At 53.3% G+C, this 115,343-nt stretch carries 95 protein-coding genes, 1 pseudogene and 1 riboswitch (2 of these 97 cut by a window edge); of the genes and pseudogenes, 43 read left to right on the plus strand and 53 right to left on the minus strand.

Annotated features, from left to right (window positions below; translation table 11 throughout):
* On the plus strand, positions 1 to 1,026 hold the final stretch of the coding sequence (locus HV352_RS19345; protein ID WP_213351341.1) for a glycoside hydrolase family 36 protein. It extends 1,038 nt beyond the left edge of the window; the window shows 1,026 of its 2,064 coding nt (coding positions 1,039-2,064); the start codon falls outside the window, past its left edge; its stop codon occupies positions 1,024 to 1,026.
* 83 nt (positions 1,027 to 1,109) lie between these two features.
* On the opposite strand, the gene yacL is transcribed toward HV352_RS19345, so the two are convergent.
* Positions 1,110 to 1,472, minus strand: coding sequence for a protein YacL (gene yacL, locus HV352_RS19350; protein ID WP_075847966.1), 363 nt, complete (start codon positions 1,470 to 1,472; stop codon positions 1,110 to 1,112).
* A 174-nt stretch (positions 1,473 to 1,646) separates the two neighbouring features.
* Positions 1,647 to 4,244, minus strand: coding sequence for a bifunctional aconitate hydratase 2/2-methylisocitrate dehydratase (gene acnB, locus HV352_RS19355; RefSeq protein WP_181634994.1), 2,598 nt, complete (start codon positions 4,242 to 4,244; stop codon positions 1,647 to 1,649).
* A 447-nt stretch (positions 4,245 to 4,691) separates the two neighbouring features.
* Here acnB and HV352_RS19360 point away from each other — a divergent pair, with 447 nt between their 5' ends.
* Together HV352_RS19360 and HV352_RS19365 are read left to right on the plus strand one after the other, a co-directional pair.
* On the plus strand, positions 4,692 to 6,293 hold the full coding sequence (locus HV352_RS19360; protein ID WP_181634995.1) for a DUF3300 domain-containing protein: 1,602 nt from the start codon (positions 4,692 to 4,694) through the stop codon (positions 6,291 to 6,293).
* A 10-nt stretch (positions 6,294 to 6,303) separates the two neighbouring features.
* Complete coding sequence (locus HV352_RS19365; RefSeq protein ID WP_047499851.1) at positions 6,304 to 7,098, plus strand: DUF2950 family protein; 795 nt, start codon at positions 6,304 to 6,306, stop codon at positions 7,096 to 7,098.
* A 61-nt stretch (positions 7,099 to 7,159) separates the two neighbouring features.
* Here the strand turns inward: HV352_RS19365 and traT are convergent.
* The 5 genes and pseudogenes from traT to pdhR form a co-directional block, all read right to left on the minus strand.
* Positions 7,160 to 7,342 (minus strand): annotated as a pseudogene (traT, locus tag HV352_RS19370) (complement resistance protein TraT); the annotation flags it as partial.
* A 67-nt stretch (positions 7,343 to 7,409) separates the two neighbouring features.
* On the minus strand, positions 7,410 to 8,834 hold the full coding sequence (lpdA, locus tag HV352_RS19375; RefSeq protein ID WP_016155701.1) for a dihydrolipoyl dehydrogenase: 1,425 nt from the start codon (positions 8,832 to 8,834) through the stop codon (positions 7,410 to 7,412).
* A 175-nt stretch (positions 8,835 to 9,009) separates the two neighbouring features.
* A complete protein-coding gene (gene aceF, locus HV352_RS19380) occupies positions 9,010 to 10,902 on the minus strand; it encodes a pyruvate dehydrogenase complex dihydrolipoyllysine-residue acetyltransferase (protein ID WP_016151718.1) in 1,893 nt (630 codons plus the stop codon).
* A 14-nt stretch (positions 10,903 to 10,916) separates the two neighbouring features.
* Entirely contained in the window at positions 10,917 to 13,580 is a 2,664-nt protein-coding gene (gene aceE / locus HV352_RS19385) for a pyruvate dehydrogenase (acetyl-transferring), homodimeric type (RefSeq protein ID WP_181634996.1), read from the minus strand.
* A 162-nt stretch (positions 13,581 to 13,742) separates the two neighbouring features.
* Positions 13,743 to 14,507 carry a pyruvate dehydrogenase complex transcriptional repressor PdhR gene (gene pdhR, locus HV352_RS19390; protein ID WP_003018699.1) on the minus strand — a complete coding sequence of 255 codons (765 nt, stop codon included), beginning with the start codon at positions 14,505 to 14,507 and terminating at the stop codon, positions 13,743 to 13,745.
* A gap of 564 nt (positions 14,508 to 15,071) precedes the next feature.
* Between pdhR and aroP the strand changes: the two genes are divergently transcribed.
* The 3 genes from aroP (at position 15,072) to HV352_RS19405 (ending at position 18,959) form a co-directional block, all read left to right on the plus strand.
* Entirely contained in the window at positions 15,072 to 16,445 is a 1,374-nt protein-coding gene (aroP, locus tag HV352_RS19395; protein ID WP_087121850.1) for an aromatic amino acid transporter AroP, read from the plus strand.
* Between the two features lie 157 nt (positions 16,446 to 16,602).
* Positions 16,603 to 18,009 (plus strand): MFS transporter, encoded by a 1,407-nt coding sequence (locus tag HV352_RS19400; RefSeq protein ID WP_181634997.1) that lies wholly within the window; start codon positions 16,603 to 16,605, stop codon positions 18,007 to 18,009.
* A complete protein-coding gene (locus tag HV352_RS19405) occupies positions 18,009 to 18,959 on the plus strand; it encodes a family 43 glycosylhydrolase (RefSeq protein WP_181634998.1) in 951 nt (316 codons plus the stop codon). The genes HV352_RS19400 and HV352_RS19405 overlap by 1 nt, the downstream gene beginning before the upstream one ends.
* A gap of 81 nt (positions 18,960 to 19,040) precedes the next feature.
* On the opposite strand, the gene ampE is transcribed toward HV352_RS19405, so the two are convergent.
* Positions 19,041 to 19,895: a beta-lactamase regulator AmpE gene (gene ampE / locus HV352_RS19410; protein WP_016155697.1), complete on the minus strand. Its 855-nt coding sequence runs from the start codon at positions 19,893 to 19,895 to the stop codon at positions 19,041 to 19,043.
* Complete coding sequence (gene ampD, locus HV352_RS19415) at positions 19,892 to 20,455, minus strand: 1,6-anhydro-N-acetylmuramyl-L-alanine amidase AmpD (RefSeq protein ID WP_016151712.1); 564 nt, start codon at positions 20,453 to 20,455, stop codon at positions 19,892 to 19,894. The genes ampE and ampD overlap by 4 nt, the downstream gene beginning before the upstream one ends.
* Before the next feature lie 87 nt (positions 20,456 to 20,542).
* On the opposite strand from ampD, the gene nadC reads away from it, so the two are divergent.
* From nadC to hofC, 4 genes are all read left to right on the plus strand, one after another.
* Positions 20,543 to 21,436 carry a carboxylating nicotinate-nucleotide diphosphorylase gene (nadC, locus tag HV352_RS19420; RefSeq protein WP_016151711.1) on the plus strand — a complete coding sequence of 298 codons (894 nt, stop codon included), beginning with the start codon at positions 20,543 to 20,545 and terminating at the stop codon, positions 21,434 to 21,436.
* A 242-nt stretch (positions 21,437 to 21,678) separates the two neighbouring features.
* The gene (gene ppdD / locus HV352_RS19425) at positions 21,679 to 22,116 is read left to right on the plus strand and encodes a prepilin peptidase-dependent pilin (protein ID WP_016151710.1); all 438 of its coding nucleotides are present in this window, start codon (positions 21,679 to 21,681) and stop codon (positions 22,114 to 22,116) included.
* Between the two features lie 9 nt (positions 22,117 to 22,125).
* Positions 22,126 to 23,511: a type II secretion system protein GspE gene (gene gspE / locus HV352_RS19430; protein ID WP_181634999.1), complete on the plus strand. Its 1,386-nt coding sequence runs from the start codon at positions 22,126 to 22,128 to the stop codon at positions 23,509 to 23,511.
* Complete coding sequence (gene hofC / locus HV352_RS19435; protein ID WP_181635000.1) at positions 23,501 to 24,703, plus strand: protein transport protein HofC; 1,203 nt, start codon at positions 23,501 to 23,503, stop codon at positions 24,701 to 24,703. Before gspE ends, hofC begins: the two co-directional genes overlap by 11 nt.
* A gap of 55 nt (positions 24,704 to 24,758) precedes the next feature.
* Here hofC and HV352_RS19440 read toward each other — a convergent pair whose 3' ends face one another.
* The gene (locus HV352_RS19440) at positions 24,759 to 25,802 is read right to left on the minus strand and encodes a GMP reductase (protein ID WP_003829510.1); all 1,044 of its coding nucleotides are present in this window, start codon (positions 25,800 to 25,802) and stop codon (positions 24,759 to 24,761) included.
* A 225-nt stretch (positions 25,803 to 26,027) separates the two neighbouring features.
* On the opposite strand from HV352_RS19440, the gene coaE reads away from it, so the two are divergent.
* The 3 genes from coaE to yacG are packed head-to-tail and all read left to right on the plus strand — an operon-like array spanning position 26,028 to position 27,595.
* Positions 26,028 to 26,648, plus strand: a complete 621-nt coding sequence (gene coaE, locus HV352_RS19445; protein WP_046275369.1) for a dephospho-CoA kinase — start codon at positions 26,028 to 26,030, stop codon at positions 26,646 to 26,648.
* Positions 26,648 to 27,391: a cell division protein ZapD gene (zapD, locus tag HV352_RS19450; RefSeq protein WP_016151705.1), complete on the plus strand. Its 744-nt coding sequence runs from the start codon at positions 26,648 to 26,650 to the stop codon at positions 27,389 to 27,391. Before coaE ends, zapD begins: the two co-directional genes overlap by 1 nt.
* A 9-nt stretch (positions 27,392 to 27,400) precedes the next feature.
* On the plus strand, positions 27,401 to 27,595 hold the full coding sequence (yacG, locus tag HV352_RS19455) for a DNA gyrase inhibitor YacG (protein ID WP_016151704.1): 195 nt from the start codon (positions 27,401 to 27,403) through the stop codon (positions 27,593 to 27,595).
* A gap of 88 nt (positions 27,596 to 27,683) precedes the next feature.
* On the opposite strand, the gene mutT is transcribed toward yacG, so the two are convergent.
* From mutT to leuO, 23 genes are all read right to left on the minus strand, one after another.
* The gene (gene mutT / locus HV352_RS19460) at positions 27,684 to 28,073 is read right to left on the minus strand and encodes an 8-oxo-dGTP diphosphatase MutT (RefSeq protein WP_016155691.1); all 390 of its coding nucleotides are present in this window, start codon (positions 28,071 to 28,073) and stop codon (positions 27,684 to 27,686) included.
* 56 nt (positions 28,074 to 28,129) lie between these two features.
* Positions 28,130 to 30,835: a preprotein translocase subunit SecA gene (gene secA, locus HV352_RS19465; protein ID WP_016151702.1), complete on the minus strand. Its 2,706-nt coding sequence runs from the start codon at positions 30,833 to 30,835 to the stop codon at positions 28,130 to 28,132.
* Between the two features lie 60 nt (positions 30,836 to 30,895).
* Positions 30,896 to 31,402 (minus strand): secA translation cis-regulator SecM, encoded by a 507-nt coding sequence (secM, locus tag HV352_RS19470; protein WP_016151701.1) that lies wholly within the window; start codon positions 31,400 to 31,402, stop codon positions 30,896 to 30,898.
* A 285-nt stretch (positions 31,403 to 31,687) separates the two neighbouring features.
* Positions 31,688 to 32,605, minus strand: a complete 918-nt coding sequence (lpxC, locus tag HV352_RS19475) for a UDP-3-O-acyl-N-acetylglucosamine deacetylase (protein ID WP_006686706.1) — start codon at positions 32,603 to 32,605, stop codon at positions 31,688 to 31,690.
* 100 nt (positions 32,606 to 32,705) lie between these two features.
* On the minus strand, positions 32,706 to 33,857 hold the full coding sequence (gene ftsZ, locus HV352_RS19480) for a cell division protein FtsZ (RefSeq protein WP_003018753.1): 1,152 nt from the start codon (positions 33,855 to 33,857) through the stop codon (positions 32,706 to 32,708).
* Between the two features lie 186 nt (positions 33,858 to 34,043).
* Positions 34,044 to 35,306, minus strand: a complete 1,263-nt coding sequence (gene ftsA, locus HV352_RS19485) for a cell division protein FtsA (protein WP_003018755.1) — start codon at positions 35,304 to 35,306, stop codon at positions 34,044 to 34,046.
* Positions 35,303 to 36,136: a cell division protein FtsQ gene (gene ftsQ / locus HV352_RS19490; RefSeq protein ID WP_003018758.1), complete on the minus strand. Its 834-nt coding sequence runs from the start codon at positions 36,134 to 36,136 to the stop codon at positions 35,303 to 35,305. Before ftsQ ends, ftsA begins: the two co-directional genes overlap by 4 nt.
* Position 36,137: 1 nt before the next feature.
* Positions 36,138 to 37,058 (minus strand): D-alanine--D-alanine ligase, encoded by a 921-nt coding sequence (locus HV352_RS19495; RefSeq protein WP_181635001.1) that lies wholly within the window; start codon positions 37,056 to 37,058, stop codon positions 36,138 to 36,140.
* Complete coding sequence (murC, locus tag HV352_RS19500) at positions 37,051 to 38,526, minus strand: UDP-N-acetylmuramate--L-alanine ligase (protein WP_016151698.1); 1,476 nt, start codon at positions 38,524 to 38,526, stop codon at positions 37,051 to 37,053. Before murC ends, HV352_RS19495 begins: the two co-directional genes overlap by 8 nt.
* A 51-nt stretch (positions 38,527 to 38,577) precedes the next feature.
* Positions 38,578 to 39,645: an undecaprenyldiphospho-muramoylpentapeptide beta-N-acetylglucosaminyltransferase gene (gene murG / locus HV352_RS19505; protein WP_181635002.1), complete on the minus strand. Its 1,068-nt coding sequence runs from the start codon at positions 39,643 to 39,645 to the stop codon at positions 38,578 to 38,580.
* The gene (gene ftsW / locus HV352_RS19510; protein WP_019078372.1) at positions 39,642 to 40,886 is read right to left on the minus strand and encodes a cell division protein FtsW; all 1,245 of its coding nucleotides are present in this window, start codon (positions 40,884 to 40,886) and stop codon (positions 39,642 to 39,644) included. The genes murG and ftsW overlap by 4 nt, the downstream gene beginning before the upstream one ends.
* Positions 40,886 to 42,202, minus strand: a complete 1,317-nt coding sequence (murD, locus tag HV352_RS19515) for a UDP-N-acetylmuramoyl-L-alanine--D-glutamate ligase (RefSeq protein WP_181635003.1) — start codon at positions 42,200 to 42,202, stop codon at positions 40,886 to 40,888. Before murD ends, ftsW begins: the two co-directional genes overlap by 1 nt.
* Positions 42,203 to 42,204: 2 nt before the next feature.
* Positions 42,205 to 43,287: a phospho-N-acetylmuramoyl-pentapeptide-transferase gene (mraY, locus tag HV352_RS19520; RefSeq protein ID WP_016151694.1), complete on the minus strand. Its 1,083-nt coding sequence runs from the start codon at positions 43,285 to 43,287 to the stop codon at positions 42,205 to 42,207.
* Positions 43,281 to 44,639 carry a UDP-N-acetylmuramoyl-tripeptide--D-alanyl-D-alanine ligase gene (gene murF, locus HV352_RS19525; protein ID WP_065554754.1) on the minus strand — a complete coding sequence of 453 codons (1,359 nt, stop codon included), beginning with the start codon at positions 44,637 to 44,639 and terminating at the stop codon, positions 43,281 to 43,283. The genes mraY and murF overlap by 7 nt, the downstream gene beginning before the upstream one ends.
* Positions 44,636 to 46,123 (minus strand): UDP-N-acetylmuramoyl-L-alanyl-D-glutamate--2,6-diaminopimelate ligase, encoded by a 1,488-nt coding sequence (gene murE, locus HV352_RS19530; protein WP_016151692.1) that lies wholly within the window; start codon positions 46,121 to 46,123, stop codon positions 44,636 to 44,638. The genes murF and murE overlap by 4 nt, the downstream gene beginning before the upstream one ends.
* Positions 46,110 to 47,876, minus strand: a complete 1,767-nt coding sequence (ftsI, locus tag HV352_RS19535) for a peptidoglycan glycosyltransferase FtsI (RefSeq protein WP_016151691.1) — start codon at positions 47,874 to 47,876, stop codon at positions 46,110 to 46,112. The genes murE and ftsI overlap by 14 nt, the downstream gene beginning before the upstream one ends.
* A gap of 15 nt (positions 47,877 to 47,891) precedes the next feature.
* Positions 47,892 to 48,257 carry a cell division protein FtsL gene (gene ftsL, locus HV352_RS19540; RefSeq protein WP_006686695.1) on the minus strand — a complete coding sequence of 122 codons (366 nt, stop codon included), beginning with the start codon at positions 48,255 to 48,257 and terminating at the stop codon, positions 47,892 to 47,894.
* Entirely contained in the window at positions 48,254 to 49,195 is a 942-nt protein-coding gene (gene rsmH, locus HV352_RS19545) for a 16S rRNA (cytosine(1402)-N(4))-methyltransferase RsmH (protein WP_016155687.1), read from the minus strand. The genes ftsL and rsmH overlap by 4 nt, the downstream gene beginning before the upstream one ends.
* Position 49,196: 1 nt before the next feature.
* Positions 49,197 to 49,655: a division/cell wall cluster transcriptional repressor MraZ gene (gene mraZ, locus HV352_RS19550; protein ID WP_005124560.1), complete on the minus strand. Its 459-nt coding sequence runs from the start codon at positions 49,653 to 49,655 to the stop codon at positions 49,197 to 49,199.
* A gap of 613 nt (positions 49,656 to 50,268) precedes the next feature.
* Entirely contained in the window at positions 50,269 to 51,273 is a 1,005-nt protein-coding gene (cra, locus tag HV352_RS19555; RefSeq protein ID WP_016151689.1) for a catabolite repressor/activator, read from the minus strand.
* Between the two features lie 176 nt (positions 51,274 to 51,449).
* Positions 51,450 to 51,941 carry an acetolactate synthase small subunit gene (ilvN, locus tag HV352_RS19560; protein WP_003829566.1) on the minus strand — a complete coding sequence of 164 codons (492 nt, stop codon included), beginning with the start codon at positions 51,939 to 51,941 and terminating at the stop codon, positions 51,450 to 51,452.
* A 2-nt stretch (positions 51,942 to 51,943) separates the two neighbouring features.
* Entirely contained in the window at positions 51,944 to 53,668 is a 1,725-nt protein-coding gene (ilvI, locus tag HV352_RS19565) for an acetolactate synthase 3 large subunit (RefSeq protein ID WP_016151688.1), read from the minus strand.
* Positions 53,669 to 53,986: 318 nt separating this feature from the next.
* Positions 53,987 to 54,934 (minus strand): transcriptional regulator LeuO, encoded by a 948-nt coding sequence (gene leuO / locus HV352_RS19570; RefSeq protein WP_016151687.1) that lies wholly within the window; start codon positions 54,932 to 54,934, stop codon positions 53,987 to 53,989.
* Positions 54,935 to 55,765: 831 nt separating this feature from the next.
* Between leuO and leuA the strand changes: the two genes are divergently transcribed.
* From leuA to leuD, 4 genes are read left to right on the plus strand one after another with little or no spacing between them, the layout of a single operon-like run.
* Entirely contained in the window at positions 55,766 to 57,337 is a 1,572-nt protein-coding gene (leuA, locus tag HV352_RS19580; protein WP_016151686.1) for a 2-isopropylmalate synthase, read from the plus strand.
* Positions 57,337 to 58,428 (plus strand): 3-isopropylmalate dehydrogenase, encoded by a 1,092-nt coding sequence (gene leuB, locus HV352_RS19585; protein WP_016155686.1) that lies wholly within the window; start codon positions 57,337 to 57,339, stop codon positions 58,426 to 58,428. The genes leuA and leuB overlap by 1 nt, the downstream gene beginning before the upstream one ends.
* Positions 58,429 to 58,430: 2 nt before the next feature.
* Complete coding sequence (leuC, locus tag HV352_RS19590; RefSeq protein WP_016155685.1) at positions 58,431 to 59,831, plus strand: 3-isopropylmalate dehydratase large subunit; 1,401 nt, start codon at positions 58,431 to 58,433, stop codon at positions 59,829 to 59,831.
* Between the two features lie 10 nt (positions 59,832 to 59,841).
* Entirely contained in the window at positions 59,842 to 60,447 is a 606-nt protein-coding gene (gene leuD / locus HV352_RS19595; protein WP_016155684.1) for a 3-isopropylmalate dehydratase small subunit, read from the plus strand.
* Positions 60,448 to 60,496: 49 nt separating this feature from the next.
* Here leuD and HV352_RS19600 read toward each other — a convergent pair whose 3' ends face one another.
* Together HV352_RS19600 and sgrT are read right to left on the minus strand one after the other, a co-directional pair.
* Positions 60,497 to 61,675, minus strand: a complete 1,179-nt coding sequence (locus tag HV352_RS19600) for a sugar efflux transporter (RefSeq protein ID WP_016155683.1) — start codon at positions 61,673 to 61,675, stop codon at positions 60,497 to 60,499.
* 115 nt (positions 61,676 to 61,790) lie between these two features.
* Positions 61,791 to 61,913 (minus strand): glucose uptake inhibitor SgrT, encoded by a 123-nt coding sequence (gene sgrT / locus HV352_RS19605; protein ID WP_016151681.1) that lies wholly within the window; start codon positions 61,911 to 61,913, stop codon positions 61,791 to 61,793.
* Between the two features lie 99 nt (positions 61,914 to 62,012).
* Here sgrT and sgrR point away from each other — a divergent pair, with 99 nt between their 5' ends.
* The 4 genes from sgrR to thiQ all read left to right on the plus strand — a co-directional run bounded on the left by sgrR (position 62,013) and on the right by thiQ (position 67,298).
* Positions 62,013 to 63,668, plus strand: a complete 1,656-nt coding sequence (sgrR, locus tag HV352_RS19610; RefSeq protein ID WP_016155682.1) for an HTH-type transcriptional regulator SgrR — start codon at positions 62,013 to 62,015, stop codon at positions 63,666 to 63,668.
* Positions 63,669 to 63,907: 239 nt separating this feature from the next.
* Positions 63,908 to 64,010: riboswitch (TPP riboswitch) on the plus strand.
* Between the two features lie 33 nt (positions 64,011 to 64,043).
* Positions 64,044 to 65,027 (plus strand): thiamine ABC transporter substrate binding subunit, encoded by a 984-nt coding sequence (thiB, locus tag HV352_RS19615; RefSeq protein WP_016151679.1) that lies wholly within the window; start codon positions 64,044 to 64,046, stop codon positions 65,025 to 65,027.
* Entirely contained in the window at positions 65,003 to 66,613 is a 1,611-nt protein-coding gene (thiP, locus tag HV352_RS19620) for a thiamine/thiamine pyrophosphate ABC transporter permease ThiP (protein WP_019078361.1), read from the plus strand. The genes thiB and thiP overlap by 25 nt, the downstream gene beginning before the upstream one ends.
* Positions 66,597 to 67,298 (plus strand): thiamine ABC transporter ATP-binding protein ThiQ, encoded by a 702-nt coding sequence (gene thiQ, locus HV352_RS19625; RefSeq protein WP_016151677.1) that lies wholly within the window; start codon positions 66,597 to 66,599, stop codon positions 67,296 to 67,298. The genes thiP and thiQ overlap by 17 nt, the downstream gene beginning before the upstream one ends.
* Before the next feature lie 49 nt (positions 67,299 to 67,347).
* On the opposite strand, the gene HV352_RS19630 is transcribed toward thiQ, so the two are convergent.
* Together HV352_RS19630 and araC are read right to left on the minus strand one after the other, a co-directional pair.
* A complete protein-coding gene (locus HV352_RS19630; protein ID WP_016155679.1) occupies positions 67,348 to 68,115 on the minus strand; it encodes a DedA family protein in 768 nt (255 codons plus the stop codon).
* A 119-nt stretch (positions 68,116 to 68,234) separates the two neighbouring features.
* Positions 68,235 to 69,080, minus strand: coding sequence for an arabinose operon transcriptional regulator AraC (araC, locus tag HV352_RS19635; RefSeq protein ID WP_003018834.1), 846 nt, complete (start codon positions 69,078 to 69,080; stop codon positions 68,235 to 68,237).
* Positions 69,081 to 69,419: 339 nt separating this feature from the next.
* Here araC and araB point away from each other — a divergent pair, with 339 nt between their 5' ends.
* From araB to araD, 3 genes are read left to right on the plus strand one after another with little or no spacing between them, the layout of a single operon-like run.
* Positions 69,420 to 71,129 carry a ribulokinase gene (gene araB, locus HV352_RS19640; RefSeq protein ID WP_049281576.1) on the plus strand — a complete coding sequence of 570 codons (1,710 nt, stop codon included), beginning with the start codon at positions 69,420 to 69,422 and terminating at the stop codon, positions 71,127 to 71,129.
* A gap of 10 nt (positions 71,130 to 71,139) precedes the next feature.
* A complete protein-coding gene (gene araA, locus HV352_RS19645; protein WP_016155678.1) occupies positions 71,140 to 72,642 on the plus strand; it encodes an L-arabinose isomerase in 1,503 nt (500 codons plus the stop codon).
* Positions 72,643 to 72,699: 57 nt separating this feature from the next.
* Entirely contained in the window at positions 72,700 to 73,395 is a 696-nt protein-coding gene (gene araD, locus HV352_RS19650) for an L-ribulose-5-phosphate 4-epimerase (protein WP_047498360.1), read from the plus strand.
* A gap of 44 nt (positions 73,396 to 73,439) precedes the next feature.
* On the opposite strand, the gene HV352_RS19655 is transcribed toward araD, so the two are convergent.
* Complete coding sequence (locus HV352_RS19655; RefSeq protein ID WP_016155677.1) at positions 73,440 to 73,823, minus strand: DUF4751 family protein; 384 nt, start codon at positions 73,821 to 73,823, stop codon at positions 73,440 to 73,442.
* A 601-nt stretch (positions 73,824 to 74,424) separates the two neighbouring features.
* On the opposite strand from HV352_RS19655, the gene polB reads away from it, so the two are divergent.
* From polB to rluA, 3 genes are all read left to right on the plus strand, one after another.
* On the plus strand, positions 74,425 to 76,776 hold the full coding sequence (polB, locus tag HV352_RS19660; RefSeq protein WP_181635004.1) for a DNA polymerase II: 2,352 nt from the start codon (positions 74,425 to 74,427) through the stop codon (positions 76,774 to 76,776).
* 177 nt (positions 76,777 to 76,953) lie between these two features.
* Positions 76,954 to 79,860 carry an RNA polymerase-associated protein RapA gene (rapA, locus tag HV352_RS19665; protein ID WP_181635005.1) on the plus strand — a complete coding sequence of 969 codons (2,907 nt, stop codon included), beginning with the start codon at positions 76,954 to 76,956 and terminating at the stop codon, positions 79,858 to 79,860.
* A gap of 11 nt (positions 79,861 to 79,871) precedes the next feature.
* The gene (rluA, locus tag HV352_RS19670; RefSeq protein ID WP_016151668.1) at positions 79,872 to 80,531 is read left to right on the plus strand and encodes a bifunctional tRNA pseudouridine(32) synthase/23S rRNA pseudouridine(746) synthase RluA; all 660 of its coding nucleotides are present in this window, start codon (positions 79,872 to 79,874) and stop codon (positions 80,529 to 80,531) included.
* A 94-nt stretch (positions 80,532 to 80,625) separates the two neighbouring features.
* On the opposite strand, the gene djlA is transcribed toward rluA, so the two are convergent.
* The gene (djlA, locus tag HV352_RS19675) at positions 80,626 to 81,441 is read right to left on the minus strand and encodes a co-chaperone DjlA (RefSeq protein ID WP_046276044.1); all 816 of its coding nucleotides are present in this window, start codon (positions 81,439 to 81,441) and stop codon (positions 80,626 to 80,628) included.
* Between the two features lie 343 nt (positions 81,442 to 81,784).
* On the opposite strand from djlA, the gene lptD reads away from it, so the two are divergent.
* The 6 genes from lptD to apaH are packed head-to-tail and all read left to right on the plus strand — an operon-like array spanning position 81,785 to position 88,536.
* The gene (gene lptD / locus HV352_RS19680; RefSeq protein ID WP_181635006.1) at positions 81,785 to 84,151 is read left to right on the plus strand and encodes an LPS assembly protein LptD; all 2,367 of its coding nucleotides are present in this window, start codon (positions 81,785 to 81,787) and stop codon (positions 84,149 to 84,151) included.
* Positions 84,152 to 84,204: 53 nt separating this feature from the next.
* Entirely contained in the window at positions 84,205 to 85,491 is a 1,287-nt protein-coding gene (gene surA, locus HV352_RS19685; protein ID WP_016155672.1) for a peptidylprolyl isomerase SurA, read from the plus strand.
* Positions 85,491 to 86,483, plus strand: a complete 993-nt coding sequence (gene pdxA, locus HV352_RS19690) for a 4-hydroxythreonine-4-phosphate dehydrogenase PdxA (RefSeq protein ID WP_049269142.1) — start codon at positions 85,491 to 85,493, stop codon at positions 86,481 to 86,483. Before surA ends, pdxA begins: the two co-directional genes overlap by 1 nt.
* Positions 86,476 to 87,297 carry a 16S rRNA (adenine(1518)-N(6)/adenine(1519)-N(6))-dimethyltransferase RsmA gene (gene rsmA, locus HV352_RS19695; RefSeq protein ID WP_003018865.1) on the plus strand — a complete coding sequence of 274 codons (822 nt, stop codon included), beginning with the start codon at positions 86,476 to 86,478 and terminating at the stop codon, positions 87,295 to 87,297. The genes pdxA and rsmA overlap by 8 nt, the downstream gene beginning before the upstream one ends.
* A gap of 2 nt (positions 87,298 to 87,299) precedes the next feature.
* Positions 87,300 to 87,677: a Co2+/Mg2+ efflux protein ApaG gene (gene apaG, locus HV352_RS19700; RefSeq protein WP_003018867.1), complete on the plus strand. Its 378-nt coding sequence runs from the start codon at positions 87,300 to 87,302 to the stop codon at positions 87,675 to 87,677.
* 10 nt (positions 87,678 to 87,687) lie between these two features.
* On the plus strand, positions 87,688 to 88,536 hold the full coding sequence (gene apaH, locus HV352_RS19705) for a bis(5'-nucleosyl)-tetraphosphatase (symmetrical) ApaH (protein ID WP_103283470.1): 849 nt from the start codon (positions 87,688 to 87,690) through the stop codon (positions 88,534 to 88,536).
* 94 nt (positions 88,537 to 88,630) lie between these two features.
* On the opposite strand, the gene folA is transcribed toward apaH, so the two are convergent.
* The 9 genes from folA to HV352_RS19750 all read right to left on the minus strand — a co-directional run bounded on the left by folA (position 88,631) and on the right by HV352_RS19750 (position 96,922).
* Entirely contained in the window at positions 88,631 to 89,110 is a 480-nt protein-coding gene (gene folA / locus HV352_RS19710; protein WP_016151662.1) for a type 3 dihydrofolate reductase, read from the minus strand.
* A 198-nt stretch (positions 89,111 to 89,308) separates the two neighbouring features.
* Positions 89,309 to 91,171 (minus strand): glutathione-regulated potassium-efflux system protein KefC, encoded by a 1,863-nt coding sequence (gene kefC, locus HV352_RS19715; protein ID WP_019078354.1) that lies wholly within the window; start codon positions 91,169 to 91,171, stop codon positions 89,309 to 89,311.
* A complete protein-coding gene (kefF, locus tag HV352_RS19720; protein WP_006686662.1) occupies positions 91,164 to 91,694 on the minus strand; it encodes a glutathione-regulated potassium-efflux system oxidoreductase KefF in 531 nt (176 codons plus the stop codon). Before kefF ends, kefC begins: the two co-directional genes overlap by 8 nt.
* Before the next feature lie 103 nt (positions 91,695 to 91,797).
* Entirely contained in the window at positions 91,798 to 92,031 is a 234-nt protein-coding gene (locus HV352_RS19725) for a YgdI/YgdR family lipoprotein (RefSeq protein WP_003018880.1), read from the minus strand.
* Between the two features lie 90 nt (positions 92,032 to 92,121).
* Positions 92,122 to 93,465 carry an MFS transporter gene (locus tag HV352_RS19730; protein WP_016151659.1) on the minus strand — a complete coding sequence of 448 codons (1,344 nt, stop codon included), beginning with the start codon at positions 93,463 to 93,465 and terminating at the stop codon, positions 92,122 to 92,124.
* Between the two features lie 109 nt (positions 93,466 to 93,574).
* On the minus strand, positions 93,575 to 93,862 hold the full coding sequence (gene fixX / locus HV352_RS19735; RefSeq protein WP_000203736.1) for a ferredoxin-like protein FixX: 288 nt from the start codon (positions 93,860 to 93,862) through the stop codon (positions 93,575 to 93,577).
* Positions 93,859 to 95,145, minus strand: coding sequence for an FAD-dependent oxidoreductase (locus tag HV352_RS19740; protein WP_016151658.1), 1,287 nt, complete (start codon positions 95,143 to 95,145; stop codon positions 93,859 to 93,861). The genes fixX and HV352_RS19740 overlap by 4 nt, the downstream gene beginning before the upstream one ends.
* A 49-nt stretch (positions 95,146 to 95,194) precedes the next feature.
* Complete coding sequence (locus HV352_RS19745) at positions 95,195 to 96,136, minus strand: electron transfer flavoprotein subunit alpha/FixB family protein (protein WP_049269137.1); 942 nt, start codon at positions 96,134 to 96,136, stop codon at positions 95,195 to 95,197.
* 15 nt (positions 96,137 to 96,151) lie between these two features.
* Positions 96,152 to 96,922 carry an electron transfer flavoprotein FixA gene (locus tag HV352_RS19750; RefSeq protein ID WP_181635007.1) on the minus strand — a complete coding sequence of 257 codons (771 nt, stop codon included), beginning with the start codon at positions 96,920 to 96,922 and terminating at the stop codon, positions 96,152 to 96,154.
* Between the two features lie 481 nt (positions 96,923 to 97,403).
* Here HV352_RS19750 and caiT point away from each other — a divergent pair, with 481 nt between their 5' ends.
* The 6 genes from caiT (at position 97,404) to caiE (ending at position 104,534) form a co-directional block, all read left to right on the plus strand.
* Positions 97,404 to 98,921: an L-carnitine/gamma-butyrobetaine antiporter gene (caiT, locus tag HV352_RS19755; protein ID WP_019078351.1), complete on the plus strand. Its 1,518-nt coding sequence runs from the start codon at positions 97,404 to 97,406 to the stop codon at positions 98,919 to 98,921.
* Between the two features lie 34 nt (positions 98,922 to 98,955).
* Entirely contained in the window at positions 98,956 to 100,098 is a 1,143-nt protein-coding gene (gene caiA / locus HV352_RS19760) for a crotonobetainyl-CoA dehydrogenase (protein WP_003018898.1), read from the plus strand.
* A 105-nt stretch (positions 100,099 to 100,203) separates the two neighbouring features.
* Complete coding sequence (caiB, locus tag HV352_RS19765) at positions 100,204 to 101,421, plus strand: L-carnitine CoA-transferase (protein ID WP_109017191.1); 1,218 nt, start codon at positions 100,204 to 100,206, stop codon at positions 101,419 to 101,421.
* 62 nt (positions 101,422 to 101,483) lie between these two features.
* Positions 101,484 to 103,037, plus strand: a complete 1,554-nt coding sequence (gene caiC / locus HV352_RS19770) for a crotonobetaine/carnitine-CoA ligase (protein WP_016155667.1) — start codon at positions 101,484 to 101,486, stop codon at positions 103,035 to 103,037.
* 54 nt (positions 103,038 to 103,091) lie between these two features.
* Positions 103,092 to 103,877 carry a crotonobetainyl-CoA hydratase gene (gene caiD, locus HV352_RS19775; RefSeq protein ID WP_019078347.1) on the plus strand — a complete coding sequence of 262 codons (786 nt, stop codon included), beginning with the start codon at positions 103,092 to 103,094 and terminating at the stop codon, positions 103,875 to 103,877.
* Between the two features lie 60 nt (positions 103,878 to 103,937).
* The gene (caiE, locus tag HV352_RS19780; protein ID WP_094760786.1) at positions 103,938 to 104,534 is read left to right on the plus strand and encodes a carnitine operon protein CaiE; all 597 of its coding nucleotides are present in this window, start codon (positions 103,938 to 103,940) and stop codon (positions 104,532 to 104,534) included.
* 42 nt (positions 104,535 to 104,576) lie between these two features.
* Here caiE and caiF read toward each other — a convergent pair whose 3' ends face one another.
* The 5 genes from caiF to HV352_RS19805 form a co-directional block, all read right to left on the minus strand.
* Positions 104,577 to 104,972 carry a carnitine metabolism transcriptional regulator CaiF gene (gene caiF / locus HV352_RS19785; protein ID WP_016151651.1) on the minus strand — a complete coding sequence of 132 codons (396 nt, stop codon included), beginning with the start codon at positions 104,970 to 104,972 and terminating at the stop codon, positions 104,577 to 104,579.
* A gap of 272 nt (positions 104,973 to 105,244) precedes the next feature.
* Positions 105,245 to 108,472, minus strand: coding sequence for a carbamoyl-phosphate synthase large subunit (gene carB, locus HV352_RS19790; protein ID WP_046276035.1), 3,228 nt, complete (start codon positions 108,470 to 108,472; stop codon positions 105,245 to 105,247).
* Between the two features lie 17 nt (positions 108,473 to 108,489).
* Complete coding sequence (gene carA / locus HV352_RS19795) at positions 108,490 to 109,638, minus strand: glutamine-hydrolyzing carbamoyl-phosphate synthase small subunit (RefSeq protein ID WP_003018918.1); 1,149 nt, start codon at positions 109,636 to 109,638, stop codon at positions 108,490 to 108,492.
* Between the two features lie 455 nt (positions 109,639 to 110,093).
* Complete coding sequence (gene dapB, locus HV352_RS19800; protein WP_016151648.1) at positions 110,094 to 110,915, minus strand: 4-hydroxy-tetrahydrodipicolinate reductase; 822 nt, start codon at positions 110,913 to 110,915, stop codon at positions 110,094 to 110,096.
* A gap of 134 nt (positions 110,916 to 111,049) precedes the next feature.
* The gene (locus HV352_RS19805) at positions 111,050 to 112,057 is read right to left on the minus strand and encodes a LacI family DNA-binding transcriptional regulator (RefSeq protein ID WP_046276033.1); all 1,008 of its coding nucleotides are present in this window, start codon (positions 112,055 to 112,057) and stop codon (positions 111,050 to 111,052) included.
* A gap of 187 nt (positions 112,058 to 112,244) precedes the next feature.
* Here HV352_RS19805 and HV352_RS19810 point away from each other — a divergent pair, with 187 nt between their 5' ends.
* The 4 genes in view from HV352_RS19810 to HV352_RS19825 are tightly spaced (at most 11 nt apart) and all read left to right on the plus strand, a layout consistent with a single transcriptional unit that may run on beyond the window.
* Positions 112,245 to 113,990: a class I mannose-6-phosphate isomerase gene (locus tag HV352_RS19810; RefSeq protein WP_181635008.1), complete on the plus strand. Its 1,746-nt coding sequence runs from the start codon at positions 112,245 to 112,247 to the stop codon at positions 113,988 to 113,990.
* Positions 113,991 to 113,994: 4 nt separating this feature from the next.
* Positions 113,995 to 114,423: a hypothetical protein gene (locus HV352_RS19815; RefSeq protein WP_016155663.1), complete on the plus strand. Its 429-nt coding sequence runs from the start codon at positions 113,995 to 113,997 to the stop codon at positions 114,421 to 114,423.
* Positions 114,424 to 114,434: 11 nt separating this feature from the next.
* Positions 114,435 to 114,929: a PTS sugar transporter subunit IIB gene (locus HV352_RS19820; RefSeq protein ID WP_003837349.1), complete on the plus strand. Its 495-nt coding sequence runs from the start codon at positions 114,435 to 114,437 to the stop codon at positions 114,927 to 114,929.
* Positions 114,930 to 114,939: 10 nt separating this feature from the next.
* Positions 114,940 to 115,343: the 5' portion of a PTS sugar transporter subunit IIC gene (locus tag HV352_RS19825; RefSeq protein WP_016151644.1), read on the plus strand. The gene runs 397 nt beyond the window's last position; only the first 404 of its 801 coding nucleotides appear in the window; its start codon is at positions 114,940 to 114,942; its stop codon lies beyond the right edge, outside the window.

Here is a 115,343-nt window from a genome sequence, read left to right on the forward strand (position 1 = left end):
CTGCCTTCATCCGCGCGTTTCCCTGGCGGGATCCACGAACCGCTTGAGTATATTGCCGCCAAAGGGATGAAATCAGGTCTGTGGTTAGAGCTTGAGGTCATGGGCATAGCTTGTCCGCTGGCGCAAAAGCTGCCCGATGAGTGTTTTTTCCAGCGTCATGGCAAACGGGTTATCGACCACCAGCGCTATCAGCTCGATTTCCGCCACCCATTGGTACAAGAACATGCCGAACGGATCATCACGCGCCTGGTCGAGGATTACGGTGTTAGCTATATCAAAATGGATTACAACATCAATGCAGGCAGCGGTACTGACTACCAGGCCGACAGCAGCGGCGACGGCCTGTTGCAGCATAACCGTGCCTATCTAACCTGGCTGCAGAAAACAATGCAACGCTACCCACAACTGGTGATCGAGAACTGCGGCAGCGGTGGTTTACGGATGGATTACGCGATGCTGCAACAGCACAGTATTCAATCCGTTACCGATCAAACCGACTATCGGCTCATGGCGGCTATCGCTGCCGCCGCAGCGTCAGCGGTCACTCCTGAGCAAGCTGCTATCTGGTCTTATCCACTGCGCGAGGGGGATCGGGAAGAAGTGGTGATGAATATGGTTAACAGCATGCTGCTGCGGGTGCATCAGAGTGGTCATCTGGCGGAGTTGAGTGAAGAACGTTTTGCGCTGGTTCAGGAAGGGATTGCGCTGTATAAAACGTTTCGCGAGAAAATTCCGCATCTACAGCCTTTCTGGCCGTTGGGTATGCCCACATTATCCTCACCGTGGTTGGCCTTTGGCCTGCGTAACGAGCATGAGGCGTGGCTCGCGGTATGGCGTATGGACAGCGAACAAGGAGCGATGACCGTCCCTCTCGCGCAACTCGCCACTATCACCTGCGTGTATCCCCAGGCCGAACAGTCGCGCTGCCAGCCTATACTCCAGTCGTCAGGTGCCTGCGTTTTTCTGAACCAAAAGATGACCGCAAGGTTATTTCACCTTACTTTTACCAGTGAATACACCCGATAACGGGCCTGCGAAAAAGTGCTCGGCTATCGGGTGCGCACAGCGCTCACCCGATAGTAATGCGGAGCCGAGTGGCTCCGCGTTGATTAGCGTTGTTGTACAAACTCGCGGTACGCCGCCACGACCTGAAGAAAGTCCTCTACGCCGCAAAGTGAAAAGCTCTCTTCGTCGTAGTAGCTCATCCCCTCTTCCATTTCATCTCCGGAGAATTCCAGCTGATTGGCGCGCACCATCACCTCTTCACCATCCAGCCAGAGCGTGTATTCATGCCCTGCTCGCTGCCAGGAGCGCTCACTGCCCTTCACCGCATGCGCCGCCTGTTCCACTTCATCAAGTAAGGCCAGGTTCTCTTTCACTTCTTCGTTAAACCAGTGCCCCACCACCTCGTGGCCCATGGACATACGCACTTTTACCACTCCGGTAATATCGCGCAGAAATTCGTAATCCATAATATCTTCCTCTGCTCCCGGCAATGCGCCAATACCGCATTGCACCTTGCTGTAATTATCGCAGCAGCGCGGCAGAAAAAAAGCGTAGCGGGTATAAGGAATAGAAATAAAAATGCCCGGAGAAGCAGACTTCTCCGGGCATTGATGCGTTTTTACACAAATCGCGTTAGCGTATTACACCGCGGTCTGGAAAATCACACCATCGGCTTTCTCAGTATACTGAGACAGCTGGTCGAAGTTCAGATAACGGTAAGTATCCACCGCCGTCTTATCAACCTGCGCCACATAGGTCTGATACTCTTCCGCCGTCGGCAGTTTGCCAATCAGCGCCGCAACCGCCGCCAGCTCCGCAGAAGCCAGGTAGACGTTCGCCCCGGTACCTAAACGGTTCGGGAAGTTACGGGTAGAGGTCGAAACCACCGTTGCGCCGTCAGCCACACGCGCCTGGTTACCCATGCACAGCGAACAGCCTGGGATCTCAATACGCGCACCGCTCTTACCAAACACGCTGTAGTAGCCTTCTTCGGTCAGCTGCGCCGCATCCATACGGGTTGGCGGAGCCACCCACAGACGCGTCGGCAACTGGCCTTTGTGTGCATCCAGCAGTTTACCCGCTGCACGGAAGTGGCCGATGTTAGTCATGCAGGAGCCAATGAAGACTTCATCGATCTTCTCGCCCTGCACGTCAGACAGCAGACGCGCGTCGTCCGGATCGTTCGGTGCACACAGGATTGGCTCTTTGATATCCGCCAGATCGATGTCGATCACTGCCGCGTATTCTGCGTCAGAGTCGGCTTCCAGCAATTGCGGATCCGCCAGCCATTTTTCCATCCCCTGCACACGGCGCTCCAGCGTACGGCGATCGCCGTAACCTTCAGCGATCATCCACTTCAGCAGAACGATGTTAGAGTTCAGATACTCAACGATCGGCTCTTTGTTCAGTTTGATGGTACAACCAGCAGCGGAACGTTCAGCGGAGGCATCGGTCAGTTCGAACGCCTGCTCCACTTTCAGATCCGGCAGACCTTCGATTTCGAGGATGCGGCCAGAGAAGATGTTTTTCTTACCTTTCTTCTCAACGGTTAGCAGACCCTGTTTGATCGCGTACAGCGGAATGGCGTGTACCAGATCGCGCAGGGTAATCCCCGGCTGCATTTTGCCTTTGAAACGCACCAGAACGGATTCCGGCATATCCAGCGGCATCACGCCGGTCGCAGCAGCAAACGCCACCAGGCCAGAACCCGCCGGGAAGGAGATGCCAATCGGGAAACGAGTATGGGAGTCACCGCCGGTGCCGACGGTATCCGGCAACAGCATGCGGTTCAGCCAGGAGTGGATTACGCCATCGCCCGGACGCAGCGACACGCCGCCACGGTTCATGATGAAGTCCGGCAGAGTGTGGTGCGTGGTCACGTCAACCGGCTTCGGATACGCGGCAGTGTGACAGAAGGACTGCATCACCAGGTCAGCAGAGAAGCCCAGGCACGCCAGGTCTTTCAGTTCATCACGGGTCATCGGGCCGGTGGTATCCTGAGAACCCACGGAGGTCATCTTCGGTTCGCAGTACGCGCCCGGACGGATACCTTTCACACCGCAGGCGCGGCCCACCATTTTCTGCGCCAGAGAGAAGCCGCGGCTGCTTTCCGCCACGTCTTTCGCCTGACGGAATACGTCGCTGTGCGGCAGTCCCAGCGCTTCGCGCGCTTTGGTGGTCAGGCCACGACCGATGATCAGCGGAATACGGCCACCAGCGCGCACTTCGTCGATCAGCACATCAGTTTTCAGCTCAAAGCTTGCCAGCAATTCGCCGGTTTCGTGGTTACGCACTTCTCCTTTGAACGGGTAAACGTCAATCACGTCGCCCATGTTCATGTTCGAAACGTCCACTTCGATTGGCAGTGCGCCCGCATCTTCCATGGTATTGAAGAAGATCGGTGCAATTTTGCCGCCGAGACACAGACCGCCGCCGCGCTTGTTCGGTACATGAGGGATATCATCGCCCATGAACCACAGTACGGAGTTGGTTGCAGATTTACGCGAAGAGCCGGTACCAACAACGTCACCCACATAAGCCAGCGGGTAGCCTTTTTTCTGCAGTTCTTCAATCTGTTTGATCGGGCCTACCGCGCCCGGCTGGTCCGGTTCAATACCTTCACGGGCGTTTTTCAGCATCGCCAGCGCGTGCAGAGGGATATCCGGGCGAGACCATGCGTCCGGTGCCGGAGAGAGGTCATCGGTGTTGGTTTCACCCGTCACTTTAAACACGGTAACGGTGATTTTTTCAGCCAGAGCAGGACGGTTCAGGAACCATTCGGCATCGGCCCAGGACTGCATTACCTGCTTCGCATATTCGTTGCCCGCTTTGGCTTTTTCTTCTACATCGTAGAAGTTATCGAACATCAGCAGCGTTGAAGAGAGCGCTTTGGCGGCGATCGGCGCCAGTTTTGCGTCGTCAAGCGCGTCGATCAGCGGATGAATGTTGTAACCACCCTGCATGGTGCCCAGCAGTTCAATGGCTTTTTCTGGAGTCACCAGCGGGGAGGTGGTGTCGCCTTTCGCGACGGCAGCGAGAAAACCCGCTTTAACATAAGCGGCTTCATCTACGCCAGGAGGAACGCGGTTGATCAACAGGTCTAACAGGAATTCTTCTTCGCCCACAGGCGGGGTCTTCAGCAGCTCGACAAGTGCGGCCATTTGGGTTGCGTCTAACGGTTTTGGCACAATCCCCTGGGCAGCACGCTCAGCTACGTGCTTACGGTATTCTTCTAGCACGACGATATCTCCTCGCTCTCATTGTCATAATGCGGCGCTTTTGTAGATGGGCGATTCTCTTCACGCTCCTGTGAGACAGTAGTTAGTAGGGTAAATGCCCGGTACCGCGTAAGGCACAATAACAGGATTTTCATTAAGTGTTAATCCGTTTACAAAAAAGCAACATAAAAAATTGGCTGAATCGTTAAGAATGGTGTAGCGACAAGGCGGGGCGTAATTTAGGCTCCCTAAAAACGATGTGAAACGGTGGATTTTCAAGCGCGACATGCTGAATATTCCAGCGATTTTTCAGCCATCAGATATAATTGTGTAATAAATCTTCACACTCTTTTTCCGGACCTGCTGGGTGAATCCCCAATAAAAGTCAAAACTATCTAACACGGGTGAATAATACTCGCGGCAACAGAACGCCTCACGGCACAGCGCTTGTCTCGTTGGAGTCATTTTATGAAGTTGCCCTTTAAGCCACATCTGCTTGTCCTTCTGTGCAGTGCCGGGCTGTTTGCCGCCTCTGGCGTGATGTTCGTTAAAAGTCGCGCAACGGAGCCAGTAGCTCCAGCCCCCGTCGCACAGCAACCGTCCGCACCGGCTCCAGCTCCCGTAGCGGCCCCTGCCCCGGCCGACCAACCAGCGCCCACCGCAGCCCCTACGTACACATCGGCACAAATCGATCAGTGGGTTGCGCCTATCGCGCTCTATCCGGATTCACTGCTGTCGCAAATTTTGATGGCCTCAACCTACCCGGCCAACGTCATCCAGGCCGCGCAGTGGTCAAAAGACAATCCAAAAATGCAGGGTGATGCCGCCATTCAGGCCGTTGCCAGCCAACCCTGGGATCCCAGCGTGAAATCGCTGGTGGCGTTTCCACAGCTGATGTCGCTGATGGGTGAAAATCCGCCGTGGGTACAGAGCCTGGGCGATGCATTCCTTGCGCAGCCGAAAGAGGTTATGGATTCCGTTCAACGCCTGCGTGCGCTGGCGCAACAGACCGGAGCGTTGCAATCTACACCGCAGCAGACCGTTACTACCGTGGTCAAAGCTGCACCGGCTAAAACCGTCACCAGCGAGTCAACGACCACAACAGCCACGACCGCCGCCTCAGCAAGCCCAACGGTAATCAAAATTGAATCCGCCGACCCGCAGGTAGTTTACGTTCCCACCTATAACCCAAATACGGTTTACGGTACCTGGCCGAACACCGCCTATCCGCCAACCTATCTACCGCCAACGCCCGGCGAGCAGTTTGGCAACAGCTTCGTTAACGGTTTAGGCTTCAGCCTCGGCGTCGCCACAACTTATGCCATTTTCAGCAATATCGACTGGGATGACGACGATGACTGGGATCACCATCATAACGATGACTGGGATAACCATGGCGGCTATAACCGCAACGGTGATAACAACATCAATATCAACGTTGATAACTTCAATAAAATCAGTGGACAGCGTCTGACGGATGCCAACCGTACCTGGCAGCACAACCCGACCTATCGCGAAGGGGTGCCGTACCCTAATAGCCAGCTCAATAACCGTTTCCACTCCACTAACACGGCTACGGGCCTAAGCTCAACCCAGCAAAGACCGGTCAACCGTGATAGCCAGCGTCAGGCAGCGTTGAGTCAGATGGAAAAATCAACGGGGAAAACCTTCCCCCAGACGGCGCGTACGGGAACGAAAGACGCCCAGCGTCAGGCATCCAGCCAACAGCTAAAGCAAATTTCCCAGCGTAATAATTACCGTGGTTACGATAGCAAACCGCAAACGGCAAAACGGGCAAACGCTCAGCAACATGAACATCGCCAGGCCGCCACTCAGCGACAAGAGAAACGGGTCACGCAACCAGCGCAGCAACGCAACGTGCAGCAGCGCAATCTTCAACAGCGTACCAGCCAGCCGCGGGCCAATGCGCTGAGCGGCAACGACAGTCGCTCCGCCAGTTGGCAGGCGCAGCAGCAGCGAGGGGCTCAAAGCAGGCAGGTCGCCCGCAACCAGCCATCTCGCCAGCTATCCGGCGACCGTGCTGAACACCGTGAATTCCGTCATCGTTAAGGGAAGCGACATGAAAAATAAACTACTCAGTGGAATGGTGTTATTCATGGTTTCGACCACCGCGATGGCACAGCAATCCTTCAGCACACCAGACCAGGCGACCGATGCCCTGGCAACCGCGATAAGCGAGCAGAATGAAAGCGCGATGAACAACCTGCTCGGGGAAAACTGGCGCGAGTTTCTGCCACCGGAAGGCGTCGATCCTGATGCGGTTGATCGCTTCCTGCGCGACTGGAAGGTCCGCCATAATACTGTCATCGACGGCAATAGCGCGCACCTGGTGGTCGGGGACAGCGACTGGCAACTGCCGATCCCGGTTGTTAAAACCGCTTCCGGCTGGCAATTTGATATCAAGGAAGCGGCCGAAGAGATCCTGACCCGTGAGATTGGGCGCAACGAACTTGCCGCTATTGAAGCATTACACGCCTATGTTGATGCTCAGCAAAGCTACTTTGCGATGAACCAAAAATACGCGCAAAAGATTGTCAGTTCTGAAGGGAAAAAAGATGGTCTGTACTGGCCTGTTTCGCCCGGCGAAGCGCCAAGCCCGCTTGGCCCGGCCTTTAGTCCGCAGGAGCCTGGCACGGGCTATCACGGCTATCGTTTCCGTATCCTTCCCGATAAAACCAGCGGCTTTGCGATGGTTGCCTGGCCCGTCAGCTACGATCACACTGGTGTTATGAGTTTTATGATTAACGGTGATGATAAAGTCTACCAGGCCGATCTCGGCGCTGATGCACAGCAGAAAGCCGAGGCGTTAACCGCATATCATCTGGATAAAAACTGGCAGCCCGTAGCGCCCTGAATGTCAGTCAAATAGTGAGTTGACCGGGGAAGCGAAGCCCTTCCGGCCAACTCACGAGAGATTACAGGATGTTAGCGACGGATTTCGCCAGCTGCGCTTCCAGAACCGGTTTCGCTTCTTCGAACTTAAGGTTCACTTTGTTGGCATTAGACACGACGCGGGTCTGGTATTTTGCGCGATCGCCCTGCGCGCTGCTGGTTTGCAGCTTGATACCGGACGTGCCCTGGCGCAGTGCGGCAACGTTACCAAAACTGGTAGCTTTCAGGCAAAAAAAACGCCTCCGAAGAGGCGTTTTCACAAAAGCGGGAAGATTACTTTTTCTTCGCTTTCGGGTTTGGCAGGTCGGTGATGCTACCTTCGAACACTTCTGCCGCCAGGCCCACAGACTCGTGCAGAGTCGGGTGCGCGTGGATGGTCAGCGCGATGTCTTCAGCATCACAACCCATTTCGATCGCCAGACCGATTTCACCCAGCAGCTCGCCGCCGTTGGTACCGACAATCGCACCACCGATAACACGGTGAGATTCTTTGTCGAAAATCAGTTTAGTCATACCGTCTGCGCAGTCGGAAGCGATAGCACGACCAGAAGCAGCCCACGGGAAGGTGGCGGTCTCAAAGCTGATGCCTTTCTCTTTCGCTTCTTTCTCAGTCAGGCCAACCCATGCAACTTCTGGTTCAGTGTATGCGATGGATGGGATAACTTTCGGATCGAAGTAGTGTTTCTTACCGGCGATAACTTCAGCGGCAACGTGACCTTCGTGAACACCTTTGTGCGCCAGCATCGGCTGACCGACGATATCGCCGATAGCAAAGATGTGCGGCACGTTGGTACGCAACTGTTTGTCAACGCGGATGAAGCCACGGTCATCAACTTCCACGCCAGCTTTGCCCGCGTCGAGGTTTTTGCCGTTCGGTACACGACCGATAGCCACCAGCACTGCATCGTAACGCTGAGCTTCAGCAGGCGCTTTTTTGCCTTCCATGGAAACGTAGATACCGTCTTCTTTCGCTTCAACGGCAGTTACTTTGGTTTCCAGCATCAGGTTGAATTTCTTGCTGATGCGTTTGGTAAAGACTTTAACCACGTCTTTATCGGCAGCCGGGATAACCTGGTCGAACATTTCAACCACGTCGATCTCTGAACCCAGCGCATGGTAAACGGTACCCATTTCCAGACCGATGATACCGCCGCCCATTACCAGCAGGCGCTTAGGAACAGTTTTCAGTTCCAGTGCATCGGTGGAATCCCACACGCGCGGATCTTCATGCGGAATGAATGGCAGTTCGATCGGACGGGAACCCGCCGCGATGATCGCGTTGTCAAAGTTGATCACGGTTTTGCCGTTTTCACCTTCAACTTCCAGGGTGTTTGCCCCGGTAAATTTACCCAGACCGTTCACCACTTTCACTTTACGGCCTTTGGCCATACCCGCCAGACCGCCGGTCAGTTGAGTGATAACTTTTTCTTTCCAGGTACGAATCTTGTCGATATCGGTTTTCGGCTCGCCAAAAACGATACCGTGTTCAGCCAGCGCTTTGGCTTCTTCGATAACTTTTGCTACGTGCAGCAGCGCTTTAGAAGGGATACAGCCGACGTTCAGACAAACACCACCGAGGGTGCTGTAACGTTCTACGATGACGGTCTCCAGACCTAAATCTGCGCAACGGAAGGCAGCAGAGTAACCTGCAGGGCCTGCCCCAAGTACCACGACCTGAGTTTTGATTTCAGTGCTCATCATGACCTCTTAATTTATACCCGTCGTCCACCGGGTCGTTCTATCCGCCCGTATTTTACAAAATTGTTAACAATTTTGAAACAACAAACGGCAACCGATTTGTCTTTCGCACAATAACCTCACTGACTTCATGAGATTACCAGAAAAAAGCCGGCCGTCGGGCCGGCTTTTTCGCTTACATCACCAGGCGGCGAATGTCAGACAGCATGTTGTTGATGATGGTGATAAAGCGCGCACCATCAGCACCGTCGATTACGCGGTGGTCGAAGGAGAGCGAAATCGGCATCATCAGACGCGGCATAAACTCTTTACCGTTCCACACTGGCTCCATAGAGGACTTGGAGACACCGAGGATAGCCACTTCCGGCGCGTTCACAATCGGCGCGAAGTGGGTCGTACCCAGGCCACCGATGCTGGAGATGGTGAAGCAACCGCCCTGCATTTCGCCAGCGGTCAGCTTGCCATCACGCGCTTTCTTGGAGATGGTGGTCAGTTCACGAGACAGCTCGGTAATGCTCTTCTTGTTCACGTCTTTGAAGACCGGAACAACCAGACCATTCGGCGTATCCACCGCGACACCGATGTTGATATATTTTTTCAGGGTCAGACGCTGACCGTCTTCAGACAGAGAGCTGTTGAAGCGCGGCATCTGTTCCAGAGCGGCGGCAACGGCTTTCATGATGAAGACCACTGGCGTGAATTTCACATCCAGTTTACGTTTTTCAGCTTCGGCGTTCTGCTGTTTACGGAACGCTTCCAGATCGGTGATATCGGTCTTGTCGAAGTGAGTAACGTGCGGGATCATCACCCAGTTACGGCTCAGGTTAGCACCAGAGATTTTCTGGATACGGCCCAGTTCCACTTCTTCGATTTCACCAAACTTGCTGAAGTCCACTTTCGGCCAAGGCAGCATGCCCGGAATACCGCCGCCTGCTGCTGCCGGAGCAGCTTCAGCACGCTTGATAGCGTCTTTAACGTAAGCCTGAACGTCTTCACGCAGGATACGACCTTTACGGCCAGAACCTTTCACTTTCGCCAGGTTTACACCGAACTCGCGCGCCAGGCGACGAATCAGCGGCGTTGCATGAACGTAAGCGTCGTTCTCAGCGAACTCAGATTTTCCTTCCGCTTTCGCGGCCGGAGCTGCGGCTGGTTTAGCAGCCTGAGCCGGTGCAGCTGCAGAGGCTGGAGCAGCCGCGGCAGCTGGAGCGGCAGCAGGTGCTGCGCCTTCAACTTCGAAGATCATAATCAGAGAACCGGTTTTGACTTTGTCACCGGTGCTGATTTTGATTTCCTTCACGGTGCCCGCGAACGGTGCCGGAACTTCCATCGATGCTTTATCGCCTTCAACGGTAATCAGTGACTGCTCAGCGGCAATTTTATCGCCCACTTTAACCATCACTTCAGTGACTTCAACTTCGTCACCGCCGATATCCGGAACGTTAACCTCTTTCGAGCCAGAAGCTGCCGGAGCCGCCGCTGCTGCTGGAGCTGCCGCCTGAGCCGGTGCTGCAGCAGGCGCTGCGCCTGCAACTTCGAAGACCATAATCAGAGAACCGGTAGACACTTTGTCGCCCGTGTTGATTTTGATCTCTTTAACGGTGCCCGCGAACGGCGCCGGAACTTCCATCGACGCTTTATCGCCTTCAACGGTGATCAGAGACTGTTCAGCCGCAACGGTGTCGCCCACTTTAACCATAACCTCGGTAACTTCGACTTCGTCACCGCCGATGTCCGGTACGTGTACTTCTTTCGCCGCTGCTGCAGCAGGTGCTGCTGCCGGAGCTGCTTCTTTCTTCTCTTCTGCCGGAGCAGGTGCAGCGGCTGCTGCACCATCGGCGGAATCGAAAATCATGATCAGTTTGCCGGTCTCAGTTTTGTCGCCAACAGAGACTTTGATCTCTTTAACGATACCTGCCTGAGGAGACGGAACTTCCATAGAGGCTTTGTCGCCTTCTACGGTGATCAGCGACTGTTCAGCTTCAACTTTGTCGCCCACTTTGACCAGGATCTCGGTGATTTCAACTTCATCAGCCCCGATGTCCGGTACATTGATTTCGATAGCCATTATTCTTTTACCTCTTACGCCAGACGCGGGTTAACTTTATCTGCATCGATGTTGAATTTGATGATTGCGTCAGCAACCACTTTCTTATCGATTTCGCCACGTTTAGCCAGTTCGCCCAGGGCCGCTACAACCACATAAGAAGCATCAACTTCAAAGTGGTGACGCAGGTTTTCACGGCTGTCAGAGCGACCGAAGCCGTCAGTACCCAGTACGCGATAATCATCAGCCGGTACATAAGTACGAACCTGTTCGGCAAACAGTTTCATATAGTCAGTAGATGCCACTGCCGGAGCGTCGTTCATCACCTGAGCGATGTACGGAACGCGCGGAGTTTCCATCGGGTGCAGCATGTTCCAGCGTTCACAATCCTGGCCATCGCGCGCCAGTTCAGTGAAGGAGGTTACGCTGTAAACGTCAGAACCTACACCATAGTCGTTCGCCAGGATCTGTGCTGCTTCACGCACGTGACGCAGGATAGAACCGGAGCCCAGCAGCTGAACTTTACCTTTCTTACCTTCGAGGGTTTCGAGTTTGTAGATACCTTTACGGATACCTTCCTCGGCACCTGCTGGCATTGCCGGCATGTGGTAGTTTTCGTTCAGCGTGGTGATGTAGTAGTAAACGTTCTCTTGTTTCTCACCGTACATACGCTCCAGACCATCGTGCATGATGACCGCAACTTCGTACGCGTAAGACGGATCGTAAGAGATACAGTTCGGGATAGTCAGAGACTGAATATGGCTGTGACCATCTTCGTGCTGCAGACCTTCGCCGTTCAGCGTCGTACGACCAGAAGTTCCCCCTACCAGGAAGCCGCGAGCCTGTTGGTCGCCTGCCTGCCAGCACAGGTCACCGATACGCTGGAACCCGAACATGGAGTAGTAGATGTAGAACGGAATCATCGGCAGATCGTTGGTGCTGTAAGAGGTCGCAGCAGCCAGCCAGGATGCGCCAGCACCCAGTTCGTTGATGCCTTCCTGCAGGATCTGACCTTTCTCGTCTTCTTTATAGTAAGCAACCTGCTCACGGTCCTGCGGGGTGTACTGCTGACCGTTCGGGCTGTAGATACCGATCTGACGGAACAGACCTTCCATACCGAAAGTACGCGCTTCATCAGCGATGATCGGAACCAGACGATCTTTGATCGACTTGTTCTTCAGCATCACGTTCAGGGCACGAACGAAAGCGATAGTGGTGGAGATTTCTTTGTTCTGCTCTTCCAGCAGCGCACCGAAGTCTTCCAGAGCAGGCAGTTCCAGCTTCTCGGTGAAGTTCGGCTGACGAGCAGGCAGATAGCCGTGCAGTTTCTGACGCTGAGCGTGCAGATAAGTGTGCTCTTCAGAACCTTCCGGGAAGGTGATGTAAGACAGGTTTTCAACCTGCTCATCGGTCACAGGAACGTTGAAACGGTCGCGGATATAACGCACGCCGTCCATGTTCATTTTCTTAACCTGGTGAGCGATGTTTTTACCTTCGGCGGTGTCACCCATGCCGTAACCTTTGATGGTATGGGCCAGGATTACAGTTGCTTTGCCTTTGGTTTCCTGCGCTTTCTTCAGTGCAGCGTAGACTTTCTTCGGATCGTGACCACCACGGTTCAGAGCCCAAATCTGCTCGTCAGTCCAGTCAGCAACCAGGGCTGCGGTTTCCGGGTATTTACCGAAGAAGTGCTCACGTACGTATGCGCCATCTTTGGATTTAAAGGTCTGGTAGTCGCCGTCAACGGTTTCGTTCATCAGTTGGATCAGTTTACCGCTGGTATCTTTACGCAGCAGCTCATCCCAACGACCGCCCCACATGACTTTGATAACGTTCCAGCCAGCGCCCGCGAAGATGCCTTCCAGTTCGTTAACAATCTTGCCGTTACCGGTGACCGGACCGTCAAGACGCTGCAGGTTACAGTTGATAACAAAGACCAGGTTGTCCAGTTTCTCACGGGTCGCGATGGTGATTGCACCCTTAGATTCTGGCTCATCCATTTCGCCGTCGCCCAGGAAAGCGTAAACGGTTTGTTTAGAGGTATCTTTCAGGCCACGGTGTTCCAGATATTTCAGGAATTTAGCCTGGTAGATTGCACCGATTGGGCCCAGACCCATAGATACGGTCGGGAACTGCCAGAATTCCGGCATCAGTTTCGGGTGCGGGTAGGAAGACAGGCCGTTGCCATGTACTTCCTGACGGAAGTTGTTCATCTGCTCTTCAGTCAGACGACCTTCCAGGAATGCGCGAGCGTAGATGCCCGGAGAGATGTGGCCCTGGAAGTAAACCAGATCGCCGCCATCCTGTTCGTTGCGTGCACGGAAGAAGTGGTTGAAGCAAACATCATACACCGTTGCGGAGGACTGGAAGGATGCCATGTGGCCACCCAGCTCGAGGTCCTTTTTAGACGCGCGCAGTACGGTCATGATGGCGTTCCAGCGGATAGCAGAACGAATACGACGCTCCAGCTCCAGATTGCCCGGGTATTCCGGTTCATCTTCAACGGCAATAGTGTTTACATAATTGCTGGCCCCAGCACCTGCCGCTACTTTCACGCCGCCTTTGCGAGCTTCTGAAAGCAGTTGGTCGATCAGATACTGAGCACGCTCAACACCTTCTTCACGGATGACCGATTCGATCGCCTGTAGCCAGTCGCGAGTTTCGATCGGATCCACGTCATTTGGGAAACGTTCTGACATGGGGGTATTCCTTATCTATCTAATACGTTGAGTTATCTGGAACCTGTCCCATTACGTTCTCACCAGAGAGCGTAATAAGACAGGTTCTGCGTTTAGTTGCCGCGCCTTTCGATAGCGCTTGATTTACAACATCTTCTGGTTAACGTTCTGCCAGAAAAATCACTAATTCTTTCGTTGCTCCAGACGGCGTAAGGCGCGTTCACGACGGCTTTCCTCACGGCTCCTGTCCAGCAGAATCTCTTCGATAAACGCCAGGTGACGGTGAGACGCTTCACGCGCTTCTTCAGGCTTCCCGGCGATAATTGCTTCAAAGATGCGGGTACGGTGACTGCTCACCAGCGGCAGCATCTCGCGACGCGCATACAGCAATTCGAAGTTTTGCCGAACGTTCTGGGCCAGCATCGGCTCCATACACCTTAGCAAATGGAGCAGCACCACATTATGTGCCGCTTCGGTGACAGCAATTTGATACTGGAGTACCGCGTCAGATTCGCCGTCAAGATCGCCGGACTGTTGAGCAAGCTCGATCGCATGGTGGAGTTCACGGATACGCGTTTTGTCTTCATCCGTGCTGCGCAGTGCAGCGTAATAGGCTGCAATACCTTCCAGCGCATGGCGCGTCTCAAGCAGGTCAAACTGGGATTCAGGATGGTCGGAGAGCAGCTCTACCAGTGGGTCGCTAAAGCTCTGCCACAGGCTGCTCTGAACAAAAGTGCCACCGCCCTGACGACGAAGCAGTAACCCCTTCGCTTCAAGGCGTTGGATCGCCTCGCGTAAGGAGGGGCGGGAGACGTCGAACTGTTTTGCCAGCTCGCGTTCCGGTGGGAGTTTTTCTCCGGGGCGAAGTGTCCCCTCAAGAATTAAAAACTCCAGCTGCTGCTCAATCACATCGGAGAGTTTTGGTTGGCGGATTTTGCTGTAGGCCATGATTTCCTGTCTTAAGCCATTTGCCCGGAGTCAATTGGTCTTACCAATTTCATGTTCTTGACGCTAAAGTAACAAAGTATTCACCTTCTGTCCATACAGGTTTTGATTGAAATCAGTAAAGGGGGCATATTTTAACAACATTACAGAAATAACGTTTCAAACATGTAACTATGCACAAATGTTAAATTTACCCACCACGGGGTAGTTTTAACGGAATTGAAACGAAAAAATATCTCATCTGAACCGATTCACCTGATTATTTATCGACACATTAGCCACAATTAGTGAATAAAAATTCAAAATGGAAATTTTGTGGTAGATAAACTCGCATTTACAAATGGTTTCTTTTTATTCAACTCGTCATCTTGCCCGCATAAAGCAGGTGCATTCGCGCTCGCATATCATTATTCTGATCAAGACAAAAGCACTGAGGCAACATTTTATATAAAGCATCTGTAAACAAATAAATACAACAAACGGAATTGCAAACTTACACACGCATTGCTGCGTAGTTCAAAAAATAAGTACTCGAAATATGAAGAGTAAAACCACACACGAGGTTTAATGATGGAAAGTCAACAGCATGGCGATCAGCTCAAGCGCGGTCTTAAGAACCGCCATATACAGCTAATCGCGCTGGGTGGCGCGATTGGTACCGGGTTATTCCTCGGTAGCGCATCCGTTATCCAGTCTGCAGGACCGGGTATTATTCTGGGTTACGCAATTGCCGGCTTTATCGCCTTTTTGATTATGCGTCAGTTAGGTGAAATGGTGGTTGAAGAGCCGGTTGCAGGCTCCTTTAGCCACTTTGCTTATAAATACTGGGGCGGTTTTGCGGGCTTCTCTTCTGGCTGGAACTATTGGGTACTGTACGTCCTGGTTGCCATGGCTGAACTGACTGCCGTAGGTAAATACATCCAGTTCTGGTATCCGGAGATCCCCACCTGGGTTTCTGCTGCAGCCTTCTTCGTGCTGATCAACGCCATCAACCTGACCAACGTGAAAGTGTTTGGGGAAATGGAGTTCTGGTTCGCCATTATCAAAGTCATTGCCGTGGTTGCGATGATTCTGTTCGGCGGCTGGTTGCTGTTTAGCGGCAACGGCGGCCCGCAGGCCAGCGTCAGTAACCTGTGGAGCCAGGGGGGCTTCCTGCCGCACGGCTTCACCGGTCTGGTGATGATGATGGCTATTATTATGTTCTCTTTTGGTGGGCTGGAGCTGGTCGGGATCACCGCAGCAGAAGCCGATAACCCGGAGCAAAGCATTCCCAAAGCAACCAACCAGGTTATCTACCGTATCCTGATTTTCTATGTAGGTTCGCTGGCTGTTCTGCTTTCCCTGATGCCGTGGACGCGCGTCACGGCTGATACCAGCCCGTTTGTCCTTATTTTCCACGAGCTGGGCGACACCTTTGTTGCCAATGCACTGAACATCGTAGTGCTGACCGCTGCCCTTTCTGTGTATAACAGCTGCGTATACTGCAACAGCCGTATGCTGTTCGGTCTGGCACAGCAGGGCAACGCGCCAAAAGCGCTGATGAACGTCGACAAACGCGGCGTACCGGTGAACACCATTCTGGTCTCCGCGCTGGTTACGGCTCTGTGTGTGCTGATCAACTATCTGGCACCGGAATCCGCCTTTGGCCTGCTGATGGCGCTAGTGGTTTCCGCACTGGTGATCAACTGGGCAATGATTAGCCTGGCGCACATGAAGTTCCGCAAAGCCAAACAGCAGCAAGGCGTTACCACCCGTTTCCCGGCGTTGCTCTATCCGCTTGGTAACTGGGTATGTCTGATTTTCATGGCTGCAGTGCTGGTGATTATGCTGATGACGCCGGGCATGGCGATTTCGGTGTACTTAATCCCGGTATGGATTGCCATTCTTGGCATCGGCTATTTGTGCAAACAGAAAACCGCCAAAGTAGCTAAAGCACATTAATTCTCCCTCCCCCACCTGCATCAGGTGGGGGTTGTTACCTGCCTCACACTTTCCCACTCACGACTGTTTCGTCCATATCACTGGCGTTATCCTGCAACGCAAAAACACCTCTGCCAGACAATAATTATCTCCATATCTTATTAATGGAGTGCAGTTGATGGAAACCAGTAAGCTCACGGTGAAAGAAAAGATCGGCTATGGAATGGGCGACGCCGGATGCAACATCATCTTTGGCGCCATCATGTTGTTTGTTAACTATTTTTACACCGATATTTTTGGCCTGGCACCGGCCCTGGTCGGCGTGTTACTGCTCTCAGTACGCGTTATAGATGCCGTTACCGACCCTATTATGGGCGCGATGGCCGACCGCACCCGCAGCAAATATGGTCGATTTCGTCCATGGCTTTTGTGGATGGCTTTCCCATACGCATTATTTAGCGTACTCATGTTTACCACCCCTGAGTGGACATATAACAGCAAAGTAATCTATGCGTTCGTCACCTACTTCCTGCTCTCTATCACCTATACGGCGATCAACATCCCTTACTGCTCGCTCGGCAGCGTCATCACTAACGATCCAAAGGAACGTGTCGCCTGCCAGTCATATCGCTTTGTGTTGGTAGGAATTGCAACCCTGCTGCTCTCCCTCACCTTGCTGCCAATGGCGGACTGGTTTGGCGGGGAAGATAAAGCTAAAGGCTATCAGATGGCGATGGCAGTGCTGGCCTTCATCGGCATGTGTATGTTCCTGTTTTGCTTTGCAACCGTCCGTGAGCGCGTACGTCCTGCCGTCCCGACTAACGACGATTTAAAAGCCGACCTGAAAGACGTATGGAAGAACGATCAGTGGGTAAAAATCCTGCTGTTAACCCTGTGCAACGTCTGTCCGGGCTTTATTCGCATGGCCGCCACCATGTACTACGTAACCTGGGTTATGCAGCAAAGCACGCAGTTCGCAACGCTGTTTATCAGCCTTGGCGTTGTGGGCATGATGATCGGCAGCATGCTGGCGAAGGTGTTAACCGATCGCTGGTGCAAACTGAAAGTCTTCTTCTGGACCAATATCATCCTGGCGATTTTCTCCGGCGCGTTTTACTTCTTCGATCCTAAAGCCACCATGATGATTATGGTGCTTTACTTCCTGCTCAACATTCTGCATCAGATCCCATCCCCACTGCACTGGTCGCTGATGGCAGATGTCGATGACTACGGCGAGTGGAAAACCGGTAAACGTATCACCGGAATCAGCTTCTCCGGCAACCTGTTCTTCCTGAAACTGGGCCTGGCGATTGCCGGAGCGATGGTTGGTTTCCTGCTCTCCTGGTACGGCTACGACGCAGGGGTGAAAGCGCAAAGCGACTCCGCCATTAACGGTATTATGCTGCTGTTTACCATCATACCGGGTGTAGGCTACCTGATTACCGCAGGCGTAGTTCGTCTGCTGAAAGTTGACCGCGAGTTTATGCAACAAATCCAGACAGATTTAGAAAAGCGCCGCGCCAACTACCGTGAACTGAATGAGTACCACGATATAAAAACGACTGAAAACGTAAGGAAAGCCTAATGAATCAGTGGCCAAACCCCTTTATTGAACAGCGTGCCGACCCGTTTATTTTACGTGACGGTAGCCACTACTATTTCATTGCTTCAGTGCCCGAATACGATCGTCTGGAGATCCGCCGGGCGGACTCGCTGGAAGGGTTACGCACCGCTATCCCGGTTGTCGTCTGGCGCAGACCAGAAAACGGCCCCATGAGCCAGCTGATCTGGGCACCTGAGATCCATCATCTGGCAGGCAAGTGGTACATCTATTTTGCCGCCGCCCACACACAGGCGCTCGACAAGCTGGGGATGTTCCAGCACCGTATGTTTGCGCTCGAATGTGCAGACGCCGATCCGCTGACCGGCCAATGGACAGAGAAAGGGCAGATTAAAACGCAGTTTGATACCTTCGCGCTCGATGCCACCACCTTTAACCATCAGGGAAAACAGTGGTATCTGTGGGCGCAGAAATCCCCCGATATCGCCGGAAACTCCAATATCTATCTCGCCGAACTGGAAAATCCATGGACGATTAAAGGCGAGCCGGTAATGCTCAGTCATCCAGAGTATGACTGGGAATGCCGGGGTTTTTGGGTCAACGAAGGGCCGGCCGTCATGGTTCACGGCGACAAGCTGTTTATCAGCTATTCCGCCAGCGCCACCGATGAGAACTACTGTATGGGGTTATTGTGGATTGATCTCAATGCCGATCCGCTCAACCCGCAGAACTGGCACAAATCGCCGCGCCCGGTCTTTACCACCAGCTATGAAAACCGCCAATACGGGCCGGGACACAACAGCTTTACGCAAACGCCGGAAGGAGAAGATGTGCTGGTGTACCACGCGAGAAATTACACTGAAATCGAGGGCGATCCGCTGTACGACCCAAACCGCCACACTCGTCTGAAGCTGGTACGCTGGAACGAAAACGGGATGCCAGATTTTGGCATCCCACCTGCTGATACGCTTTGAAAGATTGGCCCGCAAGCACAAAGCGACCGGGCCAATTTTTTTCCTCGACGGATAAGCGCAGCGCCATCCACTAATAATGGCTTAAATTAATGTTCCATAAATGGTCAGCACGGCAATGACCACCACCACCACAAACGAGGTCTTCTTCGCCATCGAAACCGCGGCTTTTGGCGTTGCGACTTTATCGGTATGTGGTTCACGCGCTAAAGAAAACTGCGCAAGGCGAGTAAGCACCTGATATTGCGAAGTATGCAGATCCGCCAGCGACGCAAACCAGGCAGGCAACGCCTTCTCGCCGTGCCCCAGCAGCGCATAGACGACACCCGCCAGGCGCACCGGGATCCAGTCCAGCACATGCAGGATCGCATCGATACCTGATTGTAAACGCTGGTGCGGCGTCTGATAGCGCGCCAGCCAGGACTGCCAGGCACGTAGAAAGGCATAACCCACCAGCGTCACCGGTCCCCACGGGCCACCGACAATCAGCCAGAATAACGGCGCCAGATAAAAGCGAAAGTTGTTCCATAACAGCGCGTTCTGCAGTTCGCGCAAGAACTCACGCTCATCACACTCAGGCGGAATCCCATGAATCAGTGTCAGCTCGCTGGCCATCGCTTCACGGGCGTGAGCGTCATCGCGAGCAGCCGCGTTCAGATAGGCATGATAATGAAGACGCGTCTTGCCAGCGCCGATGCACAGCAAACCAATTAAGATCCACGCCACCAGCAAAGGCACGTTAAACAACAGGCCTTGAAGTGCGCGCAGCAGCAGGAACGTCACCCCCATCGCAATAAGGGCCATGCCTACCGTACGCATCATCGAAAAATGCTTCACCCGGCGGAAAAAAGCTTCAACCCGGTGATCAAGCTGCCAGTGCTCACCCAGCTTAAACAGGCGTTCAACAATCAACACCAGTAATGTTGTAAACAGCGTCATGTCATCTCCTTGTGCGACGAGGGGGTGACCAGGGCGCGAAACCTTGCCCAGTCAAAAGAGGGCCCGGGATCGGTCTTACGCTCGGGCGCAATATTGCAATGTCCTGTCATGTTGTTGGCAATAGCCGGATAACGCGTAATCAGGGCATTCGTCACGGCTGCCAGTTGCTGATACTGCGCATCGGTATAGGCCAGCGTATCCGTCCCTTCCAGCTCAATACCAATTGAGAAATCATTACAGCGTTCGCGGCCTTGATAGTTCGACACGCCAGCATGCCAGGCGCGTTTATCAAAAGGGACATACTGCACAATTTCACCGTCACGGCGAATTAAACAATGTGCCGAAACGCGCAAATGGGCGATCCCGGCAAAATAAGGATGGGCATTGGGATCAATCGTGCCCGTAAACAGCGCATCGATCCACGGGCCGCCAAACTCGCCGGGCGGCAGGCTGATATTATGCACCACCAGCAGAGAAGGGTTTTCGTCATCCGGGCGGCAATCGTAATGAGGAGAGGGAACGCGTCGCGCCTCTGCCAGCCAGCCCTCGTCTAACAACATGCAGAATCTCCTTATTGGTGGTGCTCATATCAGGTTCAGGGTAGCATGTTTCCACCTTATGATTCGTTAGCAATTTGGAGTTTTATCATGCCGCCTCGCCGCTATAACCCTGACTACCGACGTGACGCGCTGTTGGAACGCATAAATCTGGATATCCCTGCCGCTGTAGCTCAGGCGCTGCGTGAAGATTTAGGCGGAGAAGTTGATGCCAATAACGATATCACCGCACAGCTTTTACCCGCGGAGATGCGCTCCCACGCCACCGTGATCACCCGCGAAGATGGCGTTTTTTGTGGAAAACGTTGGGTTGAAGAGGTCTTTATTCAACTGGCGGGCGATGATGTCAACATCACCTGGCATGTCGAAGATGGCGACAGCATTAAGGCCAATCAGCCGCTATTTGAACTGGACGGCCCTTCCCGCGTGCTGCTAACTGGCGAACGTACCGCGCTTAATTTTGTACAGACGCTTTCGGGTGTGGCGAGCGAGGTGCGTAAATATGTCGACCTGCTGGCGGGAACAAAAACCCAACTGCTGGATACACGTAAAACTCTGCCGGGGCTGCGTACCGCGCTGAAATACGCCGTATTATGCGGCGGCGGCGCGAATCATCGTCTGGGCCTTTCTGACGCTTTCCTGATTAAAGAAAACCACATTATTGCTTCTGGTTCGGTACGTCAGGCCGTTGAAAAAGCCTTCTGGCTGCACCCGGATGTGCCGGTTGAAGTCGAAGTAGAAAGCCTGGATGAACTGGACGACGCGCTGAAAGCAGGGGCCGACATCATCATGCTCGATAACTTCGAAACTGACCAAATGCGGGAAGCGGTAAAACGCACCAACGGCCAGGCGCGTCTGGAAGTGTCGGGTAACGTCACTCATGAAACTCTGCGCGAATTTGCCGAAACTGGCGTGGATTTCATCTCTGTTGGCGCGCTGACCAAGCATGTTCGCGCGCTCGATCTCTCTATGCGTTTTCGCTAATTACTGATGGTTTAGCCCGATAGTACTTTCACTTATCGGGCCCATCACGCCGGTTTTTCTATCGGCCGGATAAGCGTTTACGCCGCCATACGGCTGTTTCTTCGAGCCTCTTCGCAAATACGTTGTCTGACTCTGTAATTTCATAAAAATCCTCGGAACCCGCCTTCCCGTTCTGTTTTTTGCCTCTCGCCGTAAACCCGAGCGTTTGCCAAAGTAGCGCCAGCTAACTCAAGGAGCGAACGATGGACAAGCAACGAGGCTTCACACTTATCGAACTCATGGTGGTCATTGGCATTATTGCCATCCTTAGCGCCATCGGTATTCCGGCTTATCAAAACTATCTGCGCAAAGCCGCGTTAACAGACATGCTGCAAACCTTTGTTCCCTATCGCACGGCGGTTGAGCTCTGTGCGCTGGAGCATGGCGGAACAACAACCTGTGATGCCGGAACGAATGGCATCCCTTCTCCAGCCACCACCCGTTATGTCTCCGCCATGAGCGTTGAAAAAGGAGTGGTCAGCCTCAGCGGACAAGAAAGCCTGAACGGGTTAAGCATCACCATGACGCCGGGTTGGGACAATGCCAACGGTATTACCGGCTGGAGCCGTAACTGCGTTATCCAGAATGACAGCGCATTGCAACAGGCCTGTGAAGACGTTTTCCGTTTCGATATCAATTAAGGAAAAGAGATGAATACCACCCAACTTACGGCGCTGTGCCAACGTCATCAGGGAATATTACTGGATGCAGACAATGAAGTGGTGCACATCGCCGTCGTGGACGCTCCATCCCACGAATTGCTGGACGCACTGCATTTTGCCACCACCCGACGTATCGACATCGTCTGCTGGACGCGTCAACAAATGGAAGGCCACACGCATACGCCACAGAAAATGCTCCCGGCAGTGGTCACGAAAAGCAGCGCCAGCGCAGCAGATTTGCTGAATCAGACGTTTCAATCCGCTCTGGTGCAACGGGCTTCTGATATTCATTTTGAACCAGCGGAAAATCACTATCGAATCAGATTACGTGTGGATGGCGTACTGCATGCTTTACCGGACGTCACGACCGAGATGGGTATCGCCATCACTGCCAGACTAAAAGTTTTAGGCAGTCTGGATATTGCCGAGCACCGACTTGCGCAAGACGGCCAGTTTACCGTTGAGATTTCAGGAGAGCCGGTCTCGTTTCGCATCGCCACCCTGCCCTGTCGCTTTGGCGAAAAAGTGGTGCTACGGCTACTGCATCAGGTCGATCAAGCGCTGGAAATCACCGCGCTGGGAATGCAGGACGCGCAGCTGGCAGCATTTTCACAAGCGTTGCAGCAGCCTCAGGGGCTGATTCTGGTCACCGGACCGACCGGAAGCGGTAAAACGGTCACGCTGTACAGTGCGCTGCAGACCCGAAACACTCCGGACGTTAACCTCTGTAGCGTGGAAGATCCAGTAGAGATCCCGATCGCAGGTCTTAACCAGACACAAATTCATCCACGTGCCGGTCTCACTTTTCAGGGAGTATTGCGCGCGCTGCTGCGTCAGGATCCCGACATTATCATGGTGGGTGAAATCCGTGATGGCGAAACGGCTGAAATAGCCCTTAAAGCCGCACAAACCGGTCATCTGGTTCTATCAACACTGCATACCAATTCCACCACAGAAACACTAATACGCTTGCAGCAAATGGGGGTTGCACGCTGGATGATCGCCTCCGCGCTGACGCTCGTTATTGCGCAGCGGTTGGTGAGAAAATTGTGCCCACATTGCCGACAACGTCTGGAAACGCCGATCATGCTCCCGGAAGCGATCTGGCCTACGCCACTGCCTCATTGGCAGGCTCCGGGCTGCCAACATTGCTATCACGGATTTTATGGCCGTACGGCATTGTTTGAAGTTCTCCCCGTGACACCTGCATTGCGCCAGAGCATCGCTAACGGTACGTCCGTAGACGGAGTGGAATCGAATGCTCAGCAATTAGGGATGAGTACGCTTTTCGAAAATGGTTGCAAGGCCGTCGAACAAGGGTTAACAACATTTGAAGAGTTGGTACGCGTACTGGGCATGCCCCATGTCAGCTAAACTGCTTTGGCGCTGGCAAGGTATTAGCAACGAAGGTAATCCACTGGAAGGCGTACTTTGGGCCGATACCCGCCCCTCATTGATGCTTGCTCTCGAGCAACGGCATATTACGCCGCTGCGCATTAATCGTATGCGTGTCAAAGCCTCACACTGGAGCCGTGAAAAAAGCGCTGAAACCATACGTCAACTGGCGACGTTGCTGAAAGCAGGGCTAACACTCTCGGCAAGTTTAGCTTTGCTGGCTGAACAGCATCCCAGCAGCCAATGGCAAGCGCTACTGCGTACGCTGGCTCACGATATGGAACAGGGTATTTCTCTCTCCACATCGCTATCTCAGTGGCAACACGTTTTTCCGCCTCTTTATCAGGCAATGATCCGTACCGGAGAGCTTACAGGTAAGCTGGACGACTGCTGCTTTGAACTCGCCCGCCAGCAGAAGAATCAACAGCAGCTGGCGGATAAAGTTAAAAAAGCCCTACGCTATCCGATATTCATCATCACGATGGCAGTGATGGTGGTATTCGCGATGCTGCAGTTTGTACTCCCTGAGTTTGCCGCTATTTACCAGACGTTTAACACTCCGCTACCAGTACTCACTCAGTGGATTATTGCCATCGCGCATTTTAGCAGCCAATGGGGATGGCTGGCGGGAGCATTCAGCCTGATAGCGGTTGCAGCATATCACCTGATGAAGCAGCAGCCATACTGGCTCACTCTGCGCCAGAAATTGCTGCTCGGCTTCCCGGTCATAGGACCGATGGTGAGAGGGCAAAAACTCACGCAGATCTTCACTGTTCTGGCGTTAACGCAAAATGCAGGTATTCCTTTTCTGCAAGGTCTTGAGAGCGTCACTGAAACGCTGGCCAACCCTTTCTGGTCGCAACGCTTAGCGCAGGTACATCACGACATCAGCGCCGGAAAACCGGTCTGGTTAGCGCTAAAAAATTGCGGTGAATTCAGCCCATTGTGCATACAGTTGGTCAGAACAGGTGAGGCTTCCGGCTCGCTGGATACAATGCTGCGTAATCTCGCCCATCACCACGGCGAGAAAACATTGTCTCAGGCAGAGAATCTGGCTGCACTACTAGAGCCTGCGTTACTGGTCATTACGGGGCTGATAATCGGTACGCTGGTCGTTGCGATGTATTTGCCGATTTTTCATTTAGGAGATGCGATGAGCGGGGTGGGATAAATTCAAATGCCGGATGGCGCACAGCTTATCCGGCATGTCATAGTACTACCTGTTCTTACAGGCTATTGAAAACGCGGTTTTCTTGTTCCTGTACACGAATAAACGTTGTACGTTTGGTCAGTTCTTTCAGGCGAGATGCACCGACATAGGTACAGGCAGAACGCAGGCCGCCAAGGATATCGCGTGCAGTGTTATCAACCGGGCCACGCAGAGGCAACTTAACTGTTTTACCTTCCGCAGCGCGGTATTGTGCAACACCACCAACGTGACGCGTCATGGCTGATTCAGAGCTCATGCCGTAGAACAGCATGAATTTCTCACCGTTCTCTTCAACAATTTTGCCGCCGCTTTCTTCATGACCGGCCAACATACCGCCGAGCATAACGAAGTCCGCGCCACCGCCAAACGCTTTTGCCACGTCACCCGGCATTGTGCAGCCGCCGTCACTGACAATCATGCCGCCCAGACCGTGAGCTGCATCGGCACATTCAATAACCGCAGAAAGCTGTGGGTAGCCAACGCCGGTTTTTACACGTGTGGTACATACAGAACCCGGGCCAATGCCGACTTTAACAATGTCCGCGCCGGAAAGTACCAGCTCTTCACACATTTCTCCAGTAACCACATTGCCCGCACAAATTGTTTTTGTCGGCCATGCTTCACGCGCTTTCGACACAAACTGAACAAAATGCTCTGAGTAGCCATTTGCCACATCAATGCAGATAAAGTTCAGCGCCGGGTTGAGCGCCAGAATCTGTTTGGTTTTTTCGAAATCTGCGTCAGAGGTGCCGGTTGAAACCATTACGTGTTTGAGCACATCAGCAGAGCTCTCTGCGATGAAAGCAGCCCAGTCTTCAACAGAATAGTGTTTGTGTACCGCAGTCAGGATGTCGAAGGATGCCAGCGCCGTTGCCATGGCAAACGTCCCGACAGTGTCCATGTTCGCGGCAATAATGGGTACGCCGGACCAGGTCTGACCTGAGTGCTTAAAGGTAAATTGACGTTCCAGCTCAACATCGGAACGGCTTTTGAGAGTAGAACGCTTAGGGCGGATAAGAACGTCTTTGAAACCTAACTTCAGATCTTCTTCGATACGCATGTGCGGATTCCTGGGGTTAATGGCGAAAAATCGAAACTCACAACTCCAGTGACGCTATCATACGCACTAATCAATGCCGCGCAAGACTGCGAAATTCTCTTTTTTTACGCTACAATCCCATAAATTTACCTGGCGAATAGTAGGTTAATCCTGCAGCAACCTCGCCGTCGCACGCTTAACTTTTAACTGTTTGATAATCAAACTTAAACTCCAGGATCTGCATCTATGAGGTATACGGTAGCCTTAACCGGTGGCATTGGCAGTGGTAAAAGTACCGTTGCAAATGCGTTCGCAGACCTCGGAATAAACGTCATTGATGCAGATATTATTGCGCGCCAGGTGGTTGAACCCGGTACCCCAGCCCTTAAGGCGATCGAAGAACATTTTGGTACCGAAGTTATAGCTACCGACGGATCGTTGCAGCGACGCATTTTACGCGAACGCATTTTTTCCAGTCCTGAGGAGAAAAGCTGGCTGAATGCCCTGCTCCATCCGCTTATTCAGCAGGAAACGCAGCGCCAGTTTCAGCAAGCAACCTCCCCTTATCTGTTGTGGGTTGTACCTTTGCTGGTGGAAAATTCGCTGTATAAAAAAGCCAACCGCGTACTCGTGGTGGATGTTACTCCCGAGACACAGCTCAGACGCACTATGCAGCGCGATGACGTCACGCGTGAGCATGTTGAACAAATTCTTGCTGCCCAGGCAACGCGCGAAGCGCGTCTGGCCGTGGCAGACGATGTTATTGATAATAATGGCGCACCGGAGGCCATCGCCTCGGATGTCGCCCGCCTGCACGCGCTCTATCTGCAATGCGCGTTGCAGTTTGTCTCACAGGAAAAACCGTAATGCACACCCAGGTCCTTTTTGAACACCCTCTCAATGAGAAGATGCGTACATGGCTGCGCATAGAGTTTTTAATCCAACAGCTCTCCGTTAATGTACCCATAGCGGACCATGCAGGCGCACTGCATTTTTTCCGCAACATCGGGGACTTACTGGATGTCTTTGAACGCGGCGAAGTCCGTACCGAACTCCTCAAAGAGCTGGAAAGACAACAGCGTAAACTCCAGGCCTGGGTTGAAGTTCCCGGCGTCGATCAAAACAGGATCGACGCATTGCGCCAGCAGTTAAAAAGCGCGGGCAGCATACTTATTTCGGCTCCGCGTATTGGACAGACGCTGCGCGAAGATCGTCTGATTGGCCTTGTACGTCAGCGTTTAAGCATTCCTGGCGGATGCTGCAGCTTCGATCTGCCGACCCTGCATATTTGGTTACATCTACCGCAGTCGCATCGCGACGCGCAGGTTGAAACCTGGCTTGCAAGTCTGAATCCGCTCAATCAGGCACTGTCGCTGGTGCTGGATTTAATTCGCAACTCTGCGCCATTCCGTAAGCAAACCAGCTTGAATGGTTTTTATCAGGACAACGGCGAAGATGCCGATCTGCTTCGCTTGCAGCTGCCGCTTGATTCGCAGCTTTATCCGCAAATTTCTGGTCATAAGAGCCGCTTTGCTATTCGCTTTATGCCGCTGGATAGCGAGAATGGCCAGGTGCCTGAGCGTCTCGATTTTGATCTGGCGTGCTGTTAAGGAGTCAACATGTCTGAACAAACCATCGTCAACTGCCCAACCTGCGGCAAACCCGTAGTGTGGGGTGAAGTCAGCCCGTTTCGCCCATTCTGCAGCAAGCGCTGCCAGTTAATCGATCTGGGTGAGTGGGCCGCAGAAGAGAAACGTATCCCAAGCTCTGGTGATCTGTCGGAAAACGACGACTGGAGTGAAGAGCAGAAGTAATTCAGCTAAAACGTAGGGCGGGCAAGCGTAGCGACCCCGCCCTAATTTGCCGGATGGTGGGGTTGCCTAATCCGGCCTACGAACACCTTTATCCAGCAATCAGCTTTTCAATTACCGGCGCATTCGCAGGCGGAAAATCTTCTGTATTCAGAGCATCTTGCGCAATCCACTGCGCCGGTTGCCCCTCTTTCCCCCACGGTTCGCCTTCCCAGCTTTCAACCAGCCAGAACCACAGAGTGATATGCCGGTCCGGAAACTGGTACTCCAGCTTTTCGAACAGTGAGCTTTGAGTCGGCGTAATGCCTACTTCTTCCTGTAACTCGCGAATCAGCGCCTGCTCCGGCGTTTCGCCTGCTTCAATTTTCCCGCCGGGGAACTCCAGCTTATTTGCCATGTGGGCATCAGCCGCACGCTGGGTTATAAAAATTTCATGGTGCTGGTTGCGAATAATCCCGACGGCGATCTGCAGTATTTTCATCTTTATAGTCCATAAAAAAGGCGCAGAATTCTGCGCCTTTTCAGTAAGTTACTTTCTTAGCTCAGACGGCCATGGCACTGTTTGTACTTTTTCCCGGAACCGCAAGGACACGGATCGTTACGACCCACTTTACGATCGCCAGTTTGTGCTGCCAGCTCTTCTGCCGCGGCAGAATCGTCACCTTTATGGCTCAACTGCTGCATCTGCGCTAAACGTTCAGCGTCTTCACGACGTTGCTGCTCCATCGCTTCTACTTCTTCAGGCATACGTACCTGAACTTTGCTCAGGGTACTGATCACTTCGTACTTCAGTGATTCCAGCATTGATGCAAACATAGAGAAGGATTCACGCTTGTATTCCTGCTTCGGATCTTTTTGCGCATAACCACGCAGGTGGATACCCTGACGCAGGTAATCCATCGCCGCAAGGTGCTCTTTCCACAGAGAATCGAGAGTTTGCAGCATCACGCCTTTTTCGAAGTGACGCATCATCTCCGCGCCCACAACTTCTTCTTTACGCTGATAAACTTCGATGGCGTTTGCCAGAATACGTTCGCGCAGCGTTTCCTCATGCAGCTCAGGCTCTTTATCCAGCCACTCTGAAATAGGCATTTCCAGATCGAAGTCGTTTTTCAGACGTTCCTGCAGACCCGGGATATCCCACATTTCTTCCAGAGACTGCGGCGGAATATAGGCATCAATCGTCGCTTTGAAGACATCCTCACGGATGCTATTAATGGTTTCGCTAACGTCAGTTACGTCCAGCAGTTCGTTACGCTGGGTGTAGATTGCGCGACGCTGGTCATTGGCAACGTCATCATATTCCAGCAGTTGCTTACGAATATCGAAGTTGCGGCTTTCTACTTTACGCTGCGCGTTTGCAATCGCTTTTGTCACCCACGGGTGTTCAATCGCTTCACCAGGCTTCATGCCCAGTTTACGCATCATGCCGGACACGCGGTCAGAAGCAAAAATACGCATCAGCGCATCTTCCATCGACAGATAGAAACGAGAAGACCCCGCATCCCCCTGACGACCAGAACGACCACGCAGCTGGTTATCTATACGACGAGATTCGTGACGCTCGGTACCGATAATATGTAAACCACCTGCTGCTAATACCGCATCATGGCGAACCTGCCACTCGGCTTTGATCTGCGCGATTTGTTCTGGAGTCGGGTCTTCCAGCTCGGCAATTTCCGCCTGCCAGCTACCACCCAGCACGATATCGGTACCACGACCTGCCATGTTTGTCGCGATAGTCACTGCGGACGGATAACCCGCCTGGGCGACTATTGCGGCTTCGTTGGCGTGGAACTTGGCGTTCAGAACGTTGTGTTTGATACCCGCCTTGTTCAGCTCGTTAGAAACCACTTCCGATTTTTCAATAGAGATAGTACCAACCAGCACCGGCTGGCCATTTGCGGTACGCTCTTTAATATCTTCAATGATCGCCTGAATTTTTTCCGCTTCAGTCATGTACACCAGATCCGGTAAATCCTTACGGATCATCGGGCGGTTGGTCGGCACAACAACGGTATCCAGTTTGTAGATGGAGCTGAATTCAAAGGCTTCAGTGTCTGCTGTACCGGTCATACCGGCCAGTTTTTCGTACAAACGGAAGTAGTTCTGGAAGGTAATAGATGCCAGCGTCTGGTTCTCGTTTTGGATATCTACGCCTTCTTTGGCTTCAACAGCCTGGTGCAGACCATCGGACCAGCGGCGACCCTGCATGGTACGACCGGTGTGTTCGTCGACGATGATAACTTCACCGTCTTTCACGATATAGTCAACGTCGCGAGTAAACAGCACGTGCGCGCGCAGTGCAGCAGTCACGTGGTGCATCAGCATAATGTTGCCCGGAGAGTACAGCGACTCGCCCTCATCCATAATGCCTTCGTTAACCAACAGCTCTTCAATCAGTACCAGACCACGTTCGGTCAGGTTGACCTGGCGCGCTTTCTCATCAACAGAGAAGTGGCCTTCCCCCTGGAACGTGTCGGAATCGTCCTTCTCCTGACGAATCAGGTGCGGGATGATTTTGTTCACTTTTTTATACATTTCCGAGCTGTCTTCAGCCGGACCGGAGATGATCAGCGGCGTACGCGCTTCATCGATCAGGATGGAGTCGACTTCATCGACCAGCGCATAGTGCAGTTTACGCTGAACGCGCTCTTCCGGGCTAAACGCCATGTTGTCGCGCAGGTAGTCAAAGCCGTATTCGTTGTTGGTACCGTAAGTAATATCGGCATTGTAGGCTTCACGCTTGGCTGGCGCAGGCAGGCCAGACATGTTGATACCCACGGTCATGCCGAGGAATTCAAACAGCGGGCGGTTATTTTCGGCGTCACGCTGAGCCAGGTAGTCGTTCACGGTAACCACGTGTACACCCTTCCCGCTTAATGCGTTCAGGTAGGCTGGCAGCGTTGCGGTCAGGGTTTTACCTTCACCAGTACGCATTTCCGCGATGCAGCGATCGTTAAGCACCATACCACCCAGCAGCTGTACGTCGAAATGACGCATGCCGAACACACGCTTACTCGCTTCGCGGACCACCGCGAACGCTTCCGGGATCAGGCTTTCAACGCTGGCGCCTTTTTCCAGACGGGCGCGGAATTCAGCGGTCTTCGCTTTCAGTTCATCATCGGAGAGTTTTTCCATCTCCGGTTCCATTGCATTGATGACATTGACCACTTTACGCATACGACGCAGCGTACGCTCGTTACGGCTACCGAACACTTTTGTTAATAATTTGATTAGCATAATAAAATCTCAAACGCCCCGCGGTGCGGAGTCAAAAATTATAAGTTGGAAGGTTCTTTTTTAGCTGAGGCGTTGAGGGCCAGCACGGATACCCTGCAGCTGGCTGATCCAGACCGGAACGCTAAATGCGGCCTGAGAGGTAAAATGGGCATATGTCACGCGACTCACGGCCGCGGGCGGTCTGCCTTCTTGCGTCAGCATCGCGCTGAGCGTATTCAGTAACGCAAGATGGTGCGCCTGGATTGGCAACGGCTCTTCGGCAACAGGCAGCGCCTGAGGAGCCATGGCAAAAGAAAGATGGCGAATGACCGTACGAATGGCATGCTGATGCCAGTAGTCAACGGTAAAATTCGGGCGGCGATTGGTCGCCTCCAGCAAAGCAAGCTGGCTAAAGTTAACTTTGGCAGATTGATCGTGATTGCTGGCGGTCGCCTTCGCGGGAGTATTAGGTTCAGCAGCATTACCGAGCGCAGGCAGGCCAAAACTAGCCGCGACCATCCCCAACAGGAGATGCGGCCAGAAGTACCGTCTGCCTAACTGTCGCCAACGCGTCAGTATTCCACTCACGTTATTGCCACCTGATATACCCTGCGTTTGGGGTTACAAATGCAAAACCATTTTTTTGCGCATAAATATTACCATTAAAGCGTACGCTCCACAGCAGTAATGACAGCAAGTCGCGGGTAAATATGCTTAAGAAAGCAGCGATCGAACGGTGTTTTAATCTGTCGGTGGGAAAAAAGTCGCTTCAGATAAGGTGGTTTTGCAATCGAAAGATAAAAAAACGACTGGCTCACCTGGCCGGAGAGAGTGCCAGATTTACCAGTCGAATTTATGCGACAGCGTATGTCGTTATGCCAGTACAGTCGAAGGTGCTTTGAACGCCAACGGCAGTTCTGCATCGTCCTGGAAGGTCACATATTCCCAGGCTTCCTGTTTTGCCAGGACTGCCTGCAATAGTTTGTTATTCAGTGCATGACCGGATTTATACGCGGTGAATGCACCAATAATGTTGTGACCACACATGAACAAGTCACCAATCGCGTCGAGCATTTTGTGACGAACGAATTCGTCTTCAAAACGCAGGCCGTCTTCGTTCAATACGCGATAATCGTCAACAACGATGGCACAATCGAAGCTGCCGCCCAGGCACAGGCCGCGGGACTGCAGATATTCGATATCACGCATGAAGCCGAAAGTACGCGCGCGGCTGATCTGGCGCATGAACGCATCCGCAGAGAAGTTCATCGCGTAGCGCTGCGTGCTGGAGTCGATCGCCGGATGGTTAAAGTCGATAGTGAAATCCAACGTAAAACCATTATAGGGCTTAAACTCAGCCCACTTATCGCCATCTTCGACACGAACGGTCTCTTTGATGCGAACAAATTTTTTGGCGCTGCTCAGTTCTTCAATACCTGCATCAAGCAGCAGGTAAACGAACGGAGCGGCACTGCCATCCATAATCGGGATTTCCGGGGCGTTAACTTCAATAACGATGTTATCGATACCTAAGCCCGCCAGAGCAGCATTAAGGTGCTCTACGGTTGAAATCCGCACATCATGCTCATTGACCAGACACGTACAGAGCATGGTATCACGCACAGATTTGGCATCGGCCGGGAAATCTACCGGAGGATTCAAGTCGGTGCGACGATAGATGACCCCGGTGTTGGCCGGCGCAGGGCGTAATGTCAGGGTGACTTTTTTGCCGGTATGCAAACCGACGCCAGTCGCCTGAACGATACGTTTAAGAGTCCTTTGTTTGATCATCGTATAATCTCGCCAAATTACCTATCCAACCGAAGTGTACTATACATTCGGTGGGCCAGTTTAGCACAAAGAGCCACAATTCCCAAATTCCAGCTAATTCTTAATCAGCTTGCTTACGCAGGAATGCAGGGATATCCAAATAATCCGGCTCTTTCGTGGTTTGCGGCGTATTGTCGTTAACCACTTTCGCTACCGGTTTCTGCTCTTGCGTCAACGGCGCCATACCGTGCTGCTGGTAACGATCCATTACCGGCTGCTGTACCTGTTTGTTGGTCACCAGAGTGATTTCAGGACGCTTGTCCATACCAATTCCAGTCGCAACAACGGTCACGCGCAGTTCGTCGTTCATATCCGGGTCCAGAGAGGTACCGATAACCACAGTTGCGTTATCCGATGCAAAGGCACGAATCGTGTTACCCACGGTTTCGAACTCATCCAGACGCAGGTCGAAGCCCGCAGTAATGTTAACCAGCACGCCGCGTGCGCCGGACAGATCGATATCTTCCAGCAGCGGAGAAGAGATAGCCATTTCAGCCGCTTCTTCTGCACGGTCTTCACCGCTCGCCACGCCAGAACCCATCATTGCGTAGCCCATTTCGGACATCACGGTGCGCACGTCTGCAAAGTCGACGTTCATCAGGCCTGGACGAGTAATCAGTTCAGCGATACCCTGGACTGCGCCTTTCAGCACGTCGTTCGCTGCGCCAAATGCATCCAACAGGGAGATACCACGGCCCAGTACTTTCAGCAGTTTGTCGTTCGGGATAGTGATCAGAGAGTCCACGTGTTTGGACAGCTCGGTGATCCCCTGCTCCGCGAATGCCATACGCTTCTTGCCTTCAAAGTTGAAAGGCTTAGTCACGACAGCAACGGTCAGGATACCTAAATCTTTTGCGACTTCAGCTACCACTGGCGCTGCACCGGTACCGGTACCGCCGCCCATGCCAGCTGCGATAAACACCATGTCTGCACCGTCAAGCGCTGCGCGCAGAGCTTCGCGATCTTCGTCTGCCGCATTACGACCGACTTCCGGGTTTGCACCCGCGCCCAGACCTTTGGTGATGCCGCTACCAATCTGAATGGTCTGTCCAACCGCCGTTTTACGCAACGCCTGAGCGTCGGTATTCACCGCGAAGAATTCAACACCTTCGATGCGCTCACGCACCATGTGTTCAACGGCATTACCGCCGCCGCCACCGACGCCGATGACTTTAATCACCGCGTCGTTGGTTAGTTCCATAGGTTCAAACATAGTTTCTCTCTCCGTTTTACACTTCATCCTTCAAGCCGCCTCTTTGTTGGCTGCCTTCACTCACTCCCGTGACATAGTAAACTATGCTCCAGGAGATTCGCTCAGTTGCCGCCGCGATGCAACTTGAATGACTTTGTGTAGTGCCTGTCGCCTGAGACCGTTAATTTGCGTCGGTCTCTTTAAAAATTAAAACTCTTTACGTAACCAGCTATTCAGTCGCTTGATCCACGATCCGACCGAGGCAGTTACGCGCTTTTCCACTTCAGCCTCACCACTTAAATGGGATTCTTTCCCGTAGTGCAGCAGCCCCACCGCCGTTGAATAATACGGCTCCTGGGCATAATCCGTCAGACCGGTAATATTCAGCGGTGCGCCAATACGTACTTGTGTATGGAACACGCGCTGTGCGCAGGCCGCAAGACCTTCAATTTGCGCAGCACCGCCGGTTAACACAATCCCCGCCGCCAGATGATGTTTCACACCCTGTTGGCGAAGCTGTTCTTGTAATTGCAAAATTTCTTCGTTGACCAGGTTGAGCAGCTCGGTATAACGCGGCTCAATGACCTCTGCCAGAGTCTGACGTTGCAGGCTACGCGGCGGACGACCACCAACGCTTGGCACTTCAACGCTCTCGTCTTTACCCACGATGGAACCCAGTGCGCAGCCATGACGCACTTTGATGGCTTCAGCATCGCTCGGCGGCGTACCAAAGGCATACGCGATATCGCTGGTCACGACATTCCCTGCATAAGGGATAACTTTAGTGTGGCGCAACGCCCCGCCAGTATAAACGGCGATGTCCATTGTACCACCACCAATATCCACCACGCAGACACCCAGTTCACGTTCATCTTCCGTCAATACGGAATAACTGGCTGCCAACCCGGCAAAAATCAGTTGGTCAACTTTCAGACCACAACGTTCAACGGCTTTGACAATATTCTTCGCCATGTCGTTGTGGCAGGTAATAAGATGGACTTTTGCCTGCATACGCACACCGGAAAGACCGACCGGATTTTTGATACCTTCCTGGTAGTCGATGGCGTATTCCTGCGGAATGACGTGCAGAACACGATGTTCATCGCGAACGCGTACGGATTTTGCCGTATGTACCACGTTTTCCACATCTTCCTGCGTCACTTCCTCTTCGGAAATGGGCACCATACCAATTTCATTCTGACAGCTAATATGTTTACCGGAAAGCGCCAGATACACTGAAGAGATCTGGCAATCTGCCATCAGTTCAGCCTGGTCAATGGCGCGCTGTACGCACTTCACCACTGACTCAAGGTCATTCACCCCGCCTTTATCCATACCTCGCGATGGGCAACTGCCCACGCCAATGATATTGACCATACCGTCGGGCAGAACTTCCCCTACTAAAGCGGCTACCTTCGCGGTGCCAATCTCCAGTCCAACTACCAGTTTTCTGTCCGTCGCCTTGATCATTGTTGTTCTGCCTGTGCCTGATTCTGTTGCTGATTAGATTCCTCAGGAGGCAAGGGAACCCAGCCTACTGCCGCTCCTGAGTCATAACGCAAATCAACGTAGCTAATCCGTTTGCCATCGGTTTGCGCCTGCTGCTGTAAAACCGGGTAGAGTTCCACAAAGCGAGCCAAACGTTTTATCGTATCGCCCCTGCCCAGATTCAGCTTAATATCGTTATTCAGCGTCAACTGCCAGGAACGACGAGCGGTCATTGCCGCTTCCTTCAGGGTGAATCTGTCCTTAGCCAGCACCTGCCCCATATCGCGGAACCCTTGCAGCACTTCACTTGCGCTGCCTTCCGGTCCGTACAACATAGGTAATACCTGCTTATTGGCCCGACCGGTTGGGACACTGAAGGTATTTCCTTCGGCATCCACCATATGTTGGTCATTCCAACGCGCTATTGGCACATATTCAACCAGATGAATCTTCAATTCATCAGGCCATTGCTTTCTGACGCTCGCCTGTTTGATCCAGGGGAGGCGTTCAATCTGGCTCTGGATGATGTTCACATCCTGAGTCATAAATGTTCCCGGAGCGCCCAGCGCCAGGATGGACTGACGGATATCATCATTGCGCGTGTAATGCCGTTCACCGGTTAACACCAGTTTTGACAATGGCAGGCGCTGCGCATCTTCCATCCATCCCAACACTACCCAGCCGCTGACAAACACGGTGCACAGCACTGTCAGCAGGAACAGTATTCCTGCAAGACGCGTTCCATTATTGCGGCGTGAGGAGTTTACTTCTTCTTCATCACCGTTTCGCGTGTTCAGCGCAGCCTGCGACATATCAGTCCGCCAACTCCAGAATTCTTACCACCAACTGCGAGAAGCTCAGGCCCGCCTGACGCGCCGCCATCGGCACCAGGCTGTGGCTGGTCATACCCGGAGAGGTATTCGCTTCCAGCAGATAAAACTGGCCATCGCTGTCCAGCATGACGTCAATGCGACCCCAACCTTTACAGCCCAATGCGGTCCACGCTTTCAGGACTAATTCCTGTAAAAAGGCTTCTTGTTCGACTTCCAGACCAGCAGGGCAGAAATATTGTGTCTCATCAGAGAGATACTTCGCCTCATAATCATAGAAGGTTCCCGCGGGTTGGATACGTATTGACGGTAAAATTTCTTCGCCAAGTATCGCAACTGTAAATTCCGGGCCACTGAGCCATTTTTCAATCAGTACTTCTTCATCATGCTGAAAAGCCAATGCTAATGCACCCTGCAAAGCATTTTCTTCTTCAACTTTTGACATCCCTACGCTGGAACCTTCACGGCTTGGCTTTACAATCAGCGGCAAGCCTAACGCAGAAATTTTTGTAACTGCTTCATCGCTAAGACCTTTTTCGAACTCAGCGCGGGTCAGCGCAACCCATGGGGCGACGGGTAAACCTGCGCCCTGCCACAGCAGCTTGCTGCGCAGTTTGTCCATGGAAATCGCGGAAGCCATGACGCCGCTGCCGGTATACGGCAGGCCAATCAGCTCCAGCATGCCCTGCAATGTGCCATCTTCACCGCCACGACCATGCAGCGCAATAAACACCTTCTGAAACCCCATAGATTTCAAAAGAGTGACATCGATCTCTTTAGGGTCAACCGGATGGGCATCTACACCACCTTCGCGTAACCCTGCCAATACGGCCGCGCCTGAATTCAGCGATACTTCACGTTCAGCGGAGGTTCCCCCTAACAGGACCGCGATTTTATCAGCCATGTTGTTCTTCCTCCGGGTTTTGCGGCTTCAGTTTGATTTCAGCTAAGGAACGCGCGATTTTGCCGATATTTCCAGCGCCCTGCACCAAAATCAGATCGTTGCCGGTTAATACGGGTGCCAGCATTTCTGCCACCTGGGCCGGGTCGGATACCAGAATCGGATCGATCTTACCGCGGCCACGAATCGTACGGCACAACGAGCGGCTGTCGGCCCCCGGAATCGCGGCTTCGCCCGCGGCATACACATCCAGCATCAACAGCGCATCGACCTGGGTCAGCACGTTAGCAAAGTCGTCGTACAGATCGCGAGTACGCGTAAACCGGTGCGGCTGGAACAGCATCACCAGGTTTTTGTCCGGCCATCCCGCGCGCGCGGCTTTAATCGTGGCGTCCACTTCCGTTGGGTGGTGGCCATAGTCATCAACCAGCATCGCGGTCCCGGCTTTACCGTTCACCGGCTCAAGCGGGAATTCGCCGAGGAAGTCAAAACGACGTCCGGTACCCTGGAAACTTTCCAGCGCGCGCAGAATAGCGTCGTCTTCAATACCTTCTTCCGTCGCGACCGCCACTGCCGCCGCCGCGTTCAGTGCATTGTGACGACCCGGCGCGTTTAACGTAACACGTAAATCGGCCATCCCCTGACGCACCAGCGTGAAGTGTCCTTGTGGACCAATCTGCTGGTAATCTTCAACGCGCACATCGGCATCATCACTGAAACCATAGGTTGTGGTTTGACGGCCAACTCGCGGTAACAGTTCGCGGATAACCGGATCGTCAACGCACATCACGGCACGACCATAAAACGGCAAGTTATGCAGGAAATTAATAAACGTCTGCTTTAAATTTTCGAAGTCGCCATGGTAGGTATCCATGTGGTCGGCTTCGATATTGGTGACAATCGCCACCATTGGCTGCAAATGCAGGAACGACGCGTCGCTCTCGTCCGCTTCGGCAATCAAATAACGGCTATGACCCAGGCGCGCATGCACGCCTGCAGCCTTCACCAGACCGCCGTTGACAAAAGTGGGATCCAGACCCGCTTCCGCGTAGATGCTGGAGACCATTGCCGTGGTCGTGGTTTTACCATGCGTCCCGGCAATAGCAATACCGTGACGAAAACGCATTAACTCCGCCAGCATTTCAGCACGACGAATCACCGGAATACGTGCTTCATGCGCTGCAACAATTTCCGGGTTATCCGCAGAAATAGCGCTGGATACCACCACCACGCTCGCATCGCGCACGTTTTCCGGGCGATGGTTGAAGAAAATCGTGGCCCCCAGATTCGTCAACTGCTGCGTCACAGGATTCGGCGCTAAGTCAGAACCGCTGATCTGATAACCTTCATTGGCCAAAACTTCGGCAATACCGCCCATACCAGCACCACCGATGCCGACAAAGTGAATGTGCCGAACGCGACGCATTTCGGGCACGATGGAACGCAGTTTTGCCAGTTGTTGTGTATTCATTCTTTAGCCATTAACTTCTTAGTTCATGCGATGCAAAAGGCATCACCACAATTACGCCCGGGCAGCCCGGCTCACTTCATTTGCAACGCGCTCTGTGGCATCCGGTATGGATGCGGCGCGCGCACGTTCTGCCATGGTTAATAACGTTTCTCGCGACCACCCGGCAAGGGTGCTGGCGACGGCATCCACAGTAAACTGCGGCTGCTCCAGAATTTTGGCGGCGCCCGCTTTCTCCAGCGGCAGCGCATTCCAATACTGCTGTCTGTCTTTGTGCTGGAACGGCACAAACAGCGCAGGCAAACCTGCGGCGGCAATTTCGCTCACCGTCAGCGCGCCTGAGCGACAAACCACGACATCAGCCCACGCGTAGGCCGCTGCCATATCATCAATAAACTCAGTGACCTTGTGCTGCGGTTGTCCCGCGTCGGCATACGCCTGTTCAACGGTCTGCTGCGCGCCTTTGCCGCTCTGATGCCAGATAGTCACCGCGCCGCCAAGCTTTGCGGCAACCTGCGGCATCGTCTGGTTCAGTACGCGTGCGCCCTGAGATCCCCCGACGACCAATACACGAACCGGACCTTCACGCCCGGCCAGACGCGCTTTGGGCAATGGCAGCGCCAGCACGTCAGTGCGCACCGGGTTGCCCACCACTTCCGCATTCGGGAAAGCGCCAGGAAAAGCCTGCATCACCGTAGTGGCAATCTTCGCCAGCCATTTGTTAGTTAATCCCGCAATGCCGTTCTGCTCATGCAGTACAACCGGAATACCTAATGACCAGGCCGCCAGACCGCCAGGGCCAGACACGTAGCCGCCCATACCCAGCACCACATCGGGTTTAAACTGCTTCATGATGGCGCGCGCCTGACGCCAGGCATTAAAAATACGCACAGGTGCGGCAAGCAGCGCATTGACGCCTTTGCCACGCAAACCGGAGATACGAATAAAGTCAATTTCAATGCCGTGTTTCGGCACTAAGTCCGCTTCCATACGATCGGCGGTGCCCAGCCAACGAACCTGCCAGCCCTGGGCCATTAAATGGTGCGCGACCGCCACCCCCGGGAACACATGCCCGCCGGTACCGCCCGCCATCACCATTAACCGCTTCGGTTGACCACTCATCGTGCACCTCGTGTAAACGCCTGGGCTTTTTCCAGACGCGTTTCATAATCAATACGTAACAAAAACATGATGGCCGTCGACATAATCAACAAACTTGAACCACCATAACTGATCAGCGGCAGCGTCAGACCTTTGGTTGGCAGCATACCCGCCGCCGCACCGACGTTTACCAGTGCCTGGAAGCTAAACCAGATCCCGATTGAGCAGGCTAAAAAGCCTGAAAAACGGTGGTCAATTTCCAACGCCTTACGGCCAATCGACATCGCGCGAAAAGCGACGAAGAATACCATTAAAAGTGCCAATACCACACCGATATAACCCAGCTCTTCCCCAATGATGGCGAAGATGAAGTCGGTGTGCGCTTCTGGTAAATACTCCAGTTTTTGGACTGAATTACCTAAGCCCTGCCCCCAAACCTCACCGCGACCAAAGGCCATCAGGGATTGCGTCAACTGGTAGCCACTGCCGAACGGATCTTCCCATGGGTTCCAGAAAGAGGTTACGCGGCGAATACGATACGGTTCGGCAAGGATCAGCAGCACGACCGCTGAAATCCCCATGCCAATGATGGCAATGAACTGCCACAGTTTCGCTCCGGCGAGAAACAGCATCGCCAGGGTAGTGACAAACAGCACTACCACCGTACCAAGGTCAGGCTGTGCCAGCAGTAAAATAGCCAGCACCAGGATCACGCCCATCGGTTTTAAGAAACCGCGCAAGTTGTTACGCACTTCATCAACTTTACGCACCAGGTAGTTGGCGAGGTAACAGAACAGCGACAGCTTGGTAAATTCCGCAGGCTGAATACGCAGCGGCCCCAGCGCAATCCAGCGCGACGCCCCGTTAACGGAGCTACCCACCACCAGCACAATCAGCAGCATGATGATCGAGGCTATCAGCATCGTCGTACTGTACTTTTGCCAGAACTCCATCGGCAGACGCAGCGTCACCATCGCCAGGCAGAAGGCGAGGAAGATGTACAGTGCATCACGCTTAGCAAACAGGAAAGGATCGCCCGCCAGGCGTTGCCCTACGGGCATCGATGCCGATGTCACCATCACAAAACCGATCGCTGCCAGACCAAAGGTCAACCACAGCAGCATGCGGTCATACATGATCAGGCTGTCCGCGTCTTTATCACGCGAAGCCATCACCCAGCCTTTAAGTGCCGCGAAGATCCACGCCAGGACACCCAGTCCCGGTAAGCGCGGCATTCTCAGACGAGGGAGAGATAAGCGCATCAACCCAACTCCTTCGCCAGGCGGGTAAAGACGTCACCGCGTTGCTCAAAGTTCTTGAACTGGTCGAGGCTGGCGCAGGCAGGCGACAGCAGCACCATATCGCCCGACTTCACGCGCGGTGCGAGCAGACGCATTGCCTGCTCCATGGTTTCAGTGTGTTCCGTAACGTCAGGTCGCAGAGCGGCAAGCTGCGCGCCATCGCGACCAAAGCAGTACAGACGAATGTTATCGCCGGTCAGATATCGTTGCAGCGGCGTAAAGTCAGCGGATTTCCCGTCGCCACCCAGCAGCAGGTGCAACGTACCGTCAACGTGCAGGCCATTCAGCGCGGCTTCAGTGCTGCCGACGTTGGTGGCTTTAGAATCGTTAATCCAGCGCACGCCGTTGTGCTCAAGCACATTCTGAAAACGGTGCGCCAGACCGGTAAACGTGGTGAGCGCTTTCAGGCTCGACGCCCGCGGCAGACCCGCAGCATCCGCCAGCGCCAGCGCAGCCAGTGCGTTGGTATAGTTATGCTGACCGGAAAGCGTCATCTCTTTCACGTTAAGAACTTTTTCACCCTTCACTCGCAGCCAGGTTTCGCCCTGCTGACGGTTCAGGTGATAGTCACCCATGTTGATGCCAAAGCTCACGCAACGCTCATCCGCCCCGCGAACCGGCATGGTCAGCGCATCATCAGCGTTGACCACACACACTTTCGCGTTTTCATAGACGCGCAGTTTGGCCGCACGGTACTGCTGCAAGCCAAACGGATATCTGTCCATATGGTCTTCGGTGACGTTCAAAATGGTAGCGGCTACGGCTTGTAAGCTGGAGGTCGTTTCCAGTTGGAAGCTCGACAGTTCCAGAACATACAGCTCACGTTCGTCATCCAGCAGCATCAGCGCGGGCAGGCCAATATTACCGCCAACCCCCACGTTCACACCGGCCGCTTTCGCCATCTCACCTACCAGCGTAGTGACTGTACTTTTCCCGTTGGAACCGGTGATCGCGACGATCGGTGCCTGTGCTTCGCGACAGAACAGCTCAATGTCGCCGACAATTTCAATTCCCGCATCGGCGGCGGCGCTCAACGAAGGATGCGCCAGGGCAATACCAGGGCTGGCGACAATAAGATCAGCGGCCAGCAGCCAGTCATCATTCAGACTGCCAACATGACGCTCAACCGCTTCCGGTAATTTGTCCAGGCCCGGCGGCGTCGCGCGGGTATCCATTACGCGCGGCGTCACGCCACGCGCCAGGAAGAAATCCACGCAGGACAGCCCGGTCAAACCCAGACCGATAATGACGACTTTTTTACCCTGGTAATCAGCCATGATTAACGTACCTTCAGCGTTGCCAGGCCAATCAGCACCAGCATCAGCGAAATAATCCAGAAGCGTACAATTACGCGCGGTTCCGGCCAGCCTTTCAGTTCATAGTGATGGTGGATCGGCGCCATACGGAATATGCGCTGTCCGCGCAGCTTAAAGGAGCCAACCTGCAAAATGACCGACAGTGTTTCTACGACGAATACACCGCCCATGATCACCAGCAGGAACTCCTGACGCAGGAGCACGGCAATAATGCCCAGCGCGCCGCCCAGCGCCAGCGATCCGACGTCGCCCATAAAGACCTGCGCCGGATAGGTGTTAAACCACAAGAAGCCTAACCCCGCACCGACAATTGCCGTACAGACGATCACCAATTCGCCGGCATGACGTAAATAGGGAATATGCAGATAGTTGGCGAAGTTCATGTTACCGGTCGCCCACGCTACCAACGCAAAACCTGCGGCCACAAACACGGTCGGCATAATCGCCAGACCATCCAGACCATCGGTGAGGTTGACCGCGTTGCCAGTACCCACAATCACGAAGTACGCCAGCAGCACGTAGAACAGCCCCAACTGCGGCATCACGTCTTTAAAGAACGGCACCACCAGCTCAGTGGCCGGGGTATCTTTACCAGCCAGATACAGGGCAAAGGCCACGCCCAGCGCAATCACCGACATCCAGAAGTATTTCCAGCGCGCGATCAGGCCCTTGGTGTCTTTGCGTACCACTTTGCGGTAGTCATCGACAAAACCGATAATGCCGTAACCGACCAATACCACCAGCACGCACCATACGTACGGGTTCGACGGGTATGCCCACAGCAGTACGGAGATAACAATCGCGGTAAGGATCATAATCCCGCCCATGGTCGGCGTACCGCGTTTACTGAAGTGTGATTCCGGACCGTCGTTACGCACGACCTGTCCAAAGGACATTTTTTGCAAGCGGGCGATCATGCGCGGGCCCATCCACAAAGAGATGAACAGCGCGGTCAGCAGGCTGACGATGGCGCGAAACGTCAGATAGGAAAAGACGTTAAAGCCGGAATAATATTTGACCAAATGTTCGGCCAGCCAAACTAACATGTCCCATTCTCCTGTAATGCGCGTACTACCTCTTCCATGGCGGCACTACGTGAACCCTTCACTAAAATCGTCATAATCTGATGTTCTGCAATCAGCGCCTTAAGATGCGCGGTCAACGCGGTTTTATCCGCAAAATGCTCACCCACACCGCTGGCATGGCTAATTGCCTGACTCAGTTTCCCTGTACTCAGCACACGGTCGATACCTGCAGCCTTCGCAGCGTCACCCACCTGCACGTGGCATGCTTCGCTTTCCGCGCCAAGCTCTGCCATATCGCCAACGACCAGCACGCGGTAGCCCGGCATTTCGGACAGCACGTTTACCGCTGCGGTCATTGACCCGACATTTGCGTTATAGGAGTCATCCAGCAGTAGCTGATTTTCTGCCAGTTGAATCGGGAACAGACGCCCCGGTACCGCTTGCAGTTCCTTCAGACCCGCTTTAATCGCTTCGTGCGTCGCGCCTACCGCCATAGAGAGCGCAGCCGCCGCCAGGGCGTTAGCAATGTTGTGACGACCCGGCAGCGGCAGCAGAACATCAATGCTTCCGGTTGGCGTTTGCAGAGAAAACTCTGTGCCGTGTGAAGTCACATGAACATTGGCCGCCGAAAAGTCGCTGTTGGCCGCATTCGGGGAGAAGCGCCAGACTTTACGATCGCCGATAATGCTCTGCCAGTTCAGCCAGTCGTTATTGTCGGCATTCATAATGGCGATTCCGTTCGCTGGCAGGCCGGTAAAAATCTCACCTTTTGCCTTCGCAACGCCCGCCAGTGAACCAAAGCCTTCCAGATGCGCGGCTGCCAGGTTGTTCACCAGCGCCGCTTCCGGACGCGTCAGGCCAACGGTCCAGGCGATTTCGCCCTGATGATTAGCGCCAAGCTCAATCACGGCATAGTCGTAATCGTTGTTTAAGCGCAACAGCGTCATCGGTACGCCGATGTCGTTATTCAGGTTGCCCGCGGTATATAAGGTGTTGCCACACTGACTCAGAATGGATGCGGTCATCTCTTTGACAGACGTTTTACCGGAAGAGCCGGTCAGCGCGACAACGCGCGCCGAAACCTGGGCGCGTACCCATGCCGCCAGTTCACCAAACGCCAGACGAGTATCTTTAACAATCAGCTGCGGCAGGTTGGTGTCCAACGGACGGCTGACCAGCAGCGCACCCGCCCCGCTCTCTTGCGCCTTGTCTGCGAAATCGTGGGCATCAAAGCGTTCGCCTTTCAGCGCGACAAACAGGCAGCCCGGCGTAACTTTACGCGTATCGGTTGTCACCGCATCAAGAGTCAGATCGGCTCCTTTCAGTTCGCCACGGAGGATCTCCGCCAGTTGGCTGAGCGTTACGCTAATCATGCGATTACTCCCAGCAGACGCGCTGCCGTGACGCGGTCAGAATAGTCGAGGCGCTGCGAGCCAACGATCTGGTAGTCTTCGTGACCTTTCCCGGCCACCAGCACCACATCGTTTTCTTTCGCCTGCATAATGGCGTTTGTCACAGCCTCTGCGCGACCTTCCATCACTTTCGCCTGTCCGGCATCCAGCATACCCGCCAGAATGTCGTTAATAATGGCGCGCGGCTCTTCGGTACGCGGGTTGTCATCGGTCACCACGACAACATCAGCAAACTGCTCGGCAATCGCGCCCATCAACGGACGTTTGCCTTTGTCGCGATCGCCGCCGCAGCCAAAAACGCACCACAGTTTTCCAGTACAGTGCAGACGTGCCGCCTGCAGCGCTTTTTCCAGCGCATCTGGCGTATGGGCATAATCAACCACAACGGTGGTTTTACCCGGCGCGCTGAACACTTCCATGCGCCCACAAACTGGCTGTAATTGTGTTGCCGTTTTCAGTAAATCAGCTAACGGATATCCCAACGCCAGCAGCGTTGCCAGCGCCAACAGCAGATTGCTGACGTTAAACGCGCCCATCAGGCGACTTTCAATTTCGCCGTCACCCCATGAGGAGGTAAAACGAATTGTTGCCCCGCTGTCGTGATAATTCACGTCAATCGCCTTTAACCAACGACCGTGACAGTTCGGGTTGATGTGGTCTTCCATCGATACGGCAACCGCATCCGGAAGTTTGGCCAACCAGCGACGACCGACTTCATCATCCGCATTAACGATGGCCTGGCCGCAATGGTGCGTGGAATACAGCAGCCATTTCGCGGCTTCGTAATGTTCCATGTCGCCGTGGTAATCAAGATGGTCGCGGCTTAAGTTAGTAAATACTGATGCGGCAAACTTCAGCGCCGCCACGCGATGCTGAACCAGACCGTGTGAAGACACTTCCATTGCGCCAACCGTTGCGCCTTGTGCAACCAGCCCCGCCAGCACATGCTGGACATCAACGGCTGAACCGGTGGTATTTTCCGTCGGGATCACTTTGCCCAGCAGGCCATTGCCGACTGTTCCCATCACCGCGCTGGTTTCGCCAAGCAGTTGGCTCCACTGTGCCAGCAATTGGGTGGTGGTGGTTTTACCGTTGGTCCCGGTCACGCCGACCAGTCGCATTTTTTCAGAAGGCTCGTGGTAAAAGCGGCCCGCCAGTGCAGATAAACGTTCGTTAAGCTGACTGAGATAGATAACTGGAACGCCGTGCATTTCACGGATTTCACCGTCAGTAGCTTCATCTTTTGCTTCTGCAATAATGGCAGCCACACCTTGCGCTATCGCCTGCGGGATATACCGACGCCCGTCCGCCTGATGACCCAATACTGCGACAAAGAGATCGCCCGATGCAGCCATACGGCTGTCGAGCGTCATCTCCCGCAGTGCTCGCTCCGGTGCACCCGGCACCCATGGAGCAAGAAGGTCGCGCAAATTACGATCTGCCACCTGTTGCCTCGCCTTGATTATTCACAAATTCATTTTTATCGCCCGTTGTCAGCGCATCCGGTTCGATGTTCATGGTGCGCAGTACGCCGCCCATGATGGCACCAAAGACCGGCGCGGAAACGGCGCCACCGTAATATTTACCCGCCTGCGGATCGTTGATAACAACAACCAGCGCGAAGCGCGGCTGACTCGCAGGCGCAACGCCTGCGGTATAAGCAATGTATTTGTTGATGTAGCGGCCATCCGGCCCTACTTTCTTCGCCGTACCGGTTTTAATGGCGATACGATAGCCTTTAATCGCCGCCTTCACGCCGCCGCCGCCGGGCAGCGCCACGCTTTCCATCATGTGCACTACGGTACGCACGGTTGATTCCGGGAAGATACGCTCGCCCGGAACAGGAGGGTCAACTTTGGTGATCGACAGTGGCCGATAAACGCCATAGCTGCCGATCGTTGCATAGACTCGCGCTAACTGTAACGGCGTTACCATTAGCCCATAGCCGAAAGAGAAGGTGGCCCTCTCTATGTCAGACCACCGTTGTTTTTGAGGATATAAGCCACTGCGTTCTCCGACCAACCCCAAATTGGTCGCTTTTCCCAGCCCAAAACGTGAGTAAGTGTCTACTAACGCTGAGGACGGCATCGCTAACGCCAGCTTGGAAACACCGACGTTACTCGACTTCTGCAAAACCCCGGTGAGGGTCAATTCGCTATAACGCGCCACGTCTTTAATTTCGTGGCCATTAATTCGGTAAGGGATAGTGTTAAGTACGGTATTTTCGCGAACCACGCCACGCTGCAGCGCCGTCATCACCACCATCGGTTTGACGGTGGACCCCGGTTCAAACACGTCGGTAATCGTACGGTTACGCATCGCATCCTTCGGCGTACCGGTGAGATTGTTCGGGTTGTAGGACGGGCTGTTGGCCATCGCCAGCACTTCACCGGTGTTCACATCCACCAGTACCGCACTGCCTGACTCCGCCTTGTTAAACGCCACGGCGTTATTCAGTTCGCGGTAGACCAGCGCCTGTAAACGCTCATCGATACTTAGCGCAAGGTTATGCGCCGCCTGGCTGTCGGTAGAGGAAATATCCTCAATGACGCGGCCATAACGGTCTTTACGTACAATACGTTCGCCCGGTTGCCCGGTGAGCCATTTGTCGAAGCTCTTCTCAACGCCTTCAATCCCCTGGCTGTCGACGTTAGTAAAGCCGATAAGGTGAGCGGTCACTTCTCCGGAAGGATAGTAACGGCGGGATTCTTCGCGCAGGTGAATGCCTGGCAGCTTCAGTTTTTTGATGTAGTCAGCCATGTCAGGGTTTACCTGACGCGCCAGATAGATAAAGCGCCCTTTCGGGTTGGCGTTAATGCGGGAAGCCAGTTGATCGAGCGGGAGATTCAACGCGGTCGACAGCGCTCTCCAGCGTTCACCAACGCTTACGCCGCCTGCGTCATGCACCTCTTTTGGGTCGGCCCAAATCGCCTTAACCGGAACGCTCACCGCCAGCGGACGACCTGAACGGTCGGTAATCATCCCGCGCGATGTGGACACTTCCTGTACGCGCAGAGAGCGCATATCGCCCTGACGCACCAGCATGTCCGGCGCGATGATTTGCAGCCAGGCAACGCGCCCCAGCAGAAAACCCAGTGCCAGCAAAATACAGCCGCACAGTAACGCAAAACGCCAACTGATAAAGTTGGCTTGTTCTTCCTGGCGTTTTGGCTTGTGCGTTTTTGCCGCTGCTTTCATGCGTCGCGTTTATCCTTATTTTTGTACTACGATATTTTCTTGTGAGGGATCAACATGCTGCATTTGCAGCTTTTCCGTTGCGATCCGTTCAACACGGCTATGGTCGCCGAGCGCGTTCTCCTCAAGGATCAAGTTGCGCCATTCGATATCCAGCGCATCTCGCTCCAGAACCAGCTGCTCACGCTGCGCGGTCAGTAACCGCGTATGGTGTGCTGTTGTCACGACGGTAACCGCCGTCAAAATAATGCAAATGAACAGGCAGAGTGGCAGCTTCCCATACCGCAAAAGATCGTCACCGATCACGCCAGGCAAGGCATGGCGCTCGTTGCTTCCTATCGATCCTTTAACTTTGCTGAGGGCTTCTGTCACTCTGCTGATCATGCGTTCGTCCTCTCTGCAATACGCAGAACTGAACTACGGGCACGAGGATTTTCAGCTACCTCTTCTTCACCCGGCATCATCTTGCCTAGTGCTCTTAACTCACGGCCGCCCAGCTTTTTGATCTGCGCTTCGGTCATCGGTATTCCAGCCGGAACCTGAGGACCACGGCTTTGTTCGCGCATAAAGCGTTTAACAATGCGATCTTCAAGCGAATGGAAACTGATTACCGAAAGGCGACCACCTGGTGCCAGCACGCTGAGCGAGCTTTTTAGCGCCTGCTCTATCTCCTCCAGTTCACTGTTCACCCAAATGCGCACCGCCTGGAAGGTACGGGTCGCGGGATGTTTGAATTTGTCTTTCACCGGCATTGCCGCCGCAATCACTTCCGCCAGCTCTTTAGTGCGGGTCATCGGTTCGATGCGGTTGCGCTCTACGATGGCGCGAGCAATACGTTTGCCGAAGCGCTCTTCGCCAAAGGTTTTAATCACCCAGGCAATGTCTGCTTCATCGGCGGTTTGCAGCCATTCGGCCGCTGACTGACCGCGTGTTGGGTCCATACGCATATCTAACGGACCGTCACGCATAAATGAGAATCCGCGCTCAGCATCATCAAGCTGTGGAGAAGACACCCCAAGATCGAGAAGAATCCCGTCGATCTTACCGGTAAGTCCGCGCTCGGCGACATAATCAGCCAGCGCAGAAAAAGGACCATGGACGATGGAAAAACGGGGATCGGTAATCGTCTTTGCAACGGCAATCGCCTGCGGATCGCGATCGATGGCCAGTAAACGCCCCGCTTCGCCAAGTTGCGAGAGGATCAGACGTGAGTGACCACCGCGACCAAATGTCCCGTCAATGTAGATGCCGTCTGGACGAATATTCAGGCCGTTTACGGCTTCATCCAGCAACACCGTTGTATGTTTATAATTTTCCATCATTTTATAGAGACAAATCCTGCAATCGTTCCGACAGCGCGCCGGTAACAGACTGCTCAGCGTCGATATCTTCCTTGACCTGTTGATACCAGGTCGTTTCATCCCACAGCTCAAACTTATTGAACTGCCCAACCAGCATCACTTCTTTCGTTAGCCCTGCGTGTTGCCGCAGAATGGGCGCTATCAATAATCGGCCAGCGCTATCCATCTGACATTCGCTAGCATGACCCAACAACAGGCGCTGTACGCGACGCTCAACTGGATTCATGCTCGACAGACGCGATAACTTCTGCTCGATAATTTCCCATTCAGGCAGGGGGTACAGCAGCAGGCACGGGTGATGGATGTCAATGGTGCAAACCATTTGACCGGTAGCGCTCTCGAGCAGTTGATCCCGATAACGGGTAGGCACAGATAAGCGCCCTTTACTGTCGAGATTAACTAACGTTGCTCCCCGGAACATGCCAGCCTCACCCCCGATTACCACTTTATCCCACAAATTCCCACTTAAAGGAGTTTACGGAGCGGAGGAAAACCTTGTCAAGCAAGTCACGGCGCTTAGCGGAGCAAAAAACCCATTGTTTACGGCTAATATCAGCGTTGAACAAATTCCGTACAGCAAACGAAGCAAATTAACGTCATGAATATTTGTAAGAAAAAAATCCAACAACTCATGATTGTTTAAAACAACTGAATATCATCAAAAGAAAAATATAAAGTGTCAGTTTGCGACGCGAGCGGCATTTTAGGACAATATGCAGCGAGATAACAGTACCAGTTAATCAGTCTGTACGCCGCACAGGAGCGAGATAAGGGCGAGATTGTCGCAACACACCAGTAAAGTGTTTGTTAATTCGGCAAATCCCTACATGCTTGTAACAAAATAATACAACCGTAACGCATCGTTACGTCTCAATTACCCAAAAATGGATAGTTGCATTTTTAATTCGGCATAATAGAAGAATCAATTTCAGATAATTCTAAAGAATATTCTTAATTATAATGCGGTTATTTCCGAGAACGGGATAATTGATGATGTCAGAGGCTTATCCGCCGACATCATCAATTGAGGCAACTTAGTTACGGCTTAGAATACCGCGACGGTACAGATTACGCCGTATACGCGTTAAACCTGGTTTGGGTTTACGCGGCTCATCCAGGCTTGCCAACACAATCTCCAGCACGCGTTCCGCGACATCTCGATGGCGCTGCGCCACCGCCAGTACCGGGCACTGCAGGAAGTCGAGCAGCTCGTGGTCGCCAAAAGTCGCAATCGCTAAATCAGACGGTAACTGCCCGTCGCGGCGCAGGGTCACATCCATCACCCCCTGCAACAGGGCAAACGACGTGGTAAACAGCGCCTGAGGCATTGGATGCGTTTCCAGCCATTTATCAAATAACTGCGCGGCCGCCTCCCGCTCATAGCTGTTGGCATAGAGAAAATGCACTTCACGTGGATCGTCCTTCCACGCGGTACGGAAACCCTGTTCGCGCAGGAAACTGACGGACAATTCAGGAAGAGCCCCCAGATAGAGCACGGTTTCAGCAGGGAATTTACGTAACTCCTCCGCCAGCATCTGCGCATCATCCTGGTCAGCGCCCACCACGCTGGTGAAATGTTCACGATCCAGCGCGCGATCCAGCGCCACAATCGGGAATGAACTGTTCGCCCAGCGCTGATAAAACGGATGTTCAGGCGGCAAGGAAGTCGAAACGATAATGGCATCAACCTGACGTTGTAAAAGATGCTCAATACAGCGCATTTCGTTATCCGGCTGATCTTCAGAGCAGGCAATCAGTAGTTGATACCCGCGCTGACGCGCCTGGCGCTCCAGATAGTTTGCAATCCGGGTATAGCTCGTGTTCTCGAGATCCGGGATCACCAGCCCGATAGAACGTGTGCGTCCAGCACGCAGCCCGGCCGCCACGGCATTCGGATGGTAATTATGCTCACGCACCACCGCCATGACTTTTTCAACCGTTTTGTCGCTTACGCGGTATTGCTTTGCTTTGCCGTTAATAACGTAGCTTGCAGTCGTTCGCGAAACGCCGGCCAACCGAGCGATTTCATCCAGTTTCACAATTGCCCCTTGCGTAAAATGTACAAACCATAACCTTTGAGATGGCATGGGTTAAACTTCTTAACATCTAAGCGCAGAATAATGACTGCGGCAACCGCTTTTGTCTCTGGTTACTGCTGATTTCGCAAAAAAAAAGCAACCGATAGCCAATGCATCTCGCGTAGGTCAGGTAAGCGTTAGCGCATAATTTTATCGCCGCGGGAAAGCCCCACCACGCCGGAACGGGCAACTTCCACGATTTTGGCGACTTCCCGTAGCGTTGCCAGAAACGCATCCAGCTTATCGCTGGTGCCCGCCAGCTGTACGGTGTAGATCGACGGCGTAACATCGATGATTTGCCCACGGAATATCTCCGTGTTGCGTTTCACCTCTTCCCGGCCATAGCCGCTAGCCTGGATTTTCACCAGCATGATTTCTCGTTCAACGTGGGCGCCCTGCCCCAGTTCGCTGACGCGCAGAACATCCACCAGTTTGTGTAGCTGCTTTTCGATCTGCTCCAGGACTTTCTCATCCCCTACCGTTTGAATCGTCATCCGCGATAAGGTCGGGTCGTCAGTCGGCGCGACGGTCAGGCTTTCAATGTTGTATCCGCGCTGGGCGAAGAGGCCAATCACACGTGACAATGCACCCGACTCGTTTTCCAGCAATACTGATAATATCCGGCGCATAATCAGGTCCTCTCCGTTTTACTTAACCACATTTCGTCCATCCCGCCCCCACGAATCTGCATCGGGTAGACATGCTCACTGCCGTCGACGGTGACATCAACAAACACCAGGCGATGGTTACGCACATGTTCCAGCGCTTCGCCCAGCTTGCTCTCCAGTTCGCCTGGATGATTAATCTGGATACCGATATGCCCATAAGCTTCAGCAAGGCGCACAAAATCAGGTAGCGACTGCATGTAAGACTGGGAGTGACGCCCGGAGTAAATCATGTCCTGCCACTGTTTGACCATGCCGAGATAGCGGTTGTTAAGGTTGAGCACCAGTACCGGTAGCTCATATTGCAGCGCCGTCGACAGTTCCTGGATGTTCATCTGAATGCTGCCATCCCCGGTGACGCACACCACTGTTTCATCCGGCAGCGCCATTTTCACCCCTAACGCCGCGGGTAAACCGAATCCCATGGTGCCGAGGCCGCCTGAGTTAATCCAGCGGCGTGGTTTATCGAACGGATAGTAAAGTGCGGCAAACATTTGATGCTGGCCAACGTCAGAGGTCACGTATGCATCCCCTTTCGTCAGACGCCAGATGGTTTCAATCACCGCCTGCGGTTTAATACTTTCACTTTGCGTGTCGTATTTCAGGCACTGACGAGCGCGCCAGTGTTCGATCTGTTGCCACCAGTCACGGTTATCATCCAGCGGCTGCTGCGATTTCTCCTGCGGCAGCAGTTCAAGCATCTGATCCAGCACCAGGCGAGCATCGCCCACAATCGGAATATCCGCAGTGACGGTTTTTGAAATAGAGGTCGGATCGATGTCAATATGCAGCACGGTCGCATTCGGGCAATATTTTGCCAGATTATTGGTCGTTCGATCGTCAAAACGAACGCCGACGGCAAAGATCACATCAGAATGATGCATGGTCATATTCGCTTCGTAAGTACCATGCATGCCCAACATTCCCAGCGCCTGGCGATGCGTGGCCGGAAACGCGCCTAACCCCATCAGCGAGGAGACAACCGGCAGATTAAGTGCTTCGGCAATTTGCCCCAGTTGTTCGTGACAGGCGGCATTCACCGCGCCACCACCAACATAGACAACCGGTTTCTTCGCCGCGACCAGCGTCTGCAAAGCACGTTTTATCTGTCCTTTGTGCCCGGTCGTTGTCGGGTTATACGAACGCATACTCACCGACTCCGGCCAGCTATAAGGCAGTTTTTTCGCCGGATTCAGAATATCTTTCGGCAAATCCACCACCACCGGCCCCGGACGACCGCTTGCCGCCAACCAGAAGGCTTTTTTCAGCACCTGCGGGATATCTTCCGTTTGTTTAACCAGAAAACTGTGTTTTACCACCGGGCGGGATATACCCACCATGTCGCACTCCTGAAAGGCATCGTAGCCAATCAGGGAGGTGGCGACCTGGCCGGAGAGGATCACCAGCGGAATGGAATCCATATATGCCGTTGCAATCCCGGTGATCGCATTGGTTGCCCCTGGTCCGGAAGTGACCAAAACGACGCCCACTTCTCCCGTGGCACGCGCCAGGCCATCAGCCATATGTACTGCGGCTTGCTCATGACGGACTAACACATGATCAATACCGCCGACCGTATGCAATGCATCATAAATATCGAGGACGGCCCCCCCGGGATAACCGAATACCTGCTTCACACCCTGATCGATAAGCGATCGGACGACCATCTCGGCTCCAGACAACATCTCCATGGCTTGCCTCACTCTTATAATGAATTACGGTTTAACAACACATTAACCGCTGACGATGACGCATGGCAATTGACTCCGAAGAGGTGGCACTGGAGTAAATAAGAATAAAACGGAGGTAAGAATTGAATAAATGGAGAATTAAACCAGCATAAGCAATTGATATGATAAATAATCGCTTAAAAAGGGGGACTTACAGCAATTAGTCTATTTTTTTACACTTTCGGACATACGTAAAAAGTCGAGTTCAGCACAAAATTTTAGATATAAAGATAAAAGCAGAATAAACCAGATGTATTCCCCGATTTATTCTGCCAGCGGCTACTTCTTACAGACGGAGACCAACAGTTCTTCCATCCATTGATGTCCTTTATCGCGCCCCGCAGCCTCATGCCAGGAAAGATAACATGTGCGGCTGTTCAATTTTAAAGGTAAAGGCAATATCTGCAGTTCTAAAGAATCGGCGAACTCTTCCGCCAACCAACGCGGCGCAATAGAGACCAGGTGCGTTTGCGACACAATATTAAGCACGCTGATTAATGCCATTCCCTGATAAGCCACGCAGGATTGTTTATCCGGTGTGTCATACCACGGCTGGCTGAATGAGGCGAAGCGATCGAGCGAAACCACGGCATGCTGTTCATGATAGAGATTGCTTTCCAGCAATGGGCCACTAATGCGCGGATGTTTTTTGCTTGCCACTAACACCATTTCGTCATTGAATAACGGAACACTGGTAAATTCCGGACGACGGAATTCTTCATAGCTAATAACAAACTCAGTTTCCTGATAACGTAATTGGTGCTCGGTATTTAGATTTAGTGAAGATTTAAAAACGACATTAATGTTCGGCGCGACTTGTTCAACTCGATTATAAATCAACGAAGTAAGAATATTATCCAATGGACTGCATACGCAAAGATTGAATACACGCTCGCTGCTGGTAGGTTCAAAGCCGGAACCAGGCAGTTCATTCTGCACTAATTGCAATGCCTGACGAACGGAGCCAAACAGCTGGAAGGCTCTTGCTGTCGGCTGGATTCCACGGCCATAACGAACAAAAAGCTCATCGTTAAACATGACTTTCAGGCGTGCGACCGCATTACTGACAGCGGGTTGCGACATCCCCAGCGTATGTGCAGCACGAGTAATATTTTGTTCCTGCATCACCGCATCAAAAACAGTTAATAAATTAAGATCAACCATGCGAAGCTGTGGCTTCCCCATCTCTATGAGATTAGATTTATCTATTATTTTTACTTCTGGCATATTTAACTCCACTGTCACTCTAAACTCCCTTTTCCCAGACGGAGTGCAGAAATAATCTCCGTTAATATGATTTACCATGCATATAAAATAAGAAAAAGGAAAAACATTAAAATTAGGAAAACATAAAGGCACAAATCTAAATGTACAAAAGAACACCACAAGCGTAGTGCGGCAGATGTCACTGCGCGATGATTCATATGTTTAAATTTCGAAAACAATATAACCATAAGCGTGGCGAATACACAATCATACGCACAGTGAATACGTATTTAAGTTTTAATTAAACATTTCTATTATTAACACATTAAAAGTTAACATTAATTTATCAATTATTGGGTAACACATTGGTTTCATCCATTCAAAATGAATATAAAAGCTGATAAATCATAAAGATATGAAATCCCAAATGAGGCGTTATCTTTAGTTCTTCGTTACCATAAATGCAAATAAATATGCTTAAATATGTCAAACCGTGAAAAATATGTTCAACGATCAGATGATTAATTTTATATACCCTGAGAAATTCAGCACAATTCGCTTAAGTTTATCAGAAACTTTCCCTCTTAACGGGAGCATTTGCAGGGAATGGGGTTGACATCAGTCTTCATATCCAGTACCACTAAAAGCATATCGCATTCGCCTGGAGCTTGATTGATGACTTACATTGCTCGTTTTATCGGTCTACTACTACTAAACGCATTCTCATTGCGCGGTAGACTGGTGGACGACATTCAGCATTAAGTCAGCTCCAGTTAAGACAAAAAACCCGCGCCGTTGCGCGGGTTTTTTTATGCTCGAAGCAAGGCGCCCTAAAGACCAAGGACCTAAACCATGAGCCAGCAAGTCATTATTTTCGATACCACCTTACGTGACGGTGAACAGGCGTTACAGGCGAGCCTGAGTGTGAAAGAAAAACTGCAGATTGCGCTGGCCCTCGAGCGTATGGGCGTTGACGTGATGGAGGTCGGTTTTCCGGTCTCTTCACCGGGTGACTTTGAGTCCGTACAAACCATCGCTCGTCAGGTGAAGAACAGCCGCGTTTGCGCCTTAGCCCGCTGCGTAGAAAAAGATATCGACGTTGCCGCAGAATCTCTGAAGGTCGCTGAGGCTTTCCGCATTCATACGTTCATCGCCACCTCGCCGATGCATATCGCGACGAAATTGCGCAGCACGTTGGATGAAGTGATCGAGCGAGCAGTCTACATGGTGAAGCGTGCGCGTAATTATACGGATGACGTGGAGTTCTCATGCGAGGATGCTGGCCGTACCCCTATTGCCGATCTGGCCCGCGTGGTCGAAGCCGCGATTAATGCGGGAGCCAAAACTATCAATATCCCCGATACCGTTGGCTACACCATGCCTTTCGAATTCGGAGCAATCATTTCTGGTCTGTATGAACGCGTACCGAATATCGATAAAGCCATCATCTCCGTGCACACCCATGATGATTTAGGTCTGGGCGTTGGCAACGCGTTGGCGGCCGTCCACGCCGGTGCTCGCCAGGTGGAAGGCGCGATGAACGGTATCGGCGAACGCGCCGGTAACTGCTCACTGGAAGAAGTGATCATGGCGATCAAAGTGCGCAAAGATATCCTGAACGTACAGACCCGCATTAATCACCAGGAAATCTGGCGTACCAGTCAGTTAGTCAGCCAAATCTGCAACATGCCCATTCCGGCCAACAAAGCCATTGTCGGTAGCGGCGCCTTTGCCCACTCCTCTGGCATCCATCAGGACGGCGTACTGAAAAATCGTGAAAACTACGAAATCATGACGCCTGAATCCATCGGTCTGAACCAGGTGCAGTTGAACCTGACTTCCCGTTCCGGACGCGCCGCGGTGAAACACCGTATGGACGAGATGGGATATAAAGAGAATGAATACAACCTGGACAACCTGTACGACGCATTCCTGAAGCTGGCGGATAAAAAAGGTCAGGTATTTGATTACGACCTGGAAGCGCTGGCCTTTATTAATAAACAGCAGGAAGAGCCGGAGCATTTCCGTCTGGATTACTTCAGCGTGCAGTCCGGCTCAAATGACATCGCCACCGCCTCCGTCAAGCTGGCCTGCGGTGAAGAAGTCAAAGCCGAAGCGGCGAACGGTAACGGTCCGGTCGATGCCATTTATCAGGCCATCAACCGTGTGACCGAGTACAACATCGAACTGGTGAAATACAGCCTGACCGCCAAAGGGCACGGTAAAGATGCGCTGGGCCAGGTGGATATCGTTGCTAATTATAACGGTCGCCGCTTCCACGGCGTCGGTCTGGCAACAGATATCGTCGAATCGTCCGCGAAAGCGATGGTTCATGTGCTGAACAACATTTGGCGCGCCGAAGAAGTCGAAAAAGAATTGCAACGCAAAGCTCAGAACAACGAGAACAACAAGGAAACCGTGTGATGTCGAAGAATTATCATATTGCTGTTTTGCCGGGCGACGGTATTGGCCCGGAAGTGATGGCGCAAGCCCTGAAGGTACTGGACGCAATCCGCAACCGTTTTAACATGCGCATTACCACCAGCCACTACGACGTGGGGGGTGCCGCTATCGATAACCATGGTCAGCCGCTGCCGCCTGCGACGGTTGAAGGCTGTGAGCAAGCTGACGCCATTCTGTTTGGCTCCGTTGGCGGCCCGAAATGGGAAAATCTGCCACCCAATCAGCAGCCTGAACGCGGCGCGCTGCTGCCGTTGCGTAAACACTTCAAATTATTCAGCAACCTGCGCCCGGCTAAGCTGTACCAGGGTCTGGAAGCATTTTGCCCTCTGCGCGCAGATATTGCCGCGAACGGTTTCGACATCCTGTGCGTACGCGAACTGACCGGCGGTATCTACTTCGGTCAGCCAAAAGGCCGCGAAGGCAGCGGACAACATGAAAAAGCCTTTGATACCGAGGTTTATCACCGTTTCGAGATCGAGCGTATCGCACGTATCGCGTTTGAATCTGCTCGCCAGCGTCGCCGCAAAGTCACGTCGATTGATAAAGCCAACGTACTGCAAACGTCTATTCTGTGGCGCCAAATCGTCAATGAAATTGCTAATGAATATCCGGACGTTGAGCTGGCGCATATGTACATCGACAACGCGACGATGCAGTTGATCAAAGATCCATCCCAGTTCGACGTGCTGCTGTGCTCCAACTTGTTTGGCGACATTCTGTCTGACGAATGCGCCATGATCACCGGATCAATGGGGATGTTACCGTCCGCCAGCCTGAATGAGCAGGGCTTTGGTCTGTACGAGCCCGCTGGCGGCTCCGCTCCGGATATCGCCGGGAAAAACATTGCTAACCCTATCGCACAAATCCTTTCGCTGGCGCTGCTGCTGCGCTACAGCCTGGACGCCAATGATGCGGCAACCGCAATTGAGAGCGCCATCAACCGCGCATTAGAAGAAGGCATTCGCACCGGTGACTTAGCCCGTGGCGCTGCCGCAGTCGGTACCGATGAAATGGGTGACATTATTGCCCGTTACGTCGCAGAAGGGGTGTAATCATGGCCAAAACGTTATACGAAAAATTGTTCGATGCGCACGTCGTCTACGAAGCGCAAAACGAAACCCCGCTGTTGTATATCGACAGACATCTGGTGCATGAAGTGACCTCTCCGCAGGCGTTTGATGGCCTGCGTGCGCATGGCCGTCAGGTGCGCCAGCCGGGTAAAACCTTTGCCACCATGGACCATAACGTCTCCACGCAAACCAAAGACATTAACGCTTCCGGCGAAATGGCGCGCATTCAGATGCAGGAATTGATCAAAAACTGCAATGAATTTGGCGTCGAACTGTACGACCTGAACCACCCGTATCAGGGGATCGTTCACGTGATGGGGCCTGAGCAAGGCGTAACGTTGCCGGGTATGACCATCGTTTGCGGCGACTCCCACACCGCCACACACGGCGCGTTTGGCGCGCTGGCCTTTGGTATTGGCACCTCTGAAGTTGAACACGTTCTGGCGACGCAGACCCTGAAACAGGGGCGTGCCAAAACCATGAAGATTGAAGTTAACGGCACAGCAGCACCTGGCATTACCGCCAAAGATATCGTGCTGGCTATTATCGGTAAAACCGGTAGTGCAGGCGGTACCGGACACGTCGTTGAATTTTGTGGCGAAGCCATCCGTGCGCTGAGCATGGAAGGCCGTATGACCCTGTGCAACATGGCCATTGAAATGGGCGCCAAAGCAGGTCTGGTCGCACCGGATGAAACCACCTTTAACTATGTGCAGGGTCGTTTACACGCACCGAAGGGGGAGGATTTTACCAACGCGGTTGCGTACTGGAAAACGCTGAAAACCGACGACAACGCGACGTTTGATACCGTCGTTACCCTGCAGGCAGAAGAGATCGCACCGCAGGTCACTTGGGGTACGAACCCGGGTCAGGTCATCTCGGTGAACGATAATATTCCCGACCCGGCGTCATTTTCCGATCCCGTTGAGCGCGCATCGGCTGAAAAAGCGCTGGCATATATGGGGCTGAAACCGGGTATTCCGTTAACAGAAGTGGCTATTGATAAAGTGTTTATCGGTTCCTGTACCAATTCGCGTATTGAAGATTTACGCGCTGCGGCCCAAATCGCCAAAGGACGCAAAGTTGCGCCAGGCGTACAGGCGCTGGTTGTGCCGGGTTCTGGTCCGGTGAAAGCGCAGGCTGAAGCGGAAGGTCTGGACAAGATCTTCATCGAAGCCGGGTTTGAATGGCGTTTACCGGGCTGTTCCATGTGTCTGGCCATGAACAATGACCGCCTGAACCCAGGCGAGCGCTGTGCATCCACCAGCAACCGTAACTTTGAAGGCCGCCAGGGCCGCGGTGGTCGCACGCATTTAGTCAGCCCGGCCATGGCCGCCGCTGCCGCCGTTACCGGTCATTTTGCCGACATTCGCAGCATCAAATAAGGAAACTACCATGGCAGAGAAATTTACCCAACATACCGGCCTGGTTGTCCCACTGGATGCCGCCAACGTGGATACCGACGCGATTATTCCCAAACAGTTTTTGCAGAAGGTTACGCGCACCGGTTTTGGCGCTCATCTGTTTAACGACTGGCGTTTTCTGGATGAAAAAGGGCAACAGCCTAACCCAGAGTTCGTACTGAACTTCCCGGAATATAAAGGCGCGTCAATTCTGCTGGCGCGGGAAAACTTTGGCTGCGGCTCTTCCCGTGAACATGCGCCATGGGCGCTGACCGATTACGGCTTTAAAGTAGTGATCGCGCCAAGCTTCGCTGACATCTTCTACGGCAACAGCTTCAATAACCAACTGCTGCCGGTGACCTTGAGCGACGCGCAGGTAGATGAAATGTTCGCCCTGGTGAAAGCCAATCCGGGCATTAAATTTGAAGTGGATCTGCAAGCGCAGGTGGTGAAAGCGGGCGATAAGTCCTACAGCTTTAAAATCGACGACTTCCGCCGCCACTGCATGCTGAACGGTCTGGACAGCATCGGGCTGACGCTGCAGCATGAAGCAGCCATCACCGAGTACGAAGACAAGCAGCCAGCGTTTATGCGCTAGTCCTTGTAGTGCCGGATAAGGCGTAAGCTGCCATCCGGCACTCCAAAAATCAAACGTCCTTTACCCGCCCGGTCATCACCAGCGTGACCACAGAAATCGCCGCAATCACCCAATAGACGGCAAAGTGACCGTAGCTTTGCGCAACAGCCCCCTGAATCACTCCCGCGAGAATGACCCCCGTTGAAATACTGTTGGTAAATAATGTGGTCGCTGACCCCGCACGCCCGGGCATAAGATCCTGAAACCACAGCATTCCTATCCCGGCGATGATACCGATAAATACTGCATTAAATAGTTGCAGCACCAGCAGCGCCGTGCGGCTGTGAAAGAAGATCAAACCAAGATAAAACAGTACGCCCGCCGCGACGGCCGCGATCATCATTCGCCGTTTACCAAAGCGCTTCACATAGTAGCCCGCCAGGATCATCGCCGGAATTTCCAGCCCAGCCGCCGTCCCCATCAGGATACCGGCCAGCTTGTCCGGTAACCCCAGCTCAAGGCTTATCCACAGCGGCATATCGATGATGTACATGGTATTGCAGGTCCACATCAGCGTAGAGGCAATAAACAACATGCGCACATTTTTGTCCTGCCAACCACCGGTCTGTTCCAGCGGTACGTCAACAGGTTGCTCCACCCGTGTGACTGACGGCAGTATCAGCGCAATCAGCACCAGGCTAATGGCGAAAATCCCTGCGGCAATGGAAAACATCGCCGTAAAGCCGTAATTCAGCGCCAGCATGAAGGCCAGCGGCGGTCCAATTACCCAGGCCAGCGAAAGCTGCGCACGCATCACCGAGCTAAACATCACCACTTCACGCGCGGAGTTATCAGCGTATTCCCGCGCCAGCGCAAACAGCTGCGGCATGGCGGTATTCGCCAGCGAGGCCAGCAGTACACCGCAGGTGATAAGCGTGAGATAGTGGCGATTAAACGCAAACAGCAGCGCGTTTCCGATTGCCATCAGGCAGCAAAACATGATCAGCTTGCGCCTGTCGCCCTGGCTGTCGGATCGTTTCGCGAGGGCAAGGCTGACAACGATCCCGACAATCGCATTGACGGTATAAAACAGCCCGACCCAAAACGGCTGCGCCCCGACTTCACGGCTCAGGAACAAGCTCAGCGTGGGTGCCTGCAATGCACCTGCTACGCCCATCATAAAAGCGACCAGCATAAATGCCGCGTAAACGCCGTTGAGGCGCCGTCCCATGGTCATAATCCAGAGCATTACAGTTCCTTTTAGCGCAGCAGAAACAAAAAAAGCCAGCAGTGATTATCTGCTGGCGCGGCGATTAACACCAATACTCAGTCACACATGATGTCTGCAATTCCCAATTCAGGAGTCAGGCTGTCACCTCCCACTGCATCAGTTCTTCGAGCATCTTTAAGCGCTGCGGTGCGCTCAGGCAAGCCAACCAGGACGATTTTTCCGTCGCGGTAAAGTATTTCAACCAGAACTGACGCATAGATGACCCCTTCGTTGTCTCATCGCTTCATCGGAATCTATTATTGGCTTAATATAGGGATAATAAAATTGCTGAGTTTTTCGCAGGAGTTCCCCTTTTATGTCTTCTGGTCGTCTGCAACAACAGTTCATCCGTCTGTGGCAATGCTGTGACGGCAAAACGCAAGACACGACGCTGAACGAGCTGGCGGAGCTGCTGAGTTGTTCGCGCCGCCATATGCGTACCCTGCTCAATACCATGCAAGAACGCGGCTGGTTAACGTGGGAAGCCGAAGTAGGGCGAGGTAAACGCTCGCGCCTGACTTTCCTCTATACCGGGCTGGCACTCCAGCAGCAGCGGGCAGAAGACCTGCTGGAACAGGATCGCATCGATCAACTGGTGCAGTTGGTCGGTGACAAAACGGCCGTACGACAGATGCTGGTTTCTCACCTGGGGCGCAGTTTTCGCCAGGGGCGGCACATCATGCGCGTTCTCTATTATCGTCCCATGCACAACCTGCTTCCCGGTACGGCGCTACGCCGTTCAGAAACTCATATCGCCCGGCAAATTTTCAGCGCCTTAATTCGGGTAAATGAGGAAAATGGGGAACTGGAAGCGGACATCGCCCATCACTGGCAGCAGATTTCACCTTTACACTGGCGATTCTTCCTGCGTCCGGGGATTCATTTTCATCATGGCCGCGAACTGGAAATGGAAGATGTCATCACCTCGCTGATGCGCATTAACGCCCTGCCGCTGTACTCGCACATCACGCAGATCGTTTCTCCCACGGCCTGGACGCTGGATATCCATCTCGCCCAACCCGACCGCTGGCTTCCCTGGCTATTGGGGCAAGTCCCCGCCATGATCCTGCCGCGAGAATGGGAGACGCTCAGCAACTTCTCCAGCCACCCAATTGGCACTGGTCCCTATGCGGTGATGCGCAATACCAATAACCAACTGAAAATTCATGCATTTGATGATTATTTTGGCTACCGGGCGCTGATCGACGAAGTTAACGTTTGGGTGTTACCCGATATCGGTGAAGAGCCTGGCGGTGGGTTGACGCTAAAAGGCCCCACGGAGGATGAAAAGGCGATCGAAAGCCGCCTCGAGGAAGGATGCTACTACCTGCTGTTTGATGCGCGCACCCACCGTGGCGCTAATCAGGAGGTTCGCGATTGGGTTAGCCGCGTTCTTTCGCCAACCCATCTCATCTGCCACGCCGACGAACAGTTCCAGCGACTGTGGTTTCCCGCCTACGGTTTGCTCCCCCGCTGGCACCATGCCAAACCCGGCCATGGTGAAAAACCCGCCGGACTGGAAACGCTGACGATCACCTACTATCGCGATCACATCGAACATCGGATTATCGCGCAGATCATGAAGACGTTGCTGGCAGAGCATCAGGTACAGTTAAATATTCAGGAGATCGACTACGATCAATGGCATGCGGGTGAAATCGTCAGCGATATCTGGCTCAACAGCGCCAACTTTACCCTACCGCTGGATTTCTCGCTGTTCGCCCATTTGTGCGAAGTCCCGTTGCTGCAAAACTGTATCTCGCGGGACTGGGAAAACGATGCGGCCCGCTGGCGAACGGGCGAAATGAGCCTGGCGGCATGGTGCCAACAGTTGCTCGCTACAAAGGCCATTGTGCCGCTAATCCACCACTGGCTCATCATTCAAGGACAGCGCAGTATGCGCGGGTTACGCATGAATACCCTCGGCTGGTTTGATTTTAAATCGGCGTGGTTTGCACCACCGGATCCTTAGATCCGGCTCTTGATTGCCGCATAGCAACAAAATCATTACACTAACGCCGTTCTCAACGGGGTGCTAAATAAAAACATACACAGAATCATTCACGCTGCATCAAGGCGGCAAGCGAGTGAGTCCCCAGGAGCATAGATAACTATGTGACTGGGGTGAGCGACAAATCTGCCGGGAGCAGATTTGAACGCTGCTTGCAGCGGCCCCGAAGGGGCGAGGCCCGGAGATGGGCCGAGTAACGCAGCCAACACAGAGGCAGCGTGAATGATGAAGTGTATGGGCTGAGAGATACCCGTCGAACCTGATCCGGATAATGCCGGCGAAGGGATTTGAGGCTGCAACTCAAGTCCTTTGCCACCCAACTTTATGAGGTGCAAAGTGTTTAAAAAATGTCTTCCGCTTTTACTGCTGTGCGCAGCGCCTGCTTTCGCCAAACCTGTACTGACCGTTTATACCTACGACTCGTTCGCAGCTGACTGGGGCCCGGGCCCGACAATAAAAAAAGCCTTTGAAGCTGACTGCAACTGTGAACTGAAACTGGTCGCGCTGGAAGATGGCGTCTCGCTGCTTAACCGCCTGCGCATGGAAGGAAAAAACAGTAAAGCTGACGTCGTACTGGGCCTCGATAACAACCTTCTGGAAGCCGCCACCCAAACTAAACTGTTTGCCAAAAGCGGTGTAGCAAGTGAAGCCGTAAACGTGCCCGGCGGCTGGAAAAACGATACCTTCGTTCCGTTTGATTACGGCTATTTCGCCTTCGTTTATGATAAGAACAAGCTGAAGAATCCGCCCAAAAGCCTGAAAGAACTGGTAGAGAGCGATCAAAAATGGCGCGTCATTTATCAGGACCCGCGTACCAGCACGCCGGGGCTGGGCCTGCTGCTATGGATGCAAAAAGTCTATGGCGATAAGGCGCCGGAGGCCTGGCGCGCGCTTTCGGCAAAAACCGTCACGGTCACCAAGGGCTGGAGTGAAGCCTACGGCCTGTTCCTGAAGGGCGAAAGCGACCTGGTACTCAGCTACACCACCTCTCCGGCCTATCACATCATCGCCGAGAAAAAAGACAACTACGCCGCAGCCAACTTTAGCGAAGGCCACTATTTGCAGGTAGAAGTCGCCGCCCGTACTGCGGCCAGCAAACAGCCGGAACTGGCCGAGAAATTCCTCAAGTTTATGGTGTCTCCGGCCTTCCAGAACGCGATTCCGACCGGTAACTGGATGTATCCGGTAACCCAGGTCGCCCTGCCGTCTGGATTCGAGCAACTGAATAAGCCAGCCACCGCGCTGGAATTTACGCCGCAGCAGGTTGCGGCTCAACGCCAGGCATGGATTAGCGAATGGCAACGCGCCGTCAGCCGTTAATTCCCGGCTGGCTGGTTCCAGGGCTTACCGCCGCCACGCTGATGGTGGCCGTTGCCCTGGCCGCGTTTCTGGCGCTGTGGTTTAACGCCCCACGGGGGGAGTGGCTCTCACTGTGGCAAGACGACTACCTGTGGCACGTGGTGCGCTTTTCTTTCTGGCAGGCTTTTTTATCCGCAGTGCTGTCGGTCATCCCGGCGATTTTCCTTGCCAGAGCGCTCTATCGCCGCCGTTTTCCAGGACGACTGGCGCTGCTGCGCCTGTGCGCGATGACGTTAATCCTGCCAGTGCTGGTCGCGGTCTTCGGTATTCTTAGCGTGTACGGTCGTCAGGGCTGGTTGGCCTCGATCTGGCATACATTCGGGCTGGAATGGACGTTTTCGCCGTACGGTCTGCAGGGCATTCTGCTGGCGCACGTCTTTTTCAATCTGCCGATGGCCAGTCGTCTGCTGTTGCAGTCGCTGGAGAATATTCCCGGCGAACAGCGACAGTTAGCCGCTCAGTTGGGTCTGCGCGGCTGGCATTTCTTCCGCTTTGTTGAATGGCCGTGGCTGCGTCGGCAAATCCTTCCCGTCGCGGCGCTCATCTTTATGCTGTGTTTCGCCAGCTTCGCCACCGTTTTGTCGCTGGGCGGCGGACCGCAGGCCACTACCATCGAGCTGGCGATTTATCAGGCGCTGAACTTTGATTACGATCCCGCCCGCGCCGCCATGCTGGCGTTGATCCAGATGGTTTGTTGTTTAGCGCTGGTGCTCTTCAGCCAACGTCTGAGCCGCGCCATTGCCCCCGGTACCACGTTGGTTCAGGGCTGGCGCGATCCCGACGATCGTCTGCACAGCCGCCTGGCAGACGCACTGCTGATTATTCTGGCCCTGCTGCTACTGCTGCCGCCGCTGCTGGCGGTAATTGTCGATGGTATTAACCGCCATATGCTGGATGTTCTTAAGCAACCTGTACTGTGGCACGCACTGGGAACCTCGCTGCGCATTGCGCTGGCGGCAGGTGCGTTGTGCGTAGTTCTCACCATGATGCTGTTATGGAGCAGTCGTGAACTGCGTGCCCGACAGCAGGTGCTGGCAGGTCAGATGCTGGAACTTAGCGGCATGATGATCCTCGCCATGCCGGGCATCGTGCTGGCAACCGGCTTCTTTCTGCTGCTCAATAACACCATTGGACTCCCCGAATCAGCCGACGGGATTGTCATTTTTACCAATGCGCTGATGGCGATCCCTTACGCGCTGAAGGTGCTGGAAAACCCAATGCGGGACGTCACCACCCGCTACAGTATGTTGTGCCAGTCGTTGGGAATTAAGGGATGGTCGCGCCTGAAAGTGGTTGAACTGCGTGCCCTGAAGCGCCCGCTGGCGCAGGCGATGGCTTTTGCCTGCGTGCTGTCGATTGGCGATTTTGGCGTGGTCGCGCTATTTGGTAATGAGGATTTCCGCACCCTGCCGTTTTATTTATATCAGCAGATAGGCTCTTATCGCAGTCAGGATGGCGCAGTTACGGCGTTATTGCTGCTGATCCTGTGCTTTACGCTGTTTACCGTTATTGAGAAATTGCCGGGTCGAAATGTTAAAACTGATTGATATCACATGGCTTTATCACCATTTGCCGATGCGCTTTACGCTGTCGATCGCGCGCGGTGAGCAGGTTGCGATCCTCGGGCCCAGCGGCGCCGGGAAAAGTACGCTGCTGAATCTGATCGCCGGCTTTCTCACGCCAGCCAGCGGTACCATGTTGATTGAAGGTGAAGATCACACCGCCACGCCTCCCTCACGTCGCCCCGTTTCGATGCTGTTTCAGGAAAATAACCTGTTCAGCCACCTGAGCGTGCAACAAAACATCGGCCTGGGCCTTAACCCGGGATTGAAGCTGAACGCATCGCAGCGGGAGAAAATGCATCACATCGCCCAGCAAATGGGGATCGACTCACTGCTGGAGCGCCTCCCCGGTGAGCTTTCCGGCGGTCAGCGACAGCGCGTAGCGCTGGCGCGTTGCCTGGTGCGGGAACAACCCATTTTGCTGCTTGATGAACCGTTCTCTGCGCTCGATCCCGCCCTGCGCCAGGAGATGTTAACGCTGGTTGCTGAAGTCTGTCGCGATAAACAGCTTACCTTGCTGATGGTGTCCCACAGCGTAGAAGATGCGGCGCGAATTGCGTCCCGTTCGATTGTGGTCGCCGACGGGCGCATCGCCTGGCAGGGCAAAACGGATGAGTTATTAAGCGGTCAGGCCAGCGCCTCGACGCTCTTGGGCATCAAAGCCGAGTGATTGATTTCCCAGGCCGGATAAGCGTCAGCGCCATCCGGCAAAAGAATCGTCAGAAACCCACGACTTTACGCAGAATATCAATATACACCGGCATCAGCGGATGGCGCAGTAACGCCACCAGCGCAACCACGCCGATCCCAAGCGTCAACGGCGCCAGATACAGTAAACGGCTGCGGGGGAAATACGCGGTTAAGCGATCGACTGCCGCTTTGCCGCTACGCCACAGTCGCCAGCAAAACCAGCCCCCTACCCATAGCAACAGCGCCGTCGCCAGCAGCAACCATTTGAAATCCCCGCTCTGCATCTCAGAAGGAATATCAATTGCCGCCCCCGCCAGGATCCCCGGCAGGAAGTAGAACGGCGGCCACAGTATGCAACCAATAATATTCGGGACGATAAATTTAGCGACAGGCAGATCCAGCATGCCCGCCACCATTGGCACCAGCGGACGCGTCGGTCCCACAAAACGCCCCACCAGAATGGTAAACATGCTGTGCTGATGCAGCGCGTGCTCGGTTTTATCCAGCAACGCCTTGTTCTTTTTCATGAACGACCAACGGTGCAGCGGCTTTTTAAAGCGCCAGCCCAACCAGAAAGAGATCCAGTCCCCCAACAGGCAACCAATGATGCCCGCAAGCCAGGCATGCCAGAAGTTCAGTTCGCCACTGCCAATCAGCGCCCCCAGCCCCGCCATCATCACGGTACCGGGCAGAATCAGACCAACCAGCGCCAGCGACTCCAGAAAGGCCACCAGCAGTACGGCGATCAGGGAGTACAGGGCGGACTGAAGAATAAAGTGTTCCAGCAATGCTTGCATAATGTGTCCGTCAGATTTACGAAGCAGGGATTTTGATAACCCGTCTCAACTTCGTCAAGCCATCAATTGTCTGAATAGATTGCGAGTTATGACAACTTTCAGGACACATCATTCACTTTTTATTCACATCCGGCGCGAAACTCGCTCGGACTGGCGCCGGTACATTTTTTGAAAACGCGAGAAAAATAGAGCTGATCGTCAAAGCCAACATTGCGCCCCACCGTAGCAATGGGCATACGAGTGGTACTCAGCAATAGCTTGGCCTGGCTGATACGCTGATCCTCGCGCCAGCTTAATACGCTGATACCCAACTGCTGACGGAACAGATGCGACAAACGGGAAGGCGACAGGCAGACGTGCTGTGCGACGCTGGCAATATCAAAATTACTGTCCGCCAGGTGATCGCTGATGTACTGGCAGGCGTCGCGCACGCGGTTGTCCATGGGGGGATGCAGCGATTCATTAATGGCTTCCATACGTCGGAGCAATAACTGCTCCAGTAAATTAATCGCCAGCAGTTCGGAATAGCGACCTTCTCCCTGCCCGGCGTTGATTATCTGCCCAAACAGTTCGTTAAAATGCGGCTGATGTGCTTCATCCGGACGAAAGAATCCAGTCTGGGCAAAAATGGCCGGCCAGGTCAGCCACTCCTGCCAGTAGGCGCGTGGGCGAAAGTAAACCCACTGGTGATACCACTCGCTGGCATCAGGATGGCGTCCGTAGTGGTGAATTTCTCCGGGCGGAAACAGCAAAATATCGCCAGGCCGACAGACAAATTGTTTGCCCTGATTATTGATAACCCCTTCGCCACGGATAGTGAGATTGAGGATATAGCCCTTCATACCCAGCGGCCTGTCGATAAAAAAATCCAGGTATCCGTTCGCCTCGATGGGGGTTAATCCGGCCACCAAATGCGCATTAAACGAATAGCCTGGCAGCAGGGGATCGTTTTGCGTTTCAGCCATAATTTCAATACTCCCTATGTTCTGCTAAGAAACAATTTGTCCATATTACGCCAGACATCATTGCCGTCGCCCCTGCGGGCCGCTGTGTTTGCGGTAATGGACCATCAACCCCGCTTGTGAAAAGCACTTTGTAAAAAATATGTACTGCGCCAACGTTAAAATCGGCTAACAAAAGTGTCTATAACTACGGCAGAAATGTCCACATTGATTATTTGCACGGCGTCACACTTTGTGATGCCACAGCATTTTAGTCCATAAGATTAGCGAATCCTGCCTGACGGTTTTTATCCCTACTAACTACTGTTTATCCATACCCGTATTTTTGGATGGAGTAAGACGATGGCGATTGCAATTGGCCTCGATTTTGGCAGTGATTCAGTACGCGCTTTGGCAGTGGAATGTGCCACCGGTGAAGAAATCGCCACCAGCGTAGAGTGGTACCCACGTTGGCAGGAAGGACAGTATTGCGATGGTCCAAACAACCAGTTTCGCCATCATCCACGCGACTACATTGAATCAATGGAAGCGGCGCTGAAAACCGTGCTGGCCGAACTGAGCGTTAAACAGCGTGCGGAAGTGGTCGGGATTGGCGTTGACAGCACCGGTTCAACCCCGGCCCCCATCGATGCCGACGGCAACGTACTGGCGTTGCGTCCGGAGTTCGCTGAAAACCCAAATGCAATGTTTGTCCTGTGGAAAGATCACACCTCAGTAGAAGAAGCTGAAGAAATTACCCGTCTGTGCCACACACCGGGCAAGATCGATTACTCCCGCTATATCGGCGGTATTTATTCCAGCGAATGGTTCTGGGCCAAAATCCTGCATGTGACCCGTCAGGACCACGCGGTTGCCGAGGCCGCGGTTTCGTGGATTGAACTGTGCGATTGGGTTCCGGCCCTGCTCTCTAATACCGTACGTCCACAGGATATTCGTCGCGGTCGCTGCAGCGCCGGGCATAAATCCCTGTGGCATGAAAGCTGGGGTGGTCTACCGCCAGCCAGTTTCTTTGACGAACTCGACCCCATCCTCAACCGCCATCTGCAATACCCGATGTTTACCGATACCTTCACAGCCGACCTGCCGGTTGGCACCCTGTGCGCCGAGTGGGCGCAGCGTCTGGGACTACCGGAAAGCGTGGTGATTGCAGGCGGCGCTTTTGACTGCCATATGGGCGCGGTCGGCGCGGGCGCACAGCCCAATACGCTGGTGAAAGTCATTGGCACGTCGACCTGCGACATTCTGATTGCTGACAAACACAGCGTCGGCGAGCGCGCAGTGAAAGGCATTTGCGGCCAGGTTGATGGCAGCGTGGTGCCGCATTTTATTGGCCTCGAGGCAGGCCAGTCCGCGTTCGGCGATATCTATGCCTGGTTTAGCCGTGTGCTGAGCTGGCCGCTGGAGCAGCTTGCCACGCAACACCCGGAGCTGAAGACCCAGATTAAAGCCAGCCAAAAACAGCTGCTACCAGCGCTAACCGAAGCCTGGGCGAGAAATCCGTCGCTGGATCACCTGCCGGTGGTGCTCGACTGGTTCAACGGTCGCCGTACGCCCAATGCCAACCAGCGTCTGAAAGGAGTGATTACCGATCTGAATCTGGCAACCGACGCGCCAGCGCTGTTCGGCGGTCTGATTGCCGCCACCGCCTTTGGTGCACGCGCCATCATGGAATGCTTCACCGAACAAGGCATTGCGGTTAACAACGTAATGGCGCTAGGCGGCATCGCCCGTAAAAATCCGGTCATCATGCAGGCCTGCTGTGACGTGCTCAACCGTCCGCTACAGATTGTCGCTTCAGACCAGTGCTGCGCACTCGGTGCAGCTATCTTTGCCGCCGTTGCCGCGAAAGTACACACCGATATCCCAGCCGCTCAGCAACAGATGGCAAGCGCCGTGGAAAACACGCTGCAACCTCGACCAGAGCAGGCTCAACGTTTTGAACAGCTTTACCGCCGCTACCAGCAGTGGGCGGTTAGCGCTGAACAACAATACCTTCCGACTGCCGCTCCGGCGCAACAAACCCCGGTAGACCAGGCAACCCTGACACATTAAGGACACGACAATGACGATTTTTGATAACTATGAAGTGTGGTTTGTGATTGGTAGCCAGCATCTGTATGGCCCTGAAACCCTGCGTCAGGTAACCCAACATGCCGAGCACGTCGTTAACGCGCTGAATACTGAAGCTAAACTGCCCTGCAAACTGGTTTTAAAACCGCTGGGTACTTCACCTGACGAGATTACCGCTATTTGTCGTGACGCTAACTACGATGATCGCTGCGCAGGTCTGGTGGTCTGGCTGCACACTTTCTCTCCGGCCAAAATGTGGATTAACGGTCTGACTATCCTCAACAAGCCGCTGATGCAATTCCATACCCAGTTCAACGCCGCCCTGCCGTGGGACAGCATTGATATGGACTTTATGAACCTGAACCAGACCGCGCACGGCGGCCGTGAATTCGGCTTCATCGGCGCACGTATGCGTCAGCAGCACGCCGTGGTCACCGGTCACTGGCAGGACAAACAAGCGCACGAACGCATTGGCTCCTGGATGCGCCAGGCCGTGTCCAAACAGGATACCCGCCATCTGAAAGTCTGCCGTTTTGGCGACAACATGCGTGAAGTCGCGGTCACCGATGGCGATAAAGTCGCTGCGCAGATCAAATTCGGCTTCTCGGTAAATACCTGGGCCGTAGGCGATCTGGTGCAGGTAGTAAACTCCATTAGCGACGGCGAAATCAACGCGCTAATCGATGAGTATGAAAGCACCTACACCATGACGGCGGCAACGCAAGTCCACGGTGAGAAACGTCAGAACGTACTGGAAGCGGCCCGTATTGAACTGGGGATGAAGCGCTTCCTGGAACAGGGCGGATTCCACGCCTTTACCACGACATTTGAAGATTTACACGGCCTGAAACAGCTCCCGGGTCTGGCCGTACAGCGTCTGATGCAGCAAGGCTACGGCTTTGCGGGCGAAGGCGACTGGAAAACCGCCGCTCTGCTTCGCATCATGAAGGTGATGTCAACCGGTCTGCAGGGCGGCACCTCATTTATGGAGGATTACACCTACCACTTCGAGAAAGGCAACGATCTGGTGCTCGGCTCGCACATGCTGGAAGTGTGCCCGTCCATCGCGGTGGAAGATAAACCGATCCTCGATGTTCAGCATCTCGGCATTGGTGGTAAAGACGATCCCGCTCGTTTGATCTTCAACACCAAAACTGGCCCGGCAGTCGTTGCCAGCCTGATCGATCTTGGCGATCGCTATCGTCTGCTGGTTAACTGCATCGACACGGTTCAAACACCGCACTCCCTGCCGAAACTGCCGGTGGCTAACGCATTGTGGAAAGCCCAGCCTGATCTGCCGACCGCATCTGAAGCCTGGATCCTGGCCGGTGGCGCGCACCACACCGTCTTCAGCCACGCGCTGGATCTGAACGATATGCGCCAGTTCGCTGAAATGCACGATATCGAGATCGCCGTGATCGACAACGATACCCGCCTGCCGGCCTTTAAGGACGCGCTGCGCTGGAACGACGTCTATTACGGTTTTAAACGTTAATTATGTTGTTGCCGGATGGCTCTGCGCTTGCCCGCCATCCGGCACAGAGGAATCAACATGTTAGAAGATCTCAAACGTCAGGTGCTGGAAGCCAATCTGGCGTTGCCTAAGCACCACCTGGTTACCTTGACCTGGGGGAACGTGAGTGCCGTCGATCGCGAGCGCGGCGTGTTTGTGATAAAACCTTCCGGGGTCGATTACAGCGTTATGACCGCAGAAGATATGGTCGTAGTCAGTATCGCCACCGGTGAGGTTGTAGAAGGTGCGAAGAAACCCTCCTCTGATACCCCAACGCACCGTCTGCTGTATCAGGCATTCCCGACCATTGGCGGCATTGTTCATACCCATTCGCGTCATGCGACCATCTGGGCGCAGGCGGGCCAGTCGATTCCAGCCACGGGTACCACTCATGCGGACTATTTCTACGGATCGATTCCCTGCACACGGAAAATGACCGAGGAAGAAATCAACGGCGAATATGAGTGGGAAACCGGTAACGTGATCGTTGAAACCTTTGAGAAACAAGGCATTGACGCTTCGCAGATGCCTGGCGTGCTGGTGCACTCTCACGGTCCGTTTGCGTGGGGAAAAAACGCCGAAGATGCGGTACACAACGCCATCGTGCTGGAAGAAGTCGCCTACATGGGGATCTTCTGTCGCCAGCTCGCGCCGCAATTGCCGGATATGCAGCAAACCCTGTTAGATAAACATTACCTACGTAAACACGGCGCAAAAGCCTACTACGGCCAGTGAAAACAATCTGAGCGCGCCCGGAATCTCGGTGACGCGCTCTCTGGTTATTCCTTTATATATTCCGCAAACGCACTTCGATACACACAGTTATTAGCACAAACGTATTTAATCACGTTGTCATAATGTCCCTGCGCCTCTTCACCATCCAGTGAATGAAAGAAAATGTAATCTGTAATCGTTGACTGCCAGCGCTGTCCATTCAACAGATAATTAATCACCGTATCACGATGACCATTTATTCTGTCATGCCCTTGCCAGTGAAAGAAAGCATTCCCACGTTCAATAACCTCAGTACGCCAAATTTGACCTGACCACGTTCTATACTCAATATATTGACTTACTGACTTAATTGTAGGGTTAGATAACTGAGTATTAACAAATAAATAGTGATCATATCCTACCTGTAACGCCTGAGTATAAATATCCATAATAGGCCTCCATAACACTACGCACCCAAGCTATTGATATAAAACACCCGAGCTATCAGATGAATAAAATTATATTCAGCGATAAAAAGCAAATTATACAGAGAGATATTCCCGACGAAATCGAACCGAAAATCCGTTTTTATCCAGACAATAGCAAGCCATAAAAATATATTATATTCAATCTGGTAACCCGAGTGTTTGATTAAAATAGTTACACTAACCATGAATAAAAACAAATAAAAAAAAGAACCATTTTTCCTGAACCGAGGGATAAGTAACAAAATCGTACGAGCACGATTCCGAAAATGACATAAAAATCCTGAAACGGACTTCCAATTTATGAAACAAATATAATTACAAAAGAATAATAGATACAAATAGCCATGACAGGCCAATAAAATAATTAAAGGAAGAGTTTTTCAATTAAGGCATTCATTTATTAAATATCAAAGCCTATCCTGTAACACTTTTACTGCGGAGGGCATTTTACTGTTACTGTCACAATAACTTCCCGCAGCTCTCATTTTTAACTGTACAAAATAACAGTACAATCGTGTAAACCAGGCTATAATAATGCCTGGTTTTTTAATGGGTAAGCAGCGTGGCGCAGGCAGGCTTTATTTTAACCCGGCACTGGCGGGACACCCCGCAGGGAACTGAGGTCACATTCTGGCTGGCTACAGACGACGGGCCGCTACAGGTCACGCTCGCGCCTCAGGAGTCGGTCGCGTTTATTCCTGTCAGTCAGGTTCCCCGTGTAGCGTCATTATTACGCAATGAAAACGGCTATCGTCTGACGCCGCTGCAATTGCAAGACTTCCACCGCCAGCCCGTTTCCGGCCTGTATTGCCGCTCACATCGCCAGCTCATGCGGCTGGAAAAGCTGCTGCGTGAAAACGCAATTACCGTCTACGAGGCCGACGTGCGTCCGCCGGAACGGTATCTGATGGAGCGTTTTATCACCTCGCCTGTTTGGGTTGAAGGCGACAGACATAACGGTACGCTGGTTAATGCCCGGTTGAAGCCGAACCCTGACTATCGACCGCCGCTGAAATGGGTCTCGCTGGATATCGAAACCACGCGCCACGGCGAACTCTACTGTATCGGCCTTGAAGGCTGTGGGCATCGTATTGTCTACATGCTCGGTCCGGCAAACGGCGATGCCTCAGCGCTGGATTTTGAACTTGAATACGTCGCAAGCCGCCCGCAGTTACTGGAAAAGCTCAACGACTGGATTGCCCGTCACGATCCTGATGTGGTAATCGGCTGGAACGTCGTCCAATTCGATTTACGCGTCCTGCAAAAGCATGCTGAACGTTACCGCATTCCCCTGCGTTTTGGCCGTGACAATAGCGAGCTGGAGTGGCGCGAACATGGCTTCAAAAACGGCGTATTCTTCGCGCAGGCTAAAGGTCGCCTGATTATCGACGGCATTGAGGCGCTTAAATCCGCATTCTGGAATTTCTCATCCTTTTCGCTGGAAACGGTGTCACAGGAGCTGCTGGGCGAAGGGAAGTCGATAGATAATCCCTGGGACAGGATGGACGAAATAGATCGCCGGTTTGCCCAGGATAAGCCCGCGCTCGCCACCTACAATCTCAAAGACAGTGAGCTGGTCACGCGTATTTTTCATAAAACCGAGATCATGCCATTTTTGCTGGAACGATCGACGGTAAACGGCCTGCCGGTCGACCGGCATGGCGGTTCCGTTGCCGCCTTCGGCCATCTCTACCTACCGCGAATGCACCGGGCGGGCTATGTGGCACCGAATCTGGGGGAAGTTCCCGCGCACGCCAGCCCCGGTGGCTACGTGATGGACTCGCGCCCAGGTTTGTACGACTCTGTGCTGGTGCTGGATTACAAAAGCCTGTACCCGTCAATTATTCGTACTTTTTTGATCGATCCAGTGGGACTTATCGAAGGGATGGCACAGCCGGATCGGGAACACAATACCGAGGGGTTCCTTGACGCCTGGTTCTCACGCGAAAAGCACTGTCTGCCGGAAATCGTTACCCAGATCTGGCATGGGCGTGATGAAGCCAAACGCCGCGGCAATAAGCCGCTCTCACAGGCGCTGAAAATCATCATGAACGCGTTTTACGGCGTGCTTGGCACCACCGCCTGCCGCTTTTTCGACCCGAGGCTGGCTTCGTCTATCACCATGCGCGGTCACGCGATCATGCGTCAGACCAAAGCGCTGATTGAGGCTCAGGGTTACGACGTCATCTATGGCGACACCGACTCCACCTTTGTCTGGCTTAAAAAGGCGCACTCGGAAGACGATGCGGCCCGAATTGGTCGGGAGCTGGTGAGCTATGTCAACAACTGGTGGGCGCAATCGCTGAAGCAGCAAAACCTGACCAGCGCGCTGGAGCTGGAATTTGAAACCCACTTTTGTCGCTTTCTGATGCCGACCATTCGCGGTGCAGATACCGGCAGCAAAAAACGCTACGCCGGAATGATTCAGTCAGGTGCTGAGCAACGCATGGTATTTAAAGGTCTGGAAACGGTACGCACCGACTGGACGCCGCTGGCCCAGCAGTTTCAGCAGGAGCTGTACCTGCGAATTTTTCGTAACGAGCCCTATCAAGAGTTTGTTCGCGAGACTATCGATCGTCTGATGGCGGGTGAACTGGATGAACACCTGGTGTACCGCAAACGCCTGCGCCGCCCGTTGAGCGAATACCAGCGGAATGTTCCGCCGCACGTTCGCGCCGCGCGGCTCGCCGATGAGCAGAACGTCAAACTGGGGCGTCCGCAGCAGTATCAGAATCGTGGCACGATTAAATATGTCTGGACGATAAATGGACCTGAACCTGTTGATTATCAGCTATCTGCACTTGATTACGAGCATTATCTGACCCGCCAGATCCAGCCGGTTGCCGAGGGAATTCTTCCCTTTATTGACGATAATTTTGCTACACTACTCACAGGACAACTGGGGTTATTTTGACGCGTGACGAAACCGCCGCCATCCAGTACCATAGCGCCCTTTCCATTCCTGGACCCATTTAACACCCCTACCACTGATTTATTAGCCTGGTAGCGGGGTCATATGCTCTCAATAACGGGGACTAGCCCGGAAAATGACGAGTATTGCCTGCAATTAAAGATATAGAGCCGAACATATATGCCTTTTACACTTGGTCAACGCTGGATCAGCGATACAGAAAGCGAATTGGGACTTGGTACTGTTGTCGCCATGGATGCGCGAACCGTCACTTTACTTTTCTCATCGACGGGTGAAAACCGTCTGTATGCGCGCAGTGATTCCCCCGTGACCCGCGTGATGTTCAATCCTGGCGACACGATAACGAGCCATGAAGGCTGGCAACTGCATGTCGATGAAGTAAAAGAAGAAAACGGCCTGCTTGCCTATATCGGAACCCGCCTTGATACCGAAGAAACCGGTGTAACGCTGCGTGAAGTGCTGCTCGACAGCAAACTGGTTTTCAGTAAACCCCAGGATCGCCTGTTTGCCGGCCAGATTGACCGTATGGACCGCTTTGCGCTGCGCTATCGCGCACGTAAATTTCAGAGCGAGCAGTACCGTATGCCGTGGAGTGGTTTGCGTGGTCAACGTACCAGCCTGATCCCCCACCAGCTCAACATTGCCCATGATGTCGGCCGTCGTCATGCCCCTCGCGTGTTGCTGGCAGACGAAGTGGGTTTAGGTAAAACCATTGAAGCAGGGATGATCCTGCATCAACAACTGCTGTCAGGCGCCGCGGAGCGCGTGCTGATCATCGTCCCGGAGACGTTACAGCACCAGTGGCTGGTCGAAATGCTGCGTCGTTTCAACCTGCGCTTTGCGCTGTTTGATGATGAGCGTTATGCAGAAGCGCAGCACGATGCCTACAACCCGTTTGAAACCGAACAGTTGGTTATCTGTTCGCTGGACTTTGCCCGTCGCAGTAAACAGCGTCTGGAGCACCTGTGTGATGCCGAATGGGATCTGCTGATTGTCGATGAAGCCCATCACCTGGTGTGGAGCGAAGACGCGCCCAGCCGTGAATATATGGCCGTTGAACAGCTGGCAGAGCGCGTACCAGGCATCCTGCTGCTGACCGCAACGCCGGAACAGCTGGGCCTGGAAAGCCACTTTGCGCGCCTGCGTCTACTGGATCCAAGCCGCTTCCACGATTTCGCCCAGTTTGTTGAAGAACAGAAAAATTACCGTCCGGTCGCCGACGCCGTCGCCATGTTACTGGCTTGCAACAAGCTGAGTAACAATGAGCTGAACATGTTAGGTGACATGATTGGCGAACAGGACATTGAGCCGTTATTGCAGGCGGCAAACAGCGACAGCGAAGACGCCCAGAGCGCGCGTCAGGAGCTGGTTTCGATGCTGATGGACCGCCACGGCACCAGCCGCGTGCTGTTCCGAAATACCCGTAACGGTGTGAAAGGCTTCCCTAAACGCGAGCTGCATACCATCAAATTGCCGTTGCCAACCCAATACCAGACGGCCATTAAAGTCTCCGGCATTATGGGCGCGCGTAAGAGCGCGGAAGACCGCGCGCGCGACATGCTCTACCCGGAGCAGATTTATCAGGAATTCGAAGGCGACACCGGCACCTGGTGGAACTTTGACCCGCGCGTGGAATGGCTGATGGGCTACCTGACCAGCCACCGCTCGCAAAAAGTTCTGGTCATCTGCGCGAAAGCCACCACTGCGCTTCAGCTGGAGCAGGTTCTGCGCGAGCGCGAAGGTATCCGCGCCGCCGTGTTCCATGAAGGGATGTCGATCATTGAACGTGACCGCGCTGCGGCCTGGTTTAGCGAAGAAGATAGCGGCGCCCAGGTGATGCTGTGCTCTGAAATCGGCTCCGAAGGGCGTAACTTCCAGTTCGCCAGCCATCTGGTGATGTTTGATCTGCCGTTCAATCCGGACCTGCTGGAACAGCGTATTGGCCGTCTGGACCGTATTGGTCAGGTGCATGATATCCAGATCCACGTTCCATACCTGGAAAAAACCGCGCAATCCGTGCTGGTGCGTTGGTACCACGAAGGTCTGGATGCGTTCGAACACACTTGCCCGACCGGACGTACCATCTATGACACGGTATATAACAATCTGATCGGCTACCTGGCTGAGCCAGAAAACACCGATGGCTTTGACGATCTGATCAAAACCTGTCGCGAACAGCATGACGCGCTGAAAGCGCAGCTGGAGCAAGGTCGCGATCGCCTGCTGGAGATCCACTCTAACGGCGGCGAAAAAGCGCTGGCGCTGGCTGAGAGTATTGAAGAACAGGACGACGATACCAGCCTGATCGCCTTCGCCATGAACCTGTTTGATATCGTTGGTATTAATCAGGATGACCGTGGCGACAATTTGATCGTGCTGACACCGTCCGATCATATGCTGGTGCCGGATTTCCCTGGGCTGCCGGAAGATGGCTGTACCATTACGTTTGAGCGTGATGTTGCCCTGTCGCGTGAAGACGCGCAGTTTATTACCTGGGAGCATCCGCTGATCCGTAATGGTCTGGATCTGATCCTCTCCGGCGACACCGGAAGCAGCACCATTTCTTTGCTGAAAAACAAAGCATTACCAGTCGGTACTCTGCTGGTTGAACTGGTCTACGTCGTTGAAGCGCAAGCGCCAAAACAGCTGCAGTTAAACCGCTTCCTGCCGCCAACTCCGGTACGCATGCTGCTGGACAAAAACGGCAACAACCTTGCCGCGCAGGTTGAATTCGAAACCTTTAACCGTCAGCTCAGCGCCGTTAACCGCCATACCGGCAGTAAACTGGTCAACGCCGTACAGCAGGATGTGCATGCCATTCTGCAACTCGGTGAAGCGCAGGTAGAAAAATCGGCCCGCGCGCTGATCGACGCGGCGCGCAAAGAGGCGGACGAGAAGCTGACGGCTGAACTCTCCCGTCTGGAAGCGCTGCGTGCCGTTAACCCGAACATCCGTGATGACGAACTCAGCGCCATTGAAAGCAATCGTCAGCAGGTGATGGAAAGCCTGGATCAGGCGGGATGGCGTCTGGATGCCCTGCGCCTGATCGTCGTGACGCATCAGTAACGGAGCCTGGCATGGGGATGGAAAACTATAATCCGCCGCAGGAACCCTGGCTGGTTATCCTGTATCAGGATGAGCACATTATGGTGGTCAACAAGCCGAGCGGCTTGTTGTCCGTGCCGGGTCGTCTGGATGAACACAAAGACAGCGTGATGACGCGTATTCAGCGCGATTACCCGCAAGCTGAATCCGTACATCGTCTGGATATGGCAACCAGCGGCGTGATTGTAGTGGCGCTAACTAAAGCGGCAGAGCGCGAGCTAAAGCGCCAGTTTCGCGAACGCGAGCCGAAGAAACAGTATGTCGCACGCGTCTGGGGACATCCCGCTCCGGCCGAGGGGCTGGTTGATTTACCGCTGATTTGCGACTGGCCGAATCGGCCAAAGCAGAAAGTGTGTTATGAGACCGGAAAATCGGCGCAGACCGAGTATGAAGTGGTGGAGTTCGCGGAAGATAACACCGCCCGGGTCGTGCTCAAACCCATTACCGGACGCTCCCACCAGTTGCGTGTGCATATGCTGGCATTAGGGCATCCGATCCTGGGCGACCGCTTCTACGCCCCGCCACAGGCCCTGGCGTTAGCGCCGCGCCTGCTGCTGCACGCAGAGATGTTAACTATCACGCATCCCGAATACGGCAACAGTATGACGTTTAAAGTTCCGGCAGATTTTTAAACGCAGGCCCCATTTAGGCCGGGTGCTTCGCTTGCCCGGCCTACAGTCATTAACGTAGGCCGGATAAGGCGCTAGCTGCCACCCGGCATAACGATTATTTAAAACCTTTCTGTTCTTTAATTAGCTCGTAAGCTTTTTGAATTTCCTGCGCTTTTTGCTTCGCCATTTCCATCATTTCTGGCGGCAGGCCTTTCGCCACCAGTTTGTCCGGATGGTGCTCGCTCATCAGCTTACGGTATGCGCGCTTAATGGTGGTCGCATCATCGGTCGCTTTCACACCCAGCACATTGCAGGCGTCTTCCAGCGTCGGACCGCGTTGCGTCTGCTGCCAGCCACCGCCGCCGGACTGCTGCTGATATCCGCCGCCGAACTGAGCGCCGCCCTGCATCATGCGCAGAAACTGATCAAACTGGGTACGTGAGATCCCCAACTCTTCAGCAATCACATACAGCACTTCACGCTCGTTCGGATGCAACGACCCATCGGCAAAAGCCGCCTGGATCTGAATCTCCAGAAACATGCGGATCAGATCGAAGCGACCAAAACAGACGCTGCGAAACTGACGCATTTTTTCACGTAATGGGTAATTGTCCGATTTTCCCACCCGGAAGGCATGTTGCGCGGCGGTACGCGAGTCGCCGTGCAAATTCATTCGATCCATCAATTGACTGGCGATATGGATATCGGCTTCCGTGACGCGACCTTTGGATTTGGTCAGATGCCCCATCACCTCAAAAGTGGTGGCAAAAAACAGCGCCTGGCGTTCGCGCTGGTTGGCAAACCACGCCATTTTGCGCATGCGGGCTTTGTCGAACATGTGGCCAACTAACAGGCCCAGAACCACACCCCAGAAGCCGCCGCCCATCATTAAGGCCACGGCGACACCAATTATCTTTCCCCAATACTGCATAGACTCCCCAAATCTTTCTGCTCTCAGCCAGGATATGTCCCACAATATAAGGTGCTTTTACCGATTTACGGCTGCGGTCAATTGTGGGACATCGCCTATAATTTGCATTATCATACCTGTCATTCTATGCCGTGCCTAACACCACAAACGCTATACCCGTTGGATTTCGAGTTGCAACAAGGCGGCAACGCAGTGACCAATTCATCTGGAACGAAGATGCAGCTTGAAAGGTGGCGGGATAAAATGGGCAGGATTAATACTAGCGAAGTGAAGATGAGATAAGTTAGGCTGTGACCGTTTGTCACGCGCGACGCTACTGATGATGGAACAATAAATACAACGTATGAAAAAACGTATTCCCACTCTTCTGGCCACCATGATTGCCAGCGCCCTCTATAGCCATCAGGGTCTGGCAGCCGATCTCGCCTCACAGTGTATGCTGGGCGTGCCAAGCTATGACCGTCCTCTGGTACAGGGCGAGACTAATGAATTACCCGTCACCATCACTGCTGACAACGCGAAAGGGAATTACCCGGATGACGCGGTGTTTACCGGCAATGTGGACATCGCACAGGGTAACAGCCGCCTGCAGGCCGACGAAGTGCAGCTTCATCAGAAGCAGGCAGAAGGCCAGCCGGAGCCAGTTCGTACCGTCGATGCGCTGGGCAATGTCCATTATGATGACAATCAGGTTATTCTGAAGGGGCCGAAGGGCTGGTCTAATCTGAATACCAAAGATACCAACATCTGGGAAGGTGATTATCAGATGGTAGGCCGTCAGGGGCGCGGAAAAGCCGATCTGATGAAGCAGCGTGGGGAAAACCGCTATACCATTCTGGAAAACGGTAGCTTCACCTCCTGTCTGCCAGGTTCCAATACCTGGAGCGTCGTCGGTAGCGAAGTCATTCACGACCGTGAAGAACAGGTCGCAGAGATCTGGAACGCCCGTTTTAAACTGGGTCCGGTTCCGGTCTTTTACAGTCCTTATTTACAGTTACCCGTCGGCGATAAGCGTCGCTCTGGTTTCCTGATCCCGAACGCAAAATACTCTACCAACAACTATTTTGAGTTCTATCTCCCGTATTATTGGAACATTGCGCCCAATATGGACGCCACCATCACGCCGCATTATATGCACCGTCGTGGCGGTATCATGTGGGAGAACGAATTCCGCTACCTCACCCAGGCGGGTGCAGGTCTGATGGAGTTCGACTATCTGAATTCCGATAAAGTGTACGAGGATGATGACACTCATAAGAAAGATGATAATTCACGTCGCTGGCTGTTCTACTGGCAACACGCCGGTGTAATGGATCAGGTGTGGCGTTTCAACGTTGACTACACCAAGGTCAGCGACACCAGCTACTTTAATGATTTTGATAATAAATACGGTTCCAGTACCGACGGCTACGCCACGCAAAAATTCAGCGTCGGCTACGCGGTACAAAACTTTGACGCTACGGTTTCGACCAAGCAGTTCCAGGTCCTTGATGACCAGAACAAAAGTAGTTATTCCGCTCAGCCACAGTTAGACGTCAACTACTACCAGAATGATGTGGGCCCGTTTGATACCCGGATTTATGGGCAGGCGGTCCATTTCGTTAATACCAAGGACTACATGCCAGAAGCGACGCGTGTTCACCTTGAACCAACAATTAATCTGCCGTTGTCGAATAACTGGGGAAGTATCAATACCGAAGCGAAGCTGCTGGCAACGCACTATCAGCAAACTAACCTGGATTGGTACAACAACAACCCGAGTAACGTTAACAAGCTCGATGATTCCGCCAACCGCGTCATGCCGCAGTTTAAAGTTGACGGCAAGATGATCTTCGAGCGCGATATGAACATGTTGGCGCCGGGCTATACCCAAACGCTTGAGCCGCGCGCGCAGTACCTGTATGTACCGTATCGCAACCAAAGTCATATCTATAACTATGACTCGTCCCTGCTGCAATCTGACTACAGCGGCCTGTTCCGTGATCGTACCTATGGCGGTCTGGACCGCATCGCGTCTGCCAACCAGGTCACGACCGGGGTCACATCTCGCGTTTATGATGACGCGGCAGTTGAACGTTTTAATATTTCTGTGGGTCAAATCTACTATTTCACCGAGTCTCGCACTGGCGATGACAACATTAAATGGGAGAATGACGACAAAACGGGCTCACTGGTATGGGCTGGCGACACCTACTGGCGCATCTCCGATCGCTGGGGCTTACGCAGTGGGATCCAGTACGACACGCGTCTGGACAGCGTTGCAACCAGCAGCAGCAGTATCGAATACCGTCGCGACGAAAACCGTATGCTGCAATTGAACTACCGTTATGCCAGCCCGGAGTATATTCAGGCTGCAGTGCCTTCCCGTGATGTGACTAAACCACAATATGAAAACGGGATTTCACAGGTGGGCGCGGTAGCAAGCTTCCCGATCGCCGACCGCTGGTCGATTGTCGGGGCTTACTACTTTGATACCAACGTGAACAAAGAAGCGGATTCCATGCTGGGTCTGCAGTACAACTCCTGCTGTTACGCCATTCGCTTCGGCTACGAACGTAAGCTGAACGGCTGGGATGACAAACAGCAGCACGCGATTTATGACAACACGATCGGCTTTAATATCGAACTACGCGGCCTGAGTTCCAACTACGGTCTCGGCACCAACCAAATGTTACGTTCGAACATTTTACCGTATCAAAGCTCTTTATGATCTGATTGATTTACAACGTAATCCGCTTTGCGGTTAATTGAAATGGAAAAAGTATGAAGAACTGGAAAACGCTGCTTCTCGGTATCGCCATGATCGCGAATACCAGTTTCGCTGCCCCACAGGTAGTCGATAAAGTCGCAGCCGTCGTCAATAACGGCGTCGTTCTGGAAAGCGACGTCGATGGCTTAATGCAGTCAGTAAAACTTAATGCGGGTCAGGCTGGTCAACAATTACCGGACGACGCCACGCTGCGTCATCAGATCCTGGAACGTTTGATCATGGATCAAATCCTCCTGCAGATGGGTCAGAAGATGGGTGTTAAAATCTCTGACGAGCAACTGGATCAGGCAATTGCCAACATCGCCAAGCAAAACAACATGACGCTGGATCAGATGCGCAGCCGTCTGGCACAGGATGGCTTAAGCTATTCGACCTATCGTAGCCAGATCCGCAAAGAGATGACCATCTCTGAAGTGCGGAACAACGAAGTTCGCCGTCGCGTTACTATCCTGCCTCAGGAAGTGGATGCCCTGGCGCAGCAGGTCGGCAACCAAAACGATGCCAGCACCGAGCTGAACCTGAGCCACATTCTGATCCCATTACCGGAAAACCCAACTTCTGACCAGGTTAACGCGGCTGAAAGTCAGGCGCGCTCTGTTGTTGATGAAGCGCGTAACGGTAGCGATTTCGGCAAACTGGCTATCACCTATTCCGCTGACCAGCAGGCGCTGAAAGGCGGCCAGATGGGTTGGGGACGTATTCAGGAGCTGCCGGGCATCTTTGCCCAGGCGCTAAGCACCGCGAAAAAAGGCGATATCATCGGCCCAATTCGTTCTGGTGTCGGCTTCCACATCCTGAAAGTTAACGATATGCGTGGTCAAAGCCAGAGCATCTCCGTGACTGAAGTTCATGCCCGCCATATTCTGCTCAAGCCATCGCCGATCATGACCGATCAACAGGCGCGTCTGAAGCTGGAACAAATCGCAGCTGATATTAAGAGCGGTAAAACAACCTTCGCGGCAGCGGCTAAAGAATTTTCTCAGGATCCGGGTTCTGCCAACCAGGGCGGCGATCTGGGCTGGGCTGCAGCGGATATTTTCGATCCCGCTTTCCGCGATGCGCTGACCAAACTTCACAAAGGCCAGATGAGTACCCCGGTGCACTCCTCTTTCGGGTGGCATCTGATCGAGCTGCTGGACACGCGTAACGTTGATAAAACTGACGCGGCGCAGAAAGACAGAGCTTATCGTATGCTGATGAACCGTAAATTCTCGGAAGAAGCGGCAACCTGGATGCAGGAACAGCGCGCCAGCGCCTACGTTAAAGTTCTGAGCAACTAATGACTCGTATTCAACGCGTTGTGATCACTCCCGGCGAACCCGCCGGGATTGGCCCGGACCTGGTGGTTCAGCTCGCCCAACGTGAGTGGCCTGTAGAACTCGTTGTCTGTGCGGATGCCGCACTCCTCAGTGACCGGGCAGCAATGCTCGGTTTACCGCTTTCACTCCTCCCATACTCTCCAGATACCCCAGCCAGACCGCAATCAGCAGGTACGTTGACTCTGTTGCCGATTGCGCTGCGGGCGCCTGTTATCGCGGGTCAGTTGGCGGTAGAGAACGGACAATATGTGGTGGATACGCTGGCTCGCGCCTGCGATGGTTGTCTGCAAGGTGAGTTTGCGGCGCTGATTACCGGTCCGGTGCACAAGGGCGTAATCAATGACGCAGGCGTCCCGTTTACCGGACATACCGAGTTTTTTGAAGAGCGCTCACAGGCGAAGAAAGTCGTCATGATGCTGGCGACTGAAGCGCTGCGCGTTGCCCTGGCAACCACTCATTTGCCGCTCAGAGCCGTTGCCGACGCCATTACGCCTGCTCTGCTTAAAGAAGTGATCGGTATTTTGCATCATGATTTGCGCACCAAGTTTGGCATTACCGATCCGCATATTCTGGTGTGCGGTCTTAACCCGCATGCCGGTGAAGGTGGTCATATGGGAACGGAAGAGATAGACACCCTCATTCCGGTCCTTGATGAACTGCGTGCGCAGGGGATGAAATTAAACGGCCCGCTGCCCGCAGATACGCTGTTTCAGCCCAAATATCTCGACCACGCGGATGCCGTGCTGGCAATGTACCACGATCAGGGTCTCCCCGTGCTAAAATACCAGGGATTTGGTCGCGGTGTGAATATCACGCTGGGCCTGCCCTTTATTCGCACATCCGTCGATCACGGCACCGCGCTTGAACTTGCGGGTCGTGGGCAAGCAGATGTCGGCAGTTTTATTACGGCGCTTAATCTCGCCATCAAAATGATTGTTAATACCAATGAATAATCGAGTCCATCAGGGCCACTTAGCCCGTAAACGTTTCGGGCAAAACTTCCTCAACGATCAGTTTGTGATCGAAAGTATTGTCTCTGCTATCAACCCGCAGAAAGGTCAGGCTATGGTCGAAATCGGCCCGGGCCTGGCAGCGTTGACCGAACCTGTAGGCGAACGCCTGGACAAGCTCACGGTCATTGAGCTGGACCGCGATCTCGCCGCCCGCCTGCAAACACACCCGTTTTTAGGGCCGAAGCTGACGATTTATCAGCAAGATGCCATGACCATGAACTTCGGCGAACTCGCACAAACGATGGGTCAGCCGCTGCGCGTATTCGGCAACCTGCCGTATAACATCTCCACGCCGCTCATGTTCCATCTTTTTTCCTATACTGATGCCATCGCCGACATGCATTTCATGTTGCAAAAAGAGGTGGTCAACCGTCTGGTTGCAGGGCCAAACAGTAAAGCGTATGGTCGATTAAGCGTCATGGCGCAGTATTACTGCAATGTGATCCCGGTACTTGAAGTGCCGCCATCCGCATTTACGCCTGCGCCTAAAGTCGATTCCGCCGTGGTGCGTCTGGTCCCTCACGCGACAATGCCGTACCCCGTTAAAGATGTTCGTGTGCTGAGCCGTATTACCACTGAAGCGTTTAATCAGCGTCGCAAAACGGTACGTAATAGTCTCGGCAACCTGTTTAGCGTTGAAGTACTGACAGAGCTGGGCGTTGATCCGGCGATGCGAGCGGAAAATATCTCTGTCGCGCAATACTGCCGGATGGCTAACTATCTGTCAGAAAACGCGCCATCGAAGGAGAGTTAAACATGATCAATTCGCCCCGAGTGTGCATTCAGGTACAAAGCGTCTACATTGAGGCGCAATCCTCACCTGATGATGAACGTTACGTTTTTGCTTATACCGTGACTATCCGCAATTTGGGGCGAGCGCCTGTGCAGCTGTTGGGGCGTTATTGGTTGATCACCAATGGTCATGGCCGTGAAACCGAAGTTCAGGGCGAAGGCGTGGTTGGCGTTCAGCCCCACATCGAACCTGGCGAAGAGTACCAGTACACCAGCGGTGCGGTGATTGAAACACCGCTGGGCACCATGCAGGGTCATTACGAAATGATCGATGAGCAAGGGATCGCCTTTACCATCGACATTCCCGTGTTCCGACTCGCCGTTCCTACACTTATTCATTAAAACAATAGCTATGGCAACATACCTCATTGGCGACGTTCACGGTTGTTACGATGAACTGGTAGCCTTGCTGCACCAGGTTGACTTTAATCCAGAACAAGACACCTTATGGCTCACCGGCGATCTGGTCGCGCGTGGGCCAGGGTCGTTAGACGTTTTGCGCTACGTTAAATCGCTGGGCGACAGCGTGCGGTTAGTCCTCGGTAATCACGATTTACACCTGCTGGCCGTGTTTGCTGGCATCAGCCGTAATAAACCGAAAGACCGGCTCACGCCGCTGCTTGAAGCACCGGATGCTGACACGCTGCTTAACTGGCTACGTCGCCAGCCGCTGTTGCAGGTTGATGAAGAGAAGAAACTGGTCATGGCGCATGCAGGGATTACCCCACAGTGGGATCTGCAGACGGCGAAGGACTGTGCTCGCGATGTTGAAGCCGTGCTGTCGAGCGACTCTTATCCATTCTTTCTTGACGCCATGTACGGCGACATGCCAAATAACTGGACCCCGGAACTGACGGGGCTGGCGCGCCTGCGTTTTATTACCAACGCGTTTACCCGCATGCGTTACTGCTTCCCCAATGGTCAGTTGGACATGTACAGCAAAGAGTCGCCAGAAGATGCGCCTGCCCCGCTGAAGCCGTGGTTTGCCATTCCTGGACCGGTCAGTGAAGCCTATAGCATTGCATTCGGGCACTGGGCATCGCTGGAGGGCAAAGGCACGCCAGAAGGTATTTACGCGTTAGATACGGGGTGTTGCTGGGGCGGGAATCTCACCTGTCTGCGCTGGGAAGACAAACAGTACTTTGTACAGCCATCAAATCGCCATCTGAATCTGGATCCCGGCGAGGCCGTCAACGCCTGATAGCCGTCTGCCGGAGGGCGGTGCTTACACCTAATCCGGCAGACGAATGTACAATCTGTAGGCCTGATTAGCGCAACGCCATCAGGCATCCACATTAACGACGTTCCAAAATCTCGAAGCAGTAGCTGTGGGAGTTTTGCGCGTCAGCATCGTGGAATTCACTGAACACTGATTCCCAGTCATCCGGTTCGTAGTCCGGGAAATGCGTATCCCCTTCAACTTCCGCATCAATGTGTGTCAGATACAGTTTCTGCGCTTTCGGCAGGAACTGCTCATACACACGTCCACCGCCAATAACCATAATTTCAGGTTCATCGCCACAGGCCGCGATCGCTTCCTCAACAGACTTCACCCACTGCACGCGATCGTCGGTGCCAGGCTTGCTGCTGATGACGATATTTTTACGCCCTGGCAACGGTCGCCCGATGGATTCCCACGTGTGGCGTCCCATGACAACAGGCTTGTTTAAGGTATTACGTTTAAACCAGGCGAGATCGGCAGGTAGGTTCCATGGCATGGCATTTTCCATACCGATGACGCGATCTACCGCTAACGCCGCAATCAGACTGATCATTGAATGTTTCCCGGATACAAAAAAATTGTCGCCACTATACGGAAAGCGCAATCTTTCGTCGACTGGCGGAAAGAGGATGAGCATGAAAATTTTCCGTTCTGCTGGCGAACCGACCTATTTAAGGTGGTACGCCAGCATTACAGTAGTTCAAAAACAGCCAATTAGCAGTAAAGTTTGCAGAACATCACATTTTTTACCCTATGCTGACGGTTTCACTTCCGGCTCATCGGCGACGTCGCCCGTATGCTTACCTTCATCCGTGCCTTGCCAGCCATGGCGTTGAATTAATGATAAGTGCTGACGATCTTCCGCAATAATTTCACTCAGCATTTCGCTGGTGCGTTTATATACCGCCGCGCGGGACGTTGCGTCATTTTCTCCTTTCACCATCTCCTCAACCATCAGCATGTTGAAGCGGCGGAATACATCGGCCCGCTCACGCGCTTCATAGCGTCCAAGCCCAAGACCTTCCAGTGCCAGACGTCCGGTCTTCAGCGCGCCCTCAAAGGTTTCACGTTCCGGCATCTCCACGCCAGCCTGGCGCAGGCGGATGTAATGATCCACGTCGCGCGCACGGGCAATAATTTGCAGATGCGGGAAATACTGTTTCACCATTTCGGTCAGTTGCAGGCTGGTTTGCGGATCGTCAATGGCGTTAATAATAACTTCAGCTTTAGCCGCCCCGGCAGACTCCAGCAGATCCATCCGCGTCGCATCGCCATAGAAAACCTTCATGCCGAATTTACGCAGCGTTTCGATATGGTCCGGGTCATGATCAAGAACCACCATTTTGACCCCGCTCGACAACAACAGACGACCGGTTATCTGACCAAATCGCCCAAACCCGGCGATGATCACCCGAGGTTGTTCCTCGTCGATTTCATCTGCTTCCCGCTCTTCACCGGTCGCCGATTTTTCCAGACGCGTCAGAATTACCAGTAAAATCGGCGTCGCCGCCATCGACAGCGCCACCGCCAGCGTCAGAGATTTCGCCCAATCAGGATCAAGCACGTTTGCCATTTGCGCCGCGCCAAACACCACGAATGCAAACTCACTGCCCTGCCCTAATAACACGGCAAACCATCTGCGCTGCTTGTTCGGCACCTGTAAGGGTTTCGCTATCAGCCACAGCATGACGGTTTTGATAACCAGGAAACCGACCAACAGAATGATAATGCGCAAGGGATTATCAATCAGCGTACCAAAGTCGATAGACATCCCGACGCCGATGAAAAACAGTCCCAGCAGCAGCCCTTTAAATGGCTCGATATCGCTTTCCAGCGCGTGACGATACTCAGAGCTTGCCAGCAGCACGCCAGCCAGGAACGCCCCCATCGCCATCGACAGTCCAACCTCTTCCAACAGCAGACCGAAGCCAAAAACGAGGAACAGCGCAACGGCACTGAATACTTCCCGCAGGCCAGAACGAGCGACAAAACGCAAGGCCGGACGCGTCACATAACGCCCCAGCAACACCACCAGCACCAGGGCGCTCGCCACCTTAAGGGCGGAGAGCGCAAACGCTCCAAGCGTTGTCGATGCTCCGCTCGCCGCAAGTAATGGGATCATCGCCACCAGAGGAATAGCGGCGATATCCTGGAACAACAGCACGGCAAACGCGCTGCGTCCCATTTGCGAAACCATCAGGTTCCGCTCATTCATCGCCTGCATAGCAATAGCCGTGGAGGAAAGCGCCAGCGTCATGCCGATCAGTTCCGCTACCTGCCAGCGCAGGCCGAGGAACATACAGAACAAACCAATCAGACCGCCGCATACCACCATCTGCAGCGCACCACCACCGAACACCGAGGCCCGCAGTTTCCACAAACGTTGTGGATCCAGCTCCAGACCGATGACAAACAGCATCAACACCACGCCGATCTCGGCAAAATGCAGGATTGATTCAGCGTCGGTCACCATCCTCAGACCCCATGGTCCAATAATGCACCCTGCGATGAGATACCCCAGCACTGATCCTAGCCCCAGTCGCACGGCAATGGGGACAATCAGCGCCGCCGATCCGAGATAAATCAGCGCCTGTATTAGCGTATGGTTATCCATGATGAACCTCCTGCCACTCCAACAGACGCTGTTTGTAATGACGCGCCTGCGCCTGCAGAGTTTCATCATCACAGATAAACGTACAGTGCATCGCAAACGGCGGCAGCCATTTGAGACCACAGTAGAGCGCTGTTGCCTGTAAGGGCTGGGAAAGCACATCAAATCCGGGATGGGAGCCAATATCAAAGTGGTTTTCGCCGCCGCCGGTCGTCACTGCCCACAGCAGATGTTTACCGTGGAGCGCTGTCCCGCCGTGGCCATACGCCCAACCGTGTGAAAGGACCTTATCCATCCACAGCTTGAGTAAGGGAGGTGTGCTATACCATTGCATAGGATGCTGCCAGATAATCAAATCAGCGCGCGCCAGCGCATCCTGTTCAGCGGCAATATCGATATTGAAGTCGGGGTAGAGCTGGTAGAGCGAGCGGATCTCCACGCCCTCCAGCGTCCTTGCCTGTTCAAGCATCCGCTTATTCGCATGCGAGTGCTGCGGATAGGGATGCGCATAAATGATGAGGATCATGATTAGCCTGTTTCACTGCATTATTGTAATAACAGTGAGTTTAGTCAGTTAATCCGCAGGCTAACAGTCAATATTATTGAGTGGTTGAATGGAGAAAACTGAACTAGTTATCCAGTTCGCTCATATCTTTAACCTGATCGCGGTTAATTTGTTCCGTCTTACCCGTTTGCGCATTTTTGTACGACACCAGGCCTGTATCATCATCGACTTGCGGTTTGCCGTCGGTCACGATTGTTTTGCCATCGGTCGTTTTAACCGCCTGGTTCGAGGAGCAACCGGCTACGGTGAACAGTGCTGCTGCGGTAAAAATAGAGGTGATCAGAATATGTTTTTGCATGGTGTTCTCCCTGCTTTTCAGTCGTTTTCAGTGATATACCCGTTAACTGTAGGCTAACTGACTGAGTTGCAGGGAAAATACAGAACACTCCTAATAACCCGTCCTGGTCACGGGTTTACTGCGGATCGTCATTTGGCTGGTTTGCGCCAGCGTCAGACCTCGCGTTTCCGGGGCGAAAGCGATGGACACGAGCAGGCCGATCAGCGAAATTCCCGCCCCCATCAACATGACATTACTGATCCCGTATTTGGTGATGAACACCGGCAGCGCCCAGGTTGAAACAATGGTGCCGATACGGCTTAAGGACATAATCACCCCGACGGCAGACGCACGAATATCGGTGGGAAACAGTTCGTTAGGGTATAGCCATTGCAGGTTTCCAGGTCCCCCAGAGAAAAACGCGTATACGGCAAACGCCAGCACCACCAGCCACGCGCCCATATCAGGGATTAACCCTAGAACGGCCAGCGCCAGCGTCATCATAATGAAGCTGCCAATTAACAGCGGTCGTCGGCCCGCGCTATTAAGCCAGAACATGGGAGGAATGCACCCCAACATAAAGCACAAGCTGATTACCACATTTCCCAACGCGGCGCTTTTCCCGGCACCAAGCCCCAGTAGCCCCACAATCTGCGGACCAAAGGTATAAATGGCAAACATCGGGATCACCTGACAAGTCCAGATAGCGGCGACAAACAGTACAAACGGGAAATGACGGCGATTAAATAGCTGAAGAAAGCGCGTCTCCTGCGGCGCTTCTTCGTCGAACACCACCGGTTCACCGAACAGTTTGATCATCATCTCCTCACACTCTTTCACCCGACCTTTACGCAGCAGCCAGCGCGGCGATTCAGGAAGATCGAAACGCCCAATCAGGATCAAAATGCAGGGGATCACCGCGCTGCCCAACATCCAGCGCCATCCGCCCTCAACATCATACAACCAGTAGCCGACCAGATCGGCACAGGTGGCGCCGACATACCACATAGCGGCGATAAAACCGATGGAGAAAGCGCGCTGGCGGGTATTGGAGAACTCGGTGATCATCGAGGTGGCGATCGGGTAGTCGGCACCAATCACAATGCCGATCAGCACGCGCATTACCAACAACTCAACGGGCGAGGAGACAAACATGGTTGCCGCCGATATCACACCAATGGCGATAATATCGATAATGAACATTTTGCGCCGCCCGACCTTGTCGGAAATGTAGCCAAACAGCGACGTCCCCACAAACAGCCCCGCGAGCGTACCGGCGCCCAGCAGACCAATCCACTGCGCATCCAGTTTCAATGCTGGCGTGAGCTGTTCCAGTGCCACGCCAATCATCACCAGCACATAACCATCCAGAAACGGCCCACCGCTTCCCCACAGCATTATCCGGCGGTGAATAGAGGTGAATTTGATGTCATCAAAGTTCCTGGGCTGCTGCATGGTTATGTCCTGTTTTATTTTAACTTAATGCCTGATGACGTTACGCTTATCAGGCCTACGCATTGTTCCTGTAGGCCGGATAAGGCGAAGCCGCCATCCGGCACCAGGTTTAGCCGTAGCGGAACTCCACGCCAAACGTCCCACGCGGGTATTCCCATTTTTCCAGCGCTGTATCCAGCCCGAGAATGCGGCACGTTCCGCATTCCAGGCATCCGGCATAATCAAAACGTACGCTACCGTCATCCTGCTTTTTATACAGGCCAGCCGGACAGGCCTTAATCAGCACCTCCAGCGCCTGTTTATCAGGATCGGTTTTGAGAATGATATGTGGACTGTCTTCATCCACATTGAACTTATTGACGCCCAGTTTGACGTCCACGTTGACGGGAGATGTCATAATACGGTCACTCCTTTCAGGCCATCTTTCATCAGGTTGATGAAGCCCACTTTCTTCGCATGGCGCAGGATTTTTTTACGCATTGGCACCGGTGCCGAACCATCCACGGTGAACAGGTCGCGGGCAATACTGACCGCCATTTCCGGATAAGCGGTAAACATGCGTGGGTTATCAAGAAAAGCGGGTAGCTTTTGATACATGCGCATATCGCGCATCGGGCCTTCGTCCAGATGCTGACGGTATTCCTCCAGCGACTGCTTGCTAAAATCGTCGCGCTTCATTGCGGAAAGTACCGTTTTCGCCGCCGCTTCACCTGCGGATATGGCGAGATCCATACCGCGAATGGTAAAGCCGAGGTTCATACACATTCCGGCAGCGTCACCAGCAATCAGTACGCCGTCCCCCACCAGTTCTGGCTGCATGTTGATACCGGCTTCCGGTACGACGTGCGCGGCATATTCCACCAGCTTGCCACCGGCGATCAGCGGGGCAACCGCCGGATGCTGTTTGAAATCTTCCAGCATTTGCGGAACCGATTTTTTCGCATCTTTCAGATGATGAAGGCCGCAGACCAGTCCCAGAGAAAGGGTCGTTTCATTCGTATAGAGAAAGCCACCACCCATCAACCCATCGGTGGGCGATCCGGCAAACAGACAGGCAGCCCCTTCGTTCCCTTGTAACTGGAAACGATCTTCAATTACCGATTTCGGCAACTCGATCAGCTCTTTTACGCCGACGGCAACATGCGATGCCTCGACGCGCTTTGCCATACCCAGCTTTTCAGCCAACAGAGAATTCACTCCGTCGGCAAGGATCACCACTTTGGCTTCCAGAATATCGCCATCGGCTTCCACGCCCACGACTTTGCCCTCGCGCTGCACAACGTTATCCACGCGGATACCGGTGATGAGCTGAGCGCCCGCCTCTTCGGCCTGTTCCATCAGCCAGGCGTCAAATTTACTGCGTAAGACAGAGTAAGAAACCTGCGACGATTTGGCGTCTTCGCCATTGCAATAGTCGATGGTCATCGCCCCTTTGTCGGTCATAAAGGCGAGTTTTTCGTGGGTGATGATGCGTTCAATGGGGGCCTGCTCAGCAAAACCGGGAATGATATTCTCCAGGCTATGCGCATACATGCGCCCACCGGTGACATTCTTCGCGCCAGCAGAATTGCCGCGCTCGATAACCAGCACCTGTGCGCCCTCCCGAGCCAGCACCAGCGCCGCAACCGAACCCGCCAGACCTGCACCCACGATGATGGCATCAAAGATATCTTCGGACATACGTACTCCTGTCAGCGGCAGGACACCTTCGCATCCTGCCCGAAATGGTTTAACGCGCTAAAGCAGCCGTCAGCGCAGGCAGGATCTTCAGCGCATCGCCAACGATGCCAAAATCCGCATACTGGAAGATCGGCGCATTTTTATCTTTGTTGATGGCGAAAATCGTCTGCGCGCCGTTGGCGCCGACCATATGTTGGATCTGCCCGGAGATCCCCACGGCCAGATACAGTTCAGGCTTGAGCATCAGGTTGGAGATGCCGACGTAGCGTTCGTGTTCCATCCACTTCTCGTTTTCCGCCACCGGACGGGAGCACGCCAGCTCGGCGCCAATCGTCTGGCACAGCGCCTCCGCCAGCGAGATATTTTCTTTGCTGCCGATCCCGCGTCCCACGCTAACCACCAGACGAGCTTTGTCGAGGTCGACGCTGTTGCTCTGACGTGCCTGAGTTGCCGTACGAGTAACGGCTACAGCCGGAGCCTGCCATGACACACTGTGCACCTCGCAGCTGCGGGCGGTATCCGGTTGCTGCGCGTCAAACGTTCCACTGCTGAGCGTTATCACGGCGAACGGTGAAGCGATTGTTTCTGCCCCCATCGCCAGGCCGCCGTAGACCATATGTTTTACCGCCGCTTTTCCATCCTGTACGGCGACTGCACTGGCGTCGTTGGAGACCGCTGCCGACAAGCGAAAACCCAGTTTTGCCGCTAACAGCTTGCCGCGACGCGTATTCGGCAGCAGCACCGCCCCGCCCTCGCTGTGCTGACGAATAGTTTCGGCCATCACATCAGCGTAGTCTTCGACCATACGGTCTTCTGGTTTACCGCTGAGTAACCAGACATCATCTGCGCCTAAATGGCATGCCGTCGCGCAGTCCGCTTCACTCAGCACAAACGTGTTAACTTTTTCACCTAAAGCCTGCGCACCATTCATCAGTTCCGGCAGACGAGAAGGGGTATCGCTGAATACCCAGATACTGGAAAATTTGTTCATAACATCCCCTGATAATTAAATGATTTTGCGAAGATTCTCGACAAATGCGGCAATCTGTTCTTCACCGTCACCTTCAATTACAACGCGCTGACGCTCGCGCTGCTTCGGTGCAGCAACGTGTTGTTCGGAATATGCCTGCGCGCTGTTCAGGCCAATGTCTGCCGGCGACCAGACCTGAACCGGTTTTTTCGCCGCGCCAAGAATGGCTTTCATCGAAGGGATTTGTGGGGTATTGATGTCCGTTGAGACCGCGATCACCGCCGGAAGCGGAATGCTCAGAGTTTCGACTTCATCTTCCAGTTCACGCTCTACCGTCAGAGTGCTGTCGGTAAGAGAGAGGATTTTACTCACGCCGTTAATCGCCGGAATGCTCAGCGCTTCGCCCACCAGCAGACCAACCTGCTGAGCATAAAGATCGGAAGAACCGTCACCGCAAATAAGCAGATCGAAACCTGCTTTTTGCGCGGCGGCAGCCAGCGCGCTGGCAGTTTGTTGCGGCAGCGCCTGCTCAAATTGATCGTCAATAACAACAATCAGCTCATCTGGGCCACGGGAAAGCACATCTTTTCGCCCTTTTGCATTGGTCAGCGCTTTGCCGCCGACGCTCATGGCCACAACCTGGGCCTCTCCTGACTGTTGTTTCAACTGACAAGCCGCTTCGATCGCATTCAGATCATACTGGCTTATTTTGCCATCCGCTTTGCTGAAATCGAGTGAACCATCAGCATTATTAATCGCAATATCCTGTTCATCAGGTACGCATTTGTAGCAAGTAATTATCTTCATTGCATCTCCAGAAATCATGAAGGAAACGTATTTATATCGGCAGTGTTAAATACAGATATCACGCTCTTTAATTCGGAAATAAAACCTTAATCACCAATATTGAAAATGTCACACATTGAAATTCGTAACTTTCAATAGTGTTATGCACCTCACCAATATTGAAAGAATCACGTCAAATATGAAAATTTTCAATATTGTCTGCGGGTTCAACAATATTGAACGCCAGTCACTTAAAAAAGTTAAAAAACCACAGCCAACCAATTGATTATAAACAAAAAATATCAAATTTTTGAGCGAATTACTCAGCATAAAAAAGTGTGACGAAGATAACAGAACCACCCGATATGAATACTCATTATGGGTTACTCACTGAGGCGCTCCCAGAGGTTAAAAAGTTATCAACAAATCATTAATAATAAATAAACAAACGATCATGCACGGGCACGCTAAATAAGTTTCGTTTTCACACTGGAATTCACTTATGAAAAATGAAAAGAGAAAATCGGGAATTGAACCGAAGGTTTTTTTTCCGCCATTAATAATAGTTGGGATACTTTGTTGGCTAACTGTAAGAGATCTCGATGCCGCTAACGTCGTTATTAATGCGGTATTCAGTTATGTCACCAATGTCTGGGGCTGGGCATTTGAATGGTATATGGTCGTCATGCTCTTCGGCTGGTTCTGGTTGGTTTTTGGCCCGTATGCCAAAAAGAAATTAGGCGACGAAAAACCAGAGTTTAGTACCGCCAGCTGGATTTTTATGATGTTCGCTTCCTGTACATCCGCCGCGGTGCTGTTCTGGGGTTCCATCGAGATCTACTACTACATCTCCACCCCGCCGTTTGCTCTCGCGCCTAACTCCACGGGCGCGAAAGAGCTGGGCCTGGCGTACAGCCTGTTCCACTGGGGACCGTTGCCGTGGGCAACCTACAGTTTCCTTTCTGTGGCTTTCGCCTACTTCTTCTTTGTGCGCAAGATGGACGTCATCCGTCCAAGCTCCACGCTGGTACCGTTAGTGGGCGAGAAGCATGCGAAAGGGCTGTTCGGCACCATCGTCGATAACTTCTATCTGGTGGCGCTGATCTTCGCGATGGGTACCAGCCTCGGTCTGGCCACTCCGCTGGTAACCGAGTGCATGCAGTATCTGTTCGGTATTCCGCATACGCTGCAACTCGACGCAATCATCATTACCTGCTGGATCATATTGAACGCCATTTGCGTGGCCTGCGGCCTGCAAAAAGGGGTTAAGATCGCCAGCGACGTGCGTAGCTATCTGAGCTTCCTGATGCTGGGCTGGGTATTTATCGTCAGCGGCGCCAGCTTCATCATGAACTACTTCACCGACTCCGTCGGCATGCTGTTGATGTATCTGCCGCGCATGCTGTTCTATACCGATGCCATCGGTAAAGGCGGCTTCCCACAGGGCTGGACCGTCTTCTACTGGGCGTGGTGGGTCATTTACGCCATCCAGATGAGTATCTTCCTGGCCCGTATTTCTCGTGGTCGTACCGTCCGTGAACTGTGCTTCGGGATGGTGCTGGGCCTGACTGCGTCGACCTGGATCCTGTGGACAGTCCTTGGCAGTAACACGCTACTGCTGATGGATAAAAACATTCTCAACATCCCGCAACTGATTGAACAACACGGCGTGGCGCGCGCCATTATCGAAACCTGGGCTGCTTTACCGCTCAGCACCGCCACCATGTGGGGCTTCTTCATCCTCTGCTTTATTGCCACCGTGACGCTGATTAACGCCTGCTCTTACACCCTGGCGATGTCCACCTGTCGTGAAGTCCGCGATGGTGAAGAACCGCCGCTGTTAGTGCGTATCGGCTGGTCCGTTCTGGTCGGCATCATCGGTATCGTTCTGCTGGCGCTGGGTGGTCTGAAGCCGATTCAGACCGCGATTATCGCCGGAGGATGTCCGCTGTTCTTCGTCAACATCATGGTGACGCTGTCCTTTATTAAAGACGCCAAAGTGCACTGGAAAGACAAGTAATTCTTATTAACCCAATTGATCAAGAGGCTGAAAGATGGATTTCAACTTAAATGACGAGCAGGAGCTGTTTGTCGCCGGTATTCGTGAATTGATGGCCAGTGAGAACTGGGAAGCTTATTTTGCCGAGTGCGATCGTGACAGCGTCTACCCTGAGCGTTTTGTTAAAGCGCTGGCGGATATGGGCATTGATAGTCTGTTGATTCCTGAAGAACACGGTGGACTGGAAGCAGGTTTTGTTACCGTCGCTGCAGTCTGGATGGAACTCGGACGCCTGGGCGCACCAACCTATGTGCTGTACCAGTTACCGGGCGGTTTTAACACGTTCCTGCGTGAAGGGACTCAGGAACAAATCGATAAAATCATGGCGTTCCAGGGAACCGGTAAGCAGATGTGGAACTCTGCCATCACCGAACCGGGAGCGGGATCGGATGTTGGCAGCCTGAAAACCACTTATACACGTAAAAATGGTAAGGTTTATCTTAATGGCAGTAAGTGCTTTATCACCAGTAGCGCCTATACCCCGTACATCGTGGTTATGGCGAGAGATGGTGCATCGCCGGATAAACCTGTTTACACCGAGTGGTTCGTTGACATGAGCAAAGCGGGTATCAAGGTCAACAAGCTGGAGAAACTCGGTCTGCGCATGGATAGCTGCTGTGAAATCACCTTTGACGACGTTGAACTGGACGAGAAAGACATGTTCGGTCGGGAAGGTAATGGTTTCAACCGCGTGAAAGAAGAGTTCGATCATGAACGTTTCCTCGTCGCGCTGACCAACTACGGTACGGCAATGTGCGCTTTTGAAGACGCCGCGCGCTACGCCAATCAGCGCGTGCAGTTTGGCGAAACGATCGGCCGCTTCCAGCTGATTCAGGAGAAGTTCGCGCATATGGCGATCAAATTGAATTCCATGAAAAACATGCTGCTTGAAGCGGCATGGAAAGCGGATAACGGCACCATCACTTCGGGCGATGCGGCAATGTGCAAATACTTCTGCGCCAACGCTGCGTTTGAAGTGGTCGATACCGCCATGCAGGTGCTGGGCGGTGTAGGTATCGCGGGTAACCATCGCATCACGCGTTTCTGGCGCGATCTGCGCGTTGACCGTGTTTCTGGTGGCTCTGATGAAATGCAGATCCTGACGTTGGGTCGTGCGGTACTCAAGCAATACCGCTAATTCAGCACGATTCGTAGGCCGGATAAGGCGTTTACGCCGCCATCCGGCAACATGCCCGGTGGCGCTGCGCCTACCGGGCCTACAAAAAATGCCAGGAGCAAAATTATGAATCATTTACCAATGCCAACCTTTGGCCCACTTGCCGGGGTACGCGTGGTTTTTTCAGGGATCGAAATTGCCGGCCCGTTCGCCGGACAGATGTTCGCCGAATGGGGTGCTGAGGTTATCTGGATTGAAAACGTCGCATGGGCCGATACCATCCGCGTGCAACCTAACTATCCACAGCTCTCACGCCGCAACCTGCACGCCCTGTCGCTGAATATTTTCAAAGATGAAGGCCGGGAAGCGTTTCTGAAGCTCATGGAAACCACCGATATTTTCATTGAAGCCAGTAAAGGCCCGGCCTTTGCTCGCCGCGGCATTACCGATGACGTGCTGTGGGAACATAACCCAAAACTGGTTATCGCCCACCTTTCCGGCTTCGGCCAGTTTGGTACCGAGGAGTACACCAATCTTCCGGCATATAACACCATCGCGCAGGCGTTCAGCGGCTATCTGATCCAAAACGGTGATGTTGATCAGCCGATGCCAGCCTTCCCGTACACCGCCGATTACTTCTCCGGGATGACCGCGACGACAGCAGCGCTGGCAGCCCTGCACAAAGTACGCGAAACGGGTAAGGGTGAAAGCATTGATATCGCCATGTACGAAGTGATGCTGCGCATGGGTCAGTACTTCATGATGGACTACTTCAACGGCGGCGAAATTTGTCCACGCATGACCAAAGGCAAAGACCCGTATTACGCTGGCTGCGGTCTCTATAAATGCGCCGATGGCTATATCGTCATGGAGCTGGTCGGCATCACGCAAATCAGCGAGTGCTTCAATGATATTGGCCTCGCCCACATTCTTGGCACACCGGAAGTCCCGGAAGGTACCCAGCTTATCCATCGCGTGGAATGCCCTTACGGCCCGCTCGTGGAAGAGAAACTGGACGCCTGGCTGGCAACGCACACCATCGCCGAAGTCCAGGCGCGCTTTGCTGAGCTGAATATCGCCTGCGCGAAGGTACTGACTATTCCTGAACTGGAAGGCAACCCGCAGTACGTTGCCCGTGAATCCATTACTCAGTGGCAAACGATGGACGGCCGCACCTGCAAAGGGCCGAACATCATGCCGAAATTTAAAAACAACCCAGGGAAAATCTGGCGTGGCATGCCGTCACACGGCATGGATACCGCCGCCATTCTGAAAAACATTGGTTATAGCGAAGCAGACATAAATGAGCTGGTCGGCAAAGGCCTGGCCAGAGTTGAGGAATAAACGCGACGCGCTGACCCGCTGGTTGGTTAGCGCTCACGCCTGATTTCAGTGGATAAAGCATTATGGATATCGTTGGCGGACAAAACTTACGTCAGATGTGGGACGACCTGGCCGGGGTGTACGGAGATAAAACGGCATTAATTTTCGAATCCTGCGAAGGAATCGTTCGGCAGTATAGCTATGCCTCGCTCAATGAAGAGATAAACCGCACGGCGAACCTTTTCCATTCCTTAGGGATCCGCAAGGGCGACAAGGTCGCATTGCATCTGGATAACTGTCCGGAATTTATCTTTTGCTGGTTTGGACTGGCAAAAATTGGCGCCATTATGGTGCCGATTAATGCCCGCTTGCTGGGCGAAGAGAGCGCCTGGATCCTGCAAAACAGCCAGGTGAGCCTGCTGGTCACCAGTGCCGAGTTTTATCCTATGTACCGCCAGATACGGCTGGAAAATACCACTCCGCTAAATCATATCTGTCTGATTGGCGAGCAGCTTCCGGTTGACGACGGCGTGAGCCACTTTACCCAACTGCAAGCCCGCCAGTCGACTAATCTGTGCTATACGCCTGCGTTATCCACTGACGATACGGCGGAAATTCTGTTTACCTCAGGCACCACCTCGCGGCCTAAAGGGGTGGTGATTACCCACTACAACCTGCGCTTTGCGGGCTACTACACCTCCTGGCAAATCGCTCTGCGCGATGATGACGTCTATATGACGGTGATGCCCGCTTTTCATATCGACTGTCAGTGTACGGCTGCCATGGCCGCCTTCTCCGCAGGCAGCACCTTTGTGCTGGTGGAGAAGTACAGCGCCAGGGCGTTCTGGGATCAGGTGCGTCGATATCAGGCGACGGTCACCGAATGCATCCCGATGATGATCAGAACGCTGATGGTCCAACCCGCAGCCCCAACGGACAGACAGCATCACCTGCGCGAAGTGATGTTCTATCTCAATTTATCCGAACAGGAAAAAGATGCCTTTATCGAACGCTTTGGCGTCAGACTGCTGACCTCCTACGGTATGACCGAAACCATCGTGGGCATTATTGGCGATCGCCCTGGAGACAAACGGCGCTGGCCCTCTATTGGTCGCGTGGGTTTTAGCTATGAAGCCGAAATCCGTGACGATCACAACCGTCCCCTGCCCGCCGGAGAAATTGGCGAAATCTGCATTAAAGGCGTGCCGGGAAAAACAATCTTCAAAGAGTACTACGCGCAACCCGACGCTACTGCCAAAGCGCTGGAACCTGAAGGGTGGTTACATACCGGTGATTCGGGTTACCAGGATGCGGACGGTTTTTTTTATTTCGTCGACAGACGCTGCAACATGATTAAACGCGGTGGGGAAAATGTCTCCTGCGTCGAGCTGGAAAATATTATTTCTGCGCATCCGAAAATTCAGGACATTGTGGTTGTCGGTATTAAGGACTCGATCCGTGATGAAGCCATTAAAGCTTTTATCGTCCTTAATGAGGGCGAAACATTAAGCGAAGCTGAGTTCTTCAGCTTCTGCGAAAACAATATGGCGAAATTCAAGGTTCCTTCTTTTATGGAGATAAGAACCGACCTGCCGCGCAATTGTTCAGGAAAAATAATCAAAAAAAATCTGAAATAACCCCTCCGGTCGGAATTCCTCCGGCCGGGAAACCTAATTATCTGGAGATGAACTATGAGTGAATCATTACATTTGACCCGTAACGGCCCGATCCTGGAAATTACCCTTGACCGGCCTAAAGCCAATGCCATTGACGCTAAAACCAGCTTTGCAATGGGGGAAGCTTTTCTTAATTTTCGTGATGACCCGGAATTACGCGTAGCAATTATCACCGGCGGTGGAGAGAAATTCTTTTCTGCGGGCTGGGACTTAAAAGCGGCGGCCGACGGTGAAGCGCCAGATGCCGATTTTGGCCCAGGCGGCTTCGCCGGTTTAACCGAAATTTTCGACCTCGATAAGCCGGTCATCGCCGCGGTAAACGGCTACGCGTTTGGCGGCGGTTTTGAGCTGGCGCTGGCGGCGGATTTTATCGTCTGTGCGGAAAATGCCAGCTTCGCGCTGCCGGAAGCAAAACTCGGGATCGTGCCTGACAGCGGCGGCGTACTGCGTCTACCTAAACTGCTGCCACCGGCAATCGTCAACGAAATGGTGATGACCGGCAGACGAATGAGCGCCGAAGAAGCACTGCGCTGGGGCATCGTCAACCGCGTTGTCAGCCAGAGTGAACTGATGGATAGCGCGCGCGAACTGGCACAGCAGCTGGTAAATAGCGCCCCGCTGGCTATCGCCGCGCTGAAAGAGATTTACCGTGCAACCAGCGAAATGCCGGTGGAAGAAGGCTACCGGTACATCCGCAGCGGTGTGCTGAAGCACTATCCATCGGTGCTGCACTCGGAAGATGCGCTCGAAGGACCACAGGCATTTGCGGAAAAACGCGATCCGGTATGGAAAGGTCGTTAATGTGCCTATGCCGAATAAGGTGTTTACGCCGCAATCCGGCAATAAAACCGAGATAAGACAATGAGCTATTACGCCTTTGAGGGCCTGATTCCGGTGGTACATCCGGATGCCTATGTCCATCCCAGCGCTGTGCTGATTGGCGATGTCATTGTGGGGGCCGGGGTTTATATTGGTCCACACGCCTCATTGCGCGGTGACTATGGTCGCCTGATTCTGGAAGCCGGTTCTAACCTGCAGGATGGCTGCATCATGCACGGCTATTGCGACACCGACACTATCGTGCATGAGAATGGACACATCGGCCATGGCGCAATCCTGCACGGCTGCGTGGTGGGCAGAGATGCGCTGATTGGCATGAACAGCGTGATTATGGACGGCGCGGTGATTGGCGAAGAGAGCATTGTCGCCGCCATGAGCTTTGTCAAAGCCGGATTTCAGGGAGAGGCAAGGCAGATGCTGGTTGGTTCACCGGTTCGCGTACTGCGTGAAGTCACGGACCAGGAGCTGGACTGGAAACGGCTGAACACCAAAGAGTATCAGGACCTTGCAATCCGCTGCCAAACAGGACTACACGAAACCTTGCCATTAACGCAGGTCGAAAAAAACCGGCCGCGCCTGAAAGGCACGACGGACGTAAAGCCAAAATCAGCACGGTAATTTATGCCGGAGAAGCGCTCACGCCGATCCGGCAAATCACCATTATCGACGCATGCTCTTGGAGAGCATCATCTGCCATTTCTGCTCACGGTTAAGCTCTGTTGGGGGAACCGCTGGCAGTCGCGGCGTTTTCGCCACACTCACCTTTTTTTCCTGCAAATTGTGATTCAAGCGTCTGTAGAGATGAGAATCAATACTAATGACTTTCACCAAACGCTGGCACTGGCAGCCGCGACCTGCAATTTGATTAGGGATCATCTTAACTTCACAAACAATTTCTCCCACTTCCGACAGAATATAAGAGAGCGTATTAATTGCTTTGCAGTGTTCAATATCAAAATGGCGGGAAATTTCCTTTGCTGTGATCCAACGATCTTCAGCCATCATCCAGTCAGCAATTAACAAATAAAGCGGTCTTTCAACATATTTTTCACACATAAGCACACCATTTCACAAATTAAAAATCTGGCTACGGCCTGTCCAAATAAATAAAAACTAAGCCATATTAAAATTGTGGATATAATGGATAGTATGCGACTTGAATGTTGATTAGTGTGAGCAATATCGTGCTTATTACATTGAAAATGTGGTTATGAAAGCACGGTTGGCCAGGAATGACCTTATGAGAGATAAAAAAGGGTTTCTTTACAGAAACCCTTTCCCAATTATATTGCAGGCCCGGTTAGCGCAATTATCACCGGGCCTTTTTTTTATGACTTTTTGATCTGCGCGTGCATTTCCTGAACCGAGGTCACCTTCTCGGTAGCATCGGCATTCAGCGCCATCGCCGTTGCGAAACCGCCGTTCAGGGTGGTGTCATAATGCACTTTGTACTGCAGTGCGCTGCGGCGAATCAGCTTGGAGTCTTCAATCGCCTGACGGCCTTCGGTAGTGTTGATGATGTAAGTGTACTCGCCATTCTTGATACGGTCCTGAATGTGCGGACGGCCTTCATGCACCTTGTTCACCAGACGTGGATTGATACCGGCTTCGCCCAGCACAATCGCGGTGCCGTGCGTCGCATCCAACTCGAAACCAAACTTCAGCAGCTTCGCCGCCAGGTCAACCACGCGCTCTTTATCGCCTTCGCGAACGGAGAGCAGCGCACGACCCTGTTTTTTCATGGTGGAGCTGCTGCCGAGCTGTGCCTTGGCGAACGCTTCCGCGAAGGTACGGCCCACGCCCATCACCTCACCAGTAGAGCGCATTTCTGGCCCTAACAGCGGATCAACGCCCGGGAACTTGTTGAACGGCAGCACCACTTCTTTTACCGAGTAGTACGGCGGGATAACTTCTTTGGTGACGCCCTGCTGTGCCAGCGTTTTCCCGGCCATCACGCGCGCTGCAACTTTCGCCAACGGTACGCCCGTTGCCTTGGAGACGAACGGAACGGTACGCGCCGCACGCGGGTTCACTTCAATCAGGTAAACTTCGTTATTCTTCACCGCAAACTGGACGTTCATCAGACCGCGAACCTGCAGTTCGAAGGCCAGTTTCTGCACCTGCTGGCGCATCACATCCTGAATTTCCTGGCTCAGGGTATACGCAGGCAGAGAACATGCGGAGTCACCGGAGTGCACGCCCGCCTGTTCGATGTGCTCCATAATACCGCCAATCAGCACCATTTCGCCGTCGCAGATGGCATCCACGTCCACTTCCACCGCGTCATCAAGGAAACGGTCCAGCAGTACCGGCGCATCGTTAGAAACGCTGACCGCGGTCTGGAAGTAGCGACGCAGGTCGGCTTCGTCGTAGACGATTTCCATCGCGCGGCCGCCGAGAACGTAGGACGGACGCACCACCAGCGGGTAGCCAATCTCTTTCGCCTTCTCAACCGCCATTTCAATGGCGGTCACGGTGGCGTTAGCCGGTTGTTTCAGCTTCAGACGGTCAACCGCCTGCTGGAAGCGTTCACGGTCTTCCGCACGGTCAATAGCATCCGGGCTGGTGCCGATAACCGGCACGCCTGCCGCTTCCAGCGCGCGCGCCAGCTTCAGCGGAGTCTGGCCGCCGTACTGCACGATAACGCCTTTCGGCTTCTCGATGCGCACGATTTCCAGCACGTCTTCCAGCGTTACCGGCTCGAAGTACAGACGGTCGGAGGTATCGTAGTCGGTAGAAACGGTTTCTGGGTTACAGTTGACCATGATGGTCTCGTAACCGTCTTCACGCAGCGCCAGCGAGGCGTGTACGCAGCAGTAGTCGAATTCAATGCCCTGACCGATACGGTTTGGACCACCGCCCAGCACCATAATCTTGTCACGATCCTGAGTTGGATTCGCTTCGCACTCGTCTTCATAAGTGGAGTACATGTAAGCGGTGTCGGTGGCAAATTCTGCCGCGCAGGTATCCACGCGCTTGTAGACCGGGTGCAGGTTATATTGGTCACGCAGCTTGCGGATTTCCGCTTCGCGTACGCCGGCCAGTTTCGCCAGACGCGCATCGGCGAAACCTTTGCGCTTCAGTACGCGCAAGAAGTCAGCGTCGAGGCCGTTGATACCAAGGTCTGTGACTTTTTCTTCCAGGCGCACCAGTTCTTCAATCTGCACCAGGAACCAGCGGTCGATGTTGGTCAGGTTGAACACGCCATCGACGGACAGACCAGCACGGAAAGCATCGGCGATGTACCAGATACGCTCGGCGCCCGCGTCTTTCAGCTCGCGGCGGATTTTGGTCAGCGCTTCCGGGTCATCCAGACTTACTTTCGGGTCGAAGCCGGTCGCGCCCACTTCCAGACCGCGCAGCGCTTTTTGCAGAGACTCTTGCTGGGTGCGGCCAATCGCCATCACTTCACCGACAGATTTCATCTGGGTGGTCAGACGGTCGTTAGCGCCAACAAATTTCTCGAAGTTGAAGCGTGGAATTTTCGTCACAACGTAGTCGATGGACGGCTCAAACGAAGCCGGAGTCCGCCCGCCGGTGATGTCATTCATCAGTTCGTCGAGGGTGTAACCTACCGCCAGCTTGGCTGCGACTTTAGCAATCGGGAAGCCGGTTGCTTTGGACGCCAGAGCCGAGGAGCGTGAGACGCGCGGGTTCATCTCGATAACAATCAGACGACCGTTTTTCGGGTTTACCGCAAACTGGACGTTAGAACCACCGGTTTCAACGCCGATTTCACGCAGTACCGCCATCGAGGCGTTACGCATGATTTGATATTCTTTGTCGGTCAGCGTCTGGGCTGGCGCAACGGTGATGGAGTCACCGGTATGGATGCCCATCGCGTCGAGGTTTTCGATGGAGCAGACGATGATGCAGTTGTCGTTTTTATCACGCACCACTTCCATCTCGTACTCTTTCCAGCCAATCAGCGATTCATCAATCAGCAGTTCGTTGGTTGGGGAAAGATCCAGACCGCGTTCGCAAATTTCTTCAAACTCTTCGCGGTTGTAGGCGATACCGCCGCCGGTGCCACCCATGGTGAAGGACGGACGGATAATGCACGGGAAGCCGACGTCAGCGGCAACCGCCAGCGCTTCTTCCATGGTGTGAGCGATGCCTGAACGTGCGGTATCGAGACCGATTTTTTTCATCGCGATGTCGAAGCGACGACGGTCTTCCGCTTTATCAATGGCATCCGCCGTCGCGCCAATCATGGTCACGCCGAACTCAGCCAGTACGCCCTGGCGTTCCAGCTCCAGCGCACAGTTCAGCGCCGTCTGACCGCCCATGGTTGGCAGCACCGCATCCGGGCGCTCTTTCTCAATGATTTTGCGTACCACTTCCCAGTGAATCGGCTCGATGTAGGTGGCATCGGCCATTTCCGGGTCGGTCATGATGGTCGCCGGGTTGGAGTTCACCAGAATAACGCGGTAACCCTCTTCACGCAGGGCTTTACAAGCCTGCGCGCCGGAATAGTCAAACTCACACGCCTGACCGATAACGATCGGACCCGCGCCCAGAATCAGGATACTTTTTATGTCTGTACGTTTTGGCATGGCTCTTTTACTCCTGATTATTTCGCGGACTGACGGTATTGCTCAATTAACTCGATAAAGTGGTCGAACAGCGGCGCAGCGTCGTGTGGACCCGGGCTTGCTTCAGGGTGCCCCTGGAAGCTGAACGCCGGTTTGTCGGTACGATGAATCCCCTGCAGGGTGCCGTCGAACAGCGACTTGTGGGTCACTCGCAGGTTGGCAGGCATGGAGGCCTCATCGACCGCAAAACCGTGGTTCTGAGCGGTGATCATCACGGTGTTGTTATCAATATCTTTTACCGGATGGTTGCCGCCGTGGTGGCCAAACTTCATCTTAATGGTCTTCGCACCGCTTGCCAGCGCCAGTAGTTGATGGCCGAGGCAGATGCCAAATACCGGAATATCGGTTTCGAGGAATTTCTGAATCGCGGTAATCGCGTAGTCGCACGGCGCCGGATCGCCAGGGCCGTTGGACAGGAAGATACCGTCCGGATTCATCTTCAGCACATCTTCAGCAGAGGTTTTCGCCGGCACAACCGTCAGGCGGCAGCCGCGATCCGCTAACATACGCAGAATGTTACGTTTAGCGCCAAAATCGTAGGCCACTACGTGGAACGGCAGTTCATCGGCGGATTTAGCTTCCGGCAGGTCACCGGCCAGCGTCCAGCTTCCTTGCGTCCAACTATAAGGCTCCGCGGTGGTCACTTCTTTCGCCAGATCCATACCGTTCAGACCTGGGAAGGCTTTCGCTTTTTCCAGCGCCAGCGCCGCATCCGGGTTATCACCCGCGATAATGCAGCCGTTCTGTGCGCCCTTTTCACGCAGCAAACGCGTCAGCTTACGGGTATCGATATCGGCAATTGCCACAATATTATGGCGTTTGAGGTAAGAAGAGAGGTCTTCGGTATCGCGGAAGTTGCTGGCAATCAGCGGCAGGTCGCGGATGACCAGGCCTTGCGCATGTACTTGAGAAGATTCTGCATCGGCTTCATTGGTGCCGACATTACCGATATGAGGATAAGTAAGAGTGACGATTTGGCGGGAATAGGAAGGATCAGTGAGGATTTCTTGATAACCGGTCATTGAAGTATTGAAAACGACTTCCCCAACCGCCGAACCTGTTGCCCCTATGGCCCGACCGTGAAACTGGGTTCCGTCTTCCAGAACCAATAGCGCTGACTTAATCAAAACACCCTCCAGAGAATATTCACTCACTTTATTTGCATATTAATTCATTAACACCTCATGAATCAATGCAAATTTGCTTACCTATGGATTTCTGGCAAACGGCGGCATTCTAGAGATAGCCCACGTAAAAGTCTACCCAAAAGGGCATTTTTTATTATTATTTTACGCCACTGAGATAAAACACACGATTTAACAGGCAAAAAGATCAGCTAACTTGGGGTGGAAAACGCTTGCGGAAGATAAAGAGTGTAAAAACAGGAAGCGCGATAGATAAAAGTGGACCATTTGGTCAAAATTTACATTGAAATAACAAAATAACCCTGCAAAACATCAACAAATAGGTCATTAAATAAAAAATCAAATTAAAAAGCGAAAAATAAAAGGGCAATAAAATATTGCCCCATGTAATCAAATAGTTATGATTACAACAACCACATCACGAAGGGTAATAAAAGTTATAAACTGCGTAAATCAAGCACATCTTTCATATCAAAAAGACCGTTTGACTTTGATTTCAGCCAAATTGCCGATCGTACTGCGCCATTCGCAAAGGTCATGCGGCTGGAGGCTTTATGCGTGATCTCAATGCGCTCGCCAATATCGGCAAACATCGCGGTATGCTCACCAACGATATCTCCCGCCCGCACCGTGGCAAAACCGATCGTACCGGGTACGCGCTCACCGGTGTAACCTTCACGCGAATAGACGGCACACTCTTTTAAATCTTTATCCAGCGCCCCGGCAATCGCCTCCCCCATCGCCAGCGCAGTGCCTGACGGCGCATCCACTTTATGACGGTGATGGGCTTCAATAATCTCAATATCGGTGTAATCACCCATCACTTTCGCCGCCTTCTCCAGCAGCTTAAGCATGACGTTAACGCCAACGCTAAAGTTCGCGGCGAAAACGATAGCAATGTCCTGCGCAGCATCACGAATAGCCTGTTTGCCCGCGTCATCAAAACCGGTGGTGCCAATCACCATCCCTTTACCGTGCTGGCGGCAAAACGCCAGATGCGCCAGCGTGCCTTCCGGGCGAGTAAAATCGATGAAAACATCAAAATCATCTTTCACCGCCTCAAGACTACTTTGCACGGTAACGCCCGTTTTACCGGCTCCCGCTAATTCTCCGGCATCGCTTCCCAGCAAAGAAGAACCTTCGCGCTCCAGCGCCGCGCCGAGCTGTACGCCATCCATGCCAAGAGTGGCCTGAATCAACTGACGCCCCATGCGCCCTCCGGCTCCCGCGATGGCAACGCGGATTTGTGCATCATGCATAGCTATTCTCTTTTGTTAATTTTACGTAAATCGTTTTTCAGATTAACCAGCACATCGCTGCGCCGCCAGCCGAAAACGTCGATAATTAGAATTTAATGATAAACAGGGAGAGATATCAGTAAAAGGCATGACGATCAGCAAAAACCACATGATTCTCTGACCACCAGCGCAGGTGGCAGAATAATGCGTTTCGGAGGTTCGTCATTTCCCTGAATGCGACTATAAAGTAGCTCCCCAGCCTTGCGACCTATCTCTTTTGCGGCCACCGACACGGTGGTGAGCGCAGGTTGTACCAGCGCCGCTTCGGTGATGTCATCGAACCCCACCAGCGCAAAATCGCGCCCTGGTTCACGCCCCATTTTACGTAATGCCTGCATAACCCCAAGCGCCACAATATCCTGATAACAAACGGCGGCGGTAATTTCCGGGAACCGCATAAGAAGCGACTCTGCCACTTTTGCGCCGTCAATTTGGCTGGCCTGTGTCGCCACTATCCATTGCGGATTCGGCGATATTCCCTGCTCCAGCAACGTGCTGGTGAATCCACCGATACGCTGTGCCCGGCTCCCGGAACTTGGGCTACCACCGATAAACGCAATATTCTTATGCCCCATTTTGACTAAATGGGTGGTGGCCATTTGCGTACCGAGAAAGTTATCGGTTCCCACAAAATCAAAATCAGGATCGCTAAGAGGGCGAACCACCATGATGGCGGGAATATTGCGCCTTTTCAGCGCCTCGAAGAAGGAGGTCGGTGTTTCGCGCGCCGCGCAGAGCACCATGCCGCAGGCATTATTGCGCATCAACGAGTCGACAAATTTTTGCTGCCGCTCCCCTGACTCTTCACTGTTTGCCAGAAACAGAAGCAGGTCATGCCGCTCCATCTCATGGCTTAGCCCTGCAGTCATCTCACCGTAAAAAGGGTTAGTGATATCGTGTAACAACAATCCGACCTGATTACTGCTCCGGTTACGCAGGTTAGCGGCGGTTTGATTATAAACATAGCCGGCATCGTCCAGCGCTTTGAGCACCCTGTCACGTGTGGCCTGAGAAATGCGCCCCCGGTTACGCAACACCATTGAAACGGTTGCCGTGGAGACTCCCGCGCGTTCAGCAACCTGCGCCAGCGTGACTGTAGTCATGACCTCTCCTGTTTATTTCGAAGGTTAATCGAATAACCGAAATATTGCCTTTTTACGTGTGATTCACATCACGCTAACGTGCATTTCACCGCACTGGATTCTGATTATGGCGGGTTAATCGCGTTAACCACACTATGAAAATAAGGTTAATCGATTAATCTTAAATAAGCCAACACGGAGACAGAATATGCGTACAACCTATAATAAATTCCCTGAGGTTAACGTTCAGGGCTATGACAACCACGCCTGGCAGGGTTGGTCGTCAATTCATTCAGTGCTTAACACCAGGGTTTCTACCTCCGCCAAAACCGTATTGATCGTGGATTGCTATCCGGGCGTGCGGCTTGACGAGCTGGAGCAACAGCTTGTTACGACATTAGATACCGCACTGGTGCTAAATATTGAATCCGCCCGCCGCGATGAGCAGGCCCTGCATGATTTACTGGCGCGTAACCTTACCGACGATCGCGTATTCGGCGTTCTCTCCTGTCATCACCTGGATGAATTTTTTGATAGCGACAAACTCAGCCAACTCCGCCAACAGATTGATGCCGTTACCACAGGGCTGGTTGTCGTGTACGGCTCGGGCGCTGCGCTGGCACACCCTGGTGACGTACTGGTTTATGCCGATCTTCCGCGCTGGGAAATTCAACAGCGTATGCGTCATAACGGGCTGGGTAACTGGGGTGCAGAAAACCAGGATGAAGATATTCTTCGTCGTTACAAACGTGCTTTTTTCATTGAATGGCGGGTATTCGACAAACATAAAACGCCGTTACTCAAACGCGCCGATTATTTGCTCGATACCACGGTAGAAAATAGTCCCGCGATGGTCAGCGGCGACGCGTTACGCGCCGGTCTGCAACAAACCACCGAACAACCGTTTCGCGTTGCCCCTTTCTTTGACCCAGGCGTCTGGGGCGGGCAATGGATGAAACAACGATTCGATCTCGATCCCTCAGCCCCCAATTACGCGTGGTGTTTTGATTGCGTGCCCGAGGAAAACAGCCTGTTACTGCGTTTTGGCAACGTGCGGATCGAGATCCCCTCTCAGGATCTGGTGCTGACCTGTCCCCGCCCCCTGCTGGGTGAAAAAGTTCATGCGCGCTTTGGCGCGGAATTCCCGATCCGTTTTGACTTCCTCGACACTATTGGCGGCCAGAATTTGAGCTTTCAGGTTCATCCGCTCACGGAGTACATTCAACAGCAGTTTGGTATGCACTATACCCAGGATGAGAGCTATTACATTCTCGAAGCTGAGCCGGACGCCGTGGTGTATCTCGGGACCAAAACCGGGATCGCACCGCAGGATATGCTCGACGACCTCCGGGCCGCGGGTCGTGGCGAAAAAACCTTTGATGATGAACGATTCGTTAACCAGATCCCTGCACATAAACACGATCACTTCCTGATCCCTGCCGGAACCGTACACTGCTCGGGTGCAGGAACCATGGTGCTGGAGATCAGCGCAACGCCCTATATCTTCACCTTCAAGCTGTGGGATTGGGGCCGCTTAGGGTTAGACGGCTTACCGCGTCCGGTGCATCTGGATCACGGTCAGCAGGTTATTGACTGGCAGCGCGACACGCAATGGGTGCACGACAACCTCGTCAACCGTATTGAACCCCTGGCTGAAGGAGAGGGTTGGCGGGAAGAAAGAACCGGAATGCACGAACGCGAATTTATCGAAACGCGTCGCCATTGGTTTACGGCACCGGTCACTCACCATACCCATGGCGGCGTCAACGTCCTGAACCTGGTCGAAGGAGCGCAGGCCGTTGTTGAAAGCCCGAGCGGTGCGTTTCCCCCGTTTGTCGTCAACTATGCAGAGACCTTTATCATCCCTGCCGCCGTCGGAGAATATCGTATTTCACCGTTTGGCAAAGGCGTCGGTCAACAGCTCGCCACGATTAAAGCCTGGGTTAGAGGATAAGCGCATGATTAACGTAATTGTTGCCACCCATGGTCCCCTGGCGGATGCGCTTCTCGCCAGCGGTCGTATGGTTTATGGAGAATTACCGCATGTTTACCCCGTCACGCTGAGTGAACAGGCAGGTATCGAAGGGTTTAAAGCGACGTTCTCACAGGTTCTCACCAGTGCCGGAAAAGACGCTGACGGCGTACTGGTGCTGTGTGACATGCAAAGCGGTACGCCGTGGAATGTCGCCTGCCATCATGCTTTTTCTTCACAAACGGTTCCTCCCGTTGCCGTCGTAGCGGGGGTCAATTTCCCGATGCTGTTACAAAGCGAGGAGATTTGCCATTTAACGGATGTTCACGCCGCAGCCGTCGAGCTGTTGGCGCTGACGATACCCACGCTGATTAAAGCCGCCCCGGTTTTATCCGTTCAGTCCGACGATTTTTAAAGGAAAACACTATGAGTATTTCTTTTGTACGTATCGATGACCGCGTAATCCATGGGCAGCTCGTGACACGTTGGGCCAAAGAGCTGCCCTGTGATGGGATCGTCGCTATAGACGACGCCGTCGCGGCCGACCCTTTGCTCTCTTCGGTGATGAAAGGCGCCGTACAGGACACCAAAGTTTGGTTGTTTGATACGGCCACCGCGATTGAAAAATTGCCAAAAGTCATTGCCAGCGAGAAACGTTATTTCGTCATTGGCAAATCACCCGTCACGCTCAAACGCATTGAAGAAGCAGGTATCAGCCTGAAAAATGCCAACGGCAAGATTAATGTGGGTCCGATGAGCGCGCGTGCTGATACCACCACCATCGGCCCGAATCAGTCGGTCAACGGGGATGAAATTGCCGCCTTTGACTGGCTGACGCAACATGGGCACCTGGTTGAGTTTCGCCTGGTTCCTGATGCCAGTTGCTACAGCTGGCAGGACGCACGTCAGAAGCTGAAATAAGGAGCGCACGATGATTATCGAAGCTACGTTGATTGGCATACTTTGCTATCTCGGCGCCCTCAGCAGTCCCTGGCTTCTGGGGCTGACCGGCGGCTGGTATCTGATCACCCGCCCGCTGATTTCCGGAATGCTGGTCGGGATAATTCTTGGCGACATTAAAACCGGGATCATGATTGGCGTCGCGGTTCAGGCGGTGTATATCGCGATGGTAACGCCTGGCGGTTCGATGCCGGCCGATCTCAACTTTGTTGCTTACCCCGCAATCGCCCTAGGGATCCTTTCAGGAAAAGGCCCCGAGGTCGCGGTCGCGCTGGCTGCGACCATCGGTATCGCCGGAACCATTTTGTTTAACGCGATGATGGTACTGAACTCTTTCTGGAATCACCGGGCAGATGTGGCGCTGGAACGGGGCGA

Source organism: Citrobacter sp. RHBSTW-01044, from assembly GCF_013781945.1.
Classification (GTDB): Bacteria; Pseudomonadota; Gammaproteobacteria; order Enterobacterales; family Enterobacteriaceae; genus Citrobacter; species Citrobacter braakii.

Excerpts from the sequence above, each read along its gene's own strand:
- yacL (WP_075847966.1), bottom strand. The coding sequence starts at position 1,472 with ATGGATTACGAATTTCTGCGCGATATTACCGGAGTGGTAAAAGTGCGT.
- HV352_RS19360 (WP_181634995.1), top strand. The coding sequence starts at position 4,692 with ATGAAGTTGCCCTTTAAGCCACATCTGCTTGTCCTTCTGTGCAGTGCC.
- HV352_RS19365 (WP_047499851.1), top strand. The coding sequence starts at position 6,304 with ATGAAAAATAAACTACTCAGTGGAATGGTGTTATTCATGGTTTCGACC.
- lpdA (WP_016155701.1), bottom strand. The coding sequence starts at position 8,834 with ATGAGCACTGAAATCAAAACTCAGGTCGTGGTACTTGGGGCAGGCCCT.
- aceF (WP_016151718.1), bottom strand. The coding sequence starts at position 10,902 with ATGGCTATCGAAATCAATGTACCGGACATCGGGGCTGATGAAGTTGAA.
- aceE (WP_181634996.1), bottom strand. The coding sequence starts at position 13,580 with ATGTCAGAACGTTTCCCAAATGACGTGGATCCGATCGAAACTCGCGAC.
- pdhR (WP_003018699.1), bottom strand. The coding sequence starts at position 14,507 with ATGGCCTACAGCAAAATCCGCCAACCAAAACTCTCCGATGTGATTGAG.
- aroP (WP_087121850.1), top strand. The coding sequence starts at position 15,072 with ATGATGGAAAGTCAACAGCATGGCGATCAGCTCAAGCGCGGTCTTAAG.
- HV352_RS19400 (WP_181634997.1), top strand. The coding sequence starts at position 16,603 with ATGGAAACCAGTAAGCTCACGGTGAAAGAAAAGATCGGCTATGGAATG.
- HV352_RS19405 (WP_181634998.1), top strand. The coding sequence starts at position 18,009 with ATGAATCAGTGGCCAAACCCCTTTATTGAACAGCGTGCCGACCCGTTT.
- ampE (WP_016155697.1), bottom strand. The coding sequence starts at position 19,895 with ATGACGCTGTTTACAACATTACTGGTGTTGATTGTTGAACGCCTGTTT.
- ampD (WP_016151712.1), bottom strand. The coding sequence starts at position 20,455 with ATGTTGTTAGACGAGGGCTGGCTGGCAGAGGCGCGACGCGTTCCCTCT.
- nadC (WP_016151711.1), top strand. The coding sequence starts at position 20,543 with ATGCCGCCTCGCCGCTATAACCCTGACTACCGACGTGACGCGCTGTTG.
- ppdD (WP_016151710.1), top strand. The coding sequence starts at position 21,679 with ATGGACAAGCAACGAGGCTTCACACTTATCGAACTCATGGTGGTCATT.
- gspE (WP_181634999.1), top strand. The coding sequence starts at position 22,126 with ATGAATACCACCCAACTTACGGCGCTGTGCCAACGTCATCAGGGAATA.
- hofC (WP_181635000.1), top strand. The coding sequence starts at position 23,501 with ATGTCAGCTAAACTGCTTTGGCGCTGGCAAGGTATTAGCAACGAAGGT.
- HV352_RS19440 (WP_003829510.1), bottom strand. The coding sequence starts at position 25,802 with ATGCGTATCGAAGAAGATCTGAAGTTAGGTTTCAAAGACGTTCTTATC.
- coaE (WP_046275369.1), top strand. The coding sequence starts at position 26,028 with ATGAGGTATACGGTAGCCTTAACCGGTGGCATTGGCAGTGGTAAAAGT.
- zapD (WP_016151705.1), top strand. The coding sequence starts at position 26,648 with ATGCACACCCAGGTCCTTTTTGAACACCCTCTCAATGAGAAGATGCGT.
- yacG (WP_016151704.1), top strand. The coding sequence starts at position 27,401 with ATGTCTGAACAAACCATCGTCAACTGCCCAACCTGCGGCAAACCCGTA.
- mutT (WP_016155691.1), bottom strand. The coding sequence starts at position 28,073 with ATGAAAATACTGCAGATCGCCGTCGGGATTATTCGCAACCAGCACCAT.
- secA (WP_016151702.1), bottom strand. The coding sequence starts at position 30,835 with ATGCTAATCAAATTATTAACAAAAGTGTTCGGTAGCCGTAACGAGCGT.
- lpxC (WP_006686706.1), bottom strand. The coding sequence starts at position 32,605 with ATGATCAAACAAAGGACTCTTAAACGTATCGTTCAGGCGACTGGCGTC.
- ftsZ (WP_003018753.1), bottom strand. The coding sequence starts at position 33,857 with ATGTTTGAACCTATGGAACTAACCAACGACGCGGTGATTAAAGTCATC.
- ftsA (WP_003018755.1), bottom strand. The coding sequence starts at position 35,306 with ATGATCAAGGCGACGGACAGAAAACTGGTAGTTGGACTGGAGATTGGC.
- ftsQ (WP_003018758.1), bottom strand. The coding sequence starts at position 36,136 with ATGTCGCAGGCTGCGCTGAACACGCGAAACGGTGATGAAGAAGAAGTA.
- HV352_RS19495 (WP_181635001.1), bottom strand. The coding sequence starts at position 37,058 with ATGGCTGATAAAATCGCGGTCCTGTTAGGGGGAACCTCCGCTGAACGT.
- murC (WP_016151698.1), bottom strand. The coding sequence starts at position 38,526 with ATGAATACACAACAACTGGCAAAACTGCGTTCCATCGTGCCCGAAATG.
- murG (WP_181635002.1), bottom strand. The coding sequence starts at position 39,645 with ATGAGTGGTCAACCGAAGCGGTTAATGGTGATGGCGGGCGGTACCGGC.
- ftsW (WP_019078372.1), bottom strand. The coding sequence starts at position 40,886 with ATGCGCTTATCTCTCCCTCGTCTGAGAATGCCGCGCTTACCGGGACTG.
- murD (WP_181635003.1), bottom strand. The coding sequence starts at position 42,202 with ATGGCTGATTACCAGGGTAAAAAAGTCGTCATTATCGGTCTGGGTTTG.
- mraY (WP_016151694.1), bottom strand. The coding sequence starts at position 43,287 with ATGTTAGTTTGGCTGGCCGAACATTTGGTCAAATATTATTCCGGCTTT.
- murF (WP_065554754.1), bottom strand. The coding sequence starts at position 44,639 with ATGATTAGCGTAACGCTCAGCCAACTGGCGGAGATCCTCCGTGGCGAA.
- ftsI (WP_016151691.1), bottom strand. The coding sequence starts at position 47,876 with ATGAAAGCAGCGGCAAAAACGCACAAGCCAAAACGCCAGGAAGAACAA.
- ftsL (WP_006686695.1), bottom strand. The coding sequence starts at position 48,257 with ATGATCAGCAGAGTGACAGAAGCCCTCAGCAAAGTTAAAGGATCGATA.
- rsmH (WP_016155687.1), bottom strand. The coding sequence starts at position 49,195 with ATGATGGAAAATTATAAACATACAACGGTGTTGCTGGATGAAGCCGTA.
- mraZ (WP_005124560.1), bottom strand. The coding sequence starts at position 49,655 with ATGTTCCGGGGAGCAACGTTAGTTAATCTCGACAGTAAAGGGCGCTTA.
- ilvN (WP_003829566.1), bottom strand. The coding sequence starts at position 51,941 with ATGCGCCGGATATTATCAGTATTGCTGGAAAACGAGTCGGGTGCATTG.
- ilvI (WP_016151688.1), bottom strand. The coding sequence starts at position 53,668 with ATGGAGATGTTGTCTGGAGCCGAGATGGTCGTCCGATCGCTTATCGAT.
- leuO (WP_016151687.1), bottom strand. The coding sequence starts at position 54,934 with ATGCCAGAAGTAAAAATAATAGATAAATCTAATCTCATAGAGATGGGG.
- leuA (WP_016151686.1), top strand. The coding sequence starts at position 55,766 with ATGAGCCAGCAAGTCATTATTTTCGATACCACCTTACGTGACGGTGAA.
- leuB (WP_016155686.1), top strand. The coding sequence starts at position 57,337 with ATGTCGAAGAATTATCATATTGCTGTTTTGCCGGGCGACGGTATTGGC.
- leuC (WP_016155685.1), top strand. The coding sequence starts at position 58,431 with ATGGCCAAAACGTTATACGAAAAATTGTTCGATGCGCACGTCGTCTAC.
- leuD (WP_016155684.1), top strand. The coding sequence starts at position 59,842 with ATGGCAGAGAAATTTACCCAACATACCGGCCTGGTTGTCCCACTGGAT.
- HV352_RS19600 (WP_016155683.1), bottom strand. The coding sequence starts at position 61,675 with ATGCTCTGGATTATGACCATGGGACGGCGCCTCAACGGCGTTTACGCG.
- sgrT (WP_016151681.1), bottom strand. The coding sequence starts at position 61,913 with ATGCGTCAGTTCTGGTTGAAATACTTTACCGCGACGGAAAAATCGTCC.
- sgrR (WP_016155682.1), top strand. The coding sequence starts at position 62,013 with ATGTCTTCTGGTCGTCTGCAACAACAGTTCATCCGTCTGTGGCAATGC.
- thiP (WP_019078361.1), top strand. The coding sequence starts at position 65,003 with ATGGCAACGCGCCGTCAGCCGTTAATTCCCGGCTGGCTGGTTCCAGGG.
- thiQ (WP_016151677.1), top strand. The coding sequence starts at position 66,597 with ATGTTAAAACTGATTGATATCACATGGCTTTATCACCATTTGCCGATG.
- HV352_RS19630 (WP_016155679.1), bottom strand. The coding sequence starts at position 68,115 with ATGCAAGCATTGCTGGAACACTTTATTCTTCAGTCCGCCCTGTACTCC.
- araC (WP_003018834.1), bottom strand. The coding sequence starts at position 69,080 with ATGGCTGAAACGCAAAACGATCCCCTGCTGCCAGGCTATTCGTTTAAT.
- araB (WP_049281576.1), top strand. The coding sequence starts at position 69,420 with ATGGCGATTGCAATTGGCCTCGATTTTGGCAGTGATTCAGTACGCGCT.
- araA (WP_016155678.1), top strand. The coding sequence starts at position 71,140 with ATGACGATTTTTGATAACTATGAAGTGTGGTTTGTGATTGGTAGCCAG.
- araD (WP_047498360.1), top strand. The coding sequence starts at position 72,700 with ATGTTAGAAGATCTCAAACGTCAGGTGCTGGAAGCCAATCTGGCGTTG.
- HV352_RS19655 (WP_016155677.1), bottom strand. The coding sequence starts at position 73,823 with ATGGATATTTATACTCAGGCGTTACAGGTAGGATATGATCACTATTTA.
- rapA (WP_181635005.1), top strand. The coding sequence starts at position 76,954 with ATGCCTTTTACACTTGGTCAACGCTGGATCAGCGATACAGAAAGCGAA.
- rluA (WP_016151668.1), top strand. The coding sequence starts at position 79,872 with ATGGGGATGGAAAACTATAATCCGCCGCAGGAACCCTGGCTGGTTATC.
- djlA (WP_046276044.1), bottom strand. The coding sequence starts at position 81,441 with ATGCAGTATTGGGGAAAGATAATTGGTGTCGCCGTGGCCTTAATGATG.
- lptD (WP_181635006.1), top strand. The coding sequence starts at position 81,785 with ATGAAAAAACGTATTCCCACTCTTCTGGCCACCATGATTGCCAGCGCC.
- surA (WP_016155672.1), top strand. The coding sequence starts at position 84,205 with ATGAAGAACTGGAAAACGCTGCTTCTCGGTATCGCCATGATCGCGAAT.
- pdxA (WP_049269142.1), top strand. The coding sequence starts at position 85,491 with ATGACTCGTATTCAACGCGTTGTGATCACTCCCGGCGAACCCGCCGGG.
- rsmA (WP_003018865.1), top strand. The coding sequence starts at position 86,476 with ATGAATAATCGAGTCCATCAGGGCCACTTAGCCCGTAAACGTTTCGGG.
- apaG (WP_003018867.1), top strand. The coding sequence starts at position 87,300 with ATGATCAATTCGCCCCGAGTGTGCATTCAGGTACAAAGCGTCTACATT.
- apaH (WP_103283470.1), top strand. The coding sequence starts at position 87,688 with ATGGCAACATACCTCATTGGCGACGTTCACGGTTGTTACGATGAACTG.
- folA (WP_016151662.1), bottom strand. The coding sequence starts at position 89,110 with ATGATCAGTCTGATTGCGGCGTTAGCGGTAGATCGCGTCATCGGTATG.
- kefC (WP_019078354.1), bottom strand. The coding sequence starts at position 91,171 with ATGGATAACCATACGCTAATACAGGCGCTGATTTATCTCGGATCGGCG.
- kefF (WP_006686662.1), bottom strand. The coding sequence starts at position 91,694 with ATGATCCTCATCATTTATGCGCATCCCTATCCGCAGCACTCGCATGCG.
- HV352_RS19725 (WP_003018880.1), bottom strand. The coding sequence starts at position 92,031 with ATGCAAAAACATATTCTGATCACCTCTATTTTTACCGCAGCAGCACTG.
- HV352_RS19730 (WP_016151659.1), bottom strand. The coding sequence starts at position 93,465 with ATGCAGCAGCCCAGGAACTTTGATGACATCAAATTCACCTCTATTCAC.
- fixX (WP_000203736.1), bottom strand. The coding sequence starts at position 93,862 with ATGACATCTCCCGTCAACGTGGACGTCAAACTGGGCGTCAATAAGTTC.
- HV352_RS19740 (WP_016151658.1), bottom strand. The coding sequence starts at position 95,145 with ATGTCCGAAGATATCTTTGATGCCATCATCGTGGGTGCAGGTCTGGCG.
- HV352_RS19745 (WP_049269137.1), bottom strand. The coding sequence starts at position 96,136 with ATGAACAAATTTTCCAGTATCTGGGTATTCAGCGATACCCCTTCTCGT.
- HV352_RS19750 (WP_181635007.1), bottom strand. The coding sequence starts at position 96,922 with ATGAAGATAATTACTTGCTACAAATGCGTACCTGATGAACAGGATATT.
- caiT (WP_019078351.1), top strand. The coding sequence starts at position 97,404 with ATGAAAAATGAAAAGAGAAAATCGGGAATTGAACCGAAGGTTTTTTTT.
- caiA (WP_003018898.1), top strand. The coding sequence starts at position 98,956 with ATGGATTTCAACTTAAATGACGAGCAGGAGCTGTTTGTCGCCGGTATT.
- caiB (WP_109017191.1), top strand. The coding sequence starts at position 100,204 with ATGAATCATTTACCAATGCCAACCTTTGGCCCACTTGCCGGGGTACGC.
- caiC (WP_016155667.1), top strand. The coding sequence starts at position 101,484 with ATGGATATCGTTGGCGGACAAAACTTACGTCAGATGTGGGACGACCTG.
- caiD (WP_019078347.1), top strand. The coding sequence starts at position 103,092 with ATGAGTGAATCATTACATTTGACCCGTAACGGCCCGATCCTGGAAATT.
- caiE (WP_094760786.1), top strand. The coding sequence starts at position 103,938 with ATGAGCTATTACGCCTTTGAGGGCCTGATTCCGGTGGTACATCCGGAT.
- caiF (WP_016151651.1), bottom strand. The coding sequence starts at position 104,972 with ATGTGTGAAAAATATGTTGAAAGACCGCTTTATTTGTTAATTGCTGAC.
- carB (WP_046276035.1), bottom strand. The coding sequence starts at position 108,472 with ATGCCAAAACGTACAGACATAAAAAGTATCCTGATTCTGGGCGCGGGT.
- dapB (WP_016151648.1), bottom strand. The coding sequence starts at position 110,915 with ATGCATGATGCACAAATCCGCGTTGCCATCGCGGGAGCCGGAGGGCGC.
- HV352_RS19805 (WP_046276033.1), bottom strand. The coding sequence starts at position 112,057 with ATGACTACAGTCACGCTGGCGCAGGTTGCTGAACGCGCGGGAGTCTCC.
- HV352_RS19810 (WP_181635008.1), top strand. The coding sequence starts at position 112,245 with ATGCGTACAACCTATAATAAATTCCCTGAGGTTAACGTTCAGGGCTAT.
- HV352_RS19815 (WP_016155663.1), top strand. The coding sequence starts at position 113,995 with ATGATTAACGTAATTGTTGCCACCCATGGTCCCCTGGCGGATGCGCTT.
- HV352_RS19820 (WP_003837349.1), top strand. The coding sequence starts at position 114,435 with ATGAGTATTTCTTTTGTACGTATCGATGACCGCGTAATCCATGGGCAG.